The following is a 112,801-nucleotide window of genomic DNA, read 5'->3' as shown; positions in this document are numbered from 1 at the left end:
TCCGTCGGACTCCCTGTGACCGCAGGCGCCGCTCAAGCTCGGCGATCAAGGAACTCCCGATGCCGCGGTGGCGCCACGTCCCGGCCAGGGCCACCACGGTGATCCAGCCCCGCTCGCCGAAGGCCTGCGCCACGGCGACGCCCACCAGTTCGTCGCCGACCACCGCCACCACGGCCGGTCCTCCGGCCCTGGCTGCGGTCACGACCTCCGATACGGGGAAAACGGCAGGTGCCTCGTCCGCCTGCTGGTTCTGGTCCCAGATCTGGATGGCGCGGTCCAGGTCGTCGTCGTGGAAGTCCCGCAATCGCCACGTCGGCATCGCCACCACCTTCACGAAGGGGCCACCGCCGCTCCGCGGGGCAGAGGGCGTGGTGCTCCTGGCAACGGATCCCTGCTTCATTCTCCGCGTGCGTGCCACCCATGCGCGCGGCGAACGGTCCGGCATGGGGGAAGTGCCGATGGCAGCAGCGGTCCTCACTCTGGAGCGGCGACGCTGGAAGACCTCAATAAATAATCGACAGCTCCCTGTATCGAAAGGCGACTTCTGTCGGCAGCCTACTTTCCTGCTTTCCTCTGGGAGTTGCGCAGTGACGAGAATGCGGCCCGGAGTTCGTCCGTGAAGATGCCCGGCACCTCCCAGGCCGCAAAATGGCCGCCGCTACGGGCCTTGTGGTAGTAGAAGAGGTCGTGGTACGCGCGTGACGCCCAGCTGCGCGGGGCCTGGTAGATCTCGCCGGGGAACACCGTGATGGCGGCCGGGATGGACACGGACACGGCGTTGAAGTTGTTGGCGTTGTTCTCCCAGTAAAGACGCGACGAGGAGACCGCGGTGTTCGTCACCCAGTAAAGTGTGATGTCGTTGAGCATTTCATCCTTGGTGAGTACGCGCTCGGGGTGGCCGCCGCTGTAGGTCCAGGCCGCGAACTTGTCGTACATCCAGGCGGCCAATCCGGCGGGTGAGTCCGTCACTCCGTATCCCTCGGTCTGCGGACGAGTGACCATCATCGCCGAGTAACCGGATCCAGTCTTGTAGAAGGCGGCCAGCTGGTTGTACGCGGCCTTCTCGTCGGGGCCGAGACCGGCGGGTACGGGGTCACCGCAGGCGAGCTTCTTCGCGATGTCCGGCGGCACGGTGGCCGGGAAGTTGACGTGGATTCCGAGCAACCCGCGGGGTTTCTGTACGGCCATCTTGTCCGAAATCACAGCACCCCAGTCCCCGCCTTGGGAAACGTAGTGCTCGTATCCCAGACGCTCCATCAGCACGGCCCAGGCGCGCGCGATACGGTCAGGGTTCCACCCGGTGGTCGTCGGCCGTTCCGAGAAGCCATAGCCCGGCATCGACGGTATGACGAGGTGAAAGGCGTCCTCGGCGCGGCCCCCGTGGGCCGTGGGGTTGCTGAGCGGCCCGATGACCTTCAAGAACTCCAGAATGGAGCCGGGCCAGCCATGGGTCAAGATGATCGGCAAGGCATCCGCGTGGCGGGAGCGGACATGGATGAACTGTATGTCGAGTCCGTCGATCTCTGTTATGTACATCGGCAGAGAGTTGAGTGTCTTCTCGATGTTCCGCCAGTTGTACGTCGTTCCCCAGTAGCGGGTGAGTTCCTTCATCGTGGCCAGCTGGACACCCTGGGACTGATCCCGGACGGTTTCCCGATCGGGCCATCGTGTCGTCTTGATGCGTCGACGCAGATCAGTCAGATCATGCTCCGGAATATGCACGCGGAACGGGCGGATGCTTTGCCTCTCACTTGCCGACACTGGCTTTCCGTATTCCCCCAGGATCGCAGACCGAAAGCCCCTGTCGCCGCCACGGTCGCGACGGCCGCCGAAGTAGAGATGAACTTCCGACGGGAATACGAACGGAGAAAATCGGGCATGGCGGATCTCCCTGAATTCCTGGGTCCGGAGTCGTGGAGAGTCCAGAAGGAGCGCTGCCTCGATGAGACTTCCACTCGCCGGCGCGGACATAAATCGTGCGCACACCGAGGCTGCACCACCGGTGAACCGAATCGAGCATGGAGTCGCATGGCACCTAGGTGCCCATGCCACGCGACAGGCCTATTACTGTCCGTAACGCTATCTATCGCTCTGTGAACATGCAACTCGAACGAGTGACGACGTCGGACGCCAACGATGTACCCGCGTACCTGGGATCCTGGATGCCATACAGGGGCATGGCTCCGGCGGTCACAGCAGGCTCGGCGCTGGGGAGGCCGAGCAGCTCGAGCCCATCACCGGCCGTTGTTCGGGGCGGCGGCCTTGTCCCTCCCCTCGTAGCGTGAAGACCGTGACTACAGGGGAAGTTGGGAGTCACGGCGGAGAAGCGACGGAAGTTCGATCCGGAGTTCCGTGAGGGGGCTGTACGGATCGTGACGGAGACCGGCAAGCCGATCGCCGAGGTCGCGAAGGACCTGGGCATCAACGAGACCACCCTGGCCAGCTGGGTGTCCCGTGCCCGCCGGGCCGGGACCACGCCGGCCGGTGAGAGCGACGAGCTGGAGCGGCTGCGGCGGGAGAACGCTCAGCTCAAGCGGGACAACGAGGAACTGGTCATGGAGCGTGATGTGCTCAAACGCTGCATGGCCCTGTGGGTGAAGTAGCTGGGGCCACCCCGGCGCAAGTGGTCGGGGTGATCAGCGACTTCAGGACCGTGCACGGCATCCCGCACCGTGTCTCGTGCCGTGGTGCAGGAATTCCTCCCCGTCGGCTTGCTGCCTGACATCAGCCGAGACTTGGGTGTCTCGGAGGGCACAGCCGGCCTGGCGGTAACCGCCACGGCTGTGCTGGGCGCGGTAGCTGCTCCGATACGTGAGGGGACACGGAGGCGGAAGCCGCAGGGGCGGACGTGACCCAGGAGTCATCCGCGTACGCCGGAGCCGAGCGGCAGGTGGTGGGGGTGCTGGCGGTGCCCCACTGGCGGCCGGGGATGGACACGAGTGCGCACCCGAGGATCTACCGGGACATCGTGGAGGTGGTCCGGGATGCGCCGGGTCCGGTGCGGGCCAAGCAGGTCGTGCCGAGGGTCGGGCTGCCTGCCGGGGTGGGGAAGATCGAGGGTACGCGGGGGAAGATGAAGCGGCTGGTCGCCAGGGGTTGGCTGGTCGAGGGGGATCCAAGCCTGTTCGTTCCGGCCCGTCACGAGGCGGAAATGGGGTCCAACTCCTCTTGGGGAGAGGCTCTTCTCCCTAGAGTCGAAGGTGCCAACCAATTCGACGCGAGCCGAGAAGCCCCGGGATGGAACCGTATGACACAAGCGTGAGTACTGACGTGGTTGCCCGCTCGGTCAGTGCCTTCGAATCACTGTTATGCACCCTGCAAGGCAAGTCAGCCCAGTCGTCGACCCACGCTGAGCTTGAGGAACATCTGGAGCAGGCCGGGCGAGGGCTGTTGCGGCAGCTGCTGCAGGACCATCTGGATCTGCGGGCCCGAAAGGAAGACGAGGCGGCACGACGGGAAGCGCGTTCACGGGTGGTCGGCTCGGACGGGTGCTGGGCAAGCGTCGCCTCGAACAGCTAGTGGCCGCCGCATCCGGTGACATCGATTCCTTCTGCCAGCAGCACATTCCCGTCCCCTCCGGCCGGGATGTCCTGCTGATCATCGAGGTCGACGGCAAGGGTGGGGTCATGCGACCGGAGGCCCTGCGGCCCACCCCCCAAAGGGCCCGCCTCGCCGCCGGGGTCGCCCATCGCAGTCGACTCACTCCGGGCACCACTCAACGCCTTCCAGATCAGCTTCGAGGGGCGCCTGGCCCCGAGCAACAACTGACCACTCAACAACCAGGATCAGCCGTTGAATTGACACCCGCCCCGTCAGGACCGCTCATGGGTTTCCTTCGAATGGCTGCGTTGGGACGGTGTCACGGTGCGGCGTTCCTGTGCGTCGGCGTTTGTTTCCTCGCTGACTGTCGGTCGCAGGCATTCGATGAGGTAGTCGCCGTTGTCGGGGTCGAGGGTTACGCCGTGGGTTTCGCTGCGGAATCCGGGAAAGCGGCGGTCGAAGGATTCGAGGGCGGTGAGGTAGCGCAGCAGCGGGCCGGCCGGGGCGCCGACGCTCTCGCCGGGCATGAGGACGGGGATGCCGGGCGGCGTGACGGTGATCATGGCGGCGGCCACCTGGCCCGGCGCCTCGGCCAACCGTACGCGATGGGTGCCACCGCGGATCAGGCGCTGATAGCACAGCTGCGGTGGAGCGACCGGTTCCGGCAGCTGCTGGAAAGCAGTGTCCAGCAGGTCGACGAGGCGGACAGAGCGGAGATGGTCGTGCATGTCCTGGCACAGCTCGCGCAGGGTTTGGCCCGCGTATCGCCTGGGGTGCTCGGCGACCAGTGCGGGCAGGATCCGGTCAAGAGGGGCGTCCTCGTCGTAGAGGGCCTTGAAGTCCATCAGGGCATCGAGGAGGGTGCCCCATTTACCCTTGGTGATGCCCATGGAGAACAAGACGAGCGTCGTATAGCTGTCGGTCTTTTCCACGACGATGTGGCGGGTGGCCAGGTACGCGGTGAGCACGCGTGCCGGGATGCCCCACTCTCCGGTCTCGCCGACCGCGTCGATCCCCGGGCAGGTCAGGGTGACTTTGATCGGGTCGAGCATGCAGAAGCCGTCGGTCAGCCCCGGGAAACCGTGCCAGGCAGCACCGGGTTCCAGGTGCCAGCAGGTCGGCTCGGTACGCAGCAGGTCGGCCGGGGCCTCGTCGAACGACAGTCGGGTTCCGGTGCTTGGGTCGGTAACCGTCTCGGGTTGCCACACGCCGAAGAACCACGGCGGTCGGTCGCCGGCCTCCTCGATACGGCGCCGGATGCGGACCATCTCCTGGCGGAAACGGACCGCCTCGGTCACGGCCTCGTCGATCAGCCAGCGGCCCTGCGGCCCGTCCATCATCGCTGTCGCCACGTCCAGCGAGGCGATCATCGGATAGAGCGGGGAGGTGGTGCCGTGCATCATCAGCGCCTCGTTGAACCGGTCGTGTTCGACGGGCGCCCTTGGGGCGGCCTTGACGTGGACCATGGCGCTCTGCGACAGCGCGGCCAGCAGTTTGTGGGTGGACTGAGTTGCGAAAACCGTCGGCCGGTCCGAGCCGGGGAAGGTGTCCTCGTCCACCGACATGCCGTACCGGCCCGCGTAGAGCGGGTGGAAGCGGGCGTACGCGAACCATGCCTCGTCGAAGTGCAGCCGGGGCGTACTCATGGCGAACGCCTGTGCCGCCACCAAGGCGTCGTAACACAGGCCGTCGTACGTGGAGTTGGTGAAGACGGCGTACTGAGGGTGCGGCGAAACGGCACCCCGGGTCAGCGGGTTCGAGGCGATCCGGGCCGCGACGGAGTCCGCCGCGAGCTCAGCCGGGGGCAGCGGCCCCGCCAGGCCGTAGCCGTTGCGGGTGGGGATCAGGTAGACCGGGCGGGCGCCGGAGACGACCAGTCCGTGCAGCACCGACTTGTGGCAGTTGCGGTCCACCAGCGCGATCTCGTCGCGGGTGACGCTGAAGTGGCCGACCACGCGGTTGCAGGTGGAATCCCCGTGCAGCACGAAGTAGGTGAGGCCGGCGCCGAAGACCCGGGCGGCGTTGCGCTCCGCCTCGCCGATCGGGCCGGTGTGTTCGAACAGCGAGCCGAGCTCCCCGACGGAGATCGACAGGTCGCTGCGCAACAGCCGTTCCCCGAAGTAGTCGTGGAAGGCCCGGCCCGCGGGCGACTTCAGCAAGGCGACGCCGCCGGAGTGGGCCGGGGTGTGCCAGGAGTACTCGTGCGCGTCGTCGAAGCGGCGCAGCGCCCGGAAGAAGGGCGGCAGGACGGCATCTTGGTAGGTGCGCGCGGCGGTGGTGATCCGGCCCGCGATGAACCCGGGAGTGTCCTCCAGCGGCCACACATAGCCCACGACGGACTCCGACACCCATAGCGGCAGGTCCCGTACCTCGTCGGTCATGACCAAGAAGACTGGAAGGTCCTGGAACCGCCGACCGATGGAGCGCAGCACCGCAGCGCCCCCGGGCCCGCCATCCGCGCCCCCGTGGCCCGGTAGCTCCCAGGCGACCAGTGCCGCGCTCAGTCCCGCCTCCGTCCGCAGCACCGCCTCGGCGTCCGCGACGCCTACCGCCCATCGGACGTCGAATCCCCGCTTCTCGATCGCCTCACCGATGCGCGCCAACTGCTCGGCACCGGCCCCCTCATCCTGCGGACGTTCCCGTACCGCGACCAAGACCCTGCTGTCCGCCATGAGACCCCTCCCGGCGGCCGACACCGCCCTGGCTCAGTTTCCGAGCGGACCGGCGGAGCCCGCAGCCTCACAGCCGCAAACCACCCGCATGACGGAACAAGTGAGCTTGGGCTTTACCCTCAGGCCTGGACGCTCCTGTGCATGCGTTGCCATGGCAGTGCCGCCCCGAGGCGGCGTGCCATGGCGGGTGGCTTACAGCGGCCCGTACAGCCAATTGCCGCGGGCGTCGGGGGCGTCGCTGGTGAAGAGCTCGATGACGTCGGGGCGGATTCCCTCGGGGTCGAGGGGGCCGTTGCCGTCGGTCCAGCTCGGCGAAGGCGTCGGCGATGTCCTGGGGCCTTCCGCCGGTGACGGACTGGCTCAGGAGGGTGACTCGTCGAGGGTGATCAGGCTGTCGTGGTGGGTGTCGCAGATATCCAGGCCGAGCGCGGTGTCGTCAGTTGGCGGAAGCCGCCATGGACGGCTCCAGCCCCAACCCCTCACCATCACGATCCCAGACCGCCCTCAACAGGCGCCCGAAACTGACCGGAGGGAACGGGGCGGGAACACCAGCGACGACGCCACCCTTCTCATGATCGAGTGGCATGGTGGCGCCGCCGACCACCTCGCAGTTCTTCACTGAGCAACCTCGACGTCAACCGAATCCTCACCGGCCAACACCATCCACGCGCACGACCGCCCGGGGACGTGCTGCATGCAGCAGGCGCTGCTCCCCGGCCAGCAGCACGGTCTCCGTACCGGCGGCTGCACAACAGTCCGCAGGACACCCCATTACCGGGAGACCAAGAATGCCTGCCCCAGGACCTGCTCCCAGTTCGCCAGAACCGGCGGGCGGTTCACCCGCGCAGGTCCTCGGGCAGTTTGAAGGGGCTCGGCCGGATCCCCGGCCGAGCCCTTCGGTATCTGTTGAACTGCGCCCCTGCTGGCCGCCCGTTACGAGATGTCCACCCGGTCTGCCTCGGCCGGTGCTCCCGTCGGGGCGCGCAGAGCCGGTCGCCGCGGGGGCGGCAGCAAGGTGCTCGCCAGCGTTGCGGCGACGCCGAGGCCGGCGGCCACCGTCATTGCTGCTCCGAAGCCGTCGCTGAAGGCCGCAGCGGAGGTGTAGCCACCGGTGGCGGCGAAGACCGCGGCGGTGATCGCGACGCCGAAGGCTCCGCCGAGCTGGCGCATCGTGCTGTAGGCGCCTGAGGCCTTGCCGATGTCGGTGGGTGTGCTGGTGCTGACCACCGCTTTGGTGACGGCGGGTATCGCCAGGGCGAAGCCGATGCCCGCGAGGCTCAGCGGGATGACCTGGGTCGTGTACGAGAGGTGCGGGGCCGCGATCAGCGCGATCCAGGCCGTGCCGATGGTCTGCAGGGCGAGGCCGGCGACGACGAGAGAGCGTTCGCCCCAGCGGTCGGCGAGTGCTCCGGTGCGTGAGGCGAGCAGGACCACGAAGGTGCCCCATGGGAGCAGCCGCAGGCCGGCGCCCAACGGGCCCTGACCCAGGGTGACTTGCTGATACTGGGCGATGAAGAACACCGAGGCGGACATCGAGCCGCTGAGCAGGAACATCACTGCGTTGCCCGCCGAGAACGCCCGGGAGCGGAACAGCCGCAGCGGCAGCATCGGCGTACGGGCCCGGGACTGCCACACCAGGAAGACAACGACCAGGACCGCTCCCCCGGCCAGCGCGCCAGTCACCTCCGCGCTGCCCCAGCCCGCCGCATCCGCCCGGACCAGGCCCCAGACGAGCCCGAACGCGGCCAGGGTGAAGAGCAGCAGGCCCGGGAAGTCCACCGCCGTGCCCTGGCCGAAGCCCTCCTTGATCCGGGCGAGCACGAAGGGGATCGCGGCCAGGCCGACCGGTACGTTCAGCCAGAAGATCCACTGCCAGGCCAGTCCCTCGGTGATCACGCCGCCCAGGACCGGGCCGAGCAGCACAGCGAGGCCGGTGACGCTGCCGTAGATACCGAGCGCCCAGCCGCGCCGCTCGGGCGGGAACGCGGCGTTCAGCAGGGCGAGGGCGAGCGGCATGACGGTCGCCGCACCGATGCCCTGGACGGCGCGTGCCGCGATCAGGGTGCCGGTACTGGGGGCCAGCGCGCATGCGGCCGACGCCACGGCGAACAGGGTGAGCCCGGCGACGAACAGCCGCCTGCGACCGAAGCGGTCGCCGAGCGACGACGCGGTCATCAACAGGGCCGCGAAACTGAGGGTGTAGGCGTTGATCGTCCACTCCAGGTCCTCGATCGACGCATGCAGGTCGCGCTGGATCGCGGTCAGCGCCGTGGCCACCACCAGCAGGTCGAGGACGACCATGAACGAACCCACCGACGCCAGCGCGAGCGTCCACCGCTGCGCCGCCGTGACGGACTTCTCGTTGCTGTTCACTGGTGCTCCCGTCGCCGTGTGTCTGCGGTCGTGCTGTCGGTGGTGAAGACACGGGGTGGCCCGGAAACTGGGCGGCGAACGGCCGCGGATTCTGCGATCGGCTGTGGATTCCGCGGACGGTCGGGATGCGGCGACCAGTTTCGGCCGCCGTGGGTGTCATCACTGTCGACGGACTCGAATGGTCCAAACCGTCGACGAACCAGAGCCTGGGAGGCGACGTAATGCCGAGCGAGGAGACGCCGATGCCGATGCCCATGTCGACGCTCACGCTGGAGCGGGCGCGGGCGGGCGACGGGCAGGCGTTCCGTGAGCTCACCGAGCCCTACCGGCGCGAGCTGCAGGTGCACTGCTACCGCATCCTCGGCTCGGTGCAGGACGCCGAGGACCTGCTGCAGGAGACCCTGCTCGCGGCCTGGCGCGGGCTCGACGGGTTCGAGGAGCGGTCGTCACTGCGCTCCTGGCTGTACCGGATCGCGACCAACCGCTGCCTGAACGCGCTGCGGGACGGCAGCCGCCGGCCCGGCGAGGGCTGGGCGTACCGCTTGGAGGTTCCGTTGCCCGAACCCACCCGCCGCGGCGACCCCAGCTGGCTGGAGCCCTATCCGGACGTGCTGCTCGCCGGGCTGCCGGACGCCGCACCCGGACCGGAGGCCCATTACGAGACCAAGGAGGCGGTCTCCTTGGCGTTCCTTGTCGCGCTGCAGCACCTGCCGCCCCGGCAGCGGGCGGTGCTGGTCCTGCGGGACGTGCTCGGTTTCCGCGCGGCCGAGGTCGCCGGAATGCTCGACACCAGCGTCGACTCGGTCACCAGCGCGCTGAAACGGGCCCGCGCCACGCTCGCGACCCGGCTGCCCGCGCACGCCCACGCCGAGACGGAGCTGCCGTACTCACCCCGCGAGCGCAAGCTCGTTGACGACTTCTCCCTCGCCTTCGAACGCGCCGACGTCAACGCGATCCTCGCCCTGCTCACCGACGACGCGTGGCTGACGATGCCGCCGCTGCCGTACGAGTACCAGGGACCGGAGGCCATCGGCCACTTCCTGAGGACGGTCGCGCTGCGCGACGGCCGCCGCTTCCGGCTGGTGCCCACGCACGCCAACGGCCAGCCCGCGTACGGCCTCTACCTCGTCGATCCGAGGACGCCGATCGCGCACGCCCACGGTCTGCTCGTCCTCACCCTGTCCGGCCACCGGGTCTCGGCGCTGACCCGCTTCGTCGACAACGGCCTGCTCCCCCGCTTCGGCCTGCCCCGCTCGCTACGCGCCACCGGCGCCTAGTCGGATTGCTTCTCGAACTGGCCTGCGACCGCCCGGGGTTGGATACGGACGACGGCCGGGCTGAGGAAAAGGCGATGGACGACGTTCGGCGTACAGTCTCTGTCCTCGCCCTGCCCGGGGCCGTGACGCGCACGCAGCCCGCGTCTGGCTCCCGTGCGGTGGCCCGGATCGACATCTCCTCGGCACGATGCAACCGGCGGATCTCCGCCCAGCCGTTGGGGCTGCTGAGCCGGTCCACGCATGGAGCTGGCCGCTCGGGTGATCAATAGGCTTCAGCGCCCCCCAAACTACTGCCCATTAGGGCCTCTTCTGAGTTGCGATCACGGGATCGGTCATTCCCGCATCTAGAGGGTGCCTGCTGCGGTAAACCGGTCCCGTGACTCGTGGTGATCTGAGCGATGGCGCGTGGGAGTTGGTCGAGCCCGCCCGCCGTTGGGGGTCGTTTCGGACCGATCCCTGATCTGCGCCACTACTTCAGTGCGGTGATGTGGAGGTCCCGTACCGGTAGCCCCTGGCGGGATGTGCCGGAGCGCTACGGCTCGTGGTCGACGGTCTACGACGGGTTTCGGGTATGGGCGCGTGACGGGGTCTTCCAGGCCCTCATGGAGGCGGTGATCGCCGAGGCGGCGGCCCGCGATGACGTCGACCTCAGCCTGGTGAGTGTGGACTCGACCGTCGCCCGCGCACATCACCATGCGGCGGGCGTGGTGGTCGACCCGGAGCTCCTCGAAGACCTGGAGAAGGCCGTGGCGGAGGAAAAAGGGGCCACAGCAAAGGGGCGAAACGACCCCGTAGGCGAGGGGCCCGGAGGCCGGGAGGATCCCCCTCCTTCAGGAGGGGGAGAAGTCAACCACGGATCTTCACGGTCACGCTGTATCGGCCCTCATCGCCGACGCAGCGCCGAGCCTCGCCGCAACTGGTGCGGTGGGCTGTGATGTCTGCTGAGCCGGGCCGGACGGCGTGCAGGGCGAGTTCGACAGTGCCGCAGCCGGCGCCTGGGGCACAGGTGTGGGCTGGCGTGACCCGCGAGGTGTCGGCGGCGGCCAGGACATCCGGTGTTCTGCTGGTGAGGTCGGACCAGTATGTGCTGTGCAGTGTGATCACCACCGAGGTGCCCACCGTGGCGGAGACGGTGGTGTGGTTCGCGCGCTCGTCCAGCCGGAGGTGTGGGGGCGTTGGCGTGGTCGGAGCGACAGGCCGCGCGGCGTCGGCGCCGCAGGCCGAGGTGGCGGCGAGAGCCAGGCATGCGGCGAAGCGGAGTGCAGAGTGGGTGCGCGGGAGCGCCATGAACGGGGACCTTTCCAGGCAGTTTGTGCCGATGAGACGGTTCCGCCCCGGCAGTGGTTCCCTGCCGGGGCGGAACCTGTCGTGCTGTGCCCAGGGAGTCCTGGTGGGGTCAGGAGGCGTTGAGGGCGGTGTCGTCGACCACGAAGCTGGTCTGGAGGCTGGAGTCCTCGGTACCGGTGAACTTCAGGGTCACCGTCTGACCGGCGTAGCTGGACAGGTTGAAGGACTTGAGTGCATAGCCACTCGCCGCGTTCAGGTTGGAGTAGGTGGCCACGGTGGTGGAGCCGACCTGGACGGTCAGCGTGTCGTAGGCGGTGGTCGTGGTGGTCTCGGCGGTGTCGATGTGCAGGTAGAAGGAGAAGGTGGCGCTGCATCCGGACGGGATGGTCACCGACTGGGAGAGGGTGTCGGTGTGGGCGCTGCCGTAACCGTCCATCCAGGCCTTCCAGCTGCCTGAGTGGGCGGGCTCACCGGCGGCGTTGTCGATCACGCCGGTGCTGGCCGTCCAGGGCGCGGCGGTGCCGGTCTCGAAGCCGGGGTTGCCGAGCTTCTGGCCCGGGCTGGAGCAGCCGCCGCCGGTGGTGCTGACGGTCCAGGTGAACGAGGTGCTGCCGGAGGCGTTCGTGCTGTCCTTGGCGGTGACCGTGACGGAGGAGGTGCCGGCCGTGGTCGGCGTGCCGGTGATCTTGCCGCTGGCGGAGATGCTGAGCCCCGCCGGCAGTCCGGTCGCCGTGTAGGTGAGGGTCTGGCTCGTGTCGGAGTCGGAGCCCGTCATCTGCAGGGACACGGCCGTGCCCACGGTGCCGCTCTGGTTGCCGGGGTTGTTCACGGTGACCGTGTTGCCCGTGGTGCCGCCGACGATCGCGTGCGAAATGGCGCACGCGTTGGTGTCGTTGGACCAGCTGGCCTGCTCCGCGAAGGTACCGGTGCCCATCGTGATGTTGGCCGCTCCGCCCGTCTGGCCCGGAGCGATCCAGGCGCACTCGTCGGAGTTCTCCTGGCCGTCGAACGAGCTGCCGGTGTGGTTGGTCCAGCCGCCGGCCGGGTTCTGGTCCGACATCATCTCGTGCCACTCGTGGCCGAGCGTCATGGTCCAGCCGTCGAGGGTGCCAGGGGAGTTGACGAACCCGACACCGCAGCCCGAGCCCGAGTCCATGTTGTACGGCTGGTTGCTGAAGGCGACGTCGCCGACGGTGGAGGAGACCGCACCGCCGGTCAGCGTGGTGTCACCGTTCCAGTCGTGCCACGCGCAGTACTGCCCCTGGTAGTTGTCCGGGTTGGTGCCGTGGGGCGACAGGATCACGTAGTACGCGTCGCGGTTCGACGCGGCCGTGGTGTTGCCGAAGTGACTGGCCGCCTTCACGGCCTCGGCGCCGAGCTGGTGCCCGGTGGCGGCACTGGGTGACGCCCCCGAGTTGTCGTACCAGGTGCCGGCCAGCACGCCGCCGCTCTGGTAGGGGACGAAGTTGGCGTTCGCCGGGCAACTGGTCGCGCCGGTCGTCACGTTCGGACCGTCGCACCACTGGGTCAGGTCGGCCGACCAGCGCTCGTTACCGGTGCCTATGTCCTTGAACATCTCCTGGGCGACGGGCGCGGCGCCCGCCGAGTCGCCGGAGAAGGTCAGGTCCCCGCTGCCGTTGGTGCTCTGCGTACCCCACTGGGTGCCGTAGAAGACCAGGTAGACCTTCGAGTGGCCGCTCTGGACACCGATACCGTCGACGCCGCCGCCGTAGGACAGCGTCTCCGACCCGGTCGCGACGCTCGCGGACTTCTGGGAGGCCGCCCATGCCTTCATCTTGGCATGCTGCTGGAGGGTCGGCAGTGCGCCGTGCCGGTACGGGTGCTGGTACGCGGGGCTGTAGGGGTTGGCGACGGAGCCGCTCGACGCTTGTGACGCGGCCGGCGCGGCCACCGCCTGGGGTGCGACGGCCAGCATGCCGCCGGCTATCAGGGCTGCGGCCGACGTCAGCGCGGCGGCCCCGCGGCGGGTGAACCGCCGGAGCGGGTTGGGTCTCGTGTGGTCCGTGTTCTGTGATCGCAAGGGACTGCCTTCCATGGGGAGTTGGTGCCCTACGGCAGGAAGTCCCTATATGTCAAGACCATGACAAACCAGCCATGCTTCGACAGGACACGGGTCAACTGCTGCCGGGGGGCTTCAAGTAGCGCACATTCTTCGGTGTGAGCTGCCACCCCGGTAAGTGGTGGCTCCCGCGATGCTACTGAGTGCCCACCTCGACTGACTATCAGTCAATGGCAAAGCCTTTGCCTCGGTAAGCAATACGACAGAGTCCCAACCGCGATAAATCCAGACAGAGTTGATGTCGTCCGTCCCCCGATCAGGAGGACGGAGCGGATCGGCTATAGCGTGTGATGCCATGGACGTGGACGACGGATCGGTCAGTGACCTCACAGCACTGGGCCTGGCACGCTACGAGGCGCGGGTCTACCTCGCGCTGGTCAGGCGCGAGTCGTACACCGCCGCCGAGGTGGCGCGTGAGGCGGATGTGCCCCGTCAGCGCGTCTACGACGTATTGGACGCCCTGGTGCGGCGTCGGCTCGCCACCGTCCGCCCGGGCCGGGTGGCCACGTTCTCCGCGGTCGCACCCGAGCTCGCCACCGCCCGGCTCATGGCGCTGCAACGCGCATCCCTCGAACGGCTCGAGCAAGTGTCTTCGGCCCTGGTCACTGCCCTGCTGCCCGTCTGGTCCGACGGGCGCACCAAGACCGACCCGCTCGACTACATCGAGGTGCTGCGCGATCCCAAGGCCATCGCCGAACGATTCGCCGACATCCAGGAACAGGCCGCACGCGAACTGCTGAGCTTCTCCCAACGGCCCTTCCTTGCCCCGGTCGCCAACACCGAGGGGATCGCGGCGGTGCGCCGACTGCGCAGAGCAGGTGGCCGGGCCCGGGCCATCTACGCCCATGACGCGCTCAACGACGCCGAAGTACGGGAGCACGTACGCTGTTTCAGCGAAGCCGGGGAGGAGGCGCGGTTCATCGCCGAGCTGCCGCTCAAGCTGATCATTGCCGACGCTTCGCTCGTGCTCTGTGACATGCCGGACCCGGTTGCCGGCACCGGCGCCACCACCGCGCTCTACATCGAACACCCGGCGCTCGCCAACTGCTTGCAACTGGCTTTCCAGAGCGTCTGGGACCGCGCCGATCCGACGAGCACTGCGCGCGGAGTCCAGACGAGCCAATCCGAATGCTGACGGTGTGTCCGGGAACGCAGACAGGGCGTCCAAGATGCTGTCGCAGTTCCTCAAGGCGCTGGTGGGCTTCGGCCTTGTGGAGCGGACCGTGGCGCCCACCGCTCCGCCCCAGGTCACCTACGAACTGACCGAGCCGGGCACGGATCTGCCGGTCCGCTGACCGCCCTCATCCACTGGGTCGGCACACATGCGGACGAGCTGCTGAACGCCCGGGCCGGGACCGCGGAATCCGCAGCCCGACCGATGCCGCCGCCTAGTACTCCAGTGCGGTTTCGTGATCTATCCAGTGGGTTCGTCGGCGGCTCGTCGTCGGTAGTGGCTGCGTCGGGCTGTTGCCTGGTGGCACCGACGCCAGTTGGACCAGTGCAGCAGTCTGGCCACGGTCACGGCTGGTGGGTCGAAGACGGCGACGAGTAGGTGTCGGATCTCCGGGACGGTCAGCGTGATCGGATCGCGGCTGCGGACGGGGTGGTATGCGTCATCGGGCCGTTCGGGGGCGGCCAGGAAGGCCAGGGCAAGTATGGCGAGGGTGATGTGCCGGTGCCAGGAGGTCCAGTTGCGGACCTGGTAATGGTCGAGACCGACCTGGCCCTTGGCTGCCTGGAAGCACTCCTCGACGCTCCAGCGGACACCGGCGACGCGGACCAGTTCGGACAGGGGCACTTCGGTGGGTGACCAGCACAGGTAGAAGGCGAGTTCGCCGGTGGACCGGTTGCGGCGGATGAGCAGGTGCCGGTGGCTGTCGGTGCCGATGTGGATCCAGGCCCAGTCGTAGTACCGCGGGCCTTTCGCACCGTTTCCGGCGCTGTGGCGCTGCCAGGCCGTGGCGGGCAGGCGGCCGGCGACGGTGTCCGCGCGGATGGGCGTGCGGCCGTGGTTGATCCTCACCCGCATCGAGCAGGCAACGGCCATCACGTAGCCGGTGCCGCGTGTTTCCAGGGCGGCGCGGAGCTGGGGGTCCTGGCCGCAGGCTTCGTCGCCGGTCACCCAGGAGGCGGTGATGCCGGCGTCCAGCGCAGCGGCGATCATCTCCGAGGCGGGACGGGGCTTGGTGGCGAACTGCACCGTCTCGGGTATCCCGGCCGCGGTGCGGCGTTCGGGATCATCGGACCAGGAGTGCTCGGGCAGGTAGAGCCGACGGTCGATCAGGGCCCGTCCCCGCTCGGTGGCCAGGGCGAGGAACACGCCGACCTGGGCGTTCTCGATGCGTCCCGCGGTGCCGGTGTACTGCCTCTGCACTCCCGCCGAGGACCGGCCCTTCTTCAGGAAGCCGGTCTCGTCAACCACGAGAACGCCGCCGTCGGCGCCGAGGTGTTCGACGGCGTAGGCACGCAGGTCGTCGCGGACGGCATCGGCGTCCCAGCGGGCGTAGCGCAGCAGGCGCTGCATCGGCCCGGGCAGGGCATGGGCGGCCTGTTCGGCCAGTTGCCAGCAGTTCTTCCGCTAGACGCTCGACAGTAGTCCGAGCAGGTAGGCGCGGGCCGTGGCCCGGGGTTCAACTCGCCCGAACTGGCCCGCGATCCGGTCCATGACCTGGTCGAACATCGCCCGCCAACGGGCAGGATCTACGTTATGCCGTGCGGCCACCGCACGATCTTCAGGAGTCCACACAACCCCCGATGGTCACGCGGTGGCCGTACCCGTTCCCCACCGGGTCCGCGACAAGATCGCGAACCCGGACTGAAGTATCAGGAGTGATCGAACAGAGTGGCTACGCTCTGCGGTGCTTCCCGGCCGAAGAAGATCTCCAGGTTCTTCGCCGAGCGGCCGGCGACGTCGCTACTACGCAGGAACAGCCGCTCTTCGTAGGCGGTGAGCGCGACCTCGATGTCAGGTTGCTCAACCAGCTTGCTCGCTAGGTCAGCGCCGTCGTACATGGCAAGGTTCGCACCCTCGCCGGCGAAGGGCGACATCAGATGCGCGGCGTCGCCGACGAGCGTCACGCCGGGCACCCTGTCCCATGTGAGGCCCACGGGCAGGGCATAGATGGGTCGGAGCCACGGTTCCGCGTCGCTCTGGGTCACGAAGGCGGTAAGCAGCGGCGACCAGCCATCGAACTCGTCGGCAAGTTGACGCAGGCCCGCGGACGGGTCGCCGAAGTCGATCGACCTCATCCACCCCTCGGGCTTGTTCAGCGCCACGTATCCGCGCACATGCCCGTCGGCGTAGCGATGGGCGATGATGCCTTTGCCCGGCGCGACCGCCATCAGCGTGCCGCCGCCGATCGCGGCCACGCTCGCCCGACAGTCCTGGCCGCCCGGGGCGAGAGCGATCTCGATAAAGCAGGTTCCGCTGTAGAGAGGCTTGGCGGGGGTGAGCAACGGACGCACCTTCGACCAGGCACCGTCCGCGCCGATGACGATGTCCGCGCGCGTGGCGGAACCTTCCGCGAAGGTGAGGTCGTAGCCACCCTCCACACGGTGCCGGACCGAGGCGAGCTTGTGACCCCACCTGATCGTCCCGGGCGCCAGCGAGTCGATGAGCAGGCGCCTGAGTTCGCCACGATCCACCTCTGGACGGGCCGAACCGGGGTCCGCAGGCATGTCGAACAGAATCGTGCCGTGGCGGTCGACCACACGCTTGGCGTCCTCGCCCGGACGGACCAGAGTGAGGAACTCGTCGTACAGACCGGCTGCGCGAAGCGCGACCTGGCCGGTCTCTACGTGAATGTCGAGCAGGCCGCCCTGCGCACGGGTCGTCGCCGAAGCCTCACCCTCGTAAATCGTCGCGGCGACACCGTGAGCCTGAAGCACCCGGGCGAGCGTCAACCCGCCCAGTCCCGCTCCGACAATGACGATGGTCTTCTGCATGCTGCGCTCCTCTGTCGCGCCGACACGCGCCGGCGATGGTCAGCGCCAAAAGCGGACGGGACGTCCGATCTCGGCAAGGAGACGCTCACCGATCAGAACCATCTGCATCGATGTACGAGCGATGTCCGGCGGGTGGGCCCGCGGAACATCGTTTTTCGCGACCTTGTGACTATAACTCGGCATCAGGTGAGGCACTGGGCCTCCTGGCACCGGCACATCACGCTCGCCATGCTTGCCCTGGCTTTCCTGACCGCCGTCGCCGCCGACGCGGCACCACAGCGGCCAGCCGGTCCACATCACTTCGACCACAGCCTCGATCCAATCACAGGGACCGTGCCGGAGATCCGCCGTCTCTTCGGTGCCATCTGCAACCCGCCTGCCGTTCGACGGCCAGACTGCTGCACTGGTCCATCTGGCGCAGACGCCACCAGGCAACAGCCCGACGCAGCCACTACCGACGACGAACCCCCGACGAATCCGCCGGGTAGATCACGAACCCAGACTGGAGTACTAGCGGTGGTTTGTTGACGTCCAGCAACGTGACGTGGTGTCAGCTGGTGCGGGCGTCGTACTCCTCTCGGGCGGCGAGGACCTCCGTCGTGTGCCGCAGCGACCATTCCTTGAGCGCCTTCAGGGGCTCCCGGAGTGTCTCGCCCAGCGGCGTCAGCGCGTACTCCACCCGCACCGGCACCGCCGGGTAAATCGTTCGCAGGACCAGACCGTCGCGTTCGAGGGCACGCAGCGTCTGGGTGAGCATCTTCTCGCTCACCCCCGACAACCGCGTGCGCAGCTGGGTGAACCGGCACACCCCGTGCTCGCCAAGCTCGCCCAGCACGAGGATCGACCATTTGTCGCCGATCCGGTCGAGCAGGTCCCGTGACGGGCAGCCGCGCGCGTACGGGTCCCACGACGATGTCGCCTCGGTCACAGCCTTGACGGTTGCCACAGCCCTCACCTCATTGCTTTCCGACAGGTGGCTACCTTACCGAAAGGTGGCTACTTCCTGATGGTAAGTCACGAGTTCATAGTGGACCCCGTGCCGCGGAAGGCCGCGGCGGAAATGAGGATCGTCAATGTCAGTCGTTGTCACCGGAGCCACTGGTCAGCTGGGCAGGCTCACCGTCGAGGCGTTGCTGCGGCGCGGAGTTCCCGCCTCGGAGATCGTCGCGACCGGCCGGGACATCGCCGGGATCAAGGACCTGGCCGACCGCGGTGTCGTGGCGCGCCGGGCCGACTTCGCCGACCCGGACAGCCTCGCGGCGGCCTTCGCGGGAGCCGACAAGCTGCTGCTGATCTCGGCCTCGATCCCCGTGGACGAGCGCCTCGCCAACCATCGGCGTGCCATCGACGCGGCGCTGGCCGCGGGTGTGTCACTGGTGGCGTACACGAGCATGGCGCACGCCGACACAGCCACCACGATCCTCGCCGCGACCCATCGCGCCACCGAGGAGTACCTGCGTGAGCACGGCGTCCCCAGCGTGCTGCTGCGCAACAGCTGGTACCTGGAGAACTACACCGCTCAGCTGCCCTTGGTCCTCCAGCACGGCGCGGTCATCGGGGCCGCGGGCGAGGGAAGGGTCAGCGCCGCCTCCCGCGCCGACTACGCCGAGGCCGCCACGGCCGTGCTGACCACCGAAGGCCACACCGGCGCGGTGTACGAGCTGGGCGGCGACGAGGCCTTCACCCTGGCCGAGCTCGCCGCGACGGTCTCGGCAGCCACCGGGAAGCCGATCGCCTACACCGATCTACCGGCGGAGAAGCTCGCCGAGGCGCTGACCAGCGTGGGCCTGCCCACCGCGCTGGCGGACGTCCTCGCCGACGCCGACCTCGGCCTGGGCCGCGGCGAGCTGTTCACCGGCTCCGGCGACCTGAGCCGCCTGATCGGACGGCCGACCACGTCCCTGGCCGACGCGGTCGCCGACGCGCTGCGCTGACACGGGTTCCCGGCGGCGGACGCCACCACCGCACACCCGGGCGGTGTTCACCGCCCCCGGACCAGGTCCCGGGGCCGGGGGGCGGCGGCGAAGGGGGTAATCCCGGCCTGTGGTCCCCGACCCGCGCGGGCCGCCATGGCGAAGCACCCACCGCATCACCCCTCGATACTGCGTTCGCCGCAAGGGTCTATCGGGAATCAGGTGTGATTCGATCGATTGGCGTACTGGTTCTTCGGTGGGCTGTCCGGCCTACACTCGTCCGGCCGCAAGGCGGCCGTCTAACGGGCTGACCCGCGATTGATGTTGGGGCGTGCTGGCCTGGGGTTCAGCTAGTGGCTGATTCAGCAGGCCATCGAGCGGGCGAGGACGAGTTCGGAGCTGGGCTTGCGTCGGGTGGCCCGCTTGGCGGCGCGGTCGGAGACCAGGCCGGCTACGGCCCGGTGAATCTCCCCGTACTCCTCGCGCCGGCCGGTGTACCGCTGTAGGGGTTGCCATTGCCGGTGTTCGGCATTGGCGTGCTCGACGCAGATCCGGCGGGACGACTGGCGGCGACGCATCTCACGCCATCCGTACCGCTCGGTCAGCGGTGCGTTGTCGATGTCAGTCGGTTTCCTCGGCGGTGCGCTGACCTGGTTGGGAAACTCGTTGGCCAGGCCCCGGTAGCCCTCGTCGACCTCGGCCCTGACTGTTGGGTGCAGCCGGAACTGCTCGGCGATCCCCTCGGTACGGATCGCGGTCTGGTCGTGCATCCGACCGGGCCGCATGGCGCCGGACCAGAGGGTACGGCCCTGATGGTCGCTGATTGTCGTGGTCTTGATTGTGTTCTGCTTGCGCTTGCCGGAGACGAAGGCCCGCCGACCGGGGCGGTGCGCCTTGGGACGGCGTACCTGGGTCTCGGTGCCGTCGATCCTGAGGGTCACGTTCTCGGCTGCGGCGTAGGCGAATACGTCCTCCAGCGTGCGCAGCCGGAGGCCGGGTCGGTCGGGCACGGCGAACCCGCGCTCGGCCAGCAGCAGGCGGATTTCGCTGATCGCGCGGCCGATGGTGGAGGAGCCCACCTCGTAGATCACGGCCAGGGCCTCGTGCGTGAGACCGGTGCGCAGGTGGACCAGGGTCACCAGCAGCCGGTCGGTAAAGACCAGTTCGTACTTCGGTCCGGCGCCGGCCTGCCGTCGGCGAGCACCCTGGCGCCGCTCACGGCGGCCGGACTCGCAGCGCGCTTCCCAGCGTGGAGCGAGTTCTTCGGTCAACTCGCCGAGATGCTGAGGCGAGACGCCGCAGAAGGCTGGATGCGATATGGCCGCGCGGGCCTGCTTGATGTTCACACCACAAGAACCCGCACGGCCATCGCTGCGTCACTCTTCCCTGCGCGGTCGGCAAGGGGCGGGCGGAATCCGTGGGCTCGGTATCCCGCTGCGCCGTCTACTGCCCCACTCGGCCGTCGATCCGCTCACGCAGAAAGTCGGCGTGACCGTTGTGCCGGGCGTACTCCTCGATCACGTGCACCAGCACCTCCCGAAGTTGCATCGGCTCCTGGCCGACCGTGCCGGTGACGCTGAGATCGGGTGCCTCGGCCGTGAACCGTTCGGCGAACGCGACCTCTGCCCGCCAGGTGGTCCAAGCCTCTGCGACGACCTCCGGGTCGGGCACCGCGCCGTTGAAGTCTCCGTCGGGGTCGCCATCGGAGCGGTAGTGCCGCGGCGCAGCCTGCCCCGCCAGTACCTGCCGGAACCATTTCTGCTCCACCCCGGCCATGTGGCGCACGAGCCCCAGCAACGACAGATTGGACGGCTCCACCGAACGACGAGCCAGGGCGGCGGCATCGAGACCGGAGCACTTCAATTCGAGCGTCAGCCGCTGGTCGCGCAGGTACCCCGTGAGGACGGCCCGCTCACCCTCGAACCCTCCATCGGTCCGCGGGTCCTCACCGGGGTCGACGAACATATTCGACCACCCAAAGTGCCGGGCGGACCGTTCGTTGGAGGAGCCCGCGGTTCGTGGGTCGTGATCACGATGTGTATCGACGTTGTTGGACATGCTCAAGAGCATCGGCGATCCATGCCGGATCCACCACAGGGTTCCCCATGCCGTGGAGCAACGCGGGGCAGCCCCCTCTCCACCGCTGTCAGTCCCGAGCGGCGTCATGCGCTCAGATCTCAGCAATCGCGGGGCAGCCCGTAAGAGCACGTCGAACTCGTGCTCCGCAACGGAACCTTCTATGAGCCGCAGCCCGCCAAAGCCGCGTGACCTGCGGAAACTGCACTATGAGACAGGACGATCCCCGAGATGCACCGCGACATCTGAACCAATACGCCAGCCGACAAGGCGCCGCGGGCTCACGCCATGAAGGTTGTCCATGTCCGGATCGGCCCCGGCATCGACCAGCAGCGACAGCACCGCGCCATCACGTCGAAATGTGAACACCGCCCGCCACAAAGGCGTATTGCCCTGCTCGTCGGGGGCATCCACCTCCGCACCCGCCGCCAGGAGAGAGCCGACAGCCGCGGCATCCTGCTCATCCGCCGCGAACGGCAGCGGCGTCCACCCCCGGCGGCTCTCACGACCCAAGCCCTGAACCTCATCCGTCATGCCAGCCATCATCACGACGGCTCGACGAAGGACATAGGGGCCCCCAGCTGATGTGGTGGAAACTTCCGGCAACACCATCGAGCTCGGCCGGGTGGCTGCCCATGACGACACGCAGCTGCGCTGGAGTCCACGCGCAGCACGGTTCGGATGACGAGGTGCCCGATCGCTGGCAGTGCGTGGGATCACGGGGGTCCGTCGTCACTTCGGGGAGGGAACCGCTCATGTCCAGAAAGACGCCGGCCCGCAAGCTGAGGCCCGGACCGGAGCGCGACAAGGTCGCTGCCAGGCTGAAGGTCCAGTACGAGGCGGGGGCTTCCATCCGGGCTCTGGCCGAGGGCTCCGGTCGCTCGTAGGCCGGTGTGCACCGCCTCCTGCTCGATGCCGGGACTCAGTTCCGTCCCCGGGGAGGCACCAGCCGCAAGCCCGCAGCCTGACCACCGCAGTTATGGATTTCCGGCCCGGTCAAGAGGCCTCGCAGATAGACACGGTGGTGGTACCCCAGTAGCAAAGCAGGCACAGGTCTTGGTGATCATGGAGTTGCGACGCTCTGTGATCATCGGGGAGACCTGTGCCAGTACTTCCATCATGGCTGACCGAACCGCTCTGGGGCCAATTCGCCGCTCTGTTGCCCGAGCGGTCGACCTACGCACCGACGCATCAGCTGGGCTGCCACCGCCTACGCATCAGCGACCGGATCGTCTTCGCCAAGATGCTGCAGCTCCTGCGATTCGGCTGCTCCTACCAGCCGATCGCCGACACAACCTGCTCGGCCACTACGATCCGCAACCGCCGCGACGAGTGGATCCGGCTCGGCATCTTCGCCAAACTCAAGCAAATCGCCCTGGAGTCTTACGACCGGATCGTCGGCCTCCTCCTCGACCAGATCGCCGTCGACGGCTCCATCACCAAAGCCCCCAGCGGCGGAGAGGCCGCGGGGCGCTCACCGGTCGATCGCGGCAAACAGGGCCTGAAACGCTCGGGCATGACGGACGGTTACGGAATTCCGCTGGGGCGCGTGCTGGCCGGAGCGAACCGGCACGACTCCCCGCTACTCGCCCCGCCCCTGGACCGCCTGGACGACCTGGGACCGCTCCCCGACGACATCGCCGTGCACCTGGATGCCGGCTACGACTCGGACAAGACCCGCACCCTGCTCGACGAACGCGGCCTGCACGGCCGCATCGCGCACAGGGGTGAGAAGGCGCCCGTCCAGGCAAGCCAGAGGTGGTACGTCGAACGGACCCACACCTGGCAGAACGCCTTCCACCGCCTCGCCCGCTGACCTCGCCGACACCATCATCACCGCGCGCAGTCTGATCCGCCGAGCGTGGACCACTCACCGCTGGGAGGACCGTCCCCGCCGCACCCCGTGACGGACCACCATCCGCGCCAGCTCCAAGTCACGTGCGCGAGAAGCGCTCGGCGGGACTCAAACGGAGCCGTCACCGGCCACGGCGCCCGCGCCTACTCAATCTTCGGGCTGGATGAAGTCCGGCTGGCTGAACGAATAGGCCATGAGGTTGGGATGGCGGTGTGCCAACGTCCGGAAATCCGTGGCAAGCAGGCGCATGCGCTCCTGCCAGGGAGCGTCCTCCAGTGTCACGGTGCGGAACCGGGCGCCGACCATTCTCGCCACGCCACGCAGCAAGGCTTCCTTGTTCGGCACGTGGTGGTACAGCGACATGGGGTTCGCGTCCAGCGCGGCGGCGAGTTTGCGCATCGTGAGCGCCTCGACCCCGTCCGCATCGATGAGCCGCAGGGCGGAGGTGCAGATCCCTGCCTCGGTCAGAGGCACATCCCTCTTCCGAGTACCTCTAGGGGTACGCTTCACTCTTTCCATACAATGTATGTTATCAATCCGTAGGCGAGCGAGGGGGACTCGCCGCCCGTGGTGGCGGTCACTCCTGCGGACCTGCGTACGGCGCCCGAACGGGCGGGACGGCCCGTGATTCCTGCCCCTGGAGGTCGCCAGCGGCCCGTGGTCGGGCGGGCTGAGGATGTGGCGCACGAGGAGGCGCCCATCTCATCCGGGAAGGCCCTCTCCATGCGGCCACTGCAGAGGCGCGGTGCGCTGCGGCCGATCCGGCGCGACCCATCCGTGGCCGACCTGATGGTGTACACCGTCGACCCCCGGGCGCGCTCTCCGGGCAACAGCCCGCCCTAAAAGTTGGTGCCTGACCAGCGCATTCCGTCAGCTCCCCCAAAGACCAGATCACCGGAGAGAGCAAGGACGCCGGCTCATCCCCGGACCGCCGCTACTGCCCTCGTTCCACACCATCCGGCACAGTCCCGCTGCCCGGTGGGCGTTCACGGGCCGGGCACCTCCGCTGGGGCGGGCGCAGGTCCGCGGGATCTGGAGGAGCCACCTTCGGTCGGCCTGCGGGGGTCGGGTTGCCGGTTGCGGCTTTGGCCGATGCGCGGCGCAGGAAGAGTGAGGGCAGGCTGGGAGGGGAGGGAGGCGATTGCCGTGGCAGGCGATGATCCGCTGATGGTCGTGGACGGCTCGGGCATCGTGGTGCAGTGGAGCCGCCAGGCAGAGGCATTGCTGGGGCGTGGAGCGGATGAGGTGCTCGGGCGGTCCATCACGCCTTGGCTGGCCCGCACAGCAGCTGTGGCTGACCAGCAAGCGGAACCGGGTCGAGATGAAGTGGCGCTGTACGACGCGAGCGGCCACGTTGTCGCCAAAGACTTGCGGGTGCGACCCCTGCCACGTCAGGACGGCTCTTTGGTCTGGGGCCTCTTCCAGGCGCCAACTTACGGAGCACCGGCGCCTGATGGAGGCACCGTGGTGCTTGAGGCCTTGTTCACCCGGGTACCGGTTGGCCTGTACGTTCTGGACACGGGGTTGCAAATAGCGGCGGCGAACGTCGCCGCACAGAAGATGTGCGGCGGGACCCTGGAACGGATCCTTGGGCGCCGACTCACCGACGCCTACGAGTTCTCGCCCCCCGGCGAGGTGGAGGCGATGCTCCGCGCGGTGCTGGACAGCGGGGCGCCCTCCCCCGAGCGCGTGGTGTACGTGTCTCCCAGGGGCGTTTCGGGCCGACCGCGCATCATGGACATCTCGGCATTCCGCCTGGAGGACCGGCACGGTGCGAATCTGGGGGTGGCGGCAGTGCTGGCTACTGCCGGCGACCGTGAGCGGGCGGTCGCCAGTCTGCGTGTCTGGGGCTTGGTACGGGAGCGGGTGGGACAGACCCTCGACGTGTTGGCCACCTGCCGCGACTTGGTCGAAGCCCTCGTACCAGGCTTCGCAGACGCCGCCGTGGTGGAAGTGGTGGATGCCGTGGTGCGGGGTGAGGAACCCCCGCTCGCTCCTCTCGATCAGGGTGTCCCGTTGCGCCGCATGGCCTTTCGGCACGGGGATGTCGAGCAGCAGGTGCAAGCGCATCCGGTGGACGACGTGCGCGCTCTGCCGTTCCCGACCCCCTACGCACAAACTCTGGGCGACCTCAAGCCTCGCGTTGTCCCCCTAGGTCCTGACACGCCCTGGCTGGCGGCCGACCCCCTGCGTGCCCGCGCGATCCGCGCCTCCGGGGTCCGCGCACTTCTCGTGATGCCTCTGACGCTGTACGGCACCGTGATCGGACTGATCAGCCTGTATCGAACGGAGCACGCTGGTGCCTTCGATGAAAAGGATGTCGCCCTCGCCAAGGAAGTGGCTGACTACACGGCCCTGTGCATCAACGACGCCCGGCATTACACCCGCGAGCATACGATCGCCACAACCATCCAGCGCCATCTGCTGCCGCCATGGCGGCCCTCGGACCCTACCCTCGAAACCGCCTCCTTGCTCGTGCCCGGCAGCCAGGGAGCGGGCGGCTGGGTGGACATCTTCGCTCTGCCGAACGCCCGTACCGCGCTGGTGGTCGGCGAGGTTGCCGGACAGGGCATCCACACCGCGACCACGATGGGCCAGCTGCGGACCGCCATCCACACCCTGGCCGCACTCGACGTGGACCCCGACGAACTCCTCGCACGCCTCAACGACACCGCAACGCGCCTGGCCGGTGAACGGGCCGCGCTTCCCACCGGTGATCCCTTGCGCCATCAGCCGCTCACCGCAAGCTGTGCGTATGCGGTCTACGACCCCATTGCCCGCACCTGTACCATCGCCCGGGCCGGCCATCCACCACCCGTGATCACCCACCCGGACGGCACCACCGAGATCTTCGATCACCCCAGTGGACCTCCGCTGGGCAGTACCGAAGGACCGCCTTTTGCCGCCACCACGGTTGGCGTCGCGGAGGGCAGCATCCTCGCCCTCTACACCGTCTCCCTCCTGCCCTCCTGCCCATCGGGCCGCCTGGGCAAGGTGGACTCCCTCCGGGAGGTGCTGGGGGACTGCCCTGAGCGCCCCGTGCAGGAGATATGCGATGACGCCCTGTACCGGTTGCGCAGGGATAGCCGTCCCACCGATACCATCCTCCTCCTGGCCCGGACCCGCGCCATTCCCGCTGACGAGGTCACCACCTGGCATCTGGACCACCATCCCTCGGCCGTCGGCACGGCGCGCGCTCGTGCCCGAGAGCAGCTGGCCACATGGGGCGTGGACGACGAGACCGCGTATGCCACCGAAGTGATCGTCAGCGAACTGGTGACCAATGCCGTCCGCTACGGCTCTCCGCCCGTGCGACTGCGCATCATCAAGCACCGCGTCCTTACCTGCGAGGTCCAAGACACCGGTGCCCTCGCACCACGCCTGCGCCATGCCCGGACGGTCGACGAAGGCGGACGGGGCCTGTTCATCTGCGCGCAGCTCGCGCAGACCTGGGGCGTCCGCTACACCTCCGACGGCAAGACCGTCTGGACCGAACAACCTCTCCCGCTGCCGTCAGGCAGGTCGGGATAGTTCTGGGATTGGGTCGTTTGTCCGACAACCCGGCTCCGATGCCAGCGCAGTAGGGTCACTTTGCCTCACGTGCGGACCCAACCGGCCCCCCGGCCAGGCATACCGTGACGACTTGTCGCAGCGGAACCGATCAGGGCGCCGCTCTTGATTCTCATGCGCTACGAGCGCTCTCGGAGCAGGGAGGCACGCCGGACAATACTTCCCCGAACACCCAAAACACACAGGCGCTGTGGGTCCTGGAAGCTTGCATGAGCGCAAGGATGAGGCCGTACACGGTTGGGTGCTGGACAGCAAATTCCTCTTGCCGCGGCAACAGAGCGTCAGCGCCCTTGAGAGTCCGTGCCTGGTGGAGCCGGCTGGCGGGAGGACCGCGCGCGGAACTGTCGGCCCGCGCCGCTCCCTTGCGCGGGACGACGACCTGGAAGGAGTAGGCGCCCGACAGGCTGCCCGCGTGATGGAACGCCTCGTGCGGGCATATGACGGGCTGTGGAGATGTCCGGCAGTTCAGCCGGAGGACGCGGTCGAATGGCGGAAGAGCGGGACCCGCCTCCGGCACATACGCTGACAGTGTCGTCCGGTGGGTAGCGGTCAGGGAGTGGTCATGGGATCTGCGGCGCACTTGCCAGACATCGGGCCGCGCCACGAGTTGGCTGTCTTCACCCGGATGCGCGGATCTCAGGACCGGATCGCCGACGCGATCACCGCCTTCGCCGGAACCATGCAGTTCGTCTACCCGCACGCGGCCTGGTTCACGGTCTGGATCCTGTGCAACCTGGGGTTGATCGGTCACTGGGCGGTCTGGGACCCCTATCCCTTCGGACTGCTCACCATGATCGTCAGCCTGGAGGCGACCTTCCTGTCCACCTTCGTGATGGTGAGCCAGAACCGTCAGGCAGCCCGTGAGAACGTCTGAGCCGACCTGGACTTCGAGACCAATCTCCGTTCGGAGGTGTGGTCGGCCCAGATGGGACATGCCCTGGGTGTCGACCCCGACGAGGTCGAGCGACAGGTGCAGCAACTGATCGCGGAAAACCGCGCCCGGATGAACGGCGCCGCGCAGTCCTCCGAATGAGTGCCCGCATCAGTCGGTCGGCTGAAGCCGGGGTGCACGCCCGACGGCGACGATGTCCTGTACCAGACCGCTCCGCCTCCGGGAGCAAGCGTCATGATCCACCGACAGTCCGTTCATTGTCTACTGGGACCGGCAGCAGCACGCGCCTGCCATGGCATGGACAGCTCCGTGTTCTTCTGCCCCTCGCGGAACTTGGCGCCGCGCGACGGGCTCAGGAGGAGCGGGCCCGAGTCGTACGGTTTCTCGGTAGGTATGTCCGAGGACGAGCGCAGACGCCGGCCTTCACAACCGGCGAGGGCTCGTATGCTTCCCGGAGAACCACGGCGAGCCCCAGGCCTCGGCCCGCCGATGAGGAGCCGCCATGACCAAGGCCGGATCCTCTGGGGCAGCCGGCTGTGAGTGAGCACCCTGGCACCAACCTGCCCTCCGTCGCCGCTGGGGGTGCGCAGGCCGCGGCGGCGCCGGTGATCGATGCTCCGCCGCCGCGCGACGTGCGCCGGGCCGCCGATCTGTCGCGGCTGCTGGTGTCCAGCGCACTTCTGGTGGTGACGGTGCTGCCCGCCGTCGCGACGCGCGCGTCCACCCGGAGGATGCAGCAGGGGCTGCTCGACGCGGCGACCGCCCTACCGCCCGGCCTGCGGGACGGTCTCGTCGGGCCGGTGCAGGTGGTCGCCTTAATCACGCCGGTACTGGCCCTCGGGGTACTGGTCGCCCGGCGGCGGGGCGACGCGATCCTGCGGGTGGTGCCCGCGGCGGCGCTTGGCGCACTGGTCGCGTGGTCGGTCACCCACCTGGCCCTGATACGCGGCAGACCGGACTTGTGGCCCCAGGTGCTGGCGGGGCGGGGCGGGCTGGTGCACGCCGGCTGGCCGTCGGCGGTGTACCTGGCCGCCTGCGCGGCGGCGGTCGTCGCGGCGGGCCCTTGGCTGGACACGCGTCTGCGGCGGACGTGGTGGACGCTGACCGTCGTGTGCGCCGGGCTTAGCGTCGCGGCCGCCGCCGTCGTGCCGCTGGAAGCGGCCGCCGCGCTCGCCGTGGGAGGCGTGGCCGGATCGGCCGTGCTGCTGGTGGCCGGAGGCCCGGCGGACCGACCGGCCCCGCAGGCGGTTGCCGACGCACTCGTCGCGTGCGGGATCCCGCTCGCCGCGCTGCGCGAGACGCCGTCACCCGATCGGCGCCCCGGGGAGGGGGTCCGCTACGGCGCCGAGACCACCACCGGTGCGCGGCTCGCGGTACAGGTGCTCGGCCCCGAGGACCGCAACCGCGATCTCTTCCACCGGCTCGCCCGGCTCACGATGCTGCGCCACCCCGCCGACACGGCCGCGTTTTCCCCGCTCGCCGCGGTCGAGCACGAGCTCCTCATGCTCGTGTTCGCAGGCCGTACCGGCGCCCGGGTGGCTGAGCCGGTGATCGCGTACCCGGTGGCCGGGGGCGGCGCACTTCTGGTGACGGTCGAGCGCGCTGCCCGTCCGCTGTCCCCGTTCCCGGGCGAGGAGATGACCGACCAGGTGCTCACCGGGGTGTGGACGTCCGTGGCCCGCCTCCAGAAGCACCGACTGGCACACCGGGCGTTGCTCCCGGAGCACATCCTCGTCGAGCCGGACGGTACGTCCCGGCTCACCGCGTTCGCACGCGCCCAGTTGGACGCCAGGCCCGACGCGCTGGGCAGCGACATCGCCGAGTTGCTGGCCACCACCGCGACACATGTCGGGGCGCACCGCGCCACCCAGTGTGCGCTGGCCGGCCTCGGCCCGCGGCTGCTGGCGACGGCCCTGCCCTATCTGCAGCCGCTCGCGCTGCTCGGCCCCGCACGGCGCGAGGTCGCACGGTACGACCAGGCCCGCGCGCGGGCGGCGGGGACGGGCGCCAAGCGGCGCACGGTGCGCCCCGGCGGCCGGCCGAGCCTGCTGCGCGACCTCTCCGCCGAGGTCGTGGGGGCGACCGGTGCCGAGCCGGCTCCACTCGCGCACCTCGCGCGCTTCACCTGGAAGAGCGTCTTCGGCCTGGTCGGCGCGTTCCTTATCCTCCACCTCGTGCTGCCGCAGTTCGCGAACGCCTCGGCGGTGCTCACCGCGTTGCGCGACGCCAATTGGTGGTGGGTGCTCGCCGTACTGCCCGTCACCCTCATCTCCCAGGCGTTCTCCACCTGCCTGCAAATGGGCACCATTCCGGCCAGGCTGCCGTTCGGCCCCACGTACGAGGTGCAGTTCGCCAGCTCGTTCCTGAACCGGATCACCCCGAGCAACGTCGGCGGCATGGCGCTCAACCTGCGCTATCTGCAGAAGACGGGGATCGAGACCGGGGCCGCCACGGCCTCCGTCGGGCTGCAGAGCCTGGCCGGCGCCGTCTCCAACGCCGTGGTCGCCGCCGGGAGCAGGCCGGTACGTGCTGCCGGCCGTCGCCCTGACCCTCGCGGCCGGGTGTCTGCTCGGTGTCACCCCACCCGGCCGGCGCTTCCTGCGCGAGAAGGTGTGGCCGTTCCTGCACGCGGCGACGTCGACCGTGACCGGGATCGCGTCCGACCCCGCCAAGCTGACCCTCCTCGTCGCCGGCGCGCTCGGTCTGCCCCTCATCCAGATCGTCGGACTCGCGCTGAGCGTGCACGCGTTCGGCGGCGATCTTCCCTTCGCCCAGGTTGGCGCCGTCTACATGGCGGCACGCCTCGTAGCCAACGCAACTCCGGTCTCCGGCGGACTGGGCGCCCTCGAAGCCGGCCTCATCGCCGGTCTGACCGCGCTCGGCTTGGCGGTCGGCGCAGCCACCTCGGCGGTCCTCGTCTACCGGCTGCTCACGTTCTGGCTGAACGTGCCGCTGGGCGCCCTGGCCCTGGGCTTCGTGCAGCGCAAGGGCTACGTCTGACACCGCTGCCGTTCGGTCATTCCGGCCTGCTCGCGGATCTCGAGGGCGGACAGCCTCGGACGATGCGGTAACCGGTGAGGGGGCCACCGTCGCCGGGCAGCCCGTACTCCAAGCAGCTCTCGACGTCAACGGTTCCAGATGGTCCGTCCGGCGGACCGAGCACCCGCAGCATGAGGCCTGGCGCCCTCCGTCGTTCGTCGGTGGCGTCAGCCGAGCGGGTGGGCCGTGTCGCGCTGTCGGTGCTGGAGGCGCTGCGCGAGCGCGGGCGGGCGGGCACGGCTGAACGCTGGACACGGAGCTCCTCCCACCGCACCAGCAGCAGGTGAACGCCCTGGAGAACCAGGGTCTGTTGGAGCTTGTCTGCTGGGAGGACCCTTCCCGGCCAGTCCCGCCCCCGGGCCGAGCCCTCGCCCGGTGAGGCGGGCGCGGACCGGCATCGGGTGGAACTGATTCCCTCGCAGATGACGGCCTCGCGGGTGTTTGTCGGCCTCATCCACCAGCTCCGGGTGCCCGGAAGCGCCCGACGTGCAGTGGCAGATCGACATGCTGCTCGGCTTCGCCGTCGGGAGATCCTCGAGAGCCCCGACAAGGACGATTACGGCAGTACGCACTCGCTGCTGCCGTCGGTGTGGGCCGCGCTCGGGCCCACACCCACCGGCCGGGCGCGAGTCAGCCGACGAGGTCGGCTTCGCCGAACAGCACGGCGGTGGTGGTTGGTTCCTCGAAACCCCGGCGTGTGCGGCCAGCATGTCTTCTCGTGTGCTGCCCCATCGGCGCGCGTTGTGGTTGATGGGCAGCTTCAGGGCTTTAGCGCCGGCGTATAGGCCGCGCCTACTGACATCTGCCTTTCGCTCATGTCAGATCGCGGGCAGCGAGGGCAGGGGCCGGGTGGCGATCTCCTGTGCTTCGGCGCGCGTCATGCCGAACATGCACAGGAGACGGAAGGCCAGTTGGTCGGTGACGCGCTCGGCATCGAGGTCAGGGGTGGTCTCCAGGAGGTGGAGCACGCCGAGCAGGGCGCCGCCGGCCATGGCGACCGCGGTGTGTGCGTCGTCGATGTCCAGCCGTCCGTTGTCGGCGGCCGCCTGCAGGTCCCGCATCGCTTGCGGGGCCAGGCCGCTGTCGGAGGTCAGGTAGGGCATGCCGGTGCGCACAAGGATTCTGGCGATTTGCGGGTGAGTGCGCTGCAGGCGGCCGGTCAGACGGACGCTGGCGGCGAAGATCTCCGCCGGGTCCTTCAGGCCTCCCACGACGGAGTCCAGAAGTGTGCCGTGTTGCTCCAGAGTGAGGGCGACGGCGGCTTCGAACAGCTCGTCCTTGCTGGTGAAGTGGTTGTAGAAGGAACCGAAGCCGACGTCCGCCGCCTCGGTGATCTCCTGGATGCTCACGTCGGCCCGCCCCTGCTCGGCGAGAAACCGCTGCGCGGCGGCGACTAGCGCGGCTCGCGTGCGCGCCTTGCGCCGATCCAGGCGATTTGGCGTGGGGTTGGGCGTCCGGCTGTCGGCCCCGCCCTGTCGGTCGGTACTCATCGCTCCACCTTACCCATGAGATCAGTGCTGATTATTACATCAGCACCGATAGCTATTGACGAGAATGCCATCTGGACTGATTCTTCCATCACTAGTGACCGGAGACTGCTCGCGGGAGCAGTCCGGTCGACGCCTGTCCAGGACTCAGGAGAGCCGATGAGTATCCAGGTCGTCCGCACCACAGACGGCTGGTGGGTGGAGAGCGGCAGAGGACGGCTGCACCGCGTGGACACCGATGCGGACACCACCGGCGGCCTGCTCGCAGACCGCTTGGCCGTGCAGGAGGCGGCCGGCCGCGCTGCGGCCGACCCCGACGCGGGGCTTTCCGCTGGAGAAGCCGAGCTGTTCTCGCCCGTCACCACCCCCTGCCGGGTGGTGGCGCAGATGGTCAACTACCGTTCGCACGCGGTGGACTCCGGATTCGACCCGGACACCGTCCCGCCCGCCTTCTTCCGCAAGACCTCCGGGTCCGTCAGCGGGCCCTACGAGGACATCGTGCGTCCACAGCACGTGCGCTTCCTGGACTACGAGGTGGAGCTCGGGCTGGTGATGGGCGCAAACCTGCTGGTCGGCACCGAGGTCACCGACTCCACCCTCGCGGAGTATGTCGCCGCGCTGGTCGTCGCCGACGACGTCAGCGCCCGCGACGTGCAGCTGCCCAAGACGCAGTTCTACGAGTCCAAGTCGTATCCGACCTTCACCCCGCTGGGCCCCCGGCTGGTCCTGGTCGACGCCGACGACCTGGCCCGCCTGCCGGACCTGCGGCTCACGCTGAAGGTCAACGGGGCCACCCGGCAGGACCGCACCACCACGGACATGATCGTCCGGCCCGCGAAGGCGCTCACCTTGCTGGCCCGCTTCCAGACCCTGCAGTCCGGGGACGTCCTGCTCACCGGAACACCTGGCGGCACCGCGCTGAAGTCACCGGGGAAGCTCCTGGCCACGCTCGCCGCCCTGCTGCCCCCGCACAAGCGCTGGCAGAAGTTCTTCGCCCGCCAGCAGGCGAACCCCCACTACCTCAAGGACGGCGATGTCGTCACGGCCCGCATTGCGACCGACGACGGCGTACTCGACCTCGGCGAGCAGCGCACGGTGGTGCGCGCCCGCTGAAGACTCCCGGGACCCCCGCCCGGGACCGGCCGGCCCGGCATCCCCGTACCGGGCCGGCCACTTGACCCCATTCCTCACCCTGCAAAGGCGCACCGGTGACATTCACACCCACCGACCTGCTGTGGCCCTCCTGCGACAGCCCCGCGGACCTGACCGCCATCGAGGCCGTCCCGCTGCATGAACGCGGTCTGCCCGCCACCACCTACGATGCCCTGCTCCGCGCCGCCCGCCTGTGGCCCGACCGTCCGGCCATGGCGGCGCTCCCGGATGCCGCGCGCTTCCTGCGCCCCGCCTCCGTGACCTTCGCGCAACTGCACGACCATGTGCATCGCACCGCCAACCTGCTGCGCTCGCTCGGCGTCACCCGCCGCGCCGCCGTGGGCCTGCTCGCGCCGAACACCGCGGAACTCCCCGCCGCCCTGCTGGCCGCGCAAGCCGCGGGCATCGCCGCCCCGGTGAATCCAAGCCTGGCGTCCGAGCACGTCGAGCAGCTGTTGCGGCGCGCCGGCGTGCGCGTGCTCGTGGCCGCAGGTCCGCAACTGGACGCGCAGGTGTGGGCCACGGCCCGGCAGGTCGCCGCCTCGCTGCGCTTGGACGCGCTGCTGGCCCTGGCCCCCACCACGGCCGACAGCCCCGCTCCCGCTCTGGAACCCATCGAGGGCACACGCGTGGGCTACCTCGCGGAGCTGGCCGCCTCCCATCCCGCCGACAAGCTGGTGGACATCGAGCCTCCGGCCGCCGACGACCTGGCCGCCTACTTCCACACCGGCGGCACTACCGGGACTCCCAAGCTGGCCGCGCACACGCACACCAATGAGGTGGTCGACGCCTGGTCGGTGGCCGCCAACATCCCTCTCGACGAGGACTCGGTGATGTTCGCGGCGCTGCCGTTGTTCCACGTCAACGCCCTGATCGTCACCCTGCTCGGCCCGTTGCTGCGTGGTCAGCAGGTGGTGTGGGCCGGGCCGCTGGGCTACCGCGATCCCGAGCTGTACGGAGTGTTCTGGAAGCTGGTGGAGCACTACCGCATCGCCGCCATGTCCGGCGTACCCACTGTGTACTCCGTCCTCGCCCGCGTCCCCGTCGACACGGACATCTCCAGCATGCGGTTCGCCGCCGTCGGCGCCTCCCCGCTGCCGGCCGCCGTACGGGCGTCCTTCGAGGAGCACACCGGCATCCCGCTGTATGAGGGCTACGGGCTGACCGAGGCGACCTGCGCCTCCGCCCTCGGCCAGCCCGGTCGCACCCGGCCCGGCACCGTCGGCCGGCGCCTGCCCTACCAGCAGGTCAAGACCGTGCGGATCGACCCGGACACCAACGAGTGGCACGACCTGCCGCCAGGCGCCACCGGGGTCCTCGCCATCAGCGGCCCCGTGGTCTTCGCCGGCTACGTCGCCGAGCACACCGCCCACGGGCCGCGCCTGGAGATCGCCGGGAAGATCCGCGACGGCTGGCTGGACACGGGCGACCTGGCCCGCATCGACGCCGACGGCTTCATCCATCTCGCCGGCCGCGCCAAGGACCTGATCATCCGCGGGGGCCACAACATCGACCCCGCCACGATCGAGGACGCCCTCCTGGCCCACCCCGAGGTTACCGCCGCCGCGGCGGTGGGCCGCCCCGACCCGCACGCCGGCGAGGTGCCCGTCGCCTACGTCACCCTCACCCCCGGCGCCCGCGTGGACCCGGCCGAACTGCTCACCTGGGCCACCGAAAAGGCCCCGGAGCGCGCCGCCGCCCCGCGGGAGGTGATCGTGATCGACGCCATCCCGCTCACCGCCGTCGGCAAGCCCTACAAGCTCGGCCTTCGCCTGGACGCCACCCGCCGCGCGGTCATGGCCGAACTGGCCGCCCAGGGCGCGCACTGCGACCCGGAACGGATCCTGTGCCGGCCGCACGACGGAGGAGTCCGCGTCACGGTGCCCGCCCCTGCCGACGAGGCGGAACGGCGCAAGGTCACCGCAGCCCTCGACCAGTACGTCCTCGACTGGCAGTACGCCCCCCAGCCCGTCATCTGACCCGGGCCGCAGCGACCCGTTTTCGGACGGCCCCGAGCCATTCCCTTACGCCCGCACGGAGAGCACCTCAATGAGTACCCCCACCATCGTCCTGGCCGTCCTCCTCGCAGCGATCTTCCTCCTGCTGGGAGCGGCCAAGCTCGCGGCAGTGCCCGCAATGCGCCAGGCCGCAGCCCATGTCGGCATGACCACCACCCACTACCGCCTGCTGGGCGCCTTGGAGGTAGCGGCGGCAGCCGGGCTGCTGGCCGGCCTGCGGATCACCGCGCTGGGTGCCGCCGCCGCAGCGGGCCTGATCCTGCTCATGGCCGGAGCCGTCGTCATACACCTGCGCAGCGGCGACCCGGCCGCCCGCTGCCTGCCGGCCACCGTCTTGGGGGCTCTGACCGCAGCCCATCTCGTCCTGTTGGCCGGCGGCTAGCGGCCGTGACCACCCGGCCGTCGGGACCGGCTGGGCACCGGGAGGAGCACCACCATGAGACGCATCGATGTCCACCAGCATGTGCTGCCCCCGGCCTACACGTGCTGGCTGAAGTCGAAGGGCATCCACGCTCCCGGCCACCGCGAACTGCCACAGCGGAGCCCCGAGCACGCCATCGCCCTGATGGACACCTACGCCGTCGAAACCGCAGTGCTGTCCCTGTCCACCCCCGGTACCTGGCCGGGTGACGGAGCCGAGGCGGCTGCCATGGCCGGCAAGTGCGGCGCGGAACTCGTCGAGGCCCCCCGACCGGTTCGGGTACTTCGTCACTTCCTGCAGCGGCCGTGCCAGGGCTGCCGCTGTTCGCCGCGGATTTCCGGACCTGCGCAGCTTCTGGTTCGACACCGCCCTGTCTGGCGGCCCCTCAGCACTGCCCAGCCTGCTGGTCTTCGTCCGCCCCGACCAGGTGCTCTTCGGGACCGACTGGCCCTTCGCACCCGAGATCGCCGTCGCTGTCTTCACCGGCGAGTACGACCACTACGTCGGCCCCGGCACCAGCAGCCACCACGCCATCGACCGGAACAACGCCCACGCGCTGTTCCCCCGCCTCTCCTGAGCCGTCCCCTTGCCCCTGGCCCCGAGCCGCGACACCCACGGAGTACCCATGAACGACATCGACGTCCCAGTCCTCATCGTCGGCGGCGGCGGTGCGGGACTCACCGCCTCCATGCTGCTCAGCCGCATCGGCGTCGAGTCCCTGCTGGTCACTGCCTGGCCGAGCACCTCCGTCCTGCCCAAGGCCCATGTACTCAACCAGCGCGCCATGGAGGTCATGCGCGACGTCGACACGGCCGACACCATCTACGCCGCCTCCACCCCGGCCGAGCAGATGTCCCACACCGCCTGGTATGTCGGCCTGGTCGGCGACCACGAGGAGTACGGGCGCCGCGTCGCCATGATGGAGGCCTGGGGAGCCGGCGGGAACTCTCCGGAGTGGCTCGCGGCCAGCCCCGAGCGACAGGCCAACCTGCCCCAGATCCGCCTGGAGCCGGTTCTGCGCGCCCGCGCCGAAGAACTCGCGCCCGGCCGGGTCCGCTTCCACCACGAACTGACCGAACTCGCCCAGGACGACGAGGGCGTCACCGCCACCATCACCGACCGCGACAGCGGCGAGACCTACCAGGTCCGGACCCGCTACCTGCTGGGCTGCGACGGCGGCCGCACCGTCGGACCCGCCGTGGGCATCGTCCAGGAGGGCGTGCGCGACCTCGCCCGCGTCGTCTCCTTCCACATCTCCGCCGACCTGTCCCAGGTGGCGACCGACCCCGACGTGCTGATCCGCTGGCTGTGGCTGCCCGACCTCGGCATCCCGGGCGTGCTCGTGCCCATGGGCCCCGACCGCTGGGGACCGGAGTCCGAGGAGTGGGTCTTCCACCTCAACTACGGGTCCGAGGACGGCCGCGCGCTGGACGACGAGTCCGTACTGTCCGACCTGCGCACGGCGCTGGGGCTGACCGAGGAGCAGCTGACGGTCCACATGATCTCCCGCTGGTCCCTGGAGGGCGTGGTCGCCGACCGCTACCGCGCCGGCCGCGTCCTGATCGCCGGCGATGCCGCCCACCGCCACCCGCCCACCGGCGGCCTCGGCCTGACCTCCGCCATGCACGACGTCCAGAACCTCACCTGGAAGCTCGCCGCCGTCCTGAACGGCCATGCCGACGACGCCCTGCTGGACACCTACGAGCCCGAGCGGCGCCCGGCGGACGCCACCAATGTCCAGCGCTCGCTGGAAAACGCCATGAACCACATCGCCATCAACGCCCTCTTCGGCGGCGGGCCGCAGGCCGGTGAGGAGGAGAACTGGCGCCAAGCCCGCCGTCTGTGGAGCGAGGACCCCGCCGACACCGACTTCCGCCGCACCTTCCTGGCCGCCGTGGCCGCCCAGTCCGCGGAGTTCAACGAACTGGCCGTCGAGTTCGGCTACACCTACGACTCCGCCGCCGTCGTCCCCGACGGCACTCCCGCACCTGCGAACCCCGACCCCATCCGCATCTACAAGCCCGCCGCCCGCCCCGGACACCCGCTGCCCCACGCCTGGCTGGAAGACCTCGACGGCCACCGCGTGGCCCTGGCCCGCCTGGTCCGCCCCGGCCGCTTCCTGCTCATCGCCGGAGAGGACGGCCAGGCCTGGTGCGAAGCCGCCGAGAAGATCGCCGCCCAGAGCGGGCTGCCGCTGGACGCCATCCGTATCGGCCACCTCGACGGCGACTACCGGGACCTGCGCTCCACCTGGACCGCCGCCCGCGGGCACACGCCGCAGGGCGCCGTCCTGGTACGCCCGGACCGCTTTGTCGGCTGGCGCGCCCACGGCACGGCCACCGACCCGGCCGCCGAACTCACCACCGCACTCGACACCCTGCTCGCACGGTAGGAACCGCTCACCTGCCGTGCCACCCGGCCCGCCGATCGCCGCCGCAACCGGCGGGCCGGGTCCCACCCTCACCCCCACAGGTCGTGGAGCCACAGGAAGGGAATCCTTATGAACGACCCGACATCCATCCCCGTCCCCGCCGCCGACGCCCACCAAGGCCTGCACAGCGAACAGGGTGCCCTGCGCGGGGAGCACCCCGGCCGCGCGCCCCAGCCCGTCATCAAGGTGGTCGACCTGGCCTGGCTGGAGTTCACCAAGCCCGACCTGGACCGCGCCGAGACCTTCGCCCGCGACTTCGGGTTCACCACAGCCGCCCGTACAGATGACGCCCTGTATCTGCGCGGCGCCATGGCCGATCCCCACTGCCTGGTGATCCGCCGCGGGCCCGCCTCCCGGTTCATCGGCCCCGCCTTCCAGGCTGCCGACACCGCCGACCTCGACCGGCTGGCCCGTGCCACCGGCCACAAGGTCCGGCCGCTCACCGAGTACGGCGGAGGCCGCTCCGTGGACCTGCTCGACCCCTCCGGCATCCCGGTCCGCGTCGTGCACGGCGTCACCGAGGAGCCCGCACAGCCGCTGCAACAACCCCTCGTCCTCAACACAGACACCACCACCGCCGCCCGCATCAACGCCACCCAGCGCCCTCCCCGCAAGCCCTCCCAGGTGCAGCGCCTGGGGCACGTGGTGCTCTCCACCCGGGTCTTCCGGCGGGCCCTGGACTGGTACCTGCAGCACCTCGGCCTGATCGTCAGCGACTTCCTCTACCTGGACGGGCAGCGCGACCGTGGCCCCACCATGGCTTTCATCCGCTGTGACCGCGCCAGCGAGCCCGCCGATCACCACACCCTGGCCATGCACCTGGGCCCCGACACGGGCTATGTCCACTCCGCCTATCAGGTCGCCGACCTCGACGTGCTGGCCGCCGGCGGCGAGTATCTGCGCGAGCGCGGCTACCGCCACTCCTGGGGCATCGGCCGGCACATCCAGGGCAGCCAGATCTTCGACTACTGGCGTGACCCCGACCGCTTCATGGTGGAGCACTACGCCGACGGCGACGTCTTCGACAACACGCTGGAACCCGGCTGGGCCGCCATGTCCGCCTCCGGTCTGGCCCAGTGGGGCCCGCCGGCCACCCGGGACTTCCTCGGCACGACGCCCTCGCCGGGGGCGCTCCTGCAGGCGATCTCCGCGCTGCGTGAGGACAACGAGATCGACCGCGCCCGTCTGCTCGGTCTGATGAAGGCCCTTGGCAGGTGACCGCCACCACCTCTGAGCGTGTGCCCGTCGCGGTGATCGGTGCCGGGCCCACCGGACTGAGCGCCGCCACCCTCCTCGCCCGCCACGGCGTGCCCGTCCTTGTCCTGGAACGTCACCGTGCCGCGTATCCGCTGCCGCGCGCCGTCCACCTGGACGACGAGGTGCACCGCATCCTCCAGGCCATGGGCATCCATGAGACGTTCAGCGCGATCTCTCGTCCGGCCCGCGGCATGCGGCTGCTGGACGGCGCCCACCGGGTGCTGGCCGAGTTCCTGCGCGACAGCCCCTACGGCTGGCACGGCTTTCCCCAGGCCAACATGTTCGACCAGCCCGAACTCGAACAGCTGCTTCGGGACACCCTCAAAGAGCATCCCTCGGTCACGCTGCGCGGAGGCGTGCAGGTCACCGCCGTGACACCGCCCCCGCACGGCGGCACTCCGGTGGAGGTCTCCTTCCGGGACGAGGCCACCGGCGTCTCCCGTACGCTCCTGGCCGACGCCGTCCTGGGGTGCGACGGCGCCAACAGCCTGGTCCGCGCCTCCATCGGCTCCCGGATGCAGGATCTTGCCACCGCCCAGCAGTGGCTGGTCGTGGACATCCGCTGCCGCCTGCCGCTGCCCACCTGGGACGGCGTCCACCAGATCTGCGATCCGCAACGGGCGGCCACCTACATGCGCGTCGGCGAGGACCGCTACCGCTGGGAGTTCCGCCTGCGCACCGGCGAGCAGCCGGAGCAGCTCACCGACCGGGGACGTCTGCTCGCACTGGTCGCACCCTGGACACCGGGCATCCCCGAGGACAAACTGCACGTCCTGCGCACCGCCTCCTACACCTTCCGCGCCCAGGTCGCCGACCGCTGGCGCAAGGACCGCGTCTTCCTGCTCGGTGACGCCGCCCACCTCACCCCGCCCTTCATCGGGCAAGGGATGGGCGCGGGCATCCGCGACGCCCACAATCTCGTCTGGAAGCTCGCCCACGTGCTCACCGGCCGCGCGAGCGAGGCCCTGCTCGACAGCTACCAGGCCGAACGCCACCGCCACGCACAGCAGTTGATCCGCACCGCCGTGGCCGTCGGCGCTGTCATGACCGGAGGCGGAACGGGCACCGCACTGGCCCGCAAGGCCGTCCTGCCCGGCCTCTCCCGGCTGCCGGGTGCCTCCCATCTCGTACTGTCCGCCGTCAGCCCGCCGCTGAGACCGGGCCCCCTGGTCGGCTCCCCCCGCCTCGGCCACCCGCGCCCCGGGACGCTGTGCCCCCAGCCCTTGGTCCCCGGCTCAGACGGCATCCCCCGCCCGCTGGACGACCTGCTCGGTGAGGACTTCGCGCTCCTGGCCACCGCGCCGCTCGGTCCTGCCCTGCACGCGCTGGTGCGAGCGCTGGACGCCCGCGTCATCCACCTGCACGACCCCCGGCGACAACAGCCCGGCACGGGCGGCGCCGCGCACCGCGCAGATCCGGGCACCGGTGCCCTGGCGCGTTGGATGGGCAGCGCGGGTGCCGTCCTGCTCCGCCCCGACCGTGTCGTCCTCGGCACCGCGGCCCGGCCACGCCCCGGCAGCACGTGCGGAGACGACCTGGCGGCCGCCGCGGCGGCCTGGGCGCCCATGCTGTGCAGCGGCGGCCGTGCGGCCCGAGGCGCCACGATCGAGGCCATGGAATCGCGTGACGGCGGCTGAGTCCGCATCGCACAGGAGCTCCCGGCCCGTGCTGGACGTCCGGTCGCCCCACTCGCCGGCCGGATCGGCAACGAGCAGAGGGCGTTCACCAACTGCTGCTGGCTGTTCATCGGGCCTGGGCAGGGGATGCTCCGTCCGCGCCGGAGGTCACCAGCGCCGCAACCTCCGTCTGCCCCAGGCGAAACCGGGCCGGGCGGCGTGACGATGGAGGTGTGCTGACCCAACCACGCAGTTCCTAGGAGGAGGAAACGCCATGACATCTCCCTCTGATCCCTCAGGCACCGGCCCTCCGCCCCGCACCGAGCGGCCGGACACCACCGCCGAACGCCTGGGTGCCTTGGCGAACCTGGGCTGGCAGATCCTGCTCACCACGGGTCTGGCTGCCATCGCCCTGGGCGTTGTGGTCCTTGCCCGGCCGGAGGAGACGCTGCGGGTCGTCGGCGCGCTCTTCGGCGTCTACCTGCTGGTCATCGGTGTCTTCCAGCTGGCCGCCGCCTTCGGCACACACGTCCCCGGCCATCTTCGGGCCCTGCATTTCCTCACGGGTGCGCTCTCCCGGGTTTCGCCGCACGCCGCGGGCGCCGGTGTTCTGGAGAGGAGCTTGTCGCCCTCACCGTTGATGACCACGCAATGGTGGTAGCCCTTGCCTGCATCGATCCCGGCCCATATCCGGCTCATCATTCCCCTAACGCCGTCGTGCCCTCTTCGGTTCAGACGGCCTCGCCAGCGGTGTCCTACGCAGCGATTCTGATCGCAAATCCCAATGAGCGGCCTGGCCGTCGGTGAGACACCGGGCGGCCAAGTCTGCACAGCCATCGAGCGGCACCACCTCACCAGCCACACCCCGTGTCCCTCGGGTGAGAGGACCCTACGAACGGTCCGACCAACCCGCACCAGACGGTAGGACACCTCACGTTGCCAACGCGTCAAGCGGCGGCGAGTTTGGTGGGGAAAGCGGTGCGTTCTTCGAACAACTCGCGCCGCTGAAGACAGTGATAGAGCTGTCCAAGCATTCGATTGGACAGGTTCCGCAGGGCGGCCGCGTGTCAGTCTCTGTGTTCGTCGCGGCGCCGACGGTAGTGGGCCTTGGCCCCGGGTGATCCGTTCGCAGCGGCGAAGGCCCACAGGTAGCCGGCGTGGTTGAGCCGGTCGTTCTTCACCCACCGCCGCGTGATGCTCGCCTTCTTGCCGGAGGCGCGGGTGATGGGCGAGGAGCCCGCGTATGCCTTCAGTCCACGGGCGTCTGCGAAGCGGGTGCAGTCGTCCCCGCCTGTCAGCGATCAGCTGGTTGACCTGCTTCTTCGCGGGCGGGAGCTGCTTGCCCTTGGGCTTCTTCCAGCCGGTGATGACCGCCGGGTCGCTGCTGCCGTCGCCACCACCGTCGAGGCACACGAAGCCGCGGTCGGCGATCGCGGCGAGGCCGGCCGCGCGGAGTCGGCCGCCCAGGTCGTCGTGGCGGCAGGCGGTGATCTCCGGACCGCGCGCGGGTCGGGCGGTGGAGGTCCACAGCAGCCGGCCTCAGCCAGGTGGCGGGTGAAGTGAATGATCGCTTCTGTGGCAGTGGCGGTGGGCGTGGTCATCTGGTGGTCTTCCGGTTCCGAGGGGCTGCCGCGGTGAAGCGCGTCATTCCTCGGCCGGGGTGGGGGCTCGGGGAAGGCGTAGCTCGAAGCATGCTCCGAGGGGCCGGGGGGGTGAGGGTGAGGGTGAGGGTGCCTCGGTGGCGGTGGGCCAGGTCGCGGGCGATGGCGAGGCCCAGGCCGGTGCCGCCGTGGTCGCGGGAGCGGGCGTCGTCGAGCCAGACGAAGCGTTCGAAGATGCGCTCGGCGTCCTCGGTGGGCACACCCGGTCCGTCGTCGTGCACCGTGTGGACGACCCAGGCGTCCTGGTATCGGACGGTGATCTGGATGCGGTGTGCGGCGTGGCGGGCGGCGTTGTCGACGAGGGTGCGCAGCAGCCGTTCGTATTCGTCGAGGTTTCCGTGTGCGGGGGCGGTGCTGTCGCAGGTGAGCGTCAACGGTCGTTCGGTGAGGGGGTATTGCTCGGTCAGCCGCAAGGCGAGGGCCGTCAGGTCGACGGTGTCGGTGCGGGCCATGGGGGTGCGGGTGTCGAGGCGGGCGAAGAGCAGCAGGTCTTCGGCGAGGGCGTGGAGGCGGTGGGTCTGTCGGGCGGCGGTGGTGACCGCGGCGGGCCAGTGGGTGCTGGCCTGTCCGCTCCATGAGTTCGCGGTCCTCGCCCTGGTTGCACACGGCGTCACACGGGTCGTCTCCCGTGCCCCACGACCGGTGCTGAGGGCGTGCCCGAGCCCTGCGTAGTTGTCCCCGCGTCCGAGCTGGGGTTCAGGGCCAGGGCAATGCATTGCTATGCGGGGCGCCCTCGGACGTGGAAACGCTCGGGGTACTACAACTCGATGTCGATCTCTTCCACGTCGGAGAACTCCACCAGCAGGCCTGGGTTGCGGCATCCGTTGCCGCGCCGACTGCCGGAGGTCATCCGGCAGCGGTCTGCCGAAGCGCCGGGCAGCCCGGAGGCGTAGTTGCCCTCAACCACGCCGGTTCGGGGACGCACAGACTGTCATTCGCTAGGACCGCGGTGGGCGGCCGGACCGAGTGCTCCTTCCCGCAGTGGACCGCGTGCGCGGCCGGCCGCCGGAGAGACCCGCACGGCTCTCCCGCACCGGCCGTGCTCGCGGCCGCGGACCGTCGCCGTCGCCCTCGGTGGTTGCCGTATCGTCCGCGTCGGCACCCGGAGGCTGTCGGCGGACCACCATGACGACCAGGGCAACGATGGTGCTCACGGACACGGCGAGCCCTCCCAGACTGGTGACCGCGCCGGTCACCCACTGCCACAGTTCCTTGGCCCAGGAGAGCCAGCCGTTGTCGCTGGGCGGCGCGGCCACCTCGACGTGTGTGGTCACGGGCGGTTTCTCGACGAGCACCGTGTCGCTGTCGCGGAAGTAGGCGGTCACGGTGAGAGCAATGCTGATCTTCCCAGCATGTTGCGCGCTCACGTCCCACATCCAGGTGGCTCCGTCGCGCTTTGACAGGACGTTCTGGCGCTCAGACGACAACGGGATGCACCGGACTCCGACGCCCGAGCAGCGCAGTTTCACCCCGATCTGCGCACCTGCGCTCACCGGAGCTTGTGCTTCACCTGGCCTGGCCTGGCGCCACCTGCCCAGGACCTCGACTTGGAACGGGCTTGGCTCCGCACCTGCTACAAGTCCCATGTATCTCGCGTCGGTGTGGACAAGCTGGCCCGTAAAGAGCTGCTGGCGCGCCTGGTCGATCTCCTCGACGTAGGCCTTCTGTGTCCCTCCCCCGGAGTCCCCGGGCCCCTTCTGTCCGAGGACCAGCAACAGCCCGCAGGTCATGGCGCTCAGGACGGCGAGCACCGTCCACCACAGGCAGCAGCCGGGCGCACCGACGATGTCGGACAACGTACGGGACTGCGGCCCCTCGGCTTCCCCCATGGCCCCCTCGCAGATGTCGAATGCTCCTGATCTCGCCGGAAAAGCCGTCCCTTCCAGTCCGCCCCATGGTCGCCCAATTACTGTGCCTGGCGATGCTGTTCGGGCAGAACGTTGGTGGCGTCGATGCTTGCGGAGCGAGGTCAACCTCCAGGCCGTGGCCAACTGTGATTCCCAGACTGGGGCGGTCCATCACACGGCTGTCGGGGCGCGTCATATTCACGCGGTGCTGAGCAGGTGTTGGTAGAGGACGTTGCGTGCTTGGCGGGTGCGCTGGAGGAGCCCGGCGCGGTGGAGGATTTGCAGGTGGTAGGAGACGGTCGCGGGGCTCAGGTGGAGGCGTTCGGCGAGTTCGGCGGTGGTGTGGGGTTGGGCGAGTTCGGCCAGCAGCTGTGCTCGGGTTGCGCCGATCAACTGGTCCGCTCGGGAGAGTGGCGCACGTGAATCTGGGATCGCTGGATACACGATCAACGGTGTGCGCGGGGCCGGGGTCCCGGCTGGCTCGCCTGCGCAGAAGATGGCCTTTGTGACGAACGTGCTCGGTACGAGGATCGCGGCGTCGGCTTCGATCCTGATCTGGTGGGTGCTGGGGGCCAGGTCGAGGCCGCCGTCGCGCCAGGCCAGGTTCGGGGCCAGCTGGTTGATCATCTGTCTGAGGCCGTGGTGGGCGATCGCGGCGGACCGAGCGGTGATGTCGCCTTCCAGACGGCCGCGTATACGCGGCCAGTCGGGGGCGAGCACGTGTTGCCAGAACTGTTCCAGCTGGTCGGCTATGCACGCTCGGATGCCGTCTTCGCCTCGCTCCATGGCGGCGAGGAGCAGCGTGGGCGGCTTACGGGCCCGGTTCCAGGAGTGACCATTGACGGCCACAGTCAACTCGTAGCGGATCCGCTCCAGTGACGTGGTGGCGACCTGGTGCAGTTCCGCGTCCACCGGGGGCTGAAAGCCGGCTGGTTCGGGCCGGGGGAAATCAGGTGCATACCCGCCTGGGCCGCCTCCGGCGATCACGGCCAGCAGCCCCAGCCGCCTGCCCCGTAAGGCTTCGACGGCCCGCGCGCGCCACGGGCTGTCGAGCACGTGGGGGAAGCGGCCCAGCGTGAAGAGAAGGTCCTCGGCGGTGTTGAGGGGACTTATCGCGAACCTGATCCGGCTTAATCCGTGCGAACCCAGCTCAATTCGGATCATCCATACCCCCGCCTCAGCCGTCGCCTTCGAATCTCATCGAATCATTCGACGGCGGACATGACAGTCGCTTTCCTGAAGTCCGGGCAGGTCGGCCGAGCGACATCAGGCGGCACCAGTCCGTCACGTCGCCAACTGGCTGCGCACCGGAAGGACATGAGTCGGGGAGGAGCTCCTCGGCTGTACGCCATGAATTGCACGTTCCAGTGATCGATGGAGGCACGAATGAAGTTCAAGCTCGGACGGCGTATCGCGGTCGCCGGCGCGACCGCGGCCCTGGCTGTCGGCGCCCTGGCCCTCTCGACGGGAAGCGCCTCGGCCAACAGCTACATCAACGTCCCCCTCAGCACCGCCCACGGTGTGGGCCTGTACTCGGGATCCAGCACCTCCGGCACGTACCTCAGGGACACGAACCCCCTGTTCAAGTCGCACGGCGACAGCATCACCGCTGTCTGCTCGGTGGTCGGGCAGCAGATCGGCAACGACGGTGACGTCTGGTACATGACCAGCCAGGCCAACTTCAACTGGTACGGCTACAGCGACTTCTTCCCTGCCCCGAACCCGGCGTGGACGTTCGCGCCGTACGTGGACGGCGCGAACGCCTTCCACAACGGCCTGAGTCACTGCTGACACTGGACATGCCATGCGGAATGCGTCGTGCACATTGCTCCGGCGCATTCCGCGATCGAGTCGGCCCCCGCGCACATCGCCGCGACCAGGGTCATCGCCTTCGCCGATGGATTCGCCCCGGCGCTGTTGGCCGCGCCGGTGATCCGCACCCCCTCGGCGACCTGGGCGGCAGGCCGGGTCGCTCGTCGAGCCGGACCAGCGGCACCAGCCTCGCGTCCGCCATCAGATTCTGCTCGTCGAACACGACGAAGACGGTTGAGGGGCCGTGAGAGGATTGCACTTACGGGATGCCTTACTGTACGTGCCCGATGGAGCCGTAGAAGAGTTCCATCATCACAGGCCGCAAGGCACCTCATCTCCGGCAATCTTCCGCCGCAAAAGATCAACCGGTGGATTCGGGTGCAGGTGGCCCCGCAACAGCGGGGCCACCTTTCTATTCGACGAGCCTCAACGAGCCTTCTCGTACGCTTCACGGACCGCGGCCGGCACGCGACCACGATTGCTGACCTCGAAGTCGTTTGCCTTAGCCCAAGCCCGGATCGCCGACGAGTCGTCGTTACCGCCCGTCGGAGCCTTGAGCTTCCCCTTGGCCTTCGCGCCACCGCGAATCCTGCGAGCGCCGGTAGCGTGGAGATACGGATTCAAGATCTCAAGGAGCTTTTCGTAGTTCTCATCCGTGAGGTCGATCTCGACCCCAGCTCCGTCGATGAGGATGCTGTGTGTGGCGATTTCCGACGATTCCTCGCCGGTCAAATCATCCACATATGTTGTGACTACTTTCTGGGCCATGTGGGGATCGTAGGACACGTTCAGGCGAATCTGAAAATCGCAGGCGTTCGGTCTCGGTACTGCTGTTTCCATGGGCCAGCGTGAAGGCGTTGACGTACTTGGGATTCAGTCCCTTTTTTGGTGTGCGGAGGCTCGCCCAGTAGAGCTTGGTGGATCTTGCGGTCTTCGCTGCGCTGCACCGCTTCGCCGTCCAGAGGATCGCCGCAGCCACCGCGTAGCAGCGATCTGGCGCGGCCGAAGGGCACCGTTCCTCCGCCGGCAAGGCCTCAAGTCGTGAACGGAGCAAGGCCACGGTCCGCCAGGTGATCGGGTGCGCCAGCGCGGCACGTCGTCGACCGCTGCCGAGTGGATGGTCACGCTCATGACGAGGGGTCTCACTCTCCGCAAGGCAGCGAAGACAGTGCGGCCTCGCGGCCGCAACAGTCATTGGCAGCGGTGTGACTTACCAGCCGCACGGGTGAGCCGACGGCAGACTGCCGGACGGGCCGGATGCAGACCCACTACGAAGATCCCAAACAGTTCGCGATCTTCGAGAGGTACGCCCTCGTGCGCTTCACCCGCGCCTCCCGCACCGCTACCGCCGCAGTTGCTGCGCTGGCCGCGAACTCAGCGTTGAGCCCAAGGCGTACGACCCGCACCTGGACGTCGACTTCAGCACGCTGCGCGGCGACGGCCCCGGCTCGGACGGCTACGGCCAGGCAGCCTGACCATCGATGCCAGGTCACGACTTCAGCGGCAGCGTGATGCCGTCCGGCGCCGGCGCCATGCACACGCATCCGCACTTGGATCGGCAAGTGTGAGGCCGGTGCCGGCGGCCGCCGCGTGCATCGGCGGGCGGATTCGCGACCAACTCCGCAAGCTCGTCCGCCGTGAAAGGGGCCGATTCCTCGGTGCGAGGCCGACGGCCCCGGGAAGGGTGGCCACGGGTCGCCGTCCGGCGCTGAATCGCCGGCCCTGGCTGCGCTGTCGTATCCGTTCTGGATGTGGGCCCGCCGGGGGCGGTGCACTGTGTGCGGATCAGCGGGTGATCGAGATCGCGAAGGGCGCGAATCCGCTGGCCCGAATCACGTGCGGTACGAACAGTATCGCGGCCTCCGTGGCGCGGGCGGTCTGGATCCCGCCGAGATCAGTGATCCACTCCTTGCGCCAGCCGAGGTTGATGAGCAGTTCACGGACGGTCTGCTTGGCCTGCGGGTCCTCGCCGGAGAGGAAGGCATCGGGCGCCTGGGTGAGCGTGGCTGGCGCGGTCATCACCGGGAAGAGCATGGTGTTGAGTGTCTTGACGACGCGCGTTTCGGGGAGCGCTTCCTGGAGTTGCTCGGCGAGGCTTGAGCCGGGGTAGATCAGGTCGGCGGGCAGTCCGTCCGGTCCGTCGACAGTGGCGTTGGAGACGTCGACGAGGATCTTGTCGCGCAGTTCCTCGCGCAGGGAGGCGAGCCGGTCCAGCGAGCCGGCACCCGGGGTGGCGTTGATGACGATCTGGGCTGTCCGGGCAGCGTCGGCGGCGGCGCCCGGCGCGCGGTCCACCACGGTCACCTCATGCCCTGCCCGGGTGAGGGCTGCGGCCAGGTTGCCGCCGACGCGGCCGTTTCCGAGAACTGCGATCGTGGTCATGAAGATCTGGTCCTTCCGTGCGTGCAGGTTGTGGTGCGCGGTCAGCGTGAGAGCGTGGCGACGGCCTCGGCGTGGACGCCGGGCGCGGCTGCCAGGAAGCTCTCGCTCTGCGGGGTCCAGGGGCCACCCTCGGCGTCGGAGATCTGTCCACCGGCCTCCGTGACGAGCAGCGCCCCGGGCAGCAAGTCCGCGCGGGCGCCGGCGAACAGCCAGAAGGCGTCGATCCGGCCGGCGGCCACGTTCAGCAGGTGCAGGGTCGCGGGCACGGCGGTGCGAACGACGAGCGCGTCGAAGAGCATCGCGGTGATCGAGGAGCCGACGCGCCGCACGACCTTCTCGTCCTCGTCCGGCCGGGCCTGGCTGGTTGCCACGATGCTCAGGCCCAGGTCCGCGGTCTGGGAGACGTGCAGCGGCCGGCCGTCGAGGTGGGAGCCCGCGCCGGTGAGCGCGGTGTAGGTCTCGCCGGTCAACGGCACGTGGACCGCGGTGAGCACCGGCTGGTTCTCACGCACGAGGGTGGCGGTCACCGCCCACTCCGGCAGAGCGTGCAGGTGGTTGACGTTGCCTTCGGCCGGATCCACGACCCACCATTCGCCGGGCGGCAGCGCCCCGCCGTCCAGTTCGTCCTCCACCCAGCCCGCGTCCGGGCGCAGGCGCGTGAGGCGGGGGCGCAGGATGTCGAGGGCCGTGTCGTCGTTGGCGGCGAGCGCGCGCATCAGCTCTTCGCGGGTCTGGTAGCGGACCACCTCGCCGAAGCGCTCGCGCAGCGCCGAACCCGCCTCACGCACGGCGATCGCGGTCTGGGCGAGCAGGTCGGCGTCGGAGGCGGCGAGGTCAGTGGTCTGAAGCGTTTCGGACATGGTGGTATTCCCGTCTGAGGAGGGGTGCTGAGGCCGGTCGAGGGCCGAACTGCGCGTTATTTCTTGCGCTTCGCCTCAACGGTATGCAGCCCCGCAGTTAACTTCAAATGCATGTCAGGCACGGCTAGGATTACTCACATGCAATTGGATTTGAACCTGCTCGCCGCGCTCGACGCGCTCCTGGAGGAGGGAAGTGTGGCCGGGGCGGCGGCGCGCCTGCATGTCACCGCCCCCGCGATGAGCCGGAGTCTGGGCCGGATTCGGCGCACGACCGGGGATCAGATCCTGGTGCGCACCGGCCGCACGATGACCCCGACGCCGTATGCGATCGCCGTCCGGGAACAGGTGCATGAGCTGCTGCACCAGGTCCAGGGGGTGCTGGCACCGAGCCGTGAACTCGATCTGGCAACGTTGGAGCGCACTTTCACACTCCGCTGGCACGATTCCCTGGTCGCCTTGAGCGGCCCCGCACTGCTCGCGGCCGTGCGCGGACAGGCACCGGGCGTGCGATTGCGCTTCGTCGCGGAATCGAGCATCGACACCCCCGAGTTGCGCCGCGGCGAGGTCGACCTGGAGGCGAACGCCAACCGCCCGAGCACACCCGACATCCGTGCCGAGAACGTGGGCGAGACCCGCCTCGTCATCGTCGTGAGGCAGGGGCACCCCCTCACCCGCGTCAGGACCGTCACCGCAAAGCGGTACGCCGACGCTGAGCACGTCACCGTCTCGCGACGTGGAAACCTCAGCAATGCCCTCGACGACGCCCTCGCGCGGCTCGGCCTCACCCGCCGCGTGGTGGCGACCGCGCCCACGGAAGCGGCCGCGCTGGAGTTCGCGCGCGGCTCCGATATCCTGATCAGCGTCCCCGAAGCCACCACGCGGTCAGCGGTCGCCGACCTCGGCCTGGTCGTGCTCCCCCTCCCGCTCGAACTGCCGTCGGCACCGATATACCTGTCGTGGCATCAGCGCTACGACACCGACCACGCCCACGCCTGGCTGCGCGGGCAGGCGCGAACCGCGCTGGCCATGCGCGGAGCGCCGTAGTCGGCGCCGTCCCGGCCGCTTCACCCATACGTCCACGCGACCACCTTGATGCCGCACGGCCGACCGCTGTGCGGACCCGCATCAGATCACCAGCCCCCGGCGGCAGGCGCACACGACCAACCTGAACGCGGTCGCGAAGCCCGAGTTTGCCGAGAATGCAGGACGTCTTGACGGTCTCCTGGCTGCCTCCATCCCAATGCTGCTGGCTCGCTACCGCCACGCCTCCGTCCGCTCCCTGGAGCGGTACGCACGCCACAGCGTAGGCGCGGTCGCTCGGCACGTCGCCGAACGCGGCGGCAATCTGCTTGTACGTCAGCAGCAGGTTGTCCCCGCGCTCGCGGGGGTGGCCCCGTAGGCGAGGGGACGACCCACCCGTGACCATCCACGGCGGGGTGTACGGCAAGCTACCCCCGCGGGCGCGGGGACGACTTGGTTGTCGTGACGGCCATCCACCAGGCTTCAGCCCCGCGGGGTCTCCTCCGGGAGGGGGCGAGGGTGAGGAGGCCCTGGCCGTACCCCTTGGCAGGGCTGATGCCGGTCAGCAGGGCGTTACGCACTGCGTCGGGGTCGGTTACGCGCAGCTGACCTTGGAAGGTGGCGGTGGAGACGGTGACGCGGGGCCCGCCCGTGCGCTTGTGGAAGCGCAGGATGTCGCGGGCGGTCAGAGCGACGGCGGGCGCCGGGGGCAGGGCTTCGTCGATGCGGAGGCCGGGGCGGGCTCGGTGGTGGCGGCGGCCGGGACGGTGAAGCCGTGGCGGTCGGCCTGCTTGAGCAGCCAGCCGATCTGCTGTTCCACGATGCGGTGAGCGACGCGGAAGCCGCGGCGCCGGATGGGTGTGCCGGGCGCGTCTGCACCGGGTTCGCGGTCAGCCGGAAGGCGAACTCCCTGCTCAGGGCGACGCGTTGGAGCAGGGGCGTGTAGTCGGCGATGAGGGGTTCGCCGCCGTCGGCGCCAGGCCAGCCTGCCTGTTCCACCAAGTGTTCCCAGGAAGGCCGGCTGTTGGTGAGGACGAGGATCTGGGCGCGGTGGGCGGTGTTGGTCTCCAGGCGCCACAGGGCGCGTTCGGCGACGGGCTGGGCTGCGAGGCCGCCCAGGACGGCGGCGTGCAGCCGGTGGGGGTTGGAGAGAAGGGCGAGCGCACTGCGACGGCGCGGGTTGAGGGCGACCTTTGACGGGTACGGCATGTTCGTCACCAGCCCAGGAGGGCGAAAAGGTCGTGACCGGGACGGTCTGGTCGGGTGCGGGCGTGGGCCCGGCCGGGTGGCCGGTGGGGATGGTCGCCCACAGGTGCCGCACGGCGCGCCGGCCGAAGACGGTGCCCGTCTTCAAGCTGTAGGTGTCGGGGACATCGTCGACGAGAAGGTCGGCGGAGGGATCCTCGACGGGGGCATCCAGCACCACTTGCGGGGTGCGGATGTGGCGGCGGTGCGCGGACGCCTGCCAGGGCACGTCGGCGAGCACCTCCTGCAGGCGGCGTCCGGGCGCAGGCCGAGACTGACCGGGCCGGTGGGCGGACAGGAGCGGCGGCCGAGGGACAGCGGGAAGACCGGCTGACGTACGGCGCATTCCAACCCGGCCAGAAGCGGGGCAGCGCCGCGCAGGACGACGGTGAGACCGCGTCCTGGAGGTAGTAGCGCTGGGTGACGCCGGTGTACTTGGCCGGGCTGGTCTTTTTCTGCAGGCCTTTGGCGTCACCTTCGCTGAAGGCAGGGGAAGACAGGGGAAGGCCGCGGTGGTCGCTGACGGTGTGGTAGTCGCGCAGCAGGGTGCCCGGCTGGTCGACGCGCACGCCCAGGTGCAGGCCGAGCAGGTCGCTCAGGGACGCCTCGCGGGACCGGCCGTCGGCTGCGGCGAGCAGGCCGACGATGCCCGATTTGGTGGGCTGGGGCAGGGTGTCGCGCCGGTTGTAGCGGGAAGGGCCGCCCCAGGACTGCAGGGGGGCGGCCAGCCTGAGGACGAGCACGGCCTGGTCGGTGGTCATCGCGCACCGGCCTGTGCGGTCTCGGACTGGCCGAGGCCGCCGTCGGCCAGCCATGCGCCGACCAGGGCGTCCACCTGGTCGAGGAGGGCGGGGAAGGCGAGGGAGGGCCCGAACGTGTCGGTGAGTCTGTCGGCATCCAGGGCGTAGGTGGCCACAGTCCGCGTCGGCACGGTGCCCCAAGTCTGTCCGACGGAGGCTAGTTCGCCGGCCAGGCGCACCGCGGATTCGGCGGCCAGGCCGCTGTGGCCGGCGACGGGCTCTTCGAAGGCGGAGACCAGGTTGACCGGCTGGTCGGCGCGCACGGTGACCAGGACCAGGTGGGGCAGGGTGCGGTGGGCGGAGTTCTGATGGCCGGTGGGCATGGAGCGGTTGAAAGGCTCTGCCTCCGGCAGCCGAATACTCGCTCCGCTCGTTTCGCGCGTCCCCGCGCGAAAAACATCCAACTGCCGTACGTAGCCGTCCTGCTGCTCGGCACCGACGCACTTGAGGACGACCGGGAGGATCTCCTCCGACAGGTCGCGGTCGTAGCTGGTGTAGCCGGTCAGGGATACGAAGATCCGCTCGGCTGCCTCGCGTACCCGGTGCACCTGCTCCTCCCCCGCGGCGGTGACCGCCGTGGGCGAGCGGCGCGGTGGCGGGCTCGATGCGGCCGGTGGCGGTTGTGGAGCGGCGGCTGTCGCGCGGGCCTGGCGGACAGTGCGGTCGGCGATGTGGGTGAGCCTGCTCGCGACCGCCTGGACGGCACCGAGCCAGCCCGGCCGCCTTCTACGGCACCGGCCTCGATCACCGCAAGGAGGTGCTTTACCTCCCCCAGTCTTGCGCCGGCTGCTTCAAGGAGAGCGGACACGCGACGACGGGCGCTCGCAGCCGCCTCTGCGTACAGAATGCTCAGCGGTAACGCGGGCTCTTCAGGGCTGGTGCTCATACGCGGCTTCCCATCTGGTGTGTTACCTGAGTTCAACGGAGTAGCTGCTGCCAGAGAATTCCCAGCCGTCTGTGCCTTCGCCGATGTCGGCGATGATGACGTCGTCGATGAAGCGGTCCTCGAAGTCGTCGTCGCGCAGGTCGCCGGCCAGCCAGAGCGCCTCGATGTCGCTCCAGTCGCCGCGGCTTCCGTCGATGCGCAGGGGGCAGCGCGGCGGTTGCCGCGTTCGCGTTCGTCGGCGCCGGTTTTGACGAGGCCGCTGATCTCGAACTGGCCGTTCTTGACGTGGTCGGGGATGGGGTCGGCGGGGACGATGGCGACGTTCTCGTAGGCGGTGTGGATGAGGTTGCGGTAGCTGCGGCGGACGTTGTACTCGGGATCCGACAGCCACTTGATCAGGGTGTCGGGTTTGGCGTCGAGGCCGGCGCTCTCCAGGGCCTCGTAGCCGCGTCTGGTCCCGGTGAGCTGGCTGAGCTGGGCGTGCCAGTGCTTGGCGCTGTACGTCGACAGCCGGTGGCGGGGGTGACCTGGGCGCGCAGGAGATCGCCCAGTGCGGCGCCGCGGGAGTTGCCGCGGCCTGTGGGTCCGGCCATCAGTCGTCCTTAAGAATGTGGGCGGTCCAGGAGGACCGGGTGTGGCTGATCAGTCGTTGCCGTTGATGGCTCAAGGTGAATGGCCGCCCGGTCCTCCGGGACGCTCTGACTGCTGATTGAGAGCTGCGGACATCGCTGGTTAAGGACCTGTCGGCGGAGTGTTCCCCGGGCCACGAACGCACCTGGCGTAGAGGAGCGGAGCGAACCACATGGGCGTGACAAGCGAGCAGATATGGGTCGGCATCGACGCCGGCAAGGGACATCACTGGGCGGTGGCGGTCAACGCTGACGGCGACAGGGTCTTCTCCCAGAAAGTACTCAACGACGAAGACGAGATCCTCGAGCTCATCGCAACGGCCTGCGAGGCTGGCGACGAGGTGAGGTGGGCGGTGGACATTTCTGGCCGCGCTTCCACCCTGTTGCTGACCCTGCTGATCGCCCACGGCCAGCTGGTGGTCTACATCCCCGGGCGCACAGTCAACCGCTTGTCCGGTGCGTACCGCGGCGAGGGGAAGACCGACGCCAAGGATGCCCTGGTCATCGCCGACACAGCCCGGATGCGTCGGGACTTCGCACCGCTGGTGACGCCCCCGGAGTTGGTTTCCGAGCTGCAGCTGCTCACCGCGCACCGCGCCGATCTGATCTCCGACCGGGTGCGGCTGATCAACCGGTTGCGGGACCTGCTCCTCGGCATCTGCCCCGCATTGGAACGGGCCTTCGACTACTCGGGCAGTAAGGGATCGTTGGTCTTGCTGACCGGGTACCAGACGCCAGCCGCCCTGCGGCGAATCGGCGTCAAGCGGCTGACCACCTGGCTCGAACGCCGCAAGGTCCATAAGGCCGCCGAGGTCGCAACCGGGGCGGTGGAAGCCGCTCAGAGCCAGCAGACCGCGCTGCCCGGCGAAGAACGGGCCGCCAGACTGGTCTGCGGCCTTGCCCATCAGATCCTCGTCCTGGATCAGCGCATCAAGGACATCGACCGGCAGATTCGCGAGACCTTCCGCACGGACGACCGTGCCGAGATCATTGAGTCCCTGCCGGGCATTGGCCCCATCCTGGGCGCTGAGTTCGTCGCTATCGTCGGCGACCTGTCCGCGTACGCGAACGCCGGACGTTTGGCTTCTCACGCCGGCCTCGCCCCAGTGCCGCGCGACTCCGGCCGCCGAACCGGCAATTACCACCGGCCCAAGCGGTACAACCGGCGACTGCGGCACGTCATGTACCTGTCCGCGCAGACCGCGATGACGAGGCCAGGCCCCTCCCGCGACTACTACCTCAAGAAACGTGCCGAGGGGCTGCGTCACACCCAGGCTCTCTTGTCCCTCGCCCGACGCAGGGTCGATGTCCTGTGGGCAATGCTGCGTGACAAGAGGATGTTCACGTCCGCCCCGCCGGTCCCGCAGGCGACTTGACTCAGTCATTGAGAATCACCTTCGGGGATGAACTCGCCGGGCTGGATGAACTTGGCCTTGACCTCGCCGAAGCCGGTCCCGATCCGGTAGGTGGAGGGCGGCGTGCCGGGGGGGTGTCCAGAAGATAGCGGCGTCGACGTTGCGCAGGGCGATGAGGGTGTGGCCTTCCTGGACGGCCTTGAAGGCGACGGTCCAGTGGCGGACGGATGCTTCGGCGACCATGTTCATGCGCCAGTCCGGCCGCCAGAACGGGGACCGCTGCGAGGGGCGCTTGGGCCACAGCAGGCGCAGTGCGATCGACAGGCGGGTCTTGTAGTTCTTGTACGGCTCGCCGCCGGCCTGGATGAGCTCGGTGCGGGCCTCGCGGGCCGCGGTGTAGAACGGCTTGAACAGCGACTCGTTCGCCTTCCCCGTCCACGAGTCGTGGATGGTCACGGGAGCGGTGAGGTGTCCCTCGCGGTGCAGGCGCTCCAGCTGCCTGATGTGCGGGGTGGTCACCCACACGCGGCCCTGCTCGTCGGGCCGCTCGATGAGCCGTCCGAGCGGGTGCGGCATGCCCGGGTAGTCCCATTCCGGGATGTCGATCTGGTAGATCGCGGCCTTGGTCTTGTCGAAGGCGTCGAGAGGGCCGGTGTGCAGGAGCTTGTTCGGGGCGAGGGGGACGGCCGAACAGGCGGAAGGGAAGGAGCCGTTGCGGTCGATCAGGCACAGCACGCCGTCCCCGAAGGAGGCGGGCACGTCGAGCTGGTCGCGCCGGACCCGCTTGCCGTTCTCTCAGGTGTGGTTGATGCGGGTGCTGGTAACGTCGGGGTGGACTCAGCGGGGCTCGCCGTCCATGTCCTCGCTGATCAACGGCCAGGGGCCGTCCTCCCGGTCCTCAAGGCGGATGACCGGGATCGGGTGCATCTTCGAACGGGTCACCGAGTCCTTGAGGATCCGCAACGCCGGGAACACCGCAGTGTCCGGCTCGACCTCCTCGTCGCCGGGGACCAGGCCGTCATCGTCGTCCCGCCGGACTTCCTCGTCCGCGTCCGAGACGGCGCCGCTGGCGGCGGCAGGTCGGGCGGGTTCCGGGGCAGAAGGCTGCGCGGTGGCGCCGGCGGGGGCGGGCGCGTTGTAGGCGTGCGGCGCGGCCGCGAGACGACGGCCCTCGGCGGTGTCCGGCATCTGCGGCGGCGCGGCAGCAGCCTGCCTCAGCGACGTCGCGAGCTCGTCGATCGCCTCCTGTTCACCGGCTACCAGTGCGGTGCGCAGCGCGGCCAGCAGGTGCGTGAGCGCGGACGGCAGTCCCTTCTGGGCGCCGGAAGAGTAGGGCAGCGCGGCGTCGGCCAGCTCCCGCGCCACGGGTGCGGTGTGCAGCCTCCAGTCTTCGCTGCCGGTCCCGGCGACGGGCGCGGCCTCTGCGTCGCCGAAGCGGGCGTGCAGCAGGTCGGGGCGCAGGTACGCGGAGCCGATCACACCGAAGTCACGTTCCGCCACCGTGACTTGGACCCTGCCGGGATCGGTGGTCGCGGTGAGCGTCAGCAGGACATCGGCGTCCAGGAGCGAGAGCAGCGTGGGGTCGTCACTGTCGACGACGGCGAGTACCGGCACGTGCAGGGTGCGCGCGAGGGTGGAGAGGATCTGGGAGGCGTCGGGGAGCCGGTTCCCGGACAGCGGCAGGCGAGCGCTGTGGGTGGCCTGGAGGCGGTCCACGACCACGAGGGCCAGCCCTCCATGTGCGGGGCGGTCTCCGCGATGTCCTTGGCGGTCAGGTTGCTGCCGTCATCGATGAGCAGGACGTCGCCGGCCTGCACGAGTTGGCGGGCGACGTCCTGCTCGTGGGCGGTGAGGCGTCCCTGCTTCAGGCGCGGGTAGTCGCCCCCGGTCTCCGCGGACAGGATGCGGCGGAAGACGTCGTCGCGGTTCGGTCCGGACGCCGCGTACAGGACCGTGCGATGGTCGACCAGCGCGGTCGTGCGGGCGGCGGCCAGCCCCAGGAGACTTCCGCCGACGCTCGGGGCGGCCGCCCCCAGGGTCAGCCGACCCGGCTGCAGACCGCCGGTCGCCGCGTCCAGGCCGGGCAGCCCGAACGTCGGGCCGGCGGTGAGCACGGAACCGATGGCATCGCCCAGTGTCGCGAGCCTGCGCGGCGCGCTTTCCCGGTCCTGCTGTCCTTGGCTGTTCACCGCACCTCCTGCGGGCGCCGCGCCGGAGGGTACGGCCGGGTCGGACGAGAGGGCACTTGCGTGAGTGTCGACGGGGAGCAGCACCGCGACGGGCGTGATGTTCCTGCGGAGCACCTGCGGTTGACCTTGAGCCGCCCGCGAGATCAGGTCACCGAATTCCTTCTGCGCCGCGCTCAGTACCCAGGCAGGGAAGGCGTCGGCTTTCCGCGCTGCCGGGAACCGGTCGAGCGGGGCGAGCAGAACACGGTCCTCCCGCTTGTGGATCAGCGTCGTGACTCCGTCGCCCTCCGCGCGCTTGACCAGGGCGTACAGGTCCCTGCGGGCGTCGCTCGCGTTCATCGCGTGCTCTGCCTGTGGTGACTGACTCACTCACCCTCCCAATACTCAAATCCCCTTCAGATATCACGAGTCACTCATTGAATGAGTAAAAGTCACCCATTAACTAAGGCCATCTCACTCACTTGTGGGCTTTTCGGTGTGGATGAACGGCTTGGGTGTTCACGGGCGGCGGCCTCGCACGGCCGGACAACATGACCAGGGCCGTGGCCACCAACCGGCCCCGGCCCTGGCTCACCGCGTCCTCAGACGAACACGCACCCGCCGAACAGGCAGACTCAGCCGCGCACTGCCGGCTCCTGTTCGCCGGGCGCCTCCTTGTATGCGAGGTGCCCGACGGCGGAGTACGTCCTGCCCACCACCCCCGCGAGTTCCCCGGCCGTGACGGACGCGTCGGTGTACCGCTGGATCGCTTCGTCGAGCGTCTCGTCCCGCAGGAGTTCCTTGTCTCGAAGGCTTGCCACGGAGGTCCTGAGCAGGGTCAGAGCTGTCCTCTCCCCCGCCACGCGGGTGAGGAAGCCATAGATGCGGTAGGCCTCCAGCGGGTACTCGATCTCCCGGTACTTGAGGTCGGTGACGAGCTCGGCAAGGGAGCGCGCCGCGGCTGCCGGCCCCTGCTCGCCGTCCAGCACCTCCTTGTGCGCGGGTGCTCGGTGACGGGGCGGGCCTTGCCCAGCGCGTCTGCGAGTTGCTCCGCCGCGAGGGATGAGTCGGTGTAGCGCTGCAGCACTTCGCCAAGCGGTTCACCCCGGTAGTCGGTCATCAGATGGTCCTGATCCTGGAGGCCCTCCACGAAGGTCCTGAGCAGGGTGAGGGCTGTCGTCATCTCGCCTGCGGCGCGGGCGAGATGACTGTCGATGAAGGATGCCTCCGCAGGATGTTCGATCTTCCTCCCCGGGTACTGGAGGTCGGTGACGAACTCGGCGAGGGACCAGGCTGCACTTTCCGCGTGCCGGATGACGTCTTCGGTGTTCTCGCTCATACGGATCCGGTTCTCCTTGCTGGGCTGAAGAGGCGCGGGCAGCTGGTGATGTGGCAGCGGTCCTGTACGGATCACGCCGCGCATCCGACGAGACGGCGATGGCCGCCGCGCCCCCGCCCCCATATACGGGAGCGGGGGCGCTGAAGAGGTCCAGCGCGTCGCCCAGGAGCGCCGCACAGTCCACTGCGGGCGCCCGCTCAACTCCCGCGAGCAGCAGTCGGGCATCGCCACCGTGAGCGCGGGCGTGCTCAACGAGGAACGAGAACGCCTGGGCGGGCCGGGCGACAGGGCCTTCTTCTTCGGGTACGCGGGCCGCCGCGTGCAGGCGGCAGGCGGCGCCCGCGGTCACCGCGAGCACGATCGGGTCCTCCTCGAGGAGCTTCGCCGTGAGGGAGTGCCGACCCGGCGCGCTCCGCTCAATGCTGGCGCCGATCAGCGCGGCCGCGGTCCGCGGGCCCGGCGCGGTCTCGACTCCCCACCGGCCGGGGTCAGGCTGGAGGTCCGTGGCCGACGGGCCGCTGGCGAGCAAGTGGAGGGTTCCCGCGTTGGCGGCCGCGTAGGCGACGCCGGAACGGCGGCTCCTGTTTCTCGCCCGGCTCTTACGGCCGTGGCTCTTGGTCATACGGCTCTCGCATCTTCCCGCGCCCGGCCCCATGACCCGATGCGCGTGACGAAGAGCAGCATGCGGAAGGCTCAACGGCCCTGCGGTCACCGGAAGTTGATGTACCTCCCACACTGATGCTGCGCAGACCGGACCCCTTGCGCAGGGTCCGCGGGCACCTTTGCCGTGGTGCATCCCGGTCATGGGCCAGGGAGCGGGCTTGGGCAGATGTGTCGCCCGCTGCCCGCACCTTACCGCCCGGCGTCCGGTCTCGGGGACCGGTGGTCAAAGGCACGCCGCGAGCTCCCCTGGGGGCCGTTTCACCGCAGCATTCCGTGACCTGCGGTGCGTCAACCAGCTCCGCCTCGCCAAGAAATAGAGCAACCAAGCACGCCCCCCAGAACAGGTGGTTCTGGGGGCGTCTTGACGTCACGGACCGGGGCGGTGGACTCCGGGCGCCGACCGAGTTGTTGCTGCCCCCGACCCGGGTGTTCGGTTCGACAGGCCCAGGTGACCTATGTGGCGGCTCTGGGGACAGTCGGGCAGCTTCCCCAGCTCGCACAGGGGTCGTTCGGCCATGGCGCGGCGAAGCAGCCCGGCACCGCCCGTGGGCCGTGGCTTAGTTCATGGTGAGGATGGCGGAGTCGTTGCGGCTGTCCGGATCGAAAGCGGGCCGGTGGGAGTCGGCCGGGTCCGGGCCCCAGACCAGCTGGACGCCGCCCTTGGCGTGCGTGACGACGTCGTCGACCCGGACGGTCAAGGAGAAGTTGGTGACCTGTCCCTTGGGCACGATGATGCCCGGCAGGCTGCAGACGTACGGTCCCTTCGCCTCGGCTGTCGGGTTGTTCTCCTGCCACGGGGCGCAGTTGGCCGAATGGCCGACGGCTGTGGTGCCGGGCGGGAGCGTCACCCAGGCGGTGGGCACTCCTTCACCGCCGCTGCGGTCGTACAGGGTCGCCGGACCGTTGGCGATCAGGTGGAAGGCGAGGGTCGCGTTCTGGCCCGCATCGGCTTGGGCACTCGCGCCGGAGACGGCGAAGTCGGCCGTGTTGCGGGCCCTCAGGGCGGCGATCCAGTAGTCGGTGACGCTGCCCGTCTGCGGCAGGGAGACGGATCCCGCCGGGACCGAGGACCGCCGGCCCGCCTTGATCACCTTCAGCTTGAGGGCGGGCGCGGACCCTTTGCCCCACGTCCACTTGATGCCCTGTCCGTCCGGCCAGCCAGGCTGACCGAGAGGCGCGGTGAGCGCGTCTAGGAAGGTGTTGAGGGCGGTGGAGCCCACGTGCAGACGCACCGGGGCGGCCAGGGCGGCCGTCTCGCCAATGTTGATGGCGCCCTTGGGGTAGCACTCCGCGAAGTGGATCGCGCCGTTGAACCCGTACTTGCAGTTGGAGTAGTGGTCGGCGAAGTCCAGGCCGGGTGAGGCGGCGAGGACCGTCTGCACACCGCGGGCCGGGCGGTTGCCCACGTTGGTGAACCGGACCGGTTCGGCGACGTTGCTGCCGACCTTCAGGTTGGTGTGGTCGGCGAGGTGCTCGAGGCCGAAGGACGGCCCTCCCACGGTGACGGATCCCGTACCGCCTGTGATCTGCGCATGCGCGGACCGGCCGGTGATCTTGTACGTTCCCGTGGCGCCCAGTCGGCTGCCCCTGAGCACGGTCAGGGTCAACTGGGTCATTGACCCGAGGCCGATGTTCGGGTTGGAGCCGGACTCGAACGACTCCGAGCATGTGGCGACCAGGCCATGGGCGGTGCAGTTGCTCGAGAACGCCACCTTGGCGATCTTCGACAGTCCCCGGGCGTCCACGGTCAGAGTGACATCGTGTGCCGTCAGGTTCTTGGTCCTGGTGTGGAAGTCGAAGTACACACCTTCCGTGGCAGGAGCAGCCGGCAAGGCCGCCGGTGTCGGCGTGTCAAGAGTGATCACCGGCTGACCGGAAACAGCAACAGCACCGGCTGGGGCGGCGCCCAGCAGCGATGCGGCCAGACCCGCAGCCGAAACAAACACTGCGGCTAAACCGGTGAGGGAATTACGTCTCATCAACGTCCTTACGCTTGAAGGGCTTTACGCAGCCTCACGGAACGGACCAGGTGGGACTCCAGCCCCGGGCCGCACCACGCTGACCGCCGGCCGGCGGCATCTGTCCGTCTCCTCCGCATCTGCTGCCGGAGCCCCGCAGCTGGCAAGCCGCTCTCGCGGCCACGCCCCCAGCGGTGACGAACAGCGTGACCTTAGACCACCGGTATGACAAACGCCCACGCCATTTCGTAGAAACCGCGCGGCAAGATCGTGCTCGACCGCTGCCCGGAACCCGCTTGATGACCAGACGCCTGCCGGCTTCGGCGGCGTCATCCCGACACGGCGCCTGATACATGAGAACGGCTGCGTCGGCGGGGATCGGTTCGCCGGGGTTGAGGAGCGTGTCCACCAGGACGTCCCGGACACCTTCTGGACGGCGAGCTCGACGATGAGGGACTCCCGGTCCCGGCCGGTCGTCTCGGTGTCGGGGACGACGGCGTCCGGGTCGGTCAGGACGGTCCGGGCGCACTCGGTCAAGGAGGCGACCTCTTGGCGCCGTGCCTCCGTGGCGTGTCCAGGTCATCACGGATCCCTTCGGCCGACTGCTGTGACCTTCCGCGGCCCTGCCCGGCTCCACCGCCGCGCGCGAACACGGCATCATCGACTCGTCAGGTGCCGCAGCGTGCGGCTGGACAGATCGATCGACGACGGGTAGAGAGGCAGACGTCCATGTCCTGATTCTGGGCCAAGGGCTCCTGACGTCCTCAGCTGTCGCTGTCCTTGACGCCTCCTCGCAGGCCCCACTCATCCAGGCCAGAATAGATCAACGCAGTGCGGCCCCGCGGAAAGGAGAGGGCCTCGGCCTCCCCTGAATAGATCGTCACAAGCGAGTCGGCTCCTCGCCACCAGGTGTCGGCGAGGCCCTTCACTTCGCGCACCGGCTCGTACCCGTCCAGCACGATGCTATCGACATCGTCGCCGGTGACCTTGACGATCTGCTTTGCGCACACGGACACGTGGTGAGTCAGTGCGAGCGACTCCACCCAGCCTGCGACGGTGGCGTGGAGGGGCACCCACCGACCTGTGTGAATGCCGAACTCACCGGACGGCCCGATCATGAACGAGTACGGGACAGCGGTCCGCTGCATCCCGGCTTCGAACCACCATCCATCGGAGGTTGAGCCCTCGGGCGAGTCCGCTTCGAGGTACCTGGGTCCGCCGTCATACTGCGGTGAGGGTGGCAGTACCAGGCCACCCCACTGCTCTTCATAGGCCGCCATCCGGTCGATGACCGCCGTTGGGATGTCTCGCTCAAGCCACCACTGCCTGTGGTCCTCGATGGGCCGGATGTCGACCTTGACGCCGTGCGCGCGGACGAATGACCGGGCGCGTTGAGTCAGGCCATCAGACACATCGTTGAAGAGGTTGAGATTCACCAGGCTGACGCTATCCAGTACCCGAGGGATCGCCGACCGTGGGCCGCTCTGCGACCCCTGCGGCACACGATCCAGTCAAGCTGGACCGGCCAAGTCGGCACCGACGAATCCCGCCTGCGCCGCATGCTGGCCCGTCTCGACACCCACTTGTACCCGGGCACCTTCATCACCTGCGCCTACAACCCCGACCGCGCCCTGTGCCGCAGCCCTGAGGGTCGCTTCACCACTCCTGCGTGGGTACTTCGACGCCGATGTGCTCACCGTGGTCGAGGGAGGCGCCGAGGAGACCACGGCCCTCCCGTCGCACCCATCCCGTCTGCTGGATTCCGGCCGGGCGGCGGTGAGAGGCCAGCACCACCGTGACGACCTGTTCATCGCACCGACGGTGCTCACCGATGTCGACCCCGCATCGCCGGTCATGCAGGAGGAGATCTTCGGTCCGATCCTCGCCGTCGTCGAAGTCGCCGACCTCGATGCCGCTATCGCCTTCATCAACGAACGCGAAAAGCCCCTCGCGCTCTACGCCTTCACCACTTCCGAGGCCACCAAGTCGCGCCTCGTGAATGAGACGTCCTCCGGCGGCGTCACCTGGGGCCAGCCGGTGATGCAGCTGCCATGCCGGGACTGCCTTTCGGTGGCGTCGGCGAAAGCGGCATGGGCCGGTACCACGGCCGGTATTCCCTCGAGACGTTCAGCCACCTCAAGGCCGTCGCGGACGTGCCGCTCAACTAGGCCCGCGCTTTCGTGGAGCAGGCTGTCCGATGGGCGATCGGCCGACGGAAGTGCCTCAGGCCGGTGAGAATGAGGAGCGCTGAGATCGCTGTTCCCGCCACCGCCGGAAGCGCGTTCCAGTCCTCTTCGCGGGGCGCGTCGAGGGAGTCGGTCGCGGCGCGGCCTGCAGACACCGATCTGTACTGACCCCGGCGGCGGCACCCATGACTTCGTCACCTGGCTGACTGCTGATCGTGCGCAAGGAGCGAACGCCCGCACTCCGGCGGGCAGTTGCGCTTGACCGGCGTCGACGCCGAAGCCGACGGCATGCGGCTCTCACCGCGTTCGCCGCCACCGCTGGCGATGCGAACTGCTCAGTGGCCTGCGACAGCGCCACTCTTCGGCAGTCAGCCCCGTCGCCCGTCCTGCGTCTGCTCTGGAGACTGTCGATGCCGACGTGATCGGCTACACCGGGCTCAAGACCCGGCCCCGCGCGCTCGCGGTACGCCTTCCGAACGGACGCACCGCACTCGCGCAGACGTTGTCGGCGCCGCTCGCTGCACGGCTTGCGCAGCTCCTGGTTACGGCCGGTCCAGCAAAGCAGGGCCGCGCAGACACCGGTGAGACCCACACCAGGATTCCTTCTGGCCTCGCCGTCCTGGAAGTCCTCGCGGGCACCACCCGCCACACCGTCGTGACCCCGCTACGCCTTCGATGAGCGCCGATGCGGTCCAGAGTGTGGCCGCCGACATGAAGGCCGCATTCGACGAGTCCAGGCAGTGACCGCGCGGACCACTCGGAACAGAAGACCGGTATGCGCCCTGGCGGCATAAGCCCCAAGATCCGTTGCTTCCCGCTCCACCGAATCACCACCTCTCCTGAGTGCGGCACTGGCCGCGGTTGGCCTGTTGTCACAACGGCTTGTCGTCCTTCGGGAGCCTGGCACTGATCGCTGTGTCGAGTTCTGCCATGGTGCGGCGGAACGCCGCTTCCAGATCGATGCCGTAGCGGTGGGCCAGGATGAGCACCGACCAGAGGCAGTCCGCGAGTTCGTGCTCCAGCGCCGTCCGGCCGCCTGGCATCTCCCGGGCGCCCGCTTCGGCCATCACCAGCTTGGCCAGATCTCCGACATCTCCCACGAAGCCGAGCATGAACTCCTCCTGTGTCCACACCCGGCCCCGCTCCTGCAAATTCAGCTCGTCGTACAGATCATGTATGCGCGTCGCCTGCTGCAGCAGGTCTTCGAGGCTCATCACACGGCCCCTCCTGATCTGGGTCGAGGCGCACGTGATCCCCAAGTGGCACCGAGAAACTGAGCGCCGAATCGGCCAATTGGCCGACTGTCATGTGACCGTTCACGGTAGTTGGCGAGCGAGCGGGTGCGTCCTGCCCTGGTCACGGCGGTTCTGTTCATCGCATTTGGCGGGGTCTGTTCGCGATAGATGGCGAATCCGTGGTCGGCACGCCCAGTTCGGCGTTTCAGTCGGCGGGGTTCGCCACGTGTGGCGCTCAGTCGGCGGCGCGCGGGTCATAGGCGGATGACGACCAGGGCGATGTCGTCGCGGGCGCCGCTGCTGACGCCGAGGTGCGCGAGCAGGGCGTCGGCGAGGCGTTCGGGTGTGCGGCGGGCATGGCGGGCGAGCGCGTCGGTGAGGCGTTGCAGGCCTGCGTCGATGTCCTCGCCGCGGCGTTCGATGAGGCCGTCGGTGTAGAGCACGAGGGTGTCGCCGGGGGTGTAGGGAAGGTCGGCCTGGGGGCGGGGGACGTGTTTGGGGCGGGCTCCCAGCGGAGGGTCGGTGGCCTGGTCGAGAAGGTCGCAGGCGCCGTCTTGGTGGACCAGGATGGGGGGCGGGTGGCCGGCGCTGCTGTACATGATGCGGCGAGCGTGGGTGTCGACGACGGCTTGGACGACGGTGGTGGCCAGTGCACCCTCCACGTAGCGTGCATACAGGCCCAGGACATCCAGGGCCCTCGCGGGCCCTTCGACGGCCCGGAGTGAGGCGGACAGTGCGCTGCGGAGCATGCCCATGACGGCGGCTGCCTCCAGGCCGTGGCCGACGACGTCGCCGACCGCGACGGCGAGTCTGTTCTCGGGCAGGTCGACTACCTCGTACCAGTCGCCGCACACGTTCAGTGTCCCGACGGCGGGCAAGTAGCGCACTGCGGTGTCCCGGTGCCGGGCCAGGTGGGGCGAGTGGAGCATGGCCTCCTGCAAGGTGAGGGCGACCTGGCGTTCCCGGGCGTGGGCTTGGCGTAGTTCTTCGCTCAGTTGCTTGAGCTCGCGCGCCCGCGCGTACAGTTCGACCTCCATGGCCACCGCGTCGCTGAGCGCCCCGTCTTCTCGCGGGCGAGCGTGGGAGAGGATGAACGAGGTCACGTCCTCCCCCCGGTGGATGATCCATTCCACCTGCCCATCCGGCCCGAGCACCGGGGTGTTGATCGCGGACCACCACCGCTCCTCGAACACGCCGGGCCGGTCGTCCACGGGAATGTCGTACTTCATCGGCGCCATGGTGTCCGGCTCCTTCGAGCGCAGGACCCGGTGCAGGGAGGCGTGCAGATTCCGCAACCCGTCAGCATCCGGGTCCGCCGGATTGTCAGGGAAGGCATCGAAGAGGTACCGCCCGAGCAGATCCTCCCGAGTACGGCCGGTCACCCGGCAGGCCGCCTCATTGACGTCGGCGAGCACCAGATCCGGGCCCATCACCATATAGGGGGTGGGGGTGACCGCGAACAGCGCCTGGTAGTCGATCCCCGGCCTCGCCACACGGCGCAGCTGTGCATCCTTATCAGAGCTGTCCTCGTCCCTCACTCCTACGTTCTACCGTTCGTCAGCGCCCTCGGCACCTGGGCACACCGCCTGCTCTCGCATCTGTCACGTGCCCTCATGACGAAAGTCTCTAGGGACCGCAAGGGCGCTGGCGCAACCGCGCCGAACGGTTGCCCGCCAAAGCTGCCGATCAGCTCGCCGACTCAAGTGCTCAGTTACGGCGGCTCGTGTGATCACTCGGGCCGGGCTCGCCAACTTCGTGAACATCCGCCAATGTGCGCGAACAGTCACATGTCACGCTCAGGCAGTAGGGGGCGATCCGATTCACTTATTCGAACACTTGCACGACTATGGGTCATGGTGGATATCTGGAGAGGTCACAGGTCAGGGGAGGAACATGCGGAGACAGGAGGTGCGGAGCCGTGGATTTACTCATCTGCACGACGCCTCCGGCAACTCCGCCCGCTACGGCGCTGCCCTCCCCAGTGTCCTCGTCCAGCGCGCGGCCGAGCACGGCATGACGTCACTCGCGCTGACCGACCGGGACACCGTCGCGGGGACGGTCCGCCGCCCAGGCCGCAGCGGCCGCTGGCACCCGTCCGGTTTTCGGCGTCGACGTCGCCGTCCCTCCGCTTGTCTCGCAGGCCCCGACTGCCGGACGGCCACGTACGCCTGTACGCGGCGGCGCGCACGTGATGGAGCCGCCGCTGCGGATCAGCCTGCTTGCACAGAACGTGTCGGGGTGGGCGCGGCTGTGCCGTCTGGTTTCCGCCGCGCACGCCGAGGCCGACGGAACTCTGCCGGTCGTGTCCTGGCCGGTCCTGCGCGAGTACGCCGACCATGACCTGGTGGTGCTGCTCGGGCCCTCGTCCGAGCCGATGCGGGCCCTGTCCGCAGGCCGCCCCGACGTCGCCGAGCAGCTGCTCGCGCCGTGGCGGGAGCTGGCTGGTGAGCGGCTGTGCCTGGAAAGCGTGCATCTGGGCCGTCAGGGCACCGGTGCGGGCTCGCTGCGGCCGGCCGCGCGCACCGTGGGCCTGGCCGACCAGCTCGGCGTACGCGCGGTGCTGACGAACTCGGACCGTTACGCCGACCCCGACCAGCACCGGCTGGCCGACGTCCTCGATGCGGCCCGGCTGTTGCGGCCCGTCGACCGCCTTCACCTGGACGGCGGCGAGCGGGGGCTGAAGGAGCCGGCCGCCCTGGCCGAGGCTGCCGAGCGGATTGCGCAGGCCGTGGGCGACGGCCGTGCTCGAGCCGTGCGTCTGCTGGCAGAGACCGAGGCCACCGGCCAGTCCTGCACCCTCACCCCGGCAGACCTCGGGCTGGGACGGCCGCACTTCCCCGAACCGTCCGTCGTGGGCGCGACGGCCGAGTCCGGTTCGGCGATGCGGCTGCCGCGGCCAGCGGTGCGAGGCCGGCATCCTTGCCCGCGGCCTGGACACGGACGAGCGCGCCGTTCAGCAACTCCGATACAAGCTCGACGTCATCGGACGCATGGCCTTCGAGCCGTACTTCCTGGCCGTGGCCCAGGTGGTCGCAGACACCGGGCGCTCGGGATCCAGGTCGCCGCGCGCGGCTCCGGTGCCGGTTCCATGGTCAACCATTTCGGTGTGAACGCTGGGACGACAGCGACCAGTTCGGCACGGATCCCTGGATCCCGGATGTGGTGCCGCCCGGATGCGGCCCGGCAATTTCCCTGCGGATTCTGGCGCTGAGCCGGGAGTGCTGGAAGTGCAAGGAGGTTTCCGGCACGGCGCCCGCCGTCCTGGAAGTACACCTCCTTGAGCGCCTCGGCGGCGATCTCCTGCAGGCGCTGGTTTCGACGGGGCGGGATTCGTCTCATCGGACTTTGACCATGGGCGCCTGGGACTCCACTTCTTGTTCATGGCCAAGCTCGAGAAGCCGGTCGACCAGCGGCGGCGGGATAGAGCCGGACAGAGTCCGGACTTGACGGTCAAGATCAGCAGCGTCCACGGCACCGCACCCTAGCCACTGCCCCCGACACACCCCTCGGTGAGCGCGGCCAGCAGAACCGCGCGCTGGAGGTCCTCGCCCCGTACGTCGCCACGGGCTGGTGGCCGGCCACCCGGGCCCAGGCAGAACTGCTGGAGAGCTGGGGACGAGCGCAGGAGGCGATCGCGCTGACCCGCCCCCACGCGCAGGCCGGTGACCGGATGGCGCTCGACTTCGTAGGGCGCCTCATGGCCCGCCACGACCACGGCGCCGAAGCCTTCGAGCTGCTGCGCCCCGGAGTCGAGGACTGGTTCCTCGCCGCCCCGCTGGTGGACGTCGCCGAAGCGGCTGGCCGCGACGCGGACGCCGCCGCGCTGCTGACCGCCTGGATCCCGGTCGACCACCGCTGCGACAGCCCGTGGTGCTGCCGCAGCGGCCTGGACGCCGACACCGCACTCGGCCTGCTCGCCCAGATTCGCGAGCGCCAAGGCCGCACCGACGACGCGATCGCCCAACTACGCACCCGGCACGGCACCTCCGTCAACGGTCGAGACCAGCTCGCAGAGCTGCTGGCCAGACACGGCCGGATCGAGGAACTGCGCGAGTACGCGGCCTCCCACGGACACGGGCACGCCGCGCAGTGCCTGGCTGAAGTGCTTGAGGAGCGCGGCAACGTGGAGGGCACGATCGCCGTCTACCGGCAAGAAGACGTTGCGTCGACCCGCCACTATCACGACCCCGTGCTGCTTGCCGGGCTCCTGTCCCGTCACGGCCGGGGCGACGAGGCGATCGCGGTGATGTGCGCCCTGGTGGACTCCCCGGGCGGAGCGGACGACTGGGTCGTCGACTCGCTGTGCACCCTGTATGCCGAGCACGGCCGCGCCCAGGAGGGCCTGGCCCACCTCGACGCCCTCAAGGAACGCCGCGGTGGAGAAGAGGAGTGGGACTTCTTCAGGATGCGGCTTCCGCTGCTGGCCGACTGCGGCCTGCTCGACGAAGCGATCGAGCAGGCGCGGGCACACCACGAAGGCGACACCTGGTACGCGGCCTGGTCCCTCTCAGACCTGCTTGCCGAAGCGGGCCGAACTGAGGAAGCCGTCGCTGTCCTCGAACAGCACCCCGCCTCCAGCAGTTCCGTCCTGGCCCGGCGCCTCATCGACCTCGGCTGCATCGAAGACGCCATCCGAGTCCTCCAGAACCGGCCGAACGCCGAACCCGCCACCGACCCCTGGGACGGCACCTACTCCAACAAACCACCGTTCTGACGCTGCTCCGCATCTCCGCCCCTGCTCCGGCAGCCAGCGGCGACTTGCCGGGAGTCCTCCCCCCTGTATGCCTCACCCCGTGGCGGATCCGGCAGGAGCTTGCCGGGCTGAGGTCAGCGGGTGCGGCGCAGAACGGCCCAGCTGCCCCAGCCCGCCTCGGACTCCGTCGCCTGCCAAGTGCCGGGCAGAGCCGCATCAACGGTGGATACGGGAAGGTACAGCGGCCCGTCGTAGCCGAGCTGATTGATCCACAGCAGTACCCCGCCGGGCGCCAGGACGCGGGCGATCTCGGCCGGGAACAGCAGCATGTCGATCGCCGCAATGACAGCGACGGATGCGGTGGCCAGCGGCAGCCCGCTCGCGTCGGCCCGGACACGCCACGGGGAACGGCCGTTGGCCTGCTGCAGCATGCGCATCGACAGGTCCACGCTGACCACCCGTGGGAAAGCGCCCGTCAGTATAGGGGTGAACAGGCCGGTGCCCGAGCCGAGTTCGAGACACGGGCCCTGGGGCATCGGTCCGCCGCGAGCGAGGGCGTCGCGTACGGGGTCGTCGCGGCCGGTGGCGCGGGTGGTGTCCCAGTGGGCGGCGAACTGGTCGAACTGAGCGGTGATGAATTGAGCCGTTTCGGCGGTCCACGGCCGTCGGCCGGCAGCCAGGTCACGGGCGAAGGCCCGGAAAGCCTCGGCGGTGCCGGGCGGTGGAACCGGTTTGCCGTCCGGGCTGGGCAGGACACGCGGCAAGGTGGCAGTCACAGGAGTTACTCCAGCACGGGTGCGATATCACGCGAATCGGCCCAGGGGCCGAATCAGCCCTCCACCTGCGGGTGGAGGGCCGTCCTCAGTCTGGTGCCGCTGTGCGTGTCCCTGCCGCATGTGGCTGCGACGTGACCCCATACGGGCACACCGCCGATTGCTCTCGCGACGGGAAATCGGGGCCGATGCCCGCACCGGCCCCCTACGGAGACTCCGCTCGCGGGGGCTTGATCTGTCACCAGAGCTGCGTGCAGGGGCTCAGGCTTGGTAGGCGGCCAGCGCCATCATCCCCGCCTCGCCGTGGTAGGCGTTGTGGCAGTGCAACATCCACTGCCCCGGGTTGTCGGCGTCGAAGAACACCGACACCGTCTTCCTCGGCAGCACGATGGTGGTGTGCTTGCGCGGTCCGCCGCTGCCGAGCTGGTAGGTATGGCCGTGCAGGTGCGTCGGGTGCCACACGGTGGTGGTGTTGACGAAGTCGAACTGGACCCGCTGGCCCTGTTCCACGGTGATCGGGAGCGTGGTCGGGTTGTTCATGTCGAACCGCTTGCCATTGATGGCCCAGTTGTACGTCATCATGCCGCCGGTCAGCTCGATGCGGTGGACCCGGTCGACTTTCTTCGACGTCAGCCGGACGTCGTCCGCCGCGTGAAGCTGAGAAGCGGCCCTGAGCCTGCCATTCAGTTCCGTCGGGCGGACGGTCGCCTTGGGAAGGCTGCCGGAGCCGGTGCGGATGACAGCCATTCCGGTGGCGTTCTTTCCCTCGGCCAACGCCACAAGGGGAAGACTCCGTCGTCCAGGGTGACCAGGACGTCGTAGCGTTCGCCCATGCCGAGCAACAAGGCATCGGCCTGCTGGTGCCGGACGGGGAAGCCATCGGTGTGGGTGATGGTGAACTTGTGGCCGCCGAGGGCGACACGGTGGGCGGTGTCCCCGCCGACATTGATCAGGCGCAGTCGGACCCGCTTGCCGGGCTTGCTGCGGAAGACCTGCGGGTCGGCCGCAACGCGGCCGTTGATCAGGTGGTAGGGATACTTCACGTCCCCGGCGTCGCCCCCGAGCAGTGCGCTCTGAGCGCCCATCAGCATGAACCTCATGCCCATGCCTCCGCCTGAGGGCGAGGCGGAGGGCGAGTTACTCGTGCCGTCCATGCCGCTGCCACTCATGTCCATGCCGCCCATGTCGTGGCTGGATGAGCTGCTGGAGCCTTCCCCCATGTGCATCCCGCCCATGCCCTGCCTCAGCTCGGCGAAGACGTCGTCCGGGGTACCGGTGACGCCGTCGAGCCAGTCGTCGAGGACGACCACCCACTCCTCGTCGTACGACAGCGGCTCCCTCGGGTCCTCCACGATCAACGGCGCGTACAAGCCCCGGTCGAGCTGGACACCGATGTGCGGGTGGAAGAAGTAGGTGCCGGGGGTGTCCGCGGTGAACCGGTAGGTGAAGTTGTGTCCTGCCCGGACGGCGGCCTGGGTGGCCGGCGGTGCGCCGTCCATGTCGTTGCGCAGGGCGATGCCGTGCCAGTGGAGGGAGGTGGTGGTCTGGTTCGGCAGCTGGTTGGACAGGGTGGCGGCCAGCGCGTCCCCGGCCGAGACGCGCAGCTCCTTGCCCGGTACCTGGCCGCTGAAGGCCCAGGTCCTGGCCGTGACGCCGCCCAGGTCGACCATGGACTGTGCTGCGGTCAGGGTCAGTTGGTGGGTCTTACCGCTCTGGGTGCGCTTCTTGTCGGCAGCTGCGACGGCTGACCCGGAGGGGCTGATCAGGGCGGGCGTGCTTCCAGAGCCGCTGCAGGCGGCGAGTGCGCCCGCGACGCTGAGCCCGGCCAGCAGGACAGAGCGGCGGTTGATGCTGTTCACAGGGGTGTCCTTGTCTCGATATCGCCTCTGTTCGGTCGCGTGCGCACGGCTGAGGGCACGCGTGAACGCGCGCAGCCGTGGGCGCGGCCTACAGCAGCAATCGAGAGAGGGCGGAAAGGTCGGGGGGTGCCCGGCCCGTGGTTCACGGGACGTCCCGGCCGACGGCTGTTTCGGAACCCAGGCACGGAGCGCAGCCGGTGGAGGACTGGTGGGGAGGCTGCGGGGTGTCGGTCCGCCACGCTCTCTGTGATCACTCGATACGGTCAGACCTTCCGACAACCGCGGCGGCGCATCATCACGAACGCACTGCCGCTGCCCGCGAGGGCCACCAATAGGGCACCGGCCGCGATCTCCATGGGCTCCAAGCTCCTGACGCTGCCGCCTGCGCCGGTTCTGAGGGCCCCACTGACCATCGGATGAGGGGTGGACGAAACCTGCATCGTCGCCATGCCGGACGGCATCGTCATAGGGCAAGTCATCGTCATGCCGGGCGGCATCGTCATGGTGCACGTCATCGACATGTGGGACGGCATCGTCATGCCGGGCGGCATCGTCATGGTGCACGTCATCGACATCGTGGTGGCGGAAGACCGCTGCATGGTGCAGCTCGGTGACACGCTGGATGCGCCCGACGGGGCCGGCTTCGCGTCCGCCGGCGCGGCGAGAACGGTCAGGGAGATCGTGGCGGCGGCGAGGGCAGCGACGGCTATGCGACGAGGGCGCATGGTGGTCTCCTCAGCCGGTCACGGCCTCGGTGACCGCGTTAGGGAGATCCGGCATATAGGGATCAAAGCGTTGTACTGACATGCATCGCGACGCGCACTGATCCGCTCCGATCACTCGAATGCAGCTCGCCCATGGCCCCGATCGAGCTGTTTTCCCAAGTCACTCGGCATGTGCCTGCGCCAGGACAAACCGGGGTTGCGTGGTCCGCCTTCTGGGTGACGGCCCTGATGCGGAACCTGGAATCGATGCGCCCCCCGGGGGGGCCACGCACGGCCACCAGCGGGGGGGCTCCTCGGGGAACTGGCTACAGTTGAATAGAGGACCCGGCAGGCAAGGGCGTCGAGGCCGTCCGTCCGATCCGCGACGAGATCAAGACGCGTATGGAGGCCCTGATCGCTGAGATCGACGCCAAGCAGGAGGCGTGACCACGGTGACCGCGAGAGCCGACGTGCGCGAGGTCATCGTCATTGGCTCCGGCCCGACCGGATACACCGCCGCGCCCAGCTCAAGCCGCTCGTCTTCGGCGGCACCATCTTCGTCGGCGGCGTGCTGACCACGACCACCGAGGTCGAGAACTTCCCCGGCTTCCCCGAGGGCATCGACGGCCCGGACCTCATGGCGAACATGCGCGCCCAGGCCGAGAAGTTCGGCGCCGAGATGATCGACGACGACATCGTCGAGGTCGACCTCACCGGCGACAACAAGACCGTCACCGACACCGCGGGCACCGTGCACCGGGCCAAGACGGTGATCGTGGCGACCGGCTCCGGCTACCGCAAGCTCGGCCTGCCCAAGGAAGCGGAGCTGTCCAGCCGCGGTGTGTCCTGGTGCGCCACCTGCGACGGCTTCTTCTTCCGCGACCGCGACATCGTGGTCGTCGGCGGAGGCGACACGGCCATGGAAGAGGCCACCTTCCTCACCCGCTTCGCCAAGTCGGTGACCGTCGTGCACCGCCGCTCCACCCTGCGCGCCTCCAAAGTCATGCAGAACCGCGCCTTCGCCGACGACAAAATCTCCTTCGCCTTCGACAGCGAGATCGCCGAGATCGCCGAGATCAAGGAAGCGGACGGCGAGCTCGCCGGGGTCGCGCTCCGCGACGTCTTCACCGGCCAAACCCGCGACCTCGACGTGACCGGCCTGTTCATCGCGATCAGCCACGACCCGCGCACCGAACTGTGCAACGGCCAAATGGAGTTGGACGGCGCGGGCTACCTCAAGGTTGATTCGCCCTCCACCCGTACGAACCTGCCCGGGGTCTTCGCGGCAGGTGACGTGGTCGACCACACCTACCGCCAGGCCATCACCGCCGCCGCCAGCGGCTGCGCAGCCGCCCTGGACGCCGAGCGGTACCTGGCCGCAGGGAGGGCTGCTCAAGCGGAGCAAGAACCCGCTGCCATCCCAGCCTGATACGAGCACCGGCGCGGGCCCGTCCTACGTTTCGGACGGGCCCGCGCCGGCTTCTTGAATGCCGACTGAATCCTGAGACGAGCAACGACGACACAGCATCAACGACGACGCCCCGTCCCGCGCGACGAAGCACGCCGGCTCCTCACCTCAGGCGTGCGCGCCTGCACCCACTCCACACCCGAGGCTCAGCTCCGCATCCCAGGCTGACCCGCCACAGCCGACGCCGCGTCTCCGCTCCCCCGTTCTGCGCCGGACTTCGGCCTAGTCACGCCGTTGCCGTCGGGCCGGCTTCTTCGCCGCTGCGGTCTTCTTCGCGGTTTTCTTGGCGGGCGCCTTCCTCGCCGTCTTCGCGGCCGTCTTCTGCTTGGCCGACGGCATCTCGTGGACCTCGGCCTCGTCGGCGTCCTCGCCGCGCGCTGCCTGCGCCTTGCGGACACTCTCCTGCAGGACGGCCATCAGGTCGACGACCTGGCCGCCCGGCTCCTCGGCCTCGGTGCTCGGCTTGGGCGGCTGCTGGCCCTCGGCCTTCGCCTCGAGCACTGCTTCCAGGGCCTGGCGGTACTCGTCCTGGTAGCCGGAGATGTCGTCCGTCGTCGTCGAGTCGACCAGCTGCAGCGCCTCGAAGCCCCCAGAACGGGCCGCTTCCCGACGCCGCCGCGCGCCCTGGCTGACACCGCCGCAGGCTGGACGGGTGGACTGGCCCGCTTCCGTCGCCCTCGCACAGTCCGTACCGGAACTCCCTACCGGAACGGAATGGAGCTACGAAATGAAGATATGGACGAGGTTAGAAGCTGTCCGTTGTCCGCAAAAAAGGCCCCTTCGGACCGGGTGCTGGATGCCATGGCAAGCGTCATCATGAAGCAGCGGCTCCACGGACTGTGGCCAGGAGGGGCTTATGGACAGAGAGATCATCCACGCAGAACTGCGGCAGGCTAGTGCTACGTTCCACCAGCTTCTGGAGTCGGCCACAGCCGAGGACTTGCGTCGCCGGAGCAAGGGAACCCGTTGGACCAACGAGCAGCTGCTCTACCACATGCTGTTCGGCTATATCGTCGTGCGGGCCTTGCTTCCGTTGGTGTGCCTGTTCGGTCGCCTTCCCCCGGGAGCAAGCCGTGCGTGGGCACGTTTACTGAACACCGCCACCCGCCCCTTCGACGTGATCAACTACCTCGGAGCCGTGGCCGGCGCCCGGGTCTACAACCACCGGCGTATGGGAGCGAAGCTCGATCGGACGCTGACAGCCCTTCATCGCCATCTGGATGCCGCGCCGGACGCGAAGTTGGCACGGACGATGGGCTTTCCGACGCGGTGGGATCCGTTCTTCAAGGACGTGATGACCCTCGAAGAGGTGTACCGCTATCCGACTCAGCACTTTGACTTCCACCGCGCCCAGCTCACTGTGGGGGCTCAGGCGTAACGCTCGCGCCCCGCCCCGGTCGACGCGGCCGTGTCCGGCAACTCCGTGCAGGCGCCGGTGTGCTAGTCGGCCATTGCGGCGGTCCGGATGATGGCCGGGGGCACGACTCGTGCGCACAGAGGGTTGCCGCGTGGGTCGGTCAGGCCGAGGCGTCCGACAAGCAAGCCCGGGTTTACCCGCGCGCCCCCTTCGGCCGCCGCTCCCGCTGCGGGCGCCCGGGGAAGAAGCAGCCTGACCGCTGCTCGTTCTGCGGGCACGCGCGTAGCGAGGAGCGTCGCCTGGTCGCCGGGCCCGACGTGTGGATCTGTTCCGACTGCGTCGCCCGGTGCGGCGAGATCCTCGCCCAGCCCGCCGACACGGGAGCCTGACGGTCGGCACCGGACGCCGCGCAGCGGCGGAACGAGCCCACGTAGTCGCCACGCTCGGCCCGCTGGGCGGGGGTGAGGGCGTCGTCGGCGACGACGTCGGAGACACCGATCCGGCCGCTAGGTTTCAGCACGCGGACGAACACGGCCGGCTTGTCGGTGGACAGGTTGATGACGCAGTTGGAGATCACGACGTCGATGGTGTTCGCGGGCTGCAGGATCGCCTCGACGGTGCCCTTGAGGAACTCCACACTCCTCGCGGCGCCTGCCTTCTCCGCGTCGGCCAGGGCCAGGGCGAGCATCTCGTCGGTCATGTCCAGTCCGTACGCCGTGCCGGCGGGGCCGACCCGGCGGGCGGAGAGCAGGACGTCGATGCCGCCGCCGGAGCCGAGGTCGAGGACCCGCTCACCGGCGCGGAGTTACCCCCCACCACCGGCGCGGTCACAACGGAGATCAGCAGCCCGGCGGACATCCCTGCGCACAACAGCCACCAGGGCCGTCTTCTGCTTGGCCACCGGCATCTCATGGACCTCGGCCTCACCCGCGTCCTCGCCGCGCGCTGCCTGCGCCTTGCGGACACTCTCCTGCAGGGCCGATCAGGTCGACGACCTGGCCGCCCGGCTCCTCAGCCTCGGTGCTCGGTTCGAGCGGCTGCCGGCCTTCGGCCTTCGCCTCGAGCACTGCTTCCAGGGACTTCCGGTACTCGTCCTGGTAGCCAGAGATGCCGTCCGTCGTCCTCGAGTCGACCAGCTGAAGCGCCTCGTCGATCTCGGAGTCCGTGACCGTGACGTCCTTCGGGGCGAGCTCGGAGGGGTCGCGCACCTCGTCGTCCCACTTGAGCACGTGCGCGACCAGCGCCCCGTCCCGCACCCGCAGCAGCACCAGGCACTCCCGCCCGTGCCACGCCGGCTTCGCCACGGCCACCTTCGTGTTGCGGGCCAGCGCCCGGGCGATCAGCACGTACGGCTTCGCCGCGACCGGGCCGTCGTACTGCACGAGGTAGCTGTCGGCGCTCAGCCGCACCGGGTCGATCGACGCGGCCGGCACGAACGCGACGATCTCGATCGCCTTCGCGGTCGGCAGCGGCACTTCTTTCAGCTCCTGTCCTCAGAAGTCCCTGAACGGGCTGAGGCACACAAGGTGGCCGGGGACGATCGTCTTGACGATCACCACACGACGGTCATCAAACCGGATATTCCGGATCACCACGTGGCGGTGCACGAAGAAGCAGAACCGGTGGTGCAGCCGGAAGTGGTGGATGTGGTTCCGGTCACCGAACCCGGGGCCTGGCCGGACGTTGCCGAACCCGAACCCGTTGTCTTGGCCGTGGCCGACCCGCCCCCCGTTGTCGGATCCCGAAGCCGTTCCGGGCTGCGGCATGGTGCTGGTGCCGGTGGTGGGTGGAGTCGGGCTGGGCTGCGGCATGGTGCTGGTGCCGGTGGTGGGTGGAGTCGGGCTGGGCTGCGGATCTGCCACAGCGGGCACCGCCCCCGTGAAGGCGACCCCGGCTGCCAAGAGGGGGATGATCGTGGCTGTTGAGAGACGCATGGTAAGTGATCCCCTAAGCTGGTTCGCCCCATATGTCGTCTACATGTACGTATCTGGCGCCCTCAGAGATTGCGCGGGTGGCACGTCCGGGCGACGGTGCCTCCCGGACGACGTAGGGGCGAGGGGTCACCGTGGATTCGACCGCCTCGCCCGCAACCCGGTGTGTCGGCCGGCTCATCGGCCACCCGGTCCGGGTCGGACTTCGGGCGGATCATCGCCAGGACCGTCTCGTTGACCGTCATCGCGTGCGACCGGGTGCTGTGGACGCTGCTCCTCGCGGTACCCGTGCTCTTCATCCTCCTCACCGTGGCCACCACCCCTGAGGAGTCCACGTAGCTGACCGTGCGCGAGGGCGGCCGCACTCTTGTCCAGCGGGCGTGACTGCCCGACATCCATGGCGGCACCATGTCGCCGATCGCCATCGCATCCCTGGCCACACTCGCCGGTCTGTTCACCGTCCTGGACGCCCGCGCGGGTGACCAGCGTCTGTCCCTCGCCGGGTTCCGCCCCGCCGCTCTGCACGCTTCCCGCCTGACCGTGGTGGTCCTCGGCGCGTTGCTGGCCACCGCAGCCTCCCCCGTGGTGACCGCCACCGTTTTCGACGCCCGCCAATGGGGCCGCTATATAGCCGCGAACGTCCTGATCGCCCTCACTTATGGCCTCATCGGCGTCCTGCTCGGCCCGCTGTTCGGCCGCGTGGGTGGGCTACTCGTCGCCTTCCTGGTGCCCTTCATAGACCTGGGCATCGAACAAAGCCCCATACTCCGCCCCGCCCCATCTGGCTGGGCGCACGCTTTGCCCGGCTACGGCGCCACCCGCGTCCTGATCGACGCAGCCCTCACCCCCACCTTCGACGAAACCGGCCCCCTGCTCATCGCCCTCGCCTGGCTGACCGGGCTCACCGTCGCCGCAGCCGTCCTCTTCCGCCGCACCGCCACCACCCCAGGTAACACCTACTGCCGGACAGAGAGCCCACCCCCGTGGGTGAGCGGGCGAAGCAGACGGCGGTACGACCCGCCCGAGCACCGCCAGTGAGAGCGAACCTGAATGCGATCGCCGGCCGACAGCCGTGCCCGCCCCGCAGTCCCCGCCCGAAAGGCCCGCCCCGCATGACCTTCACCCCACTGCACCGGGGCCACACCGCCGCTGCCCTGGCGAGCGCCTGCACCCTGCTGGCCCTGGCCGGCTGCTCGAACGGCGGCAACGGCAACAACCCGGCCACCACCAGCGCCCCGCCCGCCGCCTCCAGCACCGGCCCCGCCGCGGCACGCATCGTGATCGAGAACTTCGCCTTCACCCCGGCGAACCTCCGCGTACGCCCCGGAACGAAGATCACCGTCGTCAACCGCGACTCCGTAACGCACACCGTGACCGCGACCGGGGACAAGAAGTTCGACACCGGCAGCATCGCAGGCGACGCAACGGCCACCTTCACCGCACCGTCCGCACCCGGCGGCTACTCCTACATCTGCACCATCCACCCGAACATGAAGGGCACCCTCACGGTGGGCTGACACCCAGGCGGCGAGCCCGCGCGCCGATCCCAGGCCCTGCCCACGACGCTGTGAGCCCCGTAGAGATGAGTCGGTGACAAGTCATGCCCCAGCAGATGAGGCCACCCACCCCCTCGCACCCGGTCTTCTCCCGCTTCTACAGCAAGGTCGCCGGTCCAGCCCTGGCGAAGGCGGGCGTCACAGAACACCGCAAGCGCCTGCTGGCGGGCCTGGCCGGCGAGGTCATCGAGATCGGCGCGGGCAACGGCCTGAACTTCCCCCACTACCCCGGCACGGTAACCCGGCTGCTTGCGGTGGAACCCGAGCCGCACCTGCGTGAGCTGGCCGTCCAGAGCGCCCGATCCGCTGCGGTTCCCGTTCAGGTAGTGGACGGACGGGCCGAGCAACTGCCTGCCGAGGACACCTCGTTCGACGCGGCCGTCGTCTGCCTGACCCTGTGCTCGGTCGCCGACCCGCACGCCGCGCTCGCCGAACTCCACCGGGTGTTGCGGCCAGGCGGACAACTCCGCTTCTTCGAGCACGTACGCGCCGACTCGCCCGCGATGCGGCGCACACAGCAGGTCCTGGACGCTACCGTCTGGCCCCTGCTGATGGGCGGCTGCCATGTCGGCCGCGACACCCGGGCCGCGATCGCCGCAGCCGGGTTCCGCCTCACCGAGCTGGAGAAGTTCTCCTTCCCCGACACCCGACTGCCCTTGCCCGCGGCCACGCACATCCTCGGCACGGCCCGGCGTGAACCGCAAGGCGCATCGTGATCACCCTGCCCGCGGGGGAGGTCGACGAGTCGGTGGTCACCGCCGAGAGCCTGCCGGTGCACGAGGCGCCCGGCACGCAGGTGGGGGGTGCGGCGCACGTACCGTCCATGGGAGTGAATGAACCTGCGGGCTTGGCGGGTCACCGACAGAGTGACTTCATGGGCCGCCCCATACTCGGCACGTGCTGGTCAAAGCGGCGCAACGCCCTCACCGGCCGTGGGAGGCGATCGCCATGAGCAAGGAGCCACCCGGCACCCCGTGCGTGCTGGTAGGCGTCGCTGCCCGAACTCCTGCGACCCTTTCGGTCGCGACCCTCGCTCTGCTGCTCCTTGCGGGTGCGGCCGAGGCGCATGAGGGGGAGAGCGACGAGTCGGCGGTGCTGGTCGAGCAGGCCATCGCGCTGATCGCCAACGACGCCGGTAAGGACAAGGTGGCTGAGCGCATTGAAGACGCCCTCATGGCACCGCACAAGGAGGGCGTCGATCTGAAGCTCGTCGAACAGGCCCGCGGCGTCGTCCAGAGCCCGGGTCCCGGAGGGGCCTCCCTCCAGGAGGCCCGAGGGCTCCTGCTGCGTTCACTGGACGGCAAGCTGCCGTCCGCTCCGGAGGCGGGGAAGCTCGTCACGGGTACCGAGACCGGGACGAGCGTGGTGCTGGACGAATTCCGGCCGGCACGTGGCATCGCCGATTCGGGCGACGCCGCCCTGTTCGCGCTGGCCCTCGTCGCCATCGTGGCCGGGCTGTGGCTGTCCGTGCGGCTGCGTCCCCGCCACAGCATCCGGGACCTTGAGCGCCGCGCCGCCGCGCAAGAGGACCGAGAGGGCAGGAAACGATGACCGCCGACTCCACCTCACCGACCCCAGCGCCCCCGGCCAGGGCGGGAAAAGGGCATCGCGGGCGGTTCCATCGCGCCGTCGACGCGATCGATGAACGCATGGGCATCAAGGCACTGACCTATCCGGTGCCCGAGCACGCGAACAACCTGGCATGGAGCCTGGGTGGCATCACGGCAGTGGCGTTCGTGATCCTCCTGGCCACCGGGATCTACATCACGCAGTTCTACGCGCCGATCCCGGAGGACGCGAACCAGTCGGTACGTGACCTGGTGACCGATGTGTGGCTGGGAAGCTTCGCCCGCGGACTGCACTTCTGGGCGGCGCAGGCGATGTTCGTCCTGGCGCTGCTCCACTTGCTGCGCGTGTTCTTCCACGCCTCGTACAAGAAGCCGCGTGAGGGCAACTGGGTCGTCGGCGCGGCGATGTTCCTGCTGACGTTCCTGGCGGTCTTCACCGGCACGGTCCTGAAGTGGGACCAGGAGGGCTACGAGGCCCTGATCCACAACCTGGACGTGGCCGAACTGCTCGGCGGGGCCGGTATCTGGTTCACGGACAAGCTGACCGACCGGGTGTCCATCCTGCTGCGTCTGTTCAATGCCCACGTGGTGATCGTCCCCGGCCTGATTCTGCTGCTGTTCGTGTGGCACGCCCTGCTGATCAAGCGGCACAGGATCTCCCCGCATCCCGAGATCCAGGTGCCGGCCGTCGAGTCGGCCGAGCCGTTCACCGCCCACCTCAGGCGCGTGGCCGCCTTCGGGCTCGTCCTGCTCGGGGTGCTGTCGATGCTCGGCGTGCTGGTACCGCCGGTGATCGGGCCGACCCCGGTCGACGGGATCGAGATCACCCGCCCCCTGTGGATGTTCTGGTGGTTCTTCCCGATGGAGGAATGGTTCGGAGTCGCCTCGATCGCATGGGTCATCGCGGGCGTCTTCGGACTCATCCTCCTCGTGCCGTTCCTGGACCGCAGCCCCAGACGCAGGTGGCGCGAACGCAAACTCGCCCTCGGCGCGGCCGCCGTACTGCTGCTGGCGCTCGCCGCGATCACCATCGAGGTCTGGATCGCCAACCCCAAGGGCCACTGATGAGCGCGACCGCCGGGCGGCGTGCGCACCGCTGGTTCTGGGTCCTGGCCACCGCGGCGGTATGCGCGTCGGGAGCCCTGTACGAGGGGCTGCGTGCCGCCCCGGGGCCCGCCACGGGGCTGCTCGTCCTGACCAGCGCCCTGGTGCTGGTCGTATCCGCCGTCCAGGCGGCGCGGATCCTGGCCCTGGTCGTCGGCCGGCCTGTACGCCGGCTGCCTCGCTGGCACACTGTCGTTTGCCGAGTGCCGCAAGGGCCTGGCCCCGGTGGGTTCACGGACGTCGAAAACACCGCGACACGCGCCGACGGCCTGCACACCGCGATCGTCCGCGCCACGAAGCCCCTGAACGCTGACGCATCTCGACGAAGCCCCTGAACGCTGGCGCATCTCGACCAGGCCAAGACGGCGTCGGGCTGCGGTTGGCAGAGCTGATGCATGGCTCGCGGCGCCGCTGTCGTACCGGGGGCCGTGGGACTCCCGAGGGCCGGTCAGCCTGTGCTGGATGCCGCGCCGGACACGGAGAGCTAGGACGGTGGTGGCCAGTACCTGATGGATAGCGGGGTCCTCAGCGCCGCGTTGCAGGGGTACGTGCTTGGCTTCGAGTGCTTTGCCAGCAGCGCCAACACAACGTCCCGGCGGGCAAAACCGGTCAGGTGGGAAGTCCCTCGCCTGTCTGCTCGCGCACCATGTACTCGGCGTACCAGGCGGGCCAGTTGTCGTCGCGCTGCCCGGTGCGCTTCTCGTGCTCCCCGTGGGCCGCCTCAGCACGCCGCAGCGTGGCCTCCAGGTCGCTCACCGATGCGTATGTCGTCGGCCCGGAGCCCATGCGGCCGGGAAGGCGCGTGGTGAGTTCCTGCACCAGCCAGGTGTTGCCGTCCGGGTCGCTGAACGAGAAGAGCGAGAAGTAGCTTCGACGGTCTGGGTCGAGGCCTTCGGCCGTGCCGTCCGAGCTGAAGTGGAAGAAGTTGCCGACGTCCACTCCTGCGGCGACCAGCTGGTCTCGCGCGACCTCGATGTCGGAGACGGTCAAAATCGTGCCCTGGGACGATCCAGGTGCCGCTTTGGTGAAGCCGGTGCCGAACATGACGGAGGAGCCGGAGCCGGGCGGCGTGAGGTGGACGATTCCGGGGGGTGCGTCGTCGAGGCGCCAGCCGATTTTGACGTAGAATTCCTTCGCCCGCTCGACGTCCGAAACCGGAAGACTGATGACTTCGAGCTTCGTGTCGAACCTCTCCATGTTCGCCGTCTCACTCGCGCCGCGGCCCGGTTTCTCGGTCGTACTCATCGTGGCCTCCCTGACGCCCTCTCTTTGCAACGCTAACGCCACTTCTGTCCGGCCGCATTTGGGTGTGACTCGGGTGGCTTCCCGAAGATCTAGGTACGGGTTCCCCGCATCGAGGACATTACGAACGTGGGCTCGTACCGTGGCTCTCGACGGAGTTGCCTTCGTCGGCCGCCAGGGCAGGCGAGCCCACTGCACCACGGTGGTGGACATGGGCCGTCAGGCTGCGGTCGATCTGCAGGGACAGCAGTTCGGGGCGGCTGAGGTGAGCGCGCGAGTCCATGAGGCGCTTGCGGAGGCCGATCAGCACGAAGTCCAGATCGACGATCACTTCGCCTTCCCCGGAGGTGAGCGGCTCGTCGTTTCAGACGTGCTCTTGCTTCGCTACATGCCACCGAATAGAGCTCAACGATCACAAGGCAGCGAGCGGTGACGCTGGAAAGGACGGCCGTCAAGTCAAGGCCGGCTCTTCCACCATGCGACCACCTGGGCGTCAAAAGCCGCACCCGGCATGTCCCCGGTGAGGGGCGCCCTGACACAACTTCGCGCCGTGGAGGGGTGGCCGTCGCGCGTGACGGCCACAACTGCGTCCAGCATCGCCACCGTCCGAGGCGCGGAAGGGAGTGGGCCGGAGAGCCTGCCCGAATAAGAGTACGTACTCCTATTCGTTTGTTGGCAAGGGGACTCATGCCGCGTGGCTGCAGGTCCGGGGTCAGCGGCAGCGCGGCCGCGTGTCGCGCGTCGACGCGTCCGTCCCCGCAGAGCCGCTGCGGCGGCGCCGTCGTGCGATCGGGTCCGGCTTGCGCCGGCTGAGCGCCCGGCCGACAGGCCCTTCTCGCAGTCGGCTACCTGTGCCTGGGTCGCATCTACGCCCAGTTCGCCGCCGGTTTCGGCGTCGTGACGACGACCGCGTACATGCTGGCGCCGTGACAGGCGTACGTCTCGGTGACAAGCGCGGCGAACCTCCGCGTTAGCCTCGCTGTTTCGGTTGAGGTGGGCCGAGCTGGGCTGTTGCCTCCTTTTCGGTGGTCGTCGCTGTCTGTTGCTGGGTGCGTATGGCTTTGGCCCGACGCTGGGTCGGGTGCTCCAGAGATCCTCGGGTCGTGGGCGGACAGGATTGGTCCATAGGTCAGATGGCGGGTCTGGGCAGGGCCGCGAGGCGGGTGAATGCCCTGGTCAACTCATTTCGCCAGGGCCAGGTGGCGGCGATCTGCAGGCGGAGGCGTCGCCCTCCGCAGATGAGACGGGCTGCTCCGTGCAGCAGGCGGTAGCGGAATTTCTTCGGTTCGGCGGTGGCCAACTCGCCGTCCGGCAGGAGGGTCTGGGTCGATGCGAGCAGGTCGATGGCGGTCAGGGCCAGCTCCAGCCGCGCTTGGTTGATCGTGAAGTGGCGGGAGGGGAAGCGGCCGACCCCGGTGGTCTTGCCGCAGTGGATGCGGTCCTCGACGCGGGCATGCCCGCGGTGGCGGGCCTCCAGGAACTGCAGGGAGCCTTCGCCGATGGGGGTGTCGGTGAGGAATGCCTGATGGCGCAGGCCGGCGTCGAGGTCGAACAGTGACAATTGCGCGCCGGGGTACGGGCGTTCGCCGGACGATGATCCGGGTGCCTGCGGGGTGTCCGGCCAGGTCGACCATGCCGGTCAGTTCGGCGACCTCGGCGCCTGCCCGCAGTGTTCCGTCCTGTTCCAGGGCAGGGTGCCAGAACTGGTCGGGCCTGGCCCGGATCGCCCGGCGGACCGGCTCGGTGACCGAGTAGCCGACGGAGAAGGAGCTGTTGATGCCCCGGTCTCGCAAGGCCTGCAGGTGGGCCAGCCCTCGGCGCCTCCTGCGCTGTCGGTGCGGATCAGGATGGGGGTGCCGTGGCGGTGTGCGGCGGGGATCTGGGCCAGGGCCTGGTCGAGGACGGTGATGTGATCACTGGCGGTGTTGGCGCCGGCGTTGCCCGGCCGCAGCACGCCAGCCAGGGCCTCGCCGGTGTTGTCCAGCAAGCACAGCAGCGGGGGGTGGCAGAACCCGTGTTTGTAGGTGGCCGCGGCCTGTTCCTTCTCGGAGTGGCAGGTCATGAGGGTGGCGTCGATGTCCAGGACAAGGCCCGGCAGGTCGTGACCGCCGGCGCGGTCGGTCTCGGCGGCCTGGAGCCAGGCAACCTCCCGGGCGACGGCCCGGGCCGAGCGCAACCTGGCGAGCATGACCGGGTCGGTGCCAGCCAGCAGGCGCCAGGCGGTGGGGGGTGGGGGGTGGTGCGGCCGGGCCGAAGACGCCAGGCTGGTCGCGCAGCAGGGCCAGGTCGGAGGTGGCCTGGCCGCCGTCGGCGAGCATCACCGCCAGATCGACCGCGACCCGGCCGGGGTCGTGTCCGTGCCACGCGGGCGCAGCCCACGCAATGCCTCGGTGAAGGCAGCCCTCAGGCCGGTGGCGTCAGCGAGGTCGGCCAGGAGCCGGGACCCGGCGTGGCTGCCCCCCCGCGGCCGTCGGCCGACACGACGAGCTTGGGTCGTAACGGGGTGGTGTGCACGCAGAAAGTGCCTTCCACCTGTGGTGACAGAAGCCCAGAAGCCCTAGACAAGCCTCATCATCCCAGCTCAGAAGGCACTTTCACGTTCCCGTTCACGATCCGGATCCCACAGCAAGTGAAACGCGCAGGTTAGCTCCGAGGAAAGTATGAGCATATGCTCTCATTGGGGGTGGGGAGCTGGCTTCCCTGCTCGACGCCCGGGTCGGATCAAGAAAGGCAAGGCCGAGCACATGAGTGAGATCAGACCACGCTTCCGGCGGATCGATGGGCTGTCCATCCGCTACGCCGAGAGCGACGGTCCCCATGACGGGCAGGCACTGCTGCTGAGCCCGTTTCCGGAGAGCCTCTACGCCTACCACGCAACCTGGTCGCGGTTGGCCGAGCGCACCCACCTCGTCGCGGTGGACCTGCCGGGGTTCGGGCATTCCGAACTCCGAGGGGACCTGCTGACGCCCAGGGCGATGGGCGAATTCATCGTGCGGATCGCCGACGAGTTCGGCATGGCTATGCCACATGTCGTGGGCCCGGATATCGGCACCAGCGCGATCCTGTTCGCCGCGGCCCAGCATCCCGACCGGTTCCGCAGCGCGGTCGTGGGCAGCGGTGCGGCGGCGGCTCCGCTACAGCTGGGAGGCCCGCTGCACGAGTGGGTGCACGCCAAAGACCTAGCGCCGTACCGGAAGCTGGACCCCAAGGTCATCGTGGCGGCCGCCATCGACAAGATCAAGGGCTACGAGATGCCGGAGATCGTGCGCGAGGACTACCTCGGCTCTTACGTGGGCCAGCGGATGGTCGACCAGATGCCGTACCTGCGTGCTTTCCGCCAGGACCTGGCGGTCCTGCGCGAGTTGCTGCCCGGCATCCAGACCCCCGTACAGGTCATCGCTGGCCGCGACGATCAGGTGGTGCCGGTGGCAAACGCCGAATACCTGCACCAGTACCTGCCCAACAGCAAGCTCGACGTCGTCGACGCTGGCCACTGGATCTGGGAGGAAGCCCCTGGGGAATACGCCGGGATCGTCAACGACTGGTGGAGTCGAACTGACCCCGGTCGGAAGACGACGCGTTGAGTCGGGTAGCGCTCGCGACCGCGGCCCGGCTGAGCGCCGTCGCCGCTGGTCAGGTCCTTCGGGAGCCACATCAGCAGGCCGGCGGTTGGGCCGCGATCTGGCGGCCCACCGCCGTGGTCTCGCAGGTCGGCATCGGCGTGACGGTCCCTGTGCAGAACCGGCACGCTTTCAGCGAGGCTGCGTTGGCGAACCGTGTGCAGTCGTCTCCCATCTCGGCGAGGAGCCGTGGTCACGCTCGGTACCTCAGGTCAGCGATCCAGCGCACCTTCGGTGCGCGCCGGGGGCGTGGTAAATCCCGAGTGCGCGCCGGAGGTGCTTCTGTCCGCCCTGACCTGGGGTGATGCCGTTCGGAATCGTGGTGGTGTCCGTTCCGGACGAAACCGATATTTCTGTGATGCCGGCGAGCTCGCAGGTCAGCGTGGTGCTGGGGGCCGTCCACGGGAACCGTGGAGTGTTGCTGTGAGCACGTGCGTCAGAATTCCTGATTCACCCTGGCCCTCCCGGAACGGCGTACTCGACTGTTGGGCACGGGAGGGAGCAAGGCCGTGGACGTGCTGCACGAACGCTGCGTGGGCCTCGATATCAGCAAGAAGGACGCCAAGGCGTGTGTCCGTACCCCGAGCACGAAGCGGCGGGGGTCCTTCACGACCGAGACCACCACGTGGGGATCGACGACGAACGCGGTCCTCGCCCTGCGGGACCATCTGCTCGCCGCACGGGTGACGCTGGTGGTGATCGAGGCGACCTCGGACTACTGGAAGCCCTTCTACTACGTGCCGGCCGGCGAGTTGAACGTGATCCTCGTCAACGCACGGCAGGTCAAGAACCTACCCGGCCGCAAGACGGACGTCTCGGACGCGGCCTGGCTCGCCCAGCTCGGCGCCCACGGTCTGGTGAGGCCCTCCTTCGTGCCGCCCGAGCCGGTCCGCGAACTACGGGACCTCACACGCGCCCGGACCACCGCCACCCGTGAACGCAGCCGCGTGGTCCAGCGGCTGGAGAAACTGCTGGAGGACACCGGCATCAAACTCTCCGCGGTCGCCTCCGACATCATGGGCGTCTCCGGCCGCACCATGCTCGAAGCCCTCACCCGCGGTGAACCCGACCCACAGGTCCTCGCGGACCTGGCAAAACGCAAGCTCCGCAACAAGATCCCCGAACTCACCGAGGCCCTGACCGGACGGTTCCGCGAGCACCACGCATTCCTGGCCCGCCTGCATCTGGACCAGTACGACCAGCTCACCACGATGATCGAGCAGCTCACCGAACGCATCGAGGAGGCAATGGCACCCTTTCGTGGCGCCCTCGACCTGCTCGACACCATCCCCGGGATCAACCGGGCCGTCGCCGAAGTGATCATCGCGGAGACCGGCGGCGACATGAACCGCTTCGCCACCGCCAAACACCTCGCTTCCTGGGCCGGGGTCTGCCCCGGCCACCACGAGTCCGCCGGCCGCACCAAAAACACCAAAGTCCGGCCCGGCAACCCCTACCTCAAGGGCGCCCTCGGCATCGCCGCGTTCGGCGCCGTGAAAACCAAAGACACCTATCTGCAGGCCCGTTACAAGCGCCTGACCGCCCGCCGCGGCCCGCTCAGGGCGCTGGTCGCCGTCGAGCACTCGATCATCACCGCGCTCTGGCACATGCTCACCGACAACGTGCCCCACCAGGAACTCGGCGCCACCTACTACACCCAACGCGACCCCGAACGCGCCACCCGCCGGGCCGTCAACCAGCTCAACCAACTCGGCTACACCGTCACCCTCAACCCGAGGGAGGCCGCCGCCTGACCGGCAGCCCAGACACCCGGCGGCCCGCCACGGTCACCGGGCGCACAATCCTACCCACACCCGCCCTGACCAGGATCTATTTACGCGTCAGACGCATGGCTTTCCTGCCCATCCTCGCCACCGAACTGGCAGCGAGAACCACGGCCTACCGCGGTCAGATTTCTCGGCTCCGGAGTCGGTCGGTGATGACCCGCTTGACTGCCCATTAGGGCAGCCGCAGTCCGTCAGCGTTCGTGAAGCGCAACTGGGCGCCGGGTGCGGGCGTTCTTGGCGGACGATCAGCCACATTCCCTTCGGCCAGTCCTTGAGCACGTCGCCGTCGAGCTCGGCGCCCCAGGCGCCGTCCCGGAGCTCGCCTTGGCGTCTTGGAGGCACAACTGCGCCAGGATCTCCTCCCGAAAACCGGAGAGAGGCCCGCAGGCCTGGTCCGTCCGCCGGATCGGATGACGAAGTGCACCCGGCCCCCTACCGCGGCGATGCGTGCAGGAGGGGCCGGGTACGCGGGGTGCCACCGAGGCGGTCAGCCGGCCTTCAGCTGTGCGGCGATCTGCACGACGCGCCCGGCCTGGATCCGCGCGGCGGTGCGGGTGACGTCGTCGACGGGGTTGCTGAGCTGGCCGTCCACGTGCGAGGTGCCGTACGGGTTGCCGTCCACGAACTTGGCGGGGTCGGTGAACCCGGGTGACGCGATGATGCCGCCGAAGTGGTGGACCGAGTTGTACAGCGCCAGCAGGGTGGACTCCTGGCCGGCGTGCGCGGTCGCTGTGGAGACGAAGCCGCTGTAGACCTTGTTGGCCAGCTTGCCCTCGGCCCGCAGGCCGCCCAGGGTGTCGATGAACTGCTTCAGCTGCGCGGAGACGTTGCCGAAGCAGGTCGGAGTACCGAAGATCACGGCGTCGGCCCACTCGACGTCGGCACGCTCCTGGCGCCGGGGCAGCGCTCAGCCCGCGTCTCGCAGTGTTCTGGCGAGCACGGAGCGGTGCGTGGGCTGAGCCTCCAGGTGACGCTTGCGGCCCTCCTCGGTGAGGACGGCCAGGATCCCGCGGCGGTCGGCTTCGCACATGGCGCGCTCGAGGAGGCCGTTGCGTTCCATGCGGGCGATCAGCCGGCTCGCGGCACTCTGGCTCAGGTGCACGACGTCGGTGAGGTCCTGCGCGCGGCACTGGGTGTTCTCGGAGCAGGCGAGAGCTTCGAGGGCTTCGAACTCGCTGACCCCGATGCCGTGCTGTGCTTTCAGCTCGCGCTCGAGGGTCTGGTACACGACGGCATGCCGGGCCAGGAGATCGTGCCACTCCTTGACCAATTGCTGCTCGCCGCCAACATTCATGCGGCCACCGTATCATGCACCGACATTTAATGTATATGCATTAGATGCACTTGCATTCGAAGTAGGAGCATGTCAGCGTATCGGCATGAGTCCTTCCGCACCATCGCCCTTGTCCACGTCCTCGCTCGCATGGAACGCGCGGCTGTGGGCCATTCTGCTCACCGTCTCGATCGTCGGGTTCCTCGACGCGCTGGACGTGAACATGGTGGGCGTCGCCCTGCCCTCGATCCAGGCCGACCTCGGCCTGTCCACAAGCGCACTGCAGTGGATCGTCAGCGGTTACGTCCTGGGCTACGGCGGCTTTCTGCTGCTCGGCGGACGCGCTGCCGACATCCTCGGCCGCCGCCGCGTCTTCCTGACGGCGGTCGCCGTCTTCGCCCTGACCTCGCTGGCCGGCGGCCTGGTCGACGACGGGAGCCTTCTGATCGTCGCCCGTCTCCTGAAGGGCGTGTCGGCGGCGTTCACCCTACCCGCGGCGTTGTCCATCATCACGACCACGTTCGCCGAGGGGCCGGCCCGCAACAAGGCGATCGGGATCTACACGCTCATGGGTGCCAGCGGCTTCTCGAGCGGCCTGGTGCTGTCCGGTGCACTGACCGAGCTCGGCTGGCGCTGGACCTTCCTCCTGCCGGTGCCCGTGGCGCTGATCGCCCTGGCAGCGGCCATCCGCGTCCTGCCCAAGGACGGCCCGCGCAAGGTCGGCAGCTACGACCTGCCCGGCGCACTCACCCTGGTTGCTGGAATGCTGCTGCTCGTCTACGTCGTGGTCGAAGCACCGCAGAAGGGCTGGACCACGGCGAGCACGGTGGTGCAGTTCGGGCTCGCAGCCGCACTGCTGGCCGCCTTCGTAGTGATCGAGCTCCGCGGCGCGAAGCCGCTGATCCGTCTGGGCATCCTGCGCTCCAGCTCCCTGGTGCGCGCCAACGTGGGCCTGTCGGTGTTCTTCGGCGCCTACGTCGGCTTCCAGTTCGTGGCGACGCTGTACTTCCAGCAGGTACTGCACTGGTCGGCGCTGCAGACCGCGCTAGGCTTCCTTCCCGCCGCCGCCATCGTCACCGTCGCCTCGCCGCGCATCCCGCACCTGATCGCGCGATTCGGCACCGCTCGCAGCATCATCGCCGGCGTCATCACGCACGTGGCCGCGTACGCGCTCTTCCTGGCCATCGCCCGGGACCACCCCTACGCCGTGGGTGTGCTGCCCAGCATGCTCCTGCTCAGCGTCGGCATGACACTCGCGTTCGCGCCCTTCCAGATCGAGGGAACCTCGGGAATCCCTGACCACGAACAAGGCCTGGCCGGGGGGCTGCTGAACACCTCCATGCAGATCGGCGGCGCGATCGGCCTCGCCATCGTCACCGCGGTCCTCACCGCAGGAAACGAAGGCAAGAGCGGGCCCGACGCCCTGCTCGCCGGTTTCACCCCCGCCATGACCACCGTCACCATACTCGCGGCCATCGGCCTGCTCACCGCCCTGTCCGGAACGCTGGGGCGCCGCAGGGCGACCGCGCAGGCGGACGGGAATGCCGCCCCAGCGGCGCTCGACAAGGTGTCCGAGATCACCGGGTAGCGGCCGATTGGCGAGCCTGAGCCACTTCTTCCCGCGGATTCCCACAGACTTGAAAGGCAGGAGCACCCACATGAGCAAGATCATCCGATTTCACTCCACCGGCGGCCCCGAGGTCCTGTCCCTGGACGACCTCGAGGTCCGCGACCCCGGGCCGGGCGAGATCCGCATACGCACCAGGGCCCTCGGCCTGAACCGAGCCGATGCCATACTCCGCAACAACCACCTCGTGGAGCTTCCCTCCGGTATCGGATGGGAGGCATCCGGTGAGGTCGACACCATCGGCCCGAACGTCGAAGGTTTCACCGTCGGCGATGCCGTCAGCATGATCCCCAGCATCGCGCTGACCGGATACCGCATTCATGGCGAACTGGCCATCGCGCCAGCCGCCGCCGTGGTCAAGCACCCCGACACACTGTCCTGGGAGCAGGCCGCAGCCCTGTGGGGGCAGTACCTGACTGCCTACGGCGCCCTCATCGAGACCGCGGACCTGAAAGCCGGTGACACGGTGCTCATTCCGGCCGCCTCCAGCAGCGTCGGACTGGCCGCGATCCAGATCGCCCGCAGCGTGGGAGCCCGGCCCGTGGCACTGACCCGCACCAGCGCCAAGCGCCGGCGGCTCCTGGACGAAGGCGCCGAAGCGGTGATCGTCACGGACGGGGAAGACGTGGTCACGCGCGTAAACGAACTCACCGACGGCCACGGCGCCCGCGTCATCTTCGACCCCGTGGGAGGACCTGCACTGACGGGCCTGATCGGCGCCGCCGCGCCCGGCGGGACCGTGATCATCTACGGAGCGCTGAGCAGCGAGGCCACGACAGTGCCGGTGATGGGGTTGATCTTCAAGACCCTCACCATCCGGGGATACAAGGTCTTCGAGCTCACCACCGACACCGAACGCCGCAAAGTCGCCGTCGACTGGGTCCTCGACGGCCTTGCCCGCAAGACCCTGCGACCCGTCATCGACACCGTCTTCCCTCTGGAGGACATCGTCGGGGCCCACCGTCGTCTCGAATCCGGCTCCCAGATCGGCAAGATCATCGTGACCGTGACTCACTGACCCGCGAACCGACCCAGGCCGTTGAGGCCGCCCACCCCACCTGACCCAGCCGGCCGTCACCATTCACGAGGCACACGGGGTGACCGCTGCCCGACGACGTGAAAGCCGGGCGCAGTCCGGCAGTTCGCGCGCTCACGCCCGCCGTCGAACCCGTCGCACCCCGAGCGGATCTCCTCACCGCCACGTAGTCCGCTGCTCGTCGGCGCCAAGAACCACCTCTCGCCCCAACGCAAGTTACTCGTCTCAAGGAGATGGTTACCCATGCGATACACCACTTTCGGCCGCAACAACGGCCTGCGCGTGTCCGAGTACGGCCTCGGCACCGCCAATTTCGGCACCGGCTGGCGCGCCGGCGGCGGCTGGGGCCCCGGTGCCGAGCCCGCCGAGGCCCGCAAGATCTTCGACCGGTTCGCCGAAGCCGGCGGCACGCTCATCGACACCGCCGAGAACTACCAGGCCGGCGAATCCGAGCAGCTGCTCGGCGAGTTCCTGGGCGCCGACCGCGACCACTTCGTGCTGACGGGCAAGTACAGCATGAACGGCGTCGGGCCACAGACCGTCTCCAACACCGGCAACAGCCGCCGATACGTGGTCCAGGCTCTCGAGGCCAGCCTGCGCCGCCTGAACACCGACCACCTCGACATGTACTGGGTGCACGCCCCTGACGGCCTGACCCCCATGGAGGAGATCCTGCGCGGCCTGGACGACCTGGTCCGCGCCGGAAAGATCCGTTACTTCGGGCTGTCGAACTTCCCGGCCTGGCGGGTGTCGCGCGCCGCCGCCATCGCGGAGCTGCGCGGCTGGTCCCCGGTCGCCGGTATCCAGGTCGAGTACAGCCTGGTCGACCGCACCGCCGAGCGGGAGCTGCTCCCCATGGCGCAGGCCCTCGGCGTGGGCGCGACGCTGTGGAGCCCGCTCGGCGGCGGCCTGCTGACCGGCAAGTACCGCCAGGGCGCCACCGGCCGGATCAGCGACCTCAAGGCCGTCGGGTTCTTCGAGGACACCGCGCAGAAGACCGCGATCGTCGACACCGTCCTCGACATCGCGGGCGAGCTCGACGTGGCGGCCTCCCAAGTCGCCATCGCCTGGATGCGGCAGCAGGGCGCGCGAGCGGCCACAGCATACGTGCCGATCATCGGCCCGCGCAGCGCCGCCCAACTCGACGACTACCTGGGCGCGCTGGACGTGACGCTGAGCGAGGCGCAGTTCGCCCGCCTCGACGAGGTGAGCGCGATCAGGCTCGGCACACCGCACGAGCTGAACGCGTGGATCGTGAGCCCCATCCGCGGCGGTGACGCCAACGCGATCGACGAGCCCGCGATCCCGGTCGCATGATCTCAGGCGGCCGACCAATGCCCGGCTGACACGCTTGACCAGGTGCGGCCGTTGTCGGTGCTGCGCGGCACGCCCCGGCCGCCCTTGAGCAGGCCGTTCGGCGAGGTCTCGGCGGTGGCCGCGTAGAGCGCCCCGCCCACCCGCAGCACGTCGGAGACCGACCTGGGCAGTCCGCCGAGGTCGGCGGCTGTGAACCTCCGCCCGCCGACGATCAGCCGCGAGCCGTCAAGGGTGGTCGAGGCGACCGGGCCGTCGGTGACCTTGGTGACGGTCGTGCCGCCGTCGCAGGAACGACACCGCGCACGGCATCCCGGCCGCGCCGTGGTCGGAGTTGTGGAAGTCCGCGCATGAGGCGACCGGGGTGCGCAGCCGACCGCCCACGATCCGGCGCGCCACCTCGGTGTCGACCTCGGTTTCCTTGGCCACGAGTTCGGCAGCTTCCTCGGTGTCGCCGTCGACCTGGTCGACCAGCCGCGTGGCCACCGTCTGCCGGGCGGAGGCGAGGGCCTGCGCGAGCCCGAGCTCCACCGCGCCGCGCGAGGCGTCGCGGACCTCCTCGTCCAGGAGCTGGTAGTCCCGCTCGTGGGTGGTCCGGGGTTGTTGCGCGCCCGGCCGTGGTGCGCCTGGGCGCTGTGCCGCAGCGCCTGGGCGTGGATCCGCTGCGGGAGGGCCACGCCGTCGGCGCGGGTGTGCCGCTGCCAGCGTCGGATCACCCCGTCCAGAGCGTTGCCGGTGGCGTAGTCGCGCAGGTTCTCGCCGCCGCCCAGACCGCGGTGGCCGACCAGCAGCTTGGCCGTGGGGCGGCCGAGCAGCTCCAGCGTCGTGCGCGCCTGCGCGGTCAGCTCCAGGACGTGGCGCAGGGCACGGCCGCTGGAGCCCTCGCCGACGTCGACGAGGGTGTTGCTCGCATATCGGCGTCGGCCGCGCCGGGCCTTGTCCGTGTCGACCTGGTGCACCGCCGGGTCCTCGCGGTCCGCGGTCATCCGCCGTACGAGCCACCAAGCCCCGGCGACCGCAAGCGCCCCCCGCCCCGGCATGACGGCCGATATCGGGGCGGAGTTTTTCTGGATCCCGGGAAAGCGGCCTGGGTGCGCGGCGTGTTGGACGGCGGCGAAGGCGAAGAAGAACAGCAGCAGCCCCAGCAGCAACAGTCCGACGGAGGCGACCCCGCGGCCGACGGCCCGGCCCCGGCTCCGGCTCCGCGGGCTTCCGGGCGCCTCGGCGGCGTCCGCGCGCACGAGTCGCCGGTCGAGGACCGCCCGCAGCCGGTCCACCTCCTCCGGGTCCACCGCGGCCCGCTTGGGCAGGACGGCGAAGCCGACGGCGGACTTGTCGGCGCTGAGAAGCACGAACAGCTCCGGCGTCTCGACATAGCGCGAGTAGAGGTGCCAGTTGTGGCTGGCCGAGCTGTACGCGGTGGCGAGCCGGACCCCGGTCTCGTCGACCGTCCCTCGGATGTCCCCCTGCCGTTCGGCGAGCCGGTGGAGGCGGCTCGCCTGCAACCACGGCACCGCAGTCATGAAGGCAACGAAGACCACCACCCCTGCATACAGCGGCCAGGCGCTGTCACGTTGGCTGACCGGGTGGGATGATCTTCTGGTTGATCATGCTGGGAGGGGGTCGTCCGTGGGGAGCGCGTCACCGTCGTACAGGGGGCACCGGTACCCGGTCGAGGTGATCTCCCACGGCGTGTGGCTGTACTGCCGCTTTCCGCTCAGCTTCCGCGAGGTCGAGGAGCTGATGCTCCAGTGCGGCGTCATCGTCTCCTACGAGACAGTGCGCCGCTGGGGCGCCAAGTTCGGCCAGGCCTACGCGAACGGACTGCGCCGCCGCCGGCCCCGGCCCGGAGACAAGTGGCACCTGGACGAGGTGTTCGTCAGGATCAACCGGGAGCTGAAGTACCTGTGGCGGGCTGTCGACCAGGACGGCAACGTCCTCGACATCCTCGTCCAGATCCGGCGGGACAAGGCCGCCGCTCGACGCTTCTTCCGCAGGCTGATGAAGAAGACCCGATCGGTGCCGCGGGTGGTCGTCACGGACAAGCTGCGTTCCTAACGGTGCGGCCCACCGTGAGGTCATGCCCTCCGTTGAGCACCGCTCCCACAAGGGACTGAACAACCGGGCGGAGAACAGCCACCAGCCCACGCGCCAGCGTGAACGCGCGATGAAGGGCTTCCGCAGCACGGGCGCGGCCCAGCGGTTCCTGTCCGCGTTCAGCGGCATCTCACCCCACTTCCGGCCCCACCGCCACCTGATGACCGCATCCCAACACCGAGCCGAAATGACCATCCGCTTCGCCATCTGGGACCAGATCACCGGCGCTGCCAGCCGGCCCACCACGGCCTGAACACAGGCCCTGAACGTGGGCCCACCAGGCCCCGAGGCACCATCAGACAGTCACGCACTCAACAACGTGACAACGCCCTCGACGGAGTTCAAGGCCCTCGACCCGAACGCCCTCGTGGCCGTGTCGCTGTCCGCAGCGCTCCGCCCGTTCATCAAAATGCTGGAAGGTCTCCCCCGGGCCTACGACGGCGCACTGATGAAGCAGGCTCGTCAGAGCGCCATGGAGCGGCGGCTGGCGGACTACCTTTCGCGCCCGAGACACGACACGTAGTCCGCCCGGGTGAAGTCCATCCGATGCACGACATGGGATGGACGATGCACGACATCGTCACCACAGCCAGGCCTTGGAGTGCCGCACTCGGGACAGAGCCCGCGCATCGCGGCGCGCGGCCGCTTGCCGATGCGGTTCTGTCGGGACCGAGGCCGGCGGGACTGCCGGCGAAGAAGCGGCGCCGTCCGGCGTCCTGGAGTCGCCGTCGTTGCTTGGGCAGCTCCCGCTTCTCCTCCGCTTTCGACTTCGGTGTCCGGGGCCTCTTCCAGATCGGCTCCCAGGGCGGCGATCCGAGCATGGCGGCACGCTCCTGGGCGGCTTCCCTCATGCGGGCGACGACGGCCTCGATCCTCGGGTCGTCGGGCGGCGTGGTCATCTGACTCCTCCAGTGGGTATGTCCGGGCCCGGCGGGGGCTGGACTCCGGGCGACTGAGTGTGGGGCGGTGTGACGGGCTGCGGACTGGGGCCGTGTGCGGCAGCGCGTTCCCGCATGCCGTCCTGGAGCTTGGCGGCCATCTTGGCGGCAGCCTCGATCAACCGGCGGCTCTCGTCCACCGTGGCGACGTCGGTCATCTGCTCTAGGTACCGGCCCGCCTTGCGGACCGCGCCCCCGGCACGGGCCTCGCCCCAGTCCCGTCTCGAGCATGGCGGCGGTCCAGCGGACACGGCGCCGGCGTGTGGCAGGGAGCGGGAGCCCAGTCTGTGCGAGCGGAGCACCGCGTGGACGCGGGAGGTCAAGGCGCCAGCGGCGAGGCGGGCCTTCTCGTAGCGGGACGCCGAGGGCGCGGGTCAGCGGGCGGATCACGGCCTGGTCCTCGATGTAGCTGGGGTACAGGGCGCGCAGATCGGCGGTCAACATCTTCTGGCCGACCGGGCGGGTGTAGTCGTCGATGGCCGTCTGCACGATCTGTTCGTCCAGGCCGGGTACGTGGGGTCGGCCGCGCAGGGTGTGCGCGAGGTGGCGTCGGGCTTCGGCGAGCAGGTGCCAGTGCTGGAACGCGCCGCGCATCACGTACACCACGGCGGTGATGTCGACGGCCGCCAGCGCTTTGTCGACCACCGGCCGCACCCGCGCTCACACCGCCGCGGCCGCCGCCCGCGCCCGCTCTGCCAGCCGGTACACAGTGCAGGCGCCGAACGCCCGGATCGCCGAATGCCGCCAGCCGTCGCACAGCTCGGACAGCGACCGCGCCACCCTTCGCTTCGGCGGGCGTGTCCGGTCGGCGGCCTGCCGGTCCAGCGCGTAGGCGGCCCGCTCCCCCGACGGGTGCCCTGCGCCTCTTCGTAGTCGGCGATGAGGACCGGCAGCGCGTCCGCGATCTGCTGACGGCGGGTCGACTGCCGGCCGATGAGCCGCTGGTCGATCCTGTGCACAGTCCGGTCCATGATCGAAGAACCCTTGCACGGAGCCCCCTGCCCGCTGTGCCATCCGCCGCTTCGCTGGAGTACGGCCACACCCGCCCCTCCGCTCAGCTGTCCCATCCGGCCCGCATGTGGATCAAGGCGTACCGCTGTGCTGGCTGCGAGACCGCCCGGCTCGAACAGTTCAAGGATGTGATCAAGGACCGGTACGGCTTCGAGTGACGACGTCGTGCGAATGCTGCGCACGGCTACTGAGTTTCTCGCTGCGGGGTGACCCTTTTGGCAGGTCGGCCAGCAGCCGGTTCAGTACTTAACCTGCACATCGTCCGAGAGGCGGACGGAATCTGGCATGGCGCTACAGTTCGACGCATGGGGGAACACGACAGAATGCAGCCCCGGGCTGACGTGGTGCTGCGCGGGCAAGGGATGCGCGCCTGGCTGCGCTCAGGGGAGTTGGTGCTGGACGGCGACGGGGTTCGACAGCGGATCCCGCTGTCGGCGATCGAGCGGGTAGAAGCTGAAGGTCCGCGCGGGGCAACCCTGGTTATAGTGCTGACTTCCTGCGGTTCACTGCCGGAGAGGTATGCGATACGCAGCGGTAGTCCGTCGGCGGTGCAAGCCTTCGTCGCGACGGTTGCGAAGGTCGTGCCGATCACGGATGCCGATGAACCTCGAAGCGACGGCTCGCGGCTTGTCCGCGTGGAACCCCTTCCGGCCAAGCCGAAGCGTATGGACGAATTCCAGCGGAAATTGCTCATCGGAGCCGGGGTCTGGGCGCTGCTGCTGGGAGCGATCATCGTCCGCGGCGAGGACACAGAACGCAATTCTGTTTTGTGGGCCGTCGCGCCGCTGTTCACGCTGCCGGGTGCCATGTGCGTGCACACGCTCTGGACGGGCATCCGCGATGCCCTGGTGTTGCCAAGGCACGGCATCACGGTAGTGGGGGACTTGGTAGATACGGAGGTCGACTCGGAGGGGAGCATTGTCGCGTACGTCTACGAGTTCACAGACATGGACGGGGGTGTCCACCGACATCGAGGGATGTTCGGCAGCGAAGAGTCCATCGAGATCACCTACGATCCTTCGCGTCCAACTCGATCACGTGTGCACGGACATGCAGGGGCCTCTGCTCTTGTGACTGTCTTTTGTGTCGTGCTGGGCGTCCCGATGTTCGTGGCCGGAGCTGCAATGACCCTCGTACCGTTGTCCGATCTGCTGTCGGGCTTCTGAGCCGTTCGCTTCTGGGCTGTGCGGGGCCCGCCAGTGGCTGCATGCCAGGGGTCATGCGGAAGCCGGATGCGTCAGCTCCGAGGGTAAGCCGTCGTAGCGGAATGACACCCACGCCTGAGGGGTGAGTGGACTCTGCCAATCGGCCGTGGCGGCTCCGTGGGATCGGCGTGGGGCTGCTACTGAGGTTGCCAGGTGACGTCACGGCGAGGCAGGGATCAGTCCGGTCTTGGCGATGGAACCGTCCAGCAGGCCAGGCTGGTACTGCATCCGTTTCAGGCGGGTGCGGGCCAGTGCGGCAAGCCCGTCGAGGCTGCACGGGGCGAGGTTGCCCAGACTGTTCTTCAGATGCGCCCACACACCCTCGGCCGGGTTGAGGTCGGGCGGGTAGGCGGGGAAGCGGAAGACAGTCAGCCCCTGCCGGGCCTCGATCACCGTTGCGGCTGTTGCCACTGCCGGCGCCAGCCGGATCATGCTGCTCGTAGCCGAGGTGGTCGGTGATCTCGCCCTCCAGGGCGGACTCCAGCACACGCTTGGTCAGCTGCTGCAGCAGCCCGCCCTCGCCGGTCAACTGCAGCCCGCTCGCGCGGGCCCGGTCGACCAATTGCCCGATCAACTGCTCGTCCAGCACGTCCGCCGACAACTCGACCGGCCGGGCCTCTACAACCGCCTCGGCAGAGACAGTCATGTCGCTCATCAGGTGCTACTTCCATGATCGGGAGTTACACCGAAGACCGGGGTCTGGCCCGTAGTCGGTGGTGACGCTGGGTGTCCGTCAGGGTAGGAGGATGCGGTGGCGGAGGAGGTCGAATCCGGCGCGTCCATGCATCTGTCTCATGATCCTCTTGGTGCGGGTGTTGACGCCTTCGGTGCGGCCGTTGTGGTAGGGCAGCGTGAGGCCGGCGTTCACGGCGGGCCGGTCGATTTCGAGGCCGTTGGTGAGACTGCGCAGGTGGGGTAGGTCGACGGCACGGGCGGCCGTGATCCACTCGGTGAGTTTCACGTCGTTGCCCTCGGCCGGTTTCAGCAGGGTGGCGAAGCCGCCTACGAGATCGGCGAGTGCGGTCATCTCCGGGCAGGCATTGGCGATCTTCTCCAGCAGGGTCGCTTCCTTCGGACGCAGGTTTTCGGGGTTGGTAAGCAGGAGGCGGCTGGCGTGACGTGGGGTGGTGACGGGACGGTCGCCTTCAGCGCGGCCCTGGTTGAGGTGGCGGACCAGCAGGTTCGCGCTGCCGGTGTAGCCCAACTCTCGTATCTCCCCCAGCAGTTGGGTGACAGCAACTGCTGGATCGGCCGCGCGGCGGGCGCGCAGATGGTCGCGGTAGGGGTCGACGAGGGTGGGCCGGTAGGCGGGGGCGATGCGCAGGGCCTGGGGTTCGGGCCTGCGGGCGTAGCGTTTGACGGTGTTCAGGGCCAGGCCGAGGCGGCGGGAGCAGTCGAGCAGGCCGATGCCCTGGCCGAGGAGGTCGTGGATCTTGTTCCAGCGTTCGCGGGTGGTCTGCTCGCGTACTCCGCCGGGGCGGGGCGGGTTGATGGTGGCCCAGCAGCCGGTGTGCGCGCGGACCTCGAGCTGGACTTTGTCGCAGAGGTTTCTCCAGAGGTGCCATCGGTCGCTGACCTGCACCGCGTCGGGCAGGGCACGGCGGATGGCCTCGGCGTAAGTGGCGGAGCCGTCGCGGCACACGACCTCGACACCAGGATGTTTGCGCAGCCAGGACTCCAGGGTGGCCCTCTCGCGGTCGGGCAGGACCGCGACGCGTCGGCCGGTTTCGGGCAGGACCGCGACGCGTCGGCCGGTTTCGGGCAGGACCGCGACGCGTCGGCCGGTTTCGGCATCCGTGATGATCGTGGCGTAGCGGTGGCGGCGGCGCAGGGCGAAATCGTCCACGCCGATCACCCGCGGGACCGCCTGCTGCGGCAGCGGCAGGCGTCGCAGATGGCGCAGTGCGGTACTGCGGGAAACGGGCACGGCCAGCAGGCCGGCGAGGCGTGCGGCCGCCCGGCCGCATAACTCCCGCGCCACCTGGGATATCTGCCAGGCAAGCCGCACCGTGCGACGCTGATGGCGCTCCAGCAGTCCGGGAATCTGCTCGCGGAAGGTCTGCCGTCGGCAGCCCAGGACCGGACAGACCAGCCGCCGTACGCGCAGGTGGATGATGACCCGGCGGCCGTCGACCGGCACGTCCGTCACTGACCGGCGGTGATACCCGTGCACCTTCGCCGTCGGCGTCCGGCACACCGGACACGGCACCGTCGCATCCCGAGTGCGAGCCGTGACCACCACCGCGTCACCGCCGTCCACCACGTCCTCGACGACCAGCGCCGACAGCCCGGAAAACACCGTCCCCATAAGGAAGTTGCTATCCACCACAAGATCATGATCAAGGACGGCTACGCGACGTCACCACCGACTACGGGCCAGACCCGAAGACCCGTACAGACCCCAGGGCCCCGGGAGTCCCCCACCCCGATCGTGACTGAACGCTTCACCTGACGAGTGAGCGCTTGAGTTGGCGGGAGATGCCGTCTTGATGTCCGGGCTCGCAGCCAACCCCCGAGGGGGTGCAGGGTGGAGACGTGGCAGCCCGCCAGCGCTTTTCCGGTCTGCGGCGGCCATGGCAGTCCGGCCATGCGCTGCTGGTGATCCCTGTTGTGCTCATCCTGGTGATCACTCTGGTGGACATCCACTCTCCCCCAGACGTCCATCTGGGACCGGCGCTGGTCATCGCGCCCGCGATCACTGCCTCGTTCGCCGGTCCCCGGCTGACCGGCTTCATCGGAGTTCTGGCCTTGGCGGCCCAAGCGATCATTGGCGTGTTTCACGGCGGGCTGGCCACACCGAACCACATGGTGCAATTGGTCACCATCGCGGTGCTCTCGGTCTTGGTCGTGTTCTTGAGTGCGGTGCGCGAGCGGCGCAGTCGGCAATTGGACCAGGTGCGGTCGGTTGCCGAGGCCGCGCAGCATGTCCTGCTGTGGCCGCTGCCCGAGCGGATCGGCGCCCTGCGGATCGCCTGCCTGTACCTGGCCGCCGAGGATGAGGCGCAGATCGGCGGTGACCTCTACGCGGCCACCCGCATCATCGGCGGTGTGCGCATCATGATCGGCGATGTGCGGGGCAAGGGCCTGTCCGCCATCGGCGAGGCCGCCCTCCTGCTTGGAGCCTTCCGCGAGGCCGCCCACCGGCACGCCTCCCTGCCCGATCTGGCTGCCGCCCTGGAGCAGAGCGTCACCCGCTACCTGGCCGACTTCGAGCCAGTCGAGGAAACCGGCGAACGCTTCGCCACCGCCTTGCTGCTGGAACTCCCCGACGACGACCACATCACCCGCATCATCAGCTGCGGGCACCCCCCGCCGCTGGTGCTCAGCCCCGGCCGTGCTCTCACCGTCCCCAGCCTGCACCCCGCGCCCCCGCTGGGGATCGGCGAGATGGGGCCGGAGGGATACACGATCGATGTGCTCTCCTTCGGGGCCGGCGACACGCTCCTGCTCTACACCGACGGCGTCATCGAAGCCCGCGACGCCGATGGCGACTTCTATCCCTTCGAGACACGGGCCGCCCAGTGGAGCGAGGCCGGCCCAGAATCGCTGCTGCACCACATCCAGCGCGATCTGCTCGCCCACACCAGCGGACGCCTTGAAGACGACGCGGCTCTCGTCGCGCTCCGCCGCGAGCCCGACATCCACCGACGCCACCACCACGGGCGCGTCATCCACGCGAGCGGGTAAGGTCACAGCTCCTGAACCGGACGTGAGTAAGGTCGATGCGACACCCCTCGGACCAGGCCGCAAACTCTACGAAGAAGGCCGCGGCAGCTCACTTCCAGCACCTGATGGACGACCGGTGGCAGCACGGAGTGGAGACAGCCGGGGACGTCACGCTGATCGGCCGCTACTACGAGCGCTTCGCCGACCACGCGGTATCGGTGGCCCAGCGCGTGGTCTACCTGGTCACGGGCGAGCACGCGGGCGAGCTGACCACGAACGGACCCGCATGACCTCCATCAGGCCCGGCGAGGATGTCCGTTTGCCGGGCCCTCCCCGAGCGCGCGGCGGGGTGTGTTTCGAAAGTGTTGGTCACAGCCATTCGTTGATGGCGGCGACCAGTGCTCGAAGATGAGGTTCCAGGTGCCGCCCCCGCCGTCGTGAGCGGGAACCTGGCGAGGCTGTGACAAGCTCAGGGCTCGTGACCCATCACTCGATTCCGAGGGGGCCCATGCCCAGGTCCTCACGCATGAGGCGACGCGTTTGCGCCATGGCCTTACGTCGCCGCTCTATCAGGGACGCGTCGTCGGCGGAGCCGACAGCCACTCCACGAGCATAGGCGTCGCGGATCGCGCGCAGGCAGTGGAACGCCTCGTTCCCCGCCTCCACAACCTGCGGCGGGCTCACAAGCCAGAGGCGTTCGCTCGCCGTGTAGATACCGGTGCCACGTACGGCCTCCCGCACCGCCGCGTCGCGCGCTGACTCAGACATGTGGTCGCCCAGAGCGACGGCCCGTATCTCCTCACCCGCGGCTTTGAGGGCGGAAACATACTCCGTGTACACCTCGCGCCGTACTTCCAGCGCGTGCCTGGCTTCCTCCCGCCGCCACCGGTTGCGGTCAGCGATCAGAGTGGCTGCGATGCCGATGACGGCACCGGCCAATGTGGAGAGCAGGGGCGTCCAGTCCATGTGCCGCAGCTTGTCCGAACCGGTGCGCCGGCACCAGTGGCTTTCGCTCCGGACGCGGGCACCGAACTCCCCGCCGGGTTCTGCGCCGGCGTGTCGCGGGTGCGGTCGGCCGTGACTGGTCGCCACGAAGCCACCGTGCTGGTCGCCGCCATCAACGAATGGCTGTGACCACCACTTTCGAAACACGCAGCCGACGGAACAGCGGTTCTGCCCCGTTCGGCGCGCGTGGCGTTGGCAGGCCGAGCCCCGGCGGCCAGCATGGGCACATGGTGGAACATACGACCGTCGTGCACGGCATCACCCGGAACCGGGCACGAGCCGACCGGGCGCGCAGTGGTGCGATGCACTTGCGGCCTCGACAGCGGCATCGTGGCGGAAACCCAGGCAGTGCAGATCGCCGATGATCACCGCCGGACGGCCGCAGAAGCCCGCGTTCTCACCGCGTGACAACCCCGACGTACGGCAGCCGCCCAATGCTCAGGGTTTGCCGCAGACCGAGTGGGAAGATCCCGACGTCGCGCCGATCACACTCAGGTCCGGCGCTGGCCGCCGCTGTGCCCGCGGAGCCGGTCGGCGTGGCGGGCGATGCCATCGACGCGCGCCGCGAGGTCGGGGTGATCCGCCAGATATGAGTGCGTGACCGTCAGGGGGCCGACGAGGGCGGCCGCGTCGTTGTCCGCGAGGGCGGCTGTGAGCTCGACGAGAGAGGTGCGGGCGGCGGCGGGGAGGTCGGTGAGCGCGGTGATCTGGCCGGCGAGCTGGCGAAGGTCCGCGGCGTTGGCGCGGGCCCAGGCGGTGACGGTGCGGTCGGCGGCGCGGCGGTCGCGGGTGGCCCGTACCCGCTGCTCGCCCGTGGATCCCGGGTTTCCGGGGCGTACGCGCAGGTAGCGGCGTTCGGCGGCCTGGCGGCTGGAGACGCCGAGGGAGTGGGCGAGGTCGGCCCAGCTGGCGCCTGCCTCCCGGGCCTCTTCGATCAGGCCCGGTTCCCACTCGGCGAGCTGATCGCGCGCTTCGCGGAGCAGCAGGAGCGCGGCGAGTGCCTGCTCCGAGCTGGTCTGGACGGGCCCGGGGCGCTCCCCGTCCCGCGATGTCCGGGCGGTGCGCAGGGCCTCGTGGATCGTGTTCAGCGCCGTGGCGGCGGCGAGGAAGGACGTGGGGGTGAGACCGAGGGCGCGAGGGTTTGGCTGATCGTCAACGGTCATGGAGTCTCCAACCGCAGCGTCGTCATCTCGACGACTGCCCCTGCTTGTCATCCTTTGGATGACATGTTACAACGAGGTCAGGTGAACGCATTGGCGACAAAAATGCCTGACCTGAACGCTGGAGGTGTTTCACGATGTTGATGCGCACCGACCCGTTCCGTGAGCTTGACCGGCTCACCCAGCAGCTCCTGAACACGACCGGTACCTGGTCGCGGCCGTCGGCGATGCCGATGGACGCCTATCGTGAGGGCGAGGAGTACGTGATCGCCCTCGACCTGCCCGGCGTCACCGCGGACGCGATCGACATCGACGTCGAGCGGAACATGCTGACCGTCAGAGCCGAGCGGCGGCCCGTCACCAAGGCGGACGACGTGCAGATGGAGCTCTCGGAGCGTCCTCTGGGCGTCTTCTCCCGCCAGCTGATGCTGGCCGACACCCTGGACACCGAGCACATCAAGGCGGACTACGACGCGGGTGTGCTGACCCTGCGGATCCCGATCGCCGAGCGCGCCAAGCCCCGCAAGATCGCCATCGGTGGCGGATCCGCGCACAAGGAGATCAGCGGCTGAGTCCCCTCCCAGCCACGCGGGGGACGGGGAGACGGCCTCCCTTCCGGCCGCCCCCGTCCTCCGCTCGCCGCCGCATACGCAAGGGAGCAGCGATGGCCATGCGATGGGAGGCGTTCCTGGACCAGGTCAAGGAACGCGGCAAGTACGAGAGCGCCAAGGAAGCCGAACGGGCGGCCCGCACCGTGCTGGCGCTGCTCGGCGCGCACCTGGTGGGCGAGGTACGGGCGGAGCTGGCGGCCCGGCTGCCGGAGGAAATGGCACTGATCCTGCTCAATCCGCTCCAGGCGCGCGAGCCGCTCTCCCCCGAGCGGTTCGTGCGGGCTGCCGCGGCATGGATCGAGGGCACCACTGATCAGACCGCGGCGTGGGATGTGGGCGCTGTGCTCAGCGTGGCTGCAGACGCCGCGGGCGAAGAGCTCACCGGCCGCATCCTGCTCCAGCTCCCGGCGGGCTACGACCTGCTGTTCGGCCACCCCCAGCGCGTCTAGCCGAGCCGGATGAGGAGACGGAGGCGTTGCCGATGCCGGTCCGCTGATAGAGGGATTCGCCCTGGGCGCGGGCCGTGGTGCATGCCAAGCCGGGTGTCGGCGCGAGACGATCATGGAACGGGCCCGCGCCGGCGAATCGAACACAGCGAGCAGGACGTCCACGCAGGACAAGTCGTCGTCCCAGCGGGGCGGCCAGCGTTCGCACAGCGGCTCTCAAGGCCCTACCTTCGACCAGCTGTACGAGGAGGCCAAGCGTCGCAACATCGAAGGGCGCTCGTCCATGAACAAGGCCCAGCTCAAGGAGAAACTCGGAAAATAGAGCGGCGACCTGCCACCCATCGAGGCCCATGTGGGCGGCTGCTACGCCGCGGGCAAACGACGGCGCCCCGTCCCGCGCGACGAAGCACGCCGACTCCTCACCTCGGGCATGCGCGCCGGTACGCACTGCAAGCCCGACACCCAGCTGCGCATCCTCGACTGACCCGCCACAGACGGCGCCGCGTCTCTACTCCCCCGTCCTGCACGGGACTTCGGCCTAGGCGCCCCGCTGGCGCCGAGCCGACTTCAGCAACCGAATCCGCCCCGGGCACAGCCGCTATCCGCCGTGCCCGTTCGCATCCCAGGCAGCCCGCATCGGGCTTGCCCGGCCGCCCCTGGGGGCTTACCTGACTCGGGCTTGCCACCGTCGAAGACGGCGTAGGGCGCGCCGCTCCGTTAAAGGTCGTGCGAATGCTGCACTGCCCGACAGACTCAGGGCCGCTCAATCATCGACGGGCTGTGGGCGGATCTGCACCCCCGACCCCGCACGCACGGAGTGGTGACCTGCGCGCGGATCGAACAACAGTGCCACCAGGCCGATATTCTGTGGTGAGGTGACCGGAAATCGTCACCCAGAACAGGATCCATGATGACAGCTCCCGTACCCCCGATCACAGAGCCCGACCCGTCCGCGCTGACCTGCCCCGGTGACCGGGTCGGCCTCTGCGCCGGATGTCAGCGCAAGACACATAAGTACGGCAGTGGCGGCTGTCCGCTGTGCCAGTGGTGCATGGCGCCCGTCATGGAGCGGTGGGGTCCGACCGTGCGCTACATCAGCACGCGCGCGTAGCTGCGCACCGGTCGGATGAAACCGCGCGGACCGGAGAACCTCCCGCGGGCGACGCCGCGTCGTGCCAGGCATGAGGCAGATCAATGACGCGCATGTGGCGGAGCCGGGGCTGGCCGTCGTGGAAGTCGGGGCCGCAGACGACCAGACGGCCTTTGCCCTCCAGGAAGTACTCGCCACGCGATGGGCGACCGCGACGGCGGACCGTACGACACGCGTGCCCGGCGAGCCCGGCGTACGGCTGCGCTGCTACCTGAACCTGCGACAGGAGCTCGGCACGTAGAGGTACCCGCCCCGAAGGGGTCAATACCGTGGCGCCGCAGGCCTCTTCGCCTGCTCAGCGCGGACGGCACGCATCAATCGCGGGGCGCACCACGTCTGCCTGCGACCACCCCTCTTCGTGTACTTCGACAGGCGGCCGCCCGGTGTACACGAGGGAGTCGGCCGCGGCGGCGACCGCCTTGGGTGTCGCGTAGACGCGCCGGAGTGAGGTGACCGGGCCGCGGGGGATTGAGCATCCGGGGGGCCGACGTAGGCGTACGCCCAGCCCGTCTCCTCGTCCCAGAGGAGGCGGATTCCGCCCGGGCCGACGCAGCGGCTCACATCCCGTACGCGGCTGTGGCTGCGGATCTCGGCATCACCGCGGAGTCGCTTCGGACCCGGGTGCGCAAGGACGAGGCCCAGGCCGCGCCCCAGGATCGCGATGGCAGAGGGAACGCGGCGGAGGAGCTGGCCCGGCTGCGGGCGGAGAACGCCCGGCTGCTCAAGGCCGAGCAGGAGTGGCAGCTGGAACGTGAGATCGTGCGCCGGGCACGAGCAGGCCCGCGCCGAGCGCCGGGCCGGGGAGAAGCAGACCGTGAGCGAGATCCGCGCCATCCATGCCGAACACCAGGGACATATGGGGCTCCGCACGTCCATGCTGAACCGCGCGCGAGAGGACGCCGGATCAACCGCAAGCGCGTCACCCGGCTGATGCGGATCAACCACATCGTCGGCCTGCACCTGTGCAAGAAGAAGCGGACGACGATCGCGGACAGGACCGCGCCGCCCGCGCCGGACCTGGTCATGCGCGACTTCACCGCGGACACGCTCAACACCAGGTGGTGCGGCGACATCACATACATTGCCGTCGGCGCGACATGGCTCTATCTCGCCACGGTGATCGACATCTGCTCCAGGAAGGTGGTGGGCTGGGCAATCACCGACCACATGCGCACCTCGCTGGTCACCGACCCGATCGAGATGGCCGTGGCCACCCGCGGCGGCCGGGTTCGCGGCGTCGTTTTCCACACCGACAGGGGCGCCCAATACAGCGCGGCCGCCTTCGCCGAGGTCTGTCGCCGGCACGGCATCCGCCGCAGCGTGGACCGGGTCGGCTCAAGCTATGACCACGCCCTCGCCGAGTCGTTCTTCCAGGGTCCCAAGCGCGAGTTGCTCCACGGAAGGCGCTGGACCTCGAAGGCACAGACTCGGCTGGAGCTGTTCCGCTGGCTGTCGTACTACAACCGGCGCCGTCGGCATTCCGCGCTCGGCTACCTCACACCAGCCGAGTTCGAACAGCAACTGACCACCTCACGTACGCTGTCACTCGTCGCATGAAACCCGGTGTCCACTCCCGGGGATCAACCTCAGTCCTCGCGGTCCACCTGGGGGCGTACGTGGCGAACACGATGACCGGCCCGCTCCCGGCCCACAAGGCGAGCTGGATCGGATCGGTGGTGGTGCGCACCCCCAGCTCGTTCAGCACCGGGTCGCTCTCCAGCGAACACACCGCCACCATCGGGGCCTGATGCCGACCGCCCGCCACGCTTGAGCGGTCTGCACGAGCAGGTCCAGGGTCGGCACGGTCGAGGATCCGGCCCTCGGGGGAAGAACTCCAGCGCGCACGCAGAAGCCGTGATCATTTTCCCTGCCCCGGTCGCTGCCGCGATCGTGGCACGGGCACCCTGAGGGGGCGGCAGAACTTCGGCGACTACGAGATGCCCTCGCTGCACCCGAAGGAGGAACTGGAGCCCGCGGGCCGCACGGGTTTCGGGCTGCGCGTGCGCGACTGACGGCCAGCGACGGACAAGGTGGGACGGTCATGTGCGGGAGCGTCACGAGGACGGTGCGTCGCTCTCGGCGGGATACGGCTTGTCCAGCATGGCGCAGATCGCGGCGTCGACCAGAGCCTTGTTGGCGCTTGCCGCCTTGGGTTCCTGAATGCCGAAGTTGGTGGTCGTCAGCACAGCGGCACTTCGGCGCCCGTTCGTGTCGGTGTAGATCTCGCTCGAGTATCCGGGCTGGCCGCCGGTGTGCCCCCAGACGGTGCCACAGGGAGTTTCCACTTTCATCAATCCCAGTCCGTAGCTTCCGCCTTCCTCTGGAGCAGGTACCGTCGTGAGCATCTCTTTCATCTGAGTCTTCGGCAAGATCTTGCCGGACATCAGGGCGGTCAGATATCGCTGCCAGTCGGCCGCGGTGGAGACCAGGCCCCCGGCCGCCCCGGACCAGCTCACATCGATGGCGGCGGTTTCGACATTGCCATGTGGGCGCTCGGGCCCTACGAATCCCGAGCCCTCGGGAATGTTCAGCTCGTCAGGAAGAATGGCGCTGAGGCGCTGGGCGTCGGGCTCGTATCCGACCGCGTGAGGCTTTCCGGGGCTGAATGCGGCATCGGTGGACAGGAACGTATCGTTCATCTCCAGCGGTTCGGTGATCTTCTCATCGATCAGATCGGCCAGGCTCTTCCCGGTCGCCTTCTCAAGTATGAGTTCGAGTGCCGCATAATTGGCGTTGCTGTAGGAATATTTCTTTCCGGGCGGGAGCTCGGGGGTCTGCCGTGGGGTGATCGCGAGAAGCTGCTCCGGTGTCCAGGTGCGCTTCTCCTTGCCTGTGAGCGTGGGCAGAAACTCCGGGGTCAGCAGGTAATCGCCCAGCCCGCTCGTGTGGTTGAGGAGCATCCTCACGGTGATGTTCGTGCCGTTGGGGATGAGCCCTGGCAGCCATTTCTCCACCGAGTCGTCCAGCTGAATCCTGTGCTCGGCGACCGATTGGAGAATGAGGGTGGCGGTGACCGTCTTGGTGTTCGAGGCGATTCTGAACTGGTCGGTCGCTTCGAGATGGTGATCGGCCTTGGTCCAGGAAGCCTGACGGGCGATCGCAAGGGGCCTGCCCGAATGGGGTTCGACACGGACGATCACTCCGAGGGAGCCCGTGTCCGCTGCGTTCTGCGCGAGGCCAGCCAGTCGGCCGGCGACCGACGTATTTTTCGCGACCGATGCTTTCGAGTCGCCCGGACCCGCGTCCGAACATGCGACAAGAACGGCACTCATACTGACCGCCAAGGCTATGGCTTGGACTCCCCGCGCAGTTCGGAGGCGTGGCAAGGCACGTGACGACATGAGAGTTCCTCTCGCAATGCGGAAAATGGCCGCGTACGCTGAGCGCCTGCTGCTCCTCACCCGTAGAGAGGGCAACGAACTCGGACTCGTCGTACAGGAACTATTCAGTCAGCCAGGGCCGTCCGGAACATCGCTCGATGGCGTGACTCCGAGGGAGCCAAACTCATTCGAAGGAGTGAGTCCGATTTACGAAGGCATGCGACTCCGGCGCCTCACGTGATACGGATGCTCAGGGAATGATATTTCTGGCCAGCACGGCCGCCTGCGCACGACTTTGACAGCCGGTCTTCGCGAGTACATGACTGACGTGTGTTTTCACCGTGTGCAGGCTTACCGTCAACCGATGGGCGATCTCGGCGTTGCTCAGCCCGTCTCCGATCAGACACAGCACATCGCGTTCCCGCCCGGTGAGGTACTTCAGGCGGGCCAGTTCACGGTCGTCCGGCCGACGACGGGTGCTCAGATGCCCCTGGACGATCCGACGGGTCACGGTCGGGCTCAGGACACTGTGCCCGGCCGCCGCCGCCCGTACCGCTCCGGCGAGTTCTTCGTACGGACTGTTCTTCAGCAGGAATCCCGCAGCCCCGGCGGCAAGCGCGTCGTCGACGTACTCGTCGAGGTCGAATGTCGTCAGCATGAGCGCTTGACTCCGTCCCGCTCCGAGCAGCGCTCGACGGCCCAGTTCGGACAGCACCCACAGTCCGTCGCCACGCGGCATGTGGATGTCCAGCAACAGCACGTCCGGCTTCAGCTGTCCACACTCGGCCACGGCCTGCTCACCATTGCTCACAGCGCCGACAACGGAGATGTCGGACTGACTCGCCAGTATCGCGCTCAAACCGGTGCGGATGATCGACTCGTCATCCGCCACCAGCACGCTGATCCGCTCAGACACCGGTAGTCCCCAGGGGTATGGCAGCCACGACACTGAATCCGCCGTCGTGGGTGGGCCCGGCAGCCAGCTCACCACCCAGTGCGTCCACACGTTCTCGCATGCTGACCAGACCCAGGCCCGTACCCGTACCGACAAGGCCTCGCCGGGTTCCGCGACTGTTGACCACCTCGACTCTCAGTTGCCCGGGGAAGCCATCGAGGGTGAGCCGTACCGGGGCCCCGGGTGCATGCCGGCGAGCGTTGGCCAGTGATTCCTGCACAATTCGGTAGCTCACCGCCTGTATCGAGCCGGGCAACGAATCCAGCTTGGCCCTGACCGTCACTTCAAGGATTCCTCCCGCAGCCCGGTGACTGTCCAGCAGCGCGCCCAGTTCACCAAAACCGGGCACAGGCAGCAGGGGAGTCGCATCGGCGGGGTCGCGCAGCACACGCAGCAGGTCGCGCAACTCACCGCCAGCCTGCCGACCGGCCGCCGCAAGCCCGTCGGCCTGCTCGCGCGCCCAGACAGGTAGCCCGTCACCATGGGCGCGCAGCGTCTCCGCGTGCACGACGAGCAGCGTGAGCGAGTGCGCGACCACATCGTGCATCTCGCGGGCGATGCGCGCTCGCTCCCACTCCGCCGCCTGTGCCGCTCTCAGATGCTGCTCGTGCCGCGCGTCCGCCGCTCGCTGTTCAGCCGCTACGAGGAGCGCTTGCCGGGTTCGCGCGGCGAAGCCCACGGCCCACGCCAGTGGCATCGGGGCCAGAATCGCGAGAACGTCGAAGCCACCCCGGAACTCACCGGAGTCGGCCGACTCCCGGTTCGCCCACAAGCCGATGACGGTGATCGCACATCCCCCGCACAGACCCAGCACGGTCCGCGTCCAACTGGTGCAGTGATGCCCCAAGCTGTATACGAGCACTGCCAACGGCAGAAAGGCCAGTGGTGTCAGCTTGGCGTGTTCAGCCGCACTCACCACCAGTGCCACCGCGAGTGCGGTGAAGCTCGTGAGGACGGCCGTGACAGGCAGCCGCCGCCGTAGCACGGTGACCAGCAGAGTCACCATCTCGAAGCCGAGAAGCGAGAGCCAGGATGTCCTCGACGTCTCCGTGTAGGGCTGCGACAGCAGTGGCGGAACCAAGGTCAGTGCGACGAAGACGACATCAACGCCCCGCTGGGGCTGTGTTGCGGAGACTTCCCTCACCTGGGCAATAGTAGGAGCCGGCGCATACGTCTGGGTCACTCCTAAGAATGACTTCCCGCCAAGGGCTCCTCCGAGTACGCCCCCAGTTCGGTGACGCGGGCACCGAGGCCCAGCTCGAAATCGTCGCGTCGCTGCAGAACGCGTGTGAAGGCACGAGTAATGCGGCTCTACTGCCTTGGCGTATTAGGGTCCGTCCGGTCTGTCGAGAGTGAGGCCCGTCCCGACGAGGAATCC

The 112,801-nt window shown here is 69.0% G+C and carries 94 protein-coding genes and 31 pseudogenes (2 of these 125 running past the window's edge); 66 read left to right on the top strand and 59 right to left on the bottom strand.

Annotated features, from left to right (window positions below; genetic code table 11):
• Together AAFF41_RS50380 and AAFF41_RS50375 are read right to left on the bottom strand one after the other, a co-directional pair.
• Positions 1-319 carry the start of an ATP-binding protein gene (locus tag AAFF41_RS50380; protein ID WP_343326221.1) on the bottom strand. 962 nt of this gene lie to the left of the window's left edge, so 319 of the gene's 1,281 nt are visible here — the first part of the coding sequence; it begins with the start codon at positions 317-319; its stop codon lies beyond the left edge, outside the window.
• 236 nt (positions 320-555) lie between these two features.
• The gene (locus tag AAFF41_RS50375) at positions 556-1,761 is read right to left on the bottom strand and encodes an epoxide hydrolase family protein (protein WP_343326220.1); all 1,206 of its coding nucleotides are present in this window, start codon (positions 1,759-1,761) and stop codon (positions 556-558) included.
• A gap of 545 nt (positions 1,762-2,306) precedes the next feature.
• On the opposite strand from AAFF41_RS50375, the gene AAFF41_RS50370 reads away from it, so the two are divergent.
• Both AAFF41_RS50370 and AAFF41_RS50365 read left to right on the top strand, forming a co-directional pair.
• A complete protein-coding gene (locus AAFF41_RS50370; RefSeq protein ID WP_343326219.1) occupies positions 2,307-2,603 on the top strand; it encodes a transposase in 297 nt (98 codons plus the stop codon).
• Positions 2,604-3,258: 655 nt separating this feature from the next.
• The gene (locus AAFF41_RS50365) at positions 3,259-3,519 is read left to right on the top strand and encodes a hypothetical protein (RefSeq protein ID WP_343326218.1); all 261 of its coding nucleotides are present in this window, start codon (positions 3,259-3,261) and stop codon (positions 3,517-3,519) included.
• A gap of 293 nt (positions 3,520-3,812) precedes the next feature.
• On the opposite strand, the gene AAFF41_RS50360 is transcribed toward AAFF41_RS50365, so the two are convergent.
• Together AAFF41_RS50360 and AAFF41_RS50355 are read right to left on the bottom strand one after the other, a co-directional pair.
• Complete coding sequence (locus AAFF41_RS50360; protein WP_343326217.1) at positions 3,813-6,212, bottom strand: Orn/Lys/Arg family decarboxylase; 2,400 nt, start codon at positions 6,210-6,212, stop codon at positions 3,813-3,815.
• 933 nt (positions 6,213-7,145) lie between these two features.
• Positions 7,146-8,585, bottom strand: a complete 1,440-nt coding sequence (locus AAFF41_RS50355; protein ID WP_343326216.1) for an MFS transporter — start codon at positions 8,583-8,585, stop codon at positions 7,146-7,148.
• A gap of 242 nt (positions 8,586-8,827) precedes the next feature.
• Here AAFF41_RS50355 and AAFF41_RS50350 point away from each other — a divergent pair, with 242 nt between their 5' ends.
• Both AAFF41_RS50350 and AAFF41_RS52115 read left to right on the top strand, forming a co-directional pair.
• Complete coding sequence (locus tag AAFF41_RS50350) at positions 8,828-9,862, top strand: sigma-70 family RNA polymerase sigma factor (protein WP_319754503.1); 1,035 nt, start codon at positions 8,828-8,830, stop codon at positions 9,860-9,862.
• A gap of 398 nt (positions 9,863-10,260) precedes the next feature.
• Positions 10,261-10,797 (top strand): transposase, encoded by a 537-nt coding sequence (locus tag AAFF41_RS52115; protein WP_351521838.1) that lies wholly within the window; start codon positions 10,261-10,263, stop codon positions 10,795-10,797.
• On the opposite strand, the gene AAFF41_RS50345 is transcribed toward AAFF41_RS52115, so the two are convergent.
• Positions 10,709-11,149: a hypothetical protein gene (locus AAFF41_RS50345; protein ID WP_319754504.1), complete on the bottom strand. Its 441-nt coding sequence runs from the start codon at positions 11,147-11,149 to the stop codon at positions 10,709-10,711. The genes AAFF41_RS52115 and AAFF41_RS50345 overlap by 89 nt on opposite strands.
• Positions 11,150-11,258: 109 nt before the next feature.
• Complete coding sequence (locus tag AAFF41_RS50340) at positions 11,259-13,190, bottom strand: Ig domain-containing protein (protein ID WP_343326215.1); 1,932 nt, start codon at positions 13,188-13,190, stop codon at positions 11,259-11,261.
• 334 nt (positions 13,191-13,524) lie between these two features.
• Here AAFF41_RS50340 and AAFF41_RS50335 point away from each other — a divergent pair, with 334 nt between their 5' ends.
• Together AAFF41_RS50335 and AAFF41_RS50330 are read left to right on the top strand one after the other, a co-directional pair.
• Complete coding sequence (locus AAFF41_RS50335) at positions 13,525-14,364, top strand: TrmB family transcriptional regulator (protein WP_319754506.1); 840 nt, start codon at positions 13,525-13,527, stop codon at positions 14,362-14,364.
• Between the two features lie 4 nt (positions 14,365-14,368).
• On the top strand, positions 14,369-14,524 hold the full coding sequence (locus AAFF41_RS50330; protein WP_425526222.1) for a winged helix-turn-helix transcriptional regulator: 156 nt from the start codon (positions 14,369-14,371) through the stop codon (positions 14,522-14,524).
• 93 nt (positions 14,525-14,617) lie between these two features.
• Here the strand turns inward: AAFF41_RS50330 and AAFF41_RS50325 are convergent.
• Together AAFF41_RS50325 and AAFF41_RS50320 are read right to left on the bottom strand one after the other, a co-directional pair.
• Positions 14,618-15,909: pseudogene (locus AAFF41_RS50325) on the bottom strand (IS701 family transposase).
• Positions 15,910-16,052: 143 nt separating this feature from the next.
• Positions 16,053-17,174 carry an FAD-dependent oxidoreductase gene (locus AAFF41_RS50320; RefSeq protein ID WP_343326214.1) on the bottom strand — a complete coding sequence of 374 codons (1,122 nt, stop codon included), beginning with the start codon at positions 17,172-17,174 and terminating at the stop codon, positions 16,053-16,055.
• A gap of 186 nt (positions 17,175-17,360) precedes the next feature.
• Between AAFF41_RS50320 and AAFF41_RS52110 the strand changes: the two are divergent.
• Positions 17,361-17,662, top strand: a pseudogene (locus AAFF41_RS52110) (IS701 family transposase); the annotation flags it as partial.
• A gap of 62 nt (positions 17,663-17,724) precedes the next feature.
• On the opposite strand, the gene AAFF41_RS50310 reads toward AAFF41_RS52110, so the two are convergent.
• Positions 17,725-18,120, bottom strand: a complete 396-nt coding sequence (locus tag AAFF41_RS50310) for a winged helix-turn-helix transcriptional regulator (RefSeq protein WP_319754788.1) — start codon at positions 18,118-18,120, stop codon at positions 17,725-17,727.
• 127 nt (positions 18,121-18,247) lie between these two features.
• On the opposite strand from AAFF41_RS50310, the gene AAFF41_RS50305 reads away from it, so the two are divergent.
• Positions 18,248-19,108, top strand: a complete 861-nt coding sequence (locus tag AAFF41_RS50305; RefSeq protein ID WP_319754789.1) for an SDR family oxidoreductase — start codon at positions 18,248-18,250, stop codon at positions 19,106-19,108.
• Positions 19,109-19,449: 341 nt separating this feature from the next.
• On the opposite strand, the gene AAFF41_RS50300 is transcribed toward AAFF41_RS50305, so the two are convergent.
• The 3 genes from AAFF41_RS50300 to AAFF41_RS50290 form a co-directional block, all read right to left on the bottom strand.
• Positions 19,450-20,433: a transposase family protein gene (locus AAFF41_RS50300; RefSeq protein ID WP_425526221.1), complete on the bottom strand. Its 984-nt coding sequence runs from the start codon at positions 20,431-20,433 to the stop codon at positions 19,450-19,452.
• Between the two features lie 97 nt (positions 20,434-20,530).
• Positions 20,531-21,052 (bottom strand): DinB family protein, encoded by a 522-nt coding sequence (locus AAFF41_RS50295; protein ID WP_343326213.1) that lies wholly within the window; start codon positions 21,050-21,052, stop codon positions 20,531-20,533.
• A 318-nt stretch (positions 21,053-21,370) separates the two neighbouring features.
• On the bottom strand, positions 21,371-21,697 hold the full coding sequence (locus tag AAFF41_RS50290; RefSeq protein ID WP_319754792.1) for an ankyrin repeat domain-containing protein: 327 nt from the start codon (positions 21,695-21,697) through the stop codon (positions 21,371-21,373).
• Positions 21,698-21,918: 221 nt separating this feature from the next.
• Here AAFF41_RS50290 and AAFF41_RS50285 point away from each other — a divergent pair.
• Both AAFF41_RS50285 and AAFF41_RS50280 read left to right on the top strand, forming a co-directional pair.
• Positions 21,919-22,131: pseudogene (locus AAFF41_RS50285) on the top strand (helix-turn-helix domain-containing protein).
• A 134-nt stretch (positions 22,132-22,265) separates the two neighbouring features.
• Positions 22,266-23,070 (top strand): annotated as a pseudogene (locus AAFF41_RS50280) (IS5 family transposase).
• 95 nt (positions 23,071-23,165) lie between these two features.
• On the opposite strand, the gene AAFF41_RS50275 reads toward AAFF41_RS50280, so the two are convergent.
• On the bottom strand, positions 23,166-23,492 hold the full coding sequence (locus tag AAFF41_RS50275; RefSeq protein WP_343326212.1) for a TetR/AcrR family transcriptional regulator: 327 nt from the start codon (positions 23,490-23,492) through the stop codon (positions 23,166-23,168).
• Between the two features lie 672 nt (positions 23,493-24,164).
• On the opposite strand from AAFF41_RS50275, the gene AAFF41_RS50270 reads away from it, so the two are divergent.
• From AAFF41_RS50270 to AAFF41_RS50255, 5 genes and pseudogenes are all read left to right on the top strand, one after another.
• Positions 24,165-26,549 carry an ATP-binding SpoIIE family protein phosphatase gene (locus AAFF41_RS50270; RefSeq protein WP_343326211.1) on the top strand — a complete coding sequence of 795 codons (2,385 nt, stop codon included), beginning with the start codon at positions 24,165-24,167 and terminating at the stop codon, positions 26,547-26,549.
• 664 nt (positions 26,550-27,213) lie between these two features.
• Positions 27,214-27,462: a DUF1003 domain-containing protein gene (locus AAFF41_RS50265; RefSeq protein WP_343326210.1), complete on the top strand. Its 249-nt coding sequence runs from the start codon at positions 27,214-27,216 to the stop codon at positions 27,460-27,462.
• Positions 27,463-28,211: 749 nt separating this feature from the next.
• A pseudogene (locus tag AAFF41_RS50260) lies at positions 28,212-29,978 on the top strand (lysylphosphatidylglycerol synthase domain-containing protein); the annotation flags it as partial.
• 28 nt (positions 29,979-30,006) lie between these two features.
• Positions 30,007-30,480 (top strand): lysylphosphatidylglycerol synthase transmembrane domain-containing protein, encoded by a 474-nt coding sequence (locus AAFF41_RS52105; protein ID WP_351521831.1) that lies wholly within the window; start codon positions 30,007-30,009, stop codon positions 30,478-30,480.
• Positions 30,481-30,680: 200 nt separating this feature from the next.
• Positions 30,681-30,806, top strand: a complete 126-nt coding sequence (locus AAFF41_RS50255; RefSeq protein WP_319753883.1) for a hypothetical protein — start codon at positions 30,681-30,683, stop codon at positions 30,804-30,806.
• A gap of 531 nt (positions 30,807-31,337) precedes the next feature.
• Here AAFF41_RS50255 and AAFF41_RS50250 read toward each other — a convergent pair.
• Positions 31,338-32,009 (bottom strand): TetR/AcrR family transcriptional regulator, encoded by a 672-nt coding sequence (locus AAFF41_RS50250; RefSeq protein WP_343326208.1) that lies wholly within the window; start codon positions 32,007-32,009, stop codon positions 31,338-31,340.
• 156 nt (positions 32,010-32,165) lie between these two features.
• On the opposite strand from AAFF41_RS50250, the gene AAFF41_RS50245 reads away from it, so the two are divergent.
• From AAFF41_RS50245 to AAFF41_RS50210, 8 genes and pseudogenes are all read left to right on the top strand, one after another.
• Positions 32,166-33,119, top strand: a complete 954-nt coding sequence (locus AAFF41_RS50245; protein ID WP_319753881.1) for a fumarylacetoacetate hydrolase family protein — start codon at positions 32,166-32,168, stop codon at positions 33,117-33,119.
• 95 nt (positions 33,120-33,214) lie between these two features.
• Positions 33,215-35,137 (top strand): acyl-CoA synthetase, encoded by a 1,923-nt coding sequence (locus tag AAFF41_RS50240; RefSeq protein ID WP_319753880.1) that lies wholly within the window; start codon positions 33,215-33,217, stop codon positions 35,135-35,137.
• A 70-nt stretch (positions 35,138-35,207) separates the two neighbouring features.
• Positions 35,208-35,558, top strand: coding sequence for a DoxX family protein (locus AAFF41_RS50235; RefSeq protein ID WP_319753879.1), 351 nt, complete (start codon positions 35,208-35,210; stop codon positions 35,556-35,558).
• 244 nt (positions 35,559-35,802) lie between these two features.
• Positions 35,803-36,174: an amidohydrolase family protein gene (locus tag AAFF41_RS50230; RefSeq protein WP_319753878.1), complete on the top strand. Its 372-nt coding sequence runs from the start codon at positions 35,803-35,805 to the stop codon at positions 36,172-36,174.
• Positions 36,175-36,222: 48 nt separating this feature from the next.
• The gene (locus AAFF41_RS50225; protein WP_343326207.1) at positions 36,223-37,989 is read left to right on the top strand and encodes an FAD-dependent monooxygenase; all 1,767 of its coding nucleotides are present in this window, start codon (positions 36,223-36,225) and stop codon (positions 37,987-37,989) included.
• A 108-nt stretch (positions 37,990-38,097) separates the two neighbouring features.
• Positions 38,098-39,246 (top strand): VOC family protein, encoded by a 1,149-nt coding sequence (locus AAFF41_RS50220; RefSeq protein WP_319753876.1) that lies wholly within the window; start codon positions 38,098-38,100, stop codon positions 39,244-39,246.
• Positions 39,243-40,922: a bifunctional 3-(3-hydroxy-phenyl)propionate/3-hydroxycinnamic acid hydroxylase MhpA gene (mhpA, locus tag AAFF41_RS50215; RefSeq protein ID WP_319753875.1), complete on the top strand. Its 1,680-nt coding sequence runs from the start codon at positions 39,243-39,245 to the stop codon at positions 40,920-40,922. Before AAFF41_RS50220 ends, mhpA begins: the two co-directional genes overlap by 4 nt.
• Before the next feature lie 253 nt (positions 40,923-41,175).
• A pseudogene (locus AAFF41_RS50210) lies at positions 41,176-41,478 on the top strand (DUF308 domain-containing protein); the annotation flags it as partial.
• 370 nt (positions 41,479-41,848) lie between these two features.
• Here AAFF41_RS50210 and AAFF41_RS50205 read toward each other — a convergent pair.
• Positions 41,849-42,190: pseudogene (locus tag AAFF41_RS50205) on the bottom strand (transposase); the annotation flags it as partial.
• Here AAFF41_RS50205 and AAFF41_RS50200 point away from each other — a divergent pair.
• Positions 42,093-42,464 carry a hypothetical protein gene (locus AAFF41_RS50200; RefSeq protein WP_343326206.1) on the top strand — a complete coding sequence of 124 codons (372 nt, stop codon included), beginning with the start codon at positions 42,093-42,095 and terminating at the stop codon, positions 42,462-42,464. The pseudogene AAFF41_RS50205 and the gene AAFF41_RS50200 sit on opposite strands and share 98 nt — an antisense overlap.
• Before the next feature lie 34 nt (positions 42,465-42,498).
• On the opposite strand, the gene AAFF41_RS50195 is transcribed toward AAFF41_RS50200, so the two are convergent.
• From AAFF41_RS50195 to AAFF41_RS50180, 4 genes are all read right to left on the bottom strand, one after another.
• On the bottom strand, positions 42,499-43,176 hold the full coding sequence (locus tag AAFF41_RS50195) for a sensor histidine kinase (RefSeq protein ID WP_343326205.1): 678 nt from the start codon (positions 43,174-43,176) through the stop codon (positions 42,499-42,501).
• A 143-nt stretch (positions 43,177-43,319) separates the two neighbouring features.
• Positions 43,320-43,487 carry a hypothetical protein gene (locus AAFF41_RS50190; protein ID WP_319753874.1) on the bottom strand — a complete coding sequence of 56 codons (168 nt, stop codon included), beginning with the start codon at positions 43,485-43,487 and terminating at the stop codon, positions 43,320-43,322.
• A gap of 13 nt (positions 43,488-43,500) precedes the next feature.
• Complete coding sequence (locus AAFF41_RS50185) at positions 43,501-44,391, bottom strand: hypothetical protein (protein WP_343326204.1); 891 nt, start codon at positions 44,389-44,391, stop codon at positions 43,501-43,503.
• 216 nt (positions 44,392-44,607) lie between these two features.
• On the bottom strand, positions 44,608-45,573 hold the full coding sequence (locus tag AAFF41_RS50180) for an ArsR/SmtB family transcription factor (RefSeq protein ID WP_319753872.1): 966 nt from the start codon (positions 45,571-45,573) through the stop codon (positions 44,608-44,610).
• 222 nt (positions 45,574-45,795) lie between these two features.
• On the opposite strand from AAFF41_RS50180, the gene AAFF41_RS50175 reads away from it, so the two are divergent.
• Positions 45,796-46,200 (top strand): hypothetical protein, encoded by a 405-nt coding sequence (locus tag AAFF41_RS50175; protein ID WP_343326203.1) that lies wholly within the window; start codon positions 45,796-45,798, stop codon positions 46,198-46,200.
• A 447-nt stretch (positions 46,201-46,647) separates the two neighbouring features.
• Here AAFF41_RS50175 and AAFF41_RS50170 read toward each other — a convergent pair whose 3' ends face one another.
• The 3 genes from AAFF41_RS50170 to AAFF41_RS50160 all read right to left on the bottom strand — a co-directional run bounded on the left by AAFF41_RS50170 (position 46,648) and on the right by AAFF41_RS50160 (position 49,463).
• The gene (locus AAFF41_RS50170; RefSeq protein ID WP_319753870.1) at positions 46,648-46,989 is read right to left on the bottom strand and encodes a histone-like nucleoid-structuring protein Lsr2; all 342 of its coding nucleotides are present in this window, start codon (positions 46,987-46,989) and stop codon (positions 46,648-46,650) included.
• Between the two features lie 1,017 nt (positions 46,990-48,006).
• Positions 48,007-48,603: an NADPH-dependent F420 reductase gene (locus AAFF41_RS50165; RefSeq protein WP_319753869.1), complete on the bottom strand. Its 597-nt coding sequence runs from the start codon at positions 48,601-48,603 to the stop codon at positions 48,007-48,009.
• A 41-nt stretch (positions 48,604-48,644) separates the two neighbouring features.
• Entirely contained in the window at positions 48,645-49,463 is an 819-nt protein-coding gene (locus AAFF41_RS50160) for a 3'(2'),5'-bisphosphate nucleotidase CysQ (protein ID WP_343326202.1), read from the bottom strand.
• 138 nt (positions 49,464-49,601) lie between these two features.
• On the opposite strand from AAFF41_RS50160, the gene AAFF41_RS50155 reads away from it, so the two are divergent.
• Entirely contained in the window at positions 49,602-50,507 is a 906-nt protein-coding gene (locus AAFF41_RS50155) for a LysR family transcriptional regulator (RefSeq protein WP_319753866.1), read from the top strand.
• 404 nt (positions 50,508-50,911) lie between these two features.
• Here AAFF41_RS50155 and AAFF41_RS50150 read toward each other — a convergent pair whose 3' ends face one another.
• From AAFF41_RS50150 to AAFF41_RS50130, 5 genes and pseudogenes are all read right to left on the bottom strand, one after another.
• Positions 50,912-51,172 carry a type I-E CRISPR-associated protein Cas6/Cse3/CasE gene (locus tag AAFF41_RS50150; RefSeq protein WP_319753888.1) on the bottom strand — a complete coding sequence of 87 codons (261 nt, stop codon included), beginning with the start codon at positions 51,170-51,172 and terminating at the stop codon, positions 50,912-50,914.
• Positions 51,169-51,303: a hypothetical protein gene (locus AAFF41_RS50145; RefSeq protein ID WP_319753864.1), complete on the bottom strand. Its 135-nt coding sequence runs from the start codon at positions 51,301-51,303 to the stop codon at positions 51,169-51,171. Before AAFF41_RS50145 ends, AAFF41_RS50150 begins: the two co-directional genes overlap by 4 nt.
• A gap of 104 nt (positions 51,304-51,407) precedes the next feature.
• Positions 51,408-51,692, bottom strand: a pseudogene (locus AAFF41_RS50140) (type I-E CRISPR-associated protein Cas6/Cse3/CasE); the annotation flags it as partial.
• A gap of 5 nt (positions 51,693-51,697) precedes the next feature.
• The gene (gene cas5e / locus AAFF41_RS50135) at positions 51,698-52,489 is read right to left on the bottom strand and encodes a type I-E CRISPR-associated protein Cas5/CasD (RefSeq protein ID WP_343326201.1); all 792 of its coding nucleotides are present in this window, start codon (positions 52,487-52,489) and stop codon (positions 51,698-51,700) included.
• Positions 52,486-53,076, bottom strand: a complete 591-nt coding sequence (locus AAFF41_RS50130) for a type I-E CRISPR-associated protein Cas7/Cse4/CasC (RefSeq protein ID WP_343326200.1) — start codon at positions 53,074-53,076, stop codon at positions 52,486-52,488. Before AAFF41_RS50130 ends, cas5e begins: the two co-directional genes overlap by 4 nt.
• Before the next feature lie 297 nt (positions 53,077-53,373).
• Between AAFF41_RS50130 and AAFF41_RS50125 the strand changes: the two genes are divergently transcribed.
• Both AAFF41_RS50125 and AAFF41_RS50120 read left to right on the top strand, forming a co-directional pair.
• Entirely contained in the window at positions 53,374-53,745 is a 372-nt protein-coding gene (locus tag AAFF41_RS50125) for a hypothetical protein (RefSeq protein WP_343326199.1), read from the top strand.
• 471 nt (positions 53,746-54,216) lie between these two features.
• Complete coding sequence (locus tag AAFF41_RS50120) at positions 54,217-55,419, top strand: IS110 family RNA-guided transposase (RefSeq protein ID WP_343326198.1); 1,203 nt, start codon at positions 54,217-54,219, stop codon at positions 55,417-55,419.
• Positions 55,420-55,424: 5 nt separating this feature from the next.
• Here the strand turns inward: AAFF41_RS50120 and AAFF41_RS52100 are convergent.
• The 4 genes and pseudogenes from AAFF41_RS52100 to AAFF41_RS50090 form a co-directional block, all read right to left on the bottom strand.
• Positions 55,425-57,926 (bottom strand): annotated as a pseudogene (locus tag AAFF41_RS52100) (DnaB-like helicase C-terminal domain-containing protein).
• 275 nt (positions 57,927-58,201) lie between these two features.
• Entirely contained in the window at positions 58,202-58,555 is a 354-nt protein-coding gene (locus AAFF41_RS50100; protein ID WP_319753860.1) for a hypothetical protein, read from the bottom strand.
• A gap of 1,570 nt (positions 58,556-60,125) precedes the next feature.
• On the bottom strand, positions 60,126-61,433 hold the full coding sequence (locus tag AAFF41_RS50095) for a hypothetical protein (RefSeq protein ID WP_319754407.1): 1,308 nt from the start codon (positions 61,431-61,433) through the stop codon (positions 60,126-60,128).
• Positions 61,434-62,290: 857 nt separating this feature from the next.
• On the bottom strand, positions 62,291-62,962 hold the full coding sequence (locus tag AAFF41_RS50090) for a hypothetical protein (protein WP_319754408.1): 672 nt from the start codon (positions 62,960-62,962) through the stop codon (positions 62,291-62,293).
• 316 nt (positions 62,963-63,278) lie between these two features.
• Here AAFF41_RS50090 and AAFF41_RS50085 point away from each other — a divergent pair.
• Together AAFF41_RS50085 and AAFF41_RS50080 are read left to right on the top strand one after the other, a co-directional pair.
• Positions 63,279-63,694, top strand: a pseudogene (locus tag AAFF41_RS50085) (aldehyde dehydrogenase family protein); the annotation flags it as partial.
• A 436-nt stretch (positions 63,695-64,130) separates the two neighbouring features.
• Positions 64,131-64,391 (top strand): hypothetical protein, encoded by a 261-nt coding sequence (locus tag AAFF41_RS50080; RefSeq protein ID WP_319754410.1) that lies wholly within the window; start codon positions 64,131-64,133, stop codon positions 64,389-64,391.
• Between the two features lie 193 nt (positions 64,392-64,584).
• Here AAFF41_RS50080 and AAFF41_RS50075 read toward each other — a convergent pair whose 3' ends face one another.
• Both AAFF41_RS50075 and AAFF41_RS50070 read right to left on the bottom strand, forming a co-directional pair.
• Positions 64,585-64,926 (bottom strand): MazG nucleotide pyrophosphohydrolase domain-containing protein, encoded by a 342-nt coding sequence (locus tag AAFF41_RS50075; protein WP_319754411.1) that lies wholly within the window; start codon positions 64,924-64,926, stop codon positions 64,585-64,587.
• Positions 64,927-65,201: 275 nt separating this feature from the next.
• Positions 65,202-66,383, bottom strand: coding sequence for a PP2C family protein-serine/threonine phosphatase (locus AAFF41_RS50070; protein WP_415926077.1), 1,182 nt, complete (start codon positions 66,381-66,383; stop codon positions 65,202-65,204).
• A gap of 457 nt (positions 66,384-66,840) precedes the next feature.
• Here AAFF41_RS50070 and AAFF41_RS50065 point away from each other — a divergent pair.
• Positions 66,841-68,047 (top strand): annotated as a pseudogene (locus AAFF41_RS50065) (PHP domain-containing protein); the annotation flags it as partial.
• Between the two features lie 134 nt (positions 68,048-68,181).
• Here the strand turns inward: AAFF41_RS50065 and AAFF41_RS50060 are convergent.
• Positions 68,182-68,262: pseudogene (locus AAFF41_RS50060) on the bottom strand (telomere-protecting terminal protein Tpg); the annotation flags it as partial.
• 355 nt (positions 68,263-68,617) lie between these two features.
• Here AAFF41_RS50060 and AAFF41_RS50055 point away from each other — a divergent pair.
• Complete coding sequence (locus tag AAFF41_RS50055; RefSeq protein WP_343326194.1) at positions 68,618-69,661, top strand: tetratricopeptide repeat protein; 1,044 nt, start codon at positions 68,618-68,620, stop codon at positions 69,659-69,661.
• 113 nt (positions 69,662-69,774) lie between these two features.
• Here AAFF41_RS50055 and AAFF41_RS50050 read toward each other — a convergent pair whose 3' ends face one another.
• Positions 69,775-70,416: a class I SAM-dependent methyltransferase gene (locus tag AAFF41_RS50050; protein ID WP_319754414.1), complete on the bottom strand. Its 642-nt coding sequence runs from the start codon at positions 70,414-70,416 to the stop codon at positions 69,775-69,777.
• 258 nt (positions 70,417-70,674) lie between these two features.
• Positions 70,675-72,272, bottom strand: a pseudogene (locus AAFF41_RS50045) (multicopper oxidase family protein).
• 423 nt (positions 72,273-72,695) lie between these two features.
• On the opposite strand from AAFF41_RS50045, the gene AAFF41_RS50040 reads away from it, so the two are divergent.
• The 4 genes and pseudogenes from AAFF41_RS50040 to AAFF41_RS50025 all read left to right on the top strand — a co-directional run bounded on the left by AAFF41_RS50040 (position 72,696) and on the right by AAFF41_RS50025 (position 74,612).
• On the top strand, positions 72,696-73,076 hold the full coding sequence (locus AAFF41_RS50040) for a hypothetical protein (RefSeq protein WP_319754415.1): 381 nt from the start codon (positions 72,696-72,698) through the stop codon (positions 73,074-73,076).
• Between the two features lie 236 nt (positions 73,077-73,312).
• Positions 73,313-73,423 (top strand): annotated as a pseudogene (locus tag AAFF41_RS50035) (phosphotyrosine protein phosphatase); the annotation flags it as partial.
• Positions 73,424-73,428: 5 nt separating this feature from the next.
• Positions 73,429-74,405, top strand: a pseudogene (locus tag AAFF41_RS50030) (NAD(P)/FAD-dependent oxidoreductase).
• 69 nt (positions 74,406-74,474) lie between these two features.
• Positions 74,475-74,612 carry a DUF6233 domain-containing protein gene (locus tag AAFF41_RS50025; protein WP_343326488.1) on the top strand — a complete coding sequence of 46 codons (138 nt, stop codon included), beginning with the start codon at positions 74,475-74,477 and terminating at the stop codon, positions 74,610-74,612.
• Between the two features lie 54 nt (positions 74,613-74,666).
• Here AAFF41_RS50025 and AAFF41_RS50020 read toward each other — a convergent pair whose 3' ends face one another.
• Positions 74,667-74,945, bottom strand: a complete 279-nt coding sequence (locus AAFF41_RS50020; RefSeq protein ID WP_319754416.1) for a hypothetical protein — start codon at positions 74,943-74,945, stop codon at positions 74,667-74,669.
• 355 nt (positions 74,946-75,300) lie between these two features.
• Here AAFF41_RS50020 and AAFF41_RS50015 point away from each other — a divergent pair, with 355 nt between their 5' ends.
• Complete coding sequence (locus tag AAFF41_RS50015) at positions 75,301-75,822, top strand: DinB family protein (RefSeq protein WP_319754417.1); 522 nt, start codon at positions 75,301-75,303, stop codon at positions 75,820-75,822.
• Between the two features lie 62 nt (positions 75,823-75,884).
• Here the strand turns inward: AAFF41_RS50015 and AAFF41_RS52095 are convergent, their stop codons facing one another.
• A complete protein-coding gene (locus AAFF41_RS52095; protein WP_415926076.1) occupies positions 75,885-76,079 on the bottom strand; it encodes a DUF5990 family protein in 195 nt (64 codons plus the stop codon).
• A 21-nt stretch (positions 76,080-76,100) separates the two neighbouring features.
• Here AAFF41_RS52095 and AAFF41_RS52090 point away from each other — a divergent pair, with 21 nt between their 5' ends.
• On the top strand, positions 76,101-76,190 hold the full coding sequence (locus tag AAFF41_RS52090; protein WP_351522586.1) for a ClpX C4-type zinc finger protein: 90 nt from the start codon (positions 76,101-76,103) through the stop codon (positions 76,188-76,190).
• 31 nt (positions 76,191-76,221) lie between these two features.
• Here AAFF41_RS52090 and AAFF41_RS52085 read toward each other — a convergent pair.
• The 3 genes and pseudogenes from AAFF41_RS52085 to AAFF41_RS49995 form a co-directional block, all read right to left on the bottom strand.
• Positions 76,222-76,606, bottom strand: a pseudogene (locus AAFF41_RS52085) (methyltransferase domain-containing protein); the annotation flags it as partial.
• A 118-nt stretch (positions 76,607-76,724) separates the two neighbouring features.
• The gene (locus tag AAFF41_RS50000; protein ID WP_343326487.1) at positions 76,725-77,285 is read right to left on the bottom strand and encodes a Ku protein; all 561 of its coding nucleotides are present in this window, start codon (positions 77,283-77,285) and stop codon (positions 76,725-76,727) included.
• A 9-nt stretch (positions 77,286-77,294) separates the two neighbouring features.
• On the bottom strand, positions 77,295-77,735 hold the full coding sequence (locus AAFF41_RS49995) for a hypothetical protein (RefSeq protein ID WP_343326193.1): 441 nt from the start codon (positions 77,733-77,735) through the stop codon (positions 77,295-77,297).
• Positions 77,736-78,140: 405 nt separating this feature from the next.
• Here AAFF41_RS49995 and AAFF41_RS49990 point away from each other — a divergent pair, with 405 nt between their 5' ends.
• The 6 genes from AAFF41_RS49990 (at position 78,141) to AAFF41_RS49965 (ending at position 82,295) form a co-directional block, all read left to right on the top strand.
• On the top strand, positions 78,141-78,770 hold the full coding sequence (locus AAFF41_RS49990; RefSeq protein WP_319754684.1) for a hypothetical protein: 630 nt from the start codon (positions 78,141-78,143) through the stop codon (positions 78,768-78,770).
• Positions 78,771-78,844: 74 nt separating this feature from the next.
• Positions 78,845-79,249, top strand: a complete 405-nt coding sequence (locus AAFF41_RS49985) for a cupredoxin domain-containing protein (RefSeq protein WP_319754683.1) — start codon at positions 78,845-78,847, stop codon at positions 79,247-79,249.
• Between the two features lie 83 nt (positions 79,250-79,332).
• Positions 79,333-80,004 (top strand): class I SAM-dependent methyltransferase, encoded by a 672-nt coding sequence (locus AAFF41_RS49980; RefSeq protein ID WP_319754682.1) that lies wholly within the window; start codon positions 79,333-79,335, stop codon positions 80,002-80,004.
• Between the two features lie 232 nt (positions 80,005-80,236).
• Positions 80,237-80,839, top strand: a complete 603-nt coding sequence (locus AAFF41_RS49975) for a hypothetical protein (RefSeq protein ID WP_319754681.1) — start codon at positions 80,237-80,239, stop codon at positions 80,837-80,839.
• Positions 80,836-81,921 carry a cytochrome b N-terminal domain-containing protein gene (locus AAFF41_RS49970; protein ID WP_343326192.1) on the top strand — a complete coding sequence of 362 codons (1,086 nt, stop codon included), beginning with the start codon at positions 80,836-80,838 and terminating at the stop codon, positions 81,919-81,921. Before AAFF41_RS49975 ends, AAFF41_RS49970 begins: the two co-directional genes overlap by 4 nt.
• The gene (locus AAFF41_RS49965; protein ID WP_319754679.1) at positions 81,921-82,295 is read left to right on the top strand and encodes a hypothetical protein; all 375 of its coding nucleotides are present in this window, start codon (positions 81,921-81,923) and stop codon (positions 82,293-82,295) included. The genes AAFF41_RS49970 and AAFF41_RS49965 overlap by 1 nt, the downstream gene beginning before the upstream one ends.
• A gap of 274 nt (positions 82,296-82,569) precedes the next feature.
• Here AAFF41_RS49965 and AAFF41_RS49960 read toward each other — a convergent pair whose 3' ends face one another.
• Positions 82,570-83,205: a VOC family protein gene (locus tag AAFF41_RS49960; protein ID WP_319754678.1), complete on the bottom strand. Its 636-nt coding sequence runs from the start codon at positions 83,203-83,205 to the stop codon at positions 82,570-82,572.
• A gap of 118 nt (positions 83,206-83,323) precedes the next feature.
• Positions 83,324-83,533, bottom strand: a complete 210-nt coding sequence (locus AAFF41_RS49955) for a hypothetical protein (protein WP_319754677.1) — start codon at positions 83,531-83,533, stop codon at positions 83,324-83,326.
• A 400-nt stretch (positions 83,534-83,933) separates the two neighbouring features.
• Here AAFF41_RS49955 and AAFF41_RS49950 point away from each other — a divergent pair.
• Positions 83,934-84,117: pseudogene (locus AAFF41_RS49950) on the top strand (hypothetical protein); the annotation flags it as partial.
• A 214-nt stretch (positions 84,118-84,331) separates the two neighbouring features.
• Here the strand turns inward: AAFF41_RS49950 and AAFF41_RS49945 are convergent.
• Positions 84,332-85,734: pseudogene (locus AAFF41_RS49945) on the bottom strand (IS1380 family transposase).
• Between the two features lie 212 nt (positions 85,735-85,946).
• On the opposite strand from AAFF41_RS49945, the gene AAFF41_RS49940 reads away from it, so the two are divergent.
• Entirely contained in the window at positions 85,947-86,786 is an 840-nt protein-coding gene (locus AAFF41_RS49940) for an alpha/beta fold hydrolase (RefSeq protein ID WP_343326191.1), read from the top strand.
• A 545-nt stretch (positions 86,787-87,331) separates the two neighbouring features.
• On the top strand, positions 87,332-88,576 hold the full coding sequence (locus AAFF41_RS49935; protein ID WP_343326190.1) for an IS110 family RNA-guided transposase: 1,245 nt from the start codon (positions 87,332-87,334) through the stop codon (positions 88,574-88,576).
• Positions 88,577-88,787: 211 nt separating this feature from the next.
• On the opposite strand, the pseudogene AAFF41_RS49930 reads toward AAFF41_RS49935, so the two are convergent.
• From AAFF41_RS49930 to AAFF41_RS49920, 3 genes and pseudogenes are all read right to left on the bottom strand, one after another.
• A pseudogene (locus AAFF41_RS49930) lies at positions 88,788-88,933 on the bottom strand (IS1380 family transposase); the annotation flags it as partial.
• 163 nt (positions 88,934-89,096) lie between these two features.
• Positions 89,097-89,492: pseudogene (locus AAFF41_RS49925) on the bottom strand (NAD(P)H-dependent oxidoreductase); the annotation flags it as partial.
• Positions 89,493-89,516: 24 nt separating this feature from the next.
• A complete protein-coding gene (locus AAFF41_RS49920) occupies positions 89,517-89,903 on the bottom strand; it encodes a MarR family winged helix-turn-helix transcriptional regulator (protein WP_343326189.1) in 387 nt (128 codons plus the stop codon).
• A gap of 85 nt (positions 89,904-89,988) precedes the next feature.
• On the opposite strand from AAFF41_RS49920, the gene AAFF41_RS49915 reads away from it, so the two are divergent.
• The 3 genes from AAFF41_RS49915 (at position 89,989) to AAFF41_RS49905 (ending at position 93,862) form a co-directional block, all read left to right on the top strand.
• A complete protein-coding gene (locus AAFF41_RS49915) occupies positions 89,989-91,470 on the top strand; it encodes an MFS transporter (RefSeq protein WP_343326188.1) in 1,482 nt (493 codons plus the stop codon).
• A 70-nt stretch (positions 91,471-91,540) separates the two neighbouring features.
• On the top strand, positions 91,541-92,527 hold the full coding sequence (locus tag AAFF41_RS49910; protein WP_343326187.1) for a zinc-dependent alcohol dehydrogenase family protein: 987 nt from the start codon (positions 91,541-91,543) through the stop codon (positions 92,525-92,527).
• A 261-nt stretch (positions 92,528-92,788) separates the two neighbouring features.
• Positions 92,789-93,862, top strand: coding sequence for an aldo/keto reductase (locus AAFF41_RS49905; protein WP_343326186.1), 1,074 nt, complete (start codon positions 92,789-92,791; stop codon positions 93,860-93,862).
• 2 nt (positions 93,863-93,864) lie between these two features.
• On the opposite strand, the gene AAFF41_RS49900 is transcribed toward AAFF41_RS49905, so the two are convergent.
• On the bottom strand, positions 93,865-95,382 hold the full coding sequence (locus AAFF41_RS49900; RefSeq protein ID WP_343326185.1) for a YcxB family protein: 1,518 nt from the start codon (positions 95,380-95,382) through the stop codon (positions 93,865-93,867).
• 106 nt (positions 95,383-95,488) lie between these two features.
• On the opposite strand from AAFF41_RS49900, the pseudogene AAFF41_RS49895 reads away from it, so the two are divergent.
• The 3 genes and pseudogenes from AAFF41_RS49895 (at position 95,489) to AAFF41_RS52080 (ending at position 96,859) form a co-directional block, all read left to right on the top strand.
• Positions 95,489-96,209, top strand: a pseudogene (locus AAFF41_RS49895) (IS6 family transposase).
• 66 nt (positions 96,210-96,275) lie between these two features.
• Positions 96,276-96,479, top strand: a complete 204-nt coding sequence (locus AAFF41_RS49890) for a hypothetical protein (protein ID WP_319754844.1) — start codon at positions 96,276-96,278, stop codon at positions 96,477-96,479.
• 212 nt (positions 96,480-96,691) lie between these two features.
• On the top strand, positions 96,692-96,859 hold the full coding sequence (locus AAFF41_RS52080; RefSeq protein WP_415926098.1) for a hypothetical protein: 168 nt from the start codon (positions 96,692-96,694) through the stop codon (positions 96,857-96,859).
• Here the strand turns inward: AAFF41_RS52080 and AAFF41_RS52075 are convergent.
• A pseudogene (locus AAFF41_RS52075) lies at positions 96,852-97,844 on the bottom strand (MobF family relaxase); the annotation flags it as partial. The gene AAFF41_RS52080 and the pseudogene AAFF41_RS52075 overlap by 8 nt on opposite strands.
• Before the next feature lie 57 nt (positions 97,845-97,901).
• Here AAFF41_RS52075 and AAFF41_RS49875 point away from each other — a divergent pair.
• Together AAFF41_RS49875 and AAFF41_RS49870 are read left to right on the top strand one after the other, a co-directional pair.
• The gene (locus AAFF41_RS49875) at positions 97,902-98,063 is read left to right on the top strand and encodes a hypothetical protein (RefSeq protein WP_319754846.1); all 162 of its coding nucleotides are present in this window, start codon (positions 97,902-97,904) and stop codon (positions 98,061-98,063) included.
• Between the two features lie 147 nt (positions 98,064-98,210).
• Entirely contained in the window at positions 98,211-99,071 is an 861-nt protein-coding gene (locus AAFF41_RS49870; protein WP_343326184.1) for a DUF3592 domain-containing protein, read from the top strand.
• A 198-nt stretch (positions 99,072-99,269) separates the two neighbouring features.
• Here AAFF41_RS49870 and AAFF41_RS49865 read toward each other — a convergent pair.
• The 3 genes and pseudogenes from AAFF41_RS49865 to AAFF41_RS49855 form a co-directional block, all read right to left on the bottom strand.
• Positions 99,270-99,494, bottom strand: a pseudogene (locus tag AAFF41_RS49865) (IS630 family transposase); the annotation flags it as partial.
• A gap of 7 nt (positions 99,495-99,501) precedes the next feature.
• A pseudogene (locus AAFF41_RS49860) lies at positions 99,502-99,765 on the bottom strand (transposase); the annotation flags it as partial.
• A gap of 78 nt (positions 99,766-99,843) precedes the next feature.
• A complete protein-coding gene (locus AAFF41_RS49855; protein WP_425526220.1) occupies positions 99,844-101,439 on the bottom strand; it encodes an ISL3 family transposase in 1,596 nt (531 codons plus the stop codon).
• Positions 101,440-101,645: 206 nt separating this feature from the next.
• Between AAFF41_RS49855 and AAFF41_RS49850 the strand changes: the two genes are divergently transcribed.
• Both AAFF41_RS49850 and AAFF41_RS49845 read left to right on the top strand, forming a co-directional pair.
• Positions 101,646-102,797 (top strand): PP2C family protein-serine/threonine phosphatase, encoded by a 1,152-nt coding sequence (locus tag AAFF41_RS49850; RefSeq protein ID WP_343326182.1) that lies wholly within the window; start codon positions 101,646-101,648, stop codon positions 102,795-102,797.
• 92 nt (positions 102,798-102,889) lie between these two features.
• Positions 102,890-103,066 (top strand): annotated as a pseudogene (locus AAFF41_RS49845) (phosphate signaling complex protein PhoU); the annotation flags it as partial.
• 196 nt (positions 103,067-103,262) lie between these two features.
• On the opposite strand, the gene AAFF41_RS49840 reads toward AAFF41_RS49845, so the two are convergent.
• Positions 103,263-103,742, bottom strand: coding sequence for a hypothetical protein (locus AAFF41_RS49840; RefSeq protein WP_343326181.1), 480 nt, complete (start codon positions 103,740-103,742; stop codon positions 103,263-103,265).
• A gap of 36 nt (positions 103,743-103,778) precedes the next feature.
• On the opposite strand from AAFF41_RS49840, the gene AAFF41_RS49835 reads away from it, so the two are divergent.
• On the top strand, positions 103,779-103,910 hold the full coding sequence (locus tag AAFF41_RS49835) for a hypothetical protein (protein ID WP_319754369.1): 132 nt from the start codon (positions 103,779-103,781) through the stop codon (positions 103,908-103,910).
• A gap of 362 nt (positions 103,911-104,272) precedes the next feature.
• Here AAFF41_RS49835 and AAFF41_RS49830 read toward each other — a convergent pair whose 3' ends face one another.
• Entirely contained in the window at positions 104,273-104,944 is a 672-nt protein-coding gene (locus AAFF41_RS49830; RefSeq protein ID WP_319754370.1) for a type III effector protein, read from the bottom strand.
• 134 nt (positions 104,945-105,078) lie between these two features.
• On the opposite strand from AAFF41_RS49830, the gene AAFF41_RS49825 reads away from it, so the two are divergent.
• The 7 genes and pseudogenes from AAFF41_RS49825 to AAFF41_RS49795 all read left to right on the top strand — a co-directional run.
• On the top strand, positions 105,079-105,513 hold the full coding sequence (locus AAFF41_RS49825) for an Hsp20/alpha crystallin family protein (RefSeq protein ID WP_343326180.1): 435 nt from the start codon (positions 105,079-105,081) through the stop codon (positions 105,511-105,513).
• A 92-nt stretch (positions 105,514-105,605) separates the two neighbouring features.
• A complete protein-coding gene (locus tag AAFF41_RS49820) occupies positions 105,606-106,001 on the top strand; it encodes a DUF2267 domain-containing protein (protein ID WP_319754372.1) in 396 nt (131 codons plus the stop codon).
• Between the two features lie 109 nt (positions 106,002-106,110).
• Positions 106,111-106,320, top strand: a pseudogene (locus AAFF41_RS49815) (plasmid stabilization protein); the annotation flags it as partial.
• A 9-nt stretch (positions 106,321-106,329) separates the two neighbouring features.
• Positions 106,330-106,482, top strand: coding sequence for a DUF6233 domain-containing protein (locus AAFF41_RS49810; protein ID WP_425526271.1), 153 nt, complete (start codon positions 106,330-106,332; stop codon positions 106,480-106,482).
• Between the two features lie 697 nt (positions 106,483-107,179).
• Positions 107,180-107,389 (top strand): DUF6207 family protein, encoded by a 210-nt coding sequence (locus AAFF41_RS49805; RefSeq protein WP_343326179.1) that lies wholly within the window; start codon positions 107,180-107,182, stop codon positions 107,387-107,389.
• A 326-nt stretch (positions 107,390-107,715) separates the two neighbouring features.
• Positions 107,716-107,868, top strand: a pseudogene (locus AAFF41_RS49800) (IS3-like element ISRhosp1 family transposase); the annotation flags it as partial.
• A 52-nt stretch (positions 107,869-107,920) separates the two neighbouring features.
• Positions 107,921-108,705 (top strand): annotated as a pseudogene (locus AAFF41_RS49795) (IS3 family transposase); the annotation flags it as partial.
• Between the two features lie 32 nt (positions 108,706-108,737).
• On the opposite strand, the pseudogene AAFF41_RS49790 reads toward AAFF41_RS49795, so the two are convergent.
• A pseudogene (locus AAFF41_RS49790) lies at positions 108,738-109,061 on the bottom strand (DEAD/DEAH box helicase); the annotation flags it as partial.
• Between AAFF41_RS49790 and AAFF41_RS49785 the strand changes: the two are divergent.
• Positions 109,062-109,160: pseudogene (locus AAFF41_RS49785) on the top strand (NAD(P)H-dependent oxidoreductase); the annotation flags it as partial.
• Between the two features lie 42 nt (positions 109,161-109,202).
• Here AAFF41_RS49785 and AAFF41_RS49780 read toward each other — a convergent pair.
• The 4 genes and pseudogenes from AAFF41_RS49780 to AAFF41_RS52070 form a co-directional block, all read right to left on the bottom strand.
• On the bottom strand, positions 109,203-110,420 hold the full coding sequence (locus AAFF41_RS49780; protein ID WP_343326178.1) for a serine hydrolase domain-containing protein: 1,218 nt from the start codon (positions 110,418-110,420) through the stop codon (positions 109,203-109,205).
• A 298-nt stretch (positions 110,421-110,718) separates the two neighbouring features.
• On the bottom strand, positions 110,719-111,384 hold the full coding sequence (locus AAFF41_RS49775; RefSeq protein WP_343326177.1) for a response regulator transcription factor: 666 nt from the start codon (positions 111,382-111,384) through the stop codon (positions 110,719-110,721).
• Positions 111,377-112,567: a sensor histidine kinase gene (locus AAFF41_RS49770; protein WP_343326176.1), complete on the bottom strand. Its 1,191-nt coding sequence runs from the start codon at positions 112,565-112,567 to the stop codon at positions 111,377-111,379. Before AAFF41_RS49770 ends, AAFF41_RS49775 begins: the two co-directional genes overlap by 8 nt.
• A 183-nt stretch (positions 112,568-112,750) precedes the next feature.
• A pseudogene (locus AAFF41_RS52070) lies at positions 112,751-112,801 on the bottom strand (IS630 family transposase) (it continues 1,028 nt past the right edge of the window).

Origin of the sequence: Streptomyces mirabilis (assembly GCF_039503195.1) — a bacterium.
Classification (GTDB): Bacteria; Actinomycetota; Actinomycetes; order Streptomycetales; family Streptomycetaceae; genus Streptomyces; species Streptomyces mirabilis_D.
Note: the sequence above shows the minus strand (reverse complement) of the source record. Positions and strands in the feature narration are given on the sequence as shown.

Excerpts from the sequence above, each read along its gene's own strand:
- AAFF41_RS49990 (WP_319754684.1), top strand. The coding sequence starts at position 78,141 with ATGTCGCCGATCGCCATCGCATCCCTGGCCACACTCGCCGGTCTGTTC.
- AAFF41_RS49985 (WP_319754683.1), top strand. The coding sequence starts at position 78,845 with ATGACCTTCACCCCACTGCACCGGGGCCACACCGCCGCTGCCCTGGCG.
- AAFF41_RS50220 (WP_319753876.1), top strand. The coding sequence starts at position 38,098 with ATGAACGACCCGACATCCATCCCCGTCCCCGCCGCCGACGCCCACCAA.
- AAFF41_RS50075 (WP_319754411.1), bottom strand. The coding sequence starts at position 64,926 with ATGAGCCTCGAAGACCTGCTGCAGCAGGCGACGCGCATACATGATCTG.
- AAFF41_RS50350 (WP_319754503.1), top strand. The coding sequence starts at position 8,828 with ATGCCGATGCCCATGTCGACGCTCACGCTGGAGCGGGCGCGGGCGGGC.
- AAFF41_RS52115 (WP_351521838.1), top strand. The coding sequence starts at position 10,261 with ATGGCGCGTGGGAGTTGGTCGAGCCCGCCCGCCGTTGGGGGTCGTTTC.
- AAFF41_RS50185 (WP_343326204.1), bottom strand. The coding sequence starts at position 44,391 with ATGGGGGAAGCCGAGGGGCCGCAGTCCCGTACGTTGTCCGACATCGTC.
- AAFF41_RS50295 (WP_343326213.1), bottom strand. The coding sequence starts at position 21,052 with ATGTTCGTCGACCCCGGTGAGGACCCGCGGACCGATGGAGGGTTCGAG.
- AAFF41_RS50265 (WP_343326210.1), top strand. The coding sequence starts at position 27,214 with ATGCGCGGATCTCAGGACCGGATCGCCGACGCGATCACCGCCTTCGCC.
- AAFF41_RS50165 (WP_319753869.1), bottom strand. The coding sequence starts at position 48,603 with ATGACCACGATCGCAGTTCTCGGAAACGGCCGCGTCGGCGGCAACCTG.
- AAFF41_RS49915 (WP_343326188.1), top strand. The coding sequence starts at position 89,989 with ATGAGTCCTTCCGCACCATCGCCCTTGTCCACGTCCTCGCTCGCATGG.
- AAFF41_RS49960 (WP_319754678.1), bottom strand. The coding sequence starts at position 83,205 with ATGAGTACGACCGAGAAACCGGGCCGCGGCGCGAGTGAGACGGCGAAC.
- AAFF41_RS49900 (WP_343326185.1), bottom strand. The coding sequence starts at position 95,382 with ATGACTGCGGTGCCGTGGTTGCAGGCGAGCCGCCTCCACCGGCTCGCC.
- AAFF41_RS49970 (WP_343326192.1), top strand. The coding sequence starts at position 80,836 with ATGACCGCCGACTCCACCTCACCGACCCCAGCGCCCCCGGCCAGGGCG.
- AAFF41_RS49870 (WP_343326184.1), top strand. The coding sequence starts at position 98,211 with ATGGGGGAACACGACAGAATGCAGCCCCGGGCTGACGTGGTGCTGCGC.
- AAFF41_RS50055 (WP_343326194.1), top strand. The coding sequence starts at position 68,618 with ATGGCGCTCGACTTCGTAGGGCGCCTCATGGCCCGCCACGACCACGGC.
- AAFF41_RS50160 (WP_343326202.1), bottom strand. The coding sequence starts at position 49,463 with ATGTCCGAAACGCTTCAGACCACTGACCTCGCCGCCTCCGACGCCGAC.
- AAFF41_RS50245 (WP_319753881.1), top strand. The coding sequence starts at position 32,166 with ATGAGTATCCAGGTCGTCCGCACCACAGACGGCTGGTGGGTGGAGAGC.
- AAFF41_RS49920 (WP_343326189.1), bottom strand. The coding sequence starts at position 89,903 with ATGAATGTTGGCGGCGAGCAGCAATTGGTCAAGGAGTGGCACGATCTC.
- AAFF41_RS49995 (WP_343326193.1), bottom strand. The coding sequence starts at position 77,735 with ATGCGTCTCTCAACAGCCACGATCATCCCCCTCTTGGCAGCCGGGGTC.
- AAFF41_RS49965 (WP_319754679.1), top strand. The coding sequence starts at position 81,921 with ATGAGCGCGACCGCCGGGCGGCGTGCGCACCGCTGGTTCTGGGTCCTG.
- AAFF41_RS49980 (WP_319754682.1), top strand. The coding sequence starts at position 79,333 with ATGCCCCAGCAGATGAGGCCACCCACCCCCTCGCACCCGGTCTTCTCC.
- AAFF41_RS50345 (WP_319754504.1), bottom strand. The coding sequence starts at position 11,149 with ATGGCGCTCCCGCGCACCCACTCTGCACTCCGCTTCGCCGCATGCCTG.
- AAFF41_RS50015 (WP_319754417.1), top strand. The coding sequence starts at position 75,301 with ATGGACAGAGAGATCATCCACGCAGAACTGCGGCAGGCTAGTGCTACG.
- AAFF41_RS49780 (WP_343326178.1), bottom strand. The coding sequence starts at position 110,420 with ATGAGTGCCGTTCTTGTCGCATGTTCGGACGCGGGTCCGGGCGACTCG.
- AAFF41_RS50225 (WP_343326207.1), top strand. The coding sequence starts at position 36,223 with ATGAACGACATCGACGTCCCAGTCCTCATCGTCGGCGGCGGCGGTGCG.
- AAFF41_RS49820 (WP_319754372.1), top strand. The coding sequence starts at position 105,606 with ATGGCCATGCGATGGGAGGCGTTCCTGGACCAGGTCAAGGAACGCGGC.
- AAFF41_RS50120 (WP_343326198.1), top strand. The coding sequence starts at position 54,217 with ATGGGCGTGACAAGCGAGCAGATATGGGTCGGCATCGACGCCGGCAAG.
- AAFF41_RS49910 (WP_343326187.1), top strand. The coding sequence starts at position 91,541 with ATGAGCAAGATCATCCGATTTCACTCCACCGGCGGCCCCGAGGTCCTG.
- AAFF41_RS49825 (WP_343326180.1), top strand. The coding sequence starts at position 105,079 with ATGTTGATGCGCACCGACCCGTTCCGTGAGCTTGACCGGCTCACCCAG.
- AAFF41_RS50250 (WP_343326208.1), bottom strand. The coding sequence starts at position 32,009 with ATGAGTACCGACCGACAGGGCGGGGCCGACAGCCGGACGCCCAACCCC.
- AAFF41_RS50235 (WP_319753879.1), top strand. The coding sequence starts at position 35,208 with ATGAGTACCCCCACCATCGTCCTGGCCGTCCTCCTCGCAGCGATCTTC.
- AAFF41_RS49805 (WP_343326179.1), top strand. The coding sequence starts at position 107,180 with ATGAGGCAGATCAATGACGCGCATGTGGCGGAGCCGGGGCTGGCCGTC.
- cas5e (WP_343326201.1), bottom strand. The coding sequence starts at position 52,489 with ATGACCACCGACCAGGCCGTGCTCGTCCTCAGGCTGGCCGCCCCCCTG.
- AAFF41_RS49975 (WP_319754681.1), top strand. The coding sequence starts at position 80,237 with ATGAGCAAGGAGCCACCCGGCACCCCGTGCGTGCTGGTAGGCGTCGCT.
- AAFF41_RS50360 (WP_343326217.1), bottom strand. The coding sequence starts at position 6,212 with ATGGCGGACAGCAGGGTCTTGGTCGCGGTACGGGAACGTCCGCAGGAT.
- AAFF41_RS50305 (WP_319754789.1), top strand. The coding sequence starts at position 18,248 with ATGTCAGTCGTTGTCACCGGAGCCACTGGTCAGCTGGGCAGGCTCACC.
- AAFF41_RS50335 (WP_319754506.1), top strand. The coding sequence starts at position 13,525 with ATGGACGTGGACGACGGATCGGTCAGTGACCTCACAGCACTGGGCCTG.
- AAFF41_RS50155 (WP_319753866.1), top strand. The coding sequence starts at position 49,602 with ATGCAATTGGATTTGAACCTGCTCGCCGCGCTCGACGCGCTCCTGGAG.
- AAFF41_RS50290 (WP_319754792.1), bottom strand. The coding sequence starts at position 21,697 with ATGACGGATGAGGTTCAGGGCTTGGGTCGTGAGAGCCGCCGGGGGTGG.
- AAFF41_RS50320 (WP_343326214.1), bottom strand. The coding sequence starts at position 17,174 with ATGCAGAAGACCATCGTCATTGTCGGAGCGGGACTGGGCGGGTTGACG.
- AAFF41_RS49830 (WP_319754370.1), bottom strand. The coding sequence starts at position 104,944 with ATGACCGTTGACGATCAGCCAAACCCTCGCGCCCTCGGTCTCACCCCC.
- AAFF41_RS49940 (WP_343326191.1), top strand. The coding sequence starts at position 85,947 with ATGAGTGAGATCAGACCACGCTTCCGGCGGATCGATGGGCTGTCCATC.
- AAFF41_RS50125 (WP_343326199.1), top strand. The coding sequence starts at position 53,374 with ATGCTCAGCGGTAACGCGGGCTCTTCAGGGCTGGTGCTCATACGCGGC.
- AAFF41_RS50070 (WP_415926077.1), bottom strand. The coding sequence starts at position 66,383 with ATGGTGATGGGCCCGGATCTGGTGCTCGCCGACGTCAATGAGGCGGCC.
- AAFF41_RS49840 (WP_343326181.1), bottom strand. The coding sequence starts at position 103,742 with ATGGACTGGACGCCCCTGCTCTCCACATTGGCCGGTGCCGTCATCGGC.
- AAFF41_RS50170 (WP_319753870.1), bottom strand. The coding sequence starts at position 46,989 with ATGGCCCAGAAAGTAGTCACAACATATGTGGATGATTTGACCGGCGAG.
- AAFF41_RS50175 (WP_343326203.1), top strand. The coding sequence starts at position 45,796 with ATGAAGTTCAAGCTCGGACGGCGTATCGCGGTCGCCGGCGCGACCGCG.
- AAFF41_RS50180 (WP_319753872.1), bottom strand. The coding sequence starts at position 45,573 with ATGATCCGAATTGAGCTGGGTTCGCACGGATTAAGCCGGATCAGGTTC.
- AAFF41_RS49905 (WP_343326186.1), top strand. The coding sequence starts at position 92,789 with ATGCGATACACCACTTTCGGCCGCAACAACGGCCTGCGCGTGTCCGAG.